This window comes from Flagellimonas alvinocaridis, assembly GCF_004916895.1.
Lineage (GTDB): Bacteria > Bacteroidota > Bacteroidia > Flavobacteriales > Flavobacteriaceae > Flagellimonas > Flagellimonas alvinocaridis.
On sequence record NZ_SNTZ01000004.1, the window covers coordinates 57,672 to 173,014 of the forward strand.

The following is a 115,343-nucleotide window of genomic DNA, read 5'->3' on the forward strand; positions in this document are numbered from 1 at the left end:
CCTTAAATGGAGTGGTCATCACAAACCAATGGGTCTCCTTTAATCGATACTCTCCATTTCTCCTGAAAACATGATAGGTGGTTCGCAGAAACCTTTCAATGGTTAAATTGGTGACTCCAGTTTCTTCCTCAACCTCCCTTAAAGCAGCATCTTCAATGGATTCCCCCTTATCAACCTTTCCCTTGGGCAAATCCCATTTTCCATTCCTGTAGATAAAGAGCAGTTTTCCTTTTGGATTGATTACAAAACCTCCCCCTGCCACCACAACCGGGATCTTATGCTTAAAAATTTTTAAAATCTTGGTCTCATCAGGATGGTACAGATATGCCTTGTCCAACTTTCCCTTGGCAAGTTGGTTTATTGCTTTCATGATGGATTTGCCATCCATGGAAAAGAGATTGCCGTTGGACTTTTCAGGGCGTTGGTTTGTTAAAATCAGTGGAGATTCATTAACAAAAACTTCATACATTTGCGCAATGGTTTTAGATAAGGGAATCGCAAAAAAGACAGCAGAGCTGCTATTACAAATTAATGCAATTAAGTTGGAACCCGAAAATCCCTTTACATGGGCTTCTGGGTGGAAATCTCCAATTTATTGTGATAACAGGGTCATGCTCTCCTACCCAGAGATACGGAATTTTGTAAGGGAAGAAATGGCCAAGCAAGTGGAAAACCTATATGGTAAACCCGATGTAATTGCCGGTGTAGCCACAGGCGCCATTGGAATAGGAATTTTAGTTGCTGAAGCACTGGGACTCCCCTTTATTTATGTTAGACCGGAACCCAAATCGCACGGAAGACAGAACCAAATTGAAGGCAATTTGGAATCTGGCCAAAGTGTAGTGGTCATAGAAGACCTGATCAGTACAGGAAAGAGTAGCCTCAATGCCGTAAGGGCCTTAAAGGAACAAGGGGCCAACGTAAAGGGCATGGTGGCCATTTTTACGTACGGATTTCCCGTAGCCTCGACCAATTTTGAAGAAGAAAACGTGGAACTACACACCTTATCCGACTATGACCACCTTGTGGAGCAGGCTTCTGAAACACATTACATTAAAGAATCACAATTAAAAACCTTATTGCAGTGGAGAACAAATCCCCAGCAATGGAAATAACCTCAAAACATGCATATTGAAGTCCCTAAAAAAAAGGTAGCCAAAAGCAACAAGGAAGTATTTGATTTTCTTTCCGACATCAAAAATTTTGAGACCTTGATGCCCGACAATATTGACAAGTTTGAGGTTTTGGATGATAAAACCTTCAAGTTTGCCCTTAAGGGCATGCCAGAAATCACCTTGCGCTTAAAAGAGCAGGTCCCCCACGAAAAAGTGGTTTTGGGAGCTGCAAGCGACAAGTTGCCCTTCACGCTTACTGGGGATATTTTGGCTTTGGGTGACAATGAAAGTGAAGTGGGCCTAAGTTTTGAAGGCGAATTTAACGCTATGATGGCCATGATGATCAAATCGCCCATCACCAATTTTATGCAAACCCTTTCTTCTAATTTGGAAAAAATTGGTCAGTAGAGCAACGAGATTTCTTTCAAATCAAATTCCTGAAAAACACGATCCTCCAATTCAAGGACAAGTTTTCCCGTGTCTGAAACCCCACGGATAAACCCCATGAACATTGCTCCTTCGGCATCTTTAAAGGTGGAAGGTTTGTCCTTTCTAAATAAATACTGTTCGTACTCTGGAAGAAGTTGATTCACGGTTTTTTCCTGAATGTTTAAAAAACGTATTCGGATTCTTTCCAAAATCATTTGTAAAAGCTCATCCAAGTCAAAAGTGCGCCCACTAATCATTTTTAAGGATGCTGCATTGCCCAAATTATCAAAAGAAGTTTGGTTAACATTAAGACCGATTCCAATAATGGAATGTTGGACAAGTTGACCTTTAAGAATATTTTCTATCAAAATGCCACATATTTTAGAAGAACCTGACAGAATGTCGTTGGGCCATTTCACCCTGACATCGGGAAGGGAAAATTGGTTAAGCACATCGCATACCGCCAAGGACACCATGAGGTTCAAATTAAACTGATGCTCCACGTGCAATAAATCGAATGATTTTAACACACTGAATGTTAGATTTTTACCATCTTCAGATTCCCAAACAGCGCCCATCTGTCCCCTTCCCCTGAGCTGTTTCTTGGCCACCACAACCGTAGAATCCACAGCGTTTTTTGTCTGCAATAGATCTTTTAAATACTGATTTGTGGAATCCGTGGCATCAAGTTTGATTATCCGTGATAGTTCTCCCAATGTGGTGTAGCTTTATGATATGTTAAAATCTAAGGCTAAGAAAACAAAAAAAATATAACTTTGTAAAAACTAAAATTTTTGGATGCAGAAAACAAAAACTAGTGCAGATGAACTGATTGCCTTGATTTTACATGGGATTGAAGAAGTTAAAGGTGTTGACATAAATCTACTTGATCTTAGGGAAATCGAAAATACAGTCTGCGACTATTTTATCATCTGCAATGGTACTTCCAACACGCATGTAAACGCAATTGTCTCCTCTGTACAGAAAACTGTTAGTAAGGCTATCCATGATAAACCCTGGCACGTTGAAGGTTCTGAAAACGCAGAATGGGTATTGATGGACTATGTAAATGTTGTAGTACATGTATTTCAAAAACACATCAGGGAATTCTATGATATTGAAGGACTTTGGGGAGATGCCAAAGTTACCATGGTGGAGAGCAGTTACAATTCTTAAAAAATGGCAAAAGAAAACAATCCAAATACCCCTAAAAAGCCACGTTTTAGCTCGTGGTGGATTTATGGCGTGGTCATAGCATTGATCATCGGCTTCCAATTTTTTGGTGGAAGTAGTTTCTCCAATACTGAAAAAACCACGACTTCCGAGCTTCAGGAATATTTGCGAAATGGAGACATTTCAAAAATCATAATCATAACCAATACCCGTCAGGCGAAGGTCTTTCTAACCGAAGAGGCCATGAACAAAGACGTTCACAAAGGTGTTGCTGAAAAACCGCTATTCCCCTCTGCAGGTTTGGTCCCCCAGTACATATTGGATTATGGGGATCTTCAAATATTCCAGAACGAAATCACAGAAATCAAGAAAGAGAACAACCTTGACACCATAGTGGAGTTCGATACCGAATCCAATGTCTTGGGTGATCTCTTGCTTTCTTTATTGCCGTTTGCCTTGATTATAGGTATATGGATTTACTTGATGCGAAGGATGTCCGGCGGCGCAGGTGGCGGCGCAGGTGGGCAGATTTTCAACATTGGAAAATCCAAAGCAAAGCTTTTCGATGAAAAAACAGATACCAGAACCTCATTTAAAGATGTAGCAGGTCTGGAAGGTGCCAAAGAAGAGGTACAAGAGATAGTGGAGTTTCTTAAAAACCCGGACAAATACACTTCCTTGGGTGGTAAAATACCAAAAGGTGCACTTTTGGTAGGCCCTCCAGGTACGGGTAAGACCCTTTTGGCCAAGGCTGTGGCAGGAGAGGCCAAAGTGCCCTTCTTCTCCCTTTCCGGGTCAGACTTTGTTGAAATGTTCGTGGGTGTAGGGGCTTCTCGTGTTAGAGACCTTTTCAAACAAGCCAAAGACAAGTCACCAGCCATCATCTTTATCGATGAAATAGATGCCATTGGTAGAGCTCGTGGAAAAAACAATTTCACTGGCTCCAATGATGAACGCGAAAATACACTGAACCAGCTTTTGACTGAAATGGACGGTTTTGGCACCAACACCAATGTTATTGTATTGGCCGCTACCAACCGCGCCGATGTTCTTGACAAGGCCTTGATGCGTGCAGGTCGATTTGATCGTCAAATTTATGTTGACCTCCCCGACCTTAACGAACGTAAGGAGATTTTTGAAGTTCATCTTAGGCCCATCAAAACCGCGGAAACCCTTGATTTGGACTTCTTGGCAAAACAAACCCCTGGATTTTCGGGTGCCGATATAGCCAACGTATGTAACGAGGCTGCCCTTATCGCTGCAAGAAAAGAAAAGAAAGCGGTTACCAAACAAGATTTCTTGGATGCCGTAGACCGAATCGTGGGCGGATTGGAAAAGAAAAACAAAATCATTACCCCAGAGGAAAAAAAGACCATTGCATTTCACGAAGCTGGTCATGCCACTGTAAGCTGGATGCTGGAACACGCAGCACCTTTGGTAAAAGTAACCATTGTACCAAGGGGGCAATCCCTAGGGGCTGCATGGTATTTACCTGAAGAGCGACTTATTGTTCGTCCTGAGCAGATGTTGGATGAAATGTGTGCCACCATGGGAGGTAGAGCTGCGGAAAAGGTGGTTTTCAATAAAATTTCCACAGGCGCATTGAGCGATTTGGAAAAAGTTACCAAACAGGCAAGAGCCATGGTCACCATCTATGGTTTGAACGATGAACTGGGAAATATTACCTATTATGATTCCTCGGGCCAAAATGAGTATGGATTCACTAAACCATATAGTGAAGAAACTGCCCAGAAAATTGATTTGGAAATATCCAAGATAATCGAAGCGCAATACCAAAGGGCCATTAAATTATTGGAAGACAATAAGGACAAACTTTCCGAACTTGCTGAAAGGCTCTTGGAAAAAGAAGTTATCTTTAAAGACGATTTGGAAAAAATATTTGGAAGAAGGCCTTTTGAAAAAGAAGAAGAGGAATTGGAACCCGAACCTGCCAAATAAAGCCAAAAACAGGTAAAAAGAATGTACTTGACACAATAAATGGGAGTTTTTAGCAAACTTTTTGGAGGAGGCAAAAAGGTTTCCAAGGAAACTGCGGAAACCCGTGGCGACCACATGCCCGACCTAAAAATTCCCGTAGATGAAAAGTTTACCATCTATTTTAAGAAAAATGGCGGTAAGTTCATTTATTGTGAAGACTTTGCCGAAGTCTCGGAAGCCCTAAAGAGCATTATCTCTGAAAATAATTGGCAGAACCACCTGTTCTATACATTGGACCCGCGTTTAGAAACCCGTTTCGCTTCAGAAAATGTGTCTTTCACGGATAATCGCCAAGAGAGTGAGATTTTTTTCACTACCTGCGAACATCTTGTGGCACATAATGGGTCCATTTTAGTATGTTCCAATCAAATCAAGGAAAAAAAGTTGGATGAGCTACCATCCAACCTCATCGTCTTTGCCACCACCAGTCAGTTGGTGGACTCCATCAGCGAAGCACTAAAAGTCATTAAGGAAAAATATCGCAAAAACATACCCAATAACATTACCACTCTAAAACACTTTCAGCCTACACCAGAGAATAAGGACGATTTTCTGTCATACGGAAGTGCCTCAAAAAATGTCTATCTTTTACTCCTAGAAGACTACTGATTACATGAAAGAAATTCTAAGGCGTTCCATAACGGGAATCATCTATGTGGTGCTTCTGTTGGGGGCAGTATTTTTAAGTTCAGATGCTTTCGACTTTCTCTTTATGGCCTTTGGCTTGGGCTGCCTGTACGAATTTAAGCGTATTGTAAGACTCAAAGGATACTATATTTATACCGCTTATCTGGCCCTGTGGTGGGCTTACATCTATTTGATACAGGACAATAATCTCATTACCCTTTTGATGTTTCTTACCATTACGGTTGATATCGCTTTGCTCTTCTTTCTTTTTTCTGGAAAGGAGAGAAAATTCACTGAACTTCAAAAGTTTATCATTGCCGTACTCTATATTGGTGGAGGATGCATTTTCCTGACCATGATCCCTTATAAAAATGATGATTTTGCCCAATTTCTCATTATGGGCATCTTTATCTTGATTTGGGTAAACGATACTTTTGCTTATTTGGTGGGACGCGCCTTGGGCCGCACAAAATTATTTCCTTCAGTTTCTCCTAAAAAAACCATTGAAGGTTCTATTGGAGGTCTTATTTTTGCACTAGTGGCGGCTTACATTTTGTCGTTCTACGAAACTAAACTAACTATTGTGCAATGGATGGTCCTAGCCACAGTAATTGTGGTGGCAGGAAGTATAGGCGACCTTTTGGAGTCTAAGTTTAAGCGTGTGGCCGGCGTAAAGGACAGCGGAGCCATTCTACCAGGACACGGAGGTATTTGGGATCGTTTGGACAGCCTTGTATTTGCAGCCCCTTTTGCATATTTGATACTTAACATTTTTTCCTATGTTTCATAAAGAGGGTCAAAAAATTATTATTATCACTTTTTTTATTGTGGTTGCCGCAATCTTGGCCGCTCAATTTTATATTGATGTGGAATGGGTTCGTTACATCGTACAGATAGCAGCCTTGGTTATCCTTGTGGCCATTTTACAGTTTTTTAGAAACCCCAAGCGCTTGGTTACACCTACTTTTGATGACATTCTTGCCCCTGTTGATGGCAAAGTGGTTGTTATTGAAGAAGTTGATGAACCCGAATACTTTAAAGAAAGAAAAAGACAGGTATCCATTTTTATGTCCCCGGTAAATGTTCACGTAACGCGCTACCCCGCCAGCGGAACCATAACCTATTCCAAATACCATCCCGGCAAATATTTGGTGGCTTGGCATCCCAAGTCAAGTACTGAAAATGAACGTACCACAGTGGTTCTTCACACCCCAAAGTTTGGTGAGATAGGCTATCGTCAAATTGCTGGCGCTTTGGCCAGACGTATTGTAAATTATGCCGAAGAAGGCGAACAAGTAACCCAAGGACAGGATGCCGGTTTCATTAAATTTGGTTCCCGCGTAGATTTACTTTTACCTTTGGATTGCAATATTACCGTTAAGCTTGGGCAGAAAGTTACGGGGGCAAAGACCTGTATCGCTTCAATACGGAAACAAGATGAGTGATAAGGAGCTACATACCCGCTTTGAAGAAGCAGTTGCCTATGTAAACGGGTATACCGAGCCCCTTCCCGCCGACTTGTTGTTAAAACTCTACGCATATTTCAAGGTAGCCAACAAGAACTTTGACAATCCTGGAAGCAGGACCCCGCTAATCAATGCATTTAAGGCAAATGCCCTTTTTCAGGCCCAAAACATGACAGTTAAAGAAGCTAAGGAAAAATATATCGCCTTGGTTGAATCTGAGGTTAAAAAACTTTAGGATACCAACGGTTCCGTATAGCTCTTTTCAAAATAGGTGAAGTATACCGCACCACCAATGGTAATCAAAAAATATAGGGCTACCAACAAACTGCCGATGGACATATAGGCATTGATTCCAAACCAATCTTGGCTCCAATATATAACGGACAAGCCTGCCACACTTCTGAACAGTTCAATCCAAATTGCATAATATTTGCGATCCATCAATGTAGTATAGCCATAAACCCCCATAAAAACAAAAGCTCCAAAAATCAAAAGGCCATCAAAACCAATAGCAGCATAATTATAAAACATGAACAACAACAAGATGGTGGTTGCCACCATCTGAAAAACAGCATAGCCTTTTAATGCCAATGAAGCCTCTGGCCTATACTTTGTAAAATTGTAAACATCTTCTATGACCGTTACCGGATACTTTTCTTGAACATCTGAAGGGCGCCAACCCGTGGGCATAAACCAAATCCTAAGTTTGTCCCAATAGCTTTGGGTTCGCCACGCATCCTTAATCAATCGCCACAAATGTTGAAAGTTGATGATGACAGGGTTCCATGTATGGGCCGGTTTTAAAACACCATATTGGGGCGGCACCGTTTCCAATTCTTCTTGAAAAGTCCCAAACATACGATCCCAAACACAGAAAATCTGCCCGAGGTTCTTATCCAGATACTCTTTGTTGATGGCATGGTGTACCCTGTGTTGCGATGGGGTCACAATAATATATTCCAGCCAACCCATTTTACCGATGTGCTGGGTGTGATACCAGAATTGGGCAAACAGGTGTATGGGTGCCAAAACGGCAATAACTTCGTTTGGAACGCCCAATAGCGCGGCAGGAATCAATAAGAGGGCGTAATACCCCAACAGATTGGATATGGGCTGACGCAAGGCACAGGCCAAATTAAACTCTTCGCTACTATGGTGGATGACATGCTGGTTCCAAAAAAAGTTGATATGATGGCTTAGTCTATGGTTCCAATACCCGGCAAAATCAAGCGCTATAAAGGCCACTACCCAAACCAACCATGTGGCCCTGATTTCGGTAAGGGCCAGGTGTTCCAACAAAAATGGATAACTAATGATGATAATCCCAAGCCCTAAAGAATCCTTTACAATATTGGTAAGCCCTGAGCTAAGACTGCTCACGGTATCCATTACGTTGTGCATCTGCTTCTTTACAAAATGCCCATAGAGCACTTCAAAAAGTACGAGACCCACAAAAAACGGGATGGCATACAACAAAGCCGCAGCATACGATTCCATGGTATTAAATATATGAAAAAGTAAAATACTCATCCCCAACTGATTGACAAATTGGGATGGAAACCGTAAAAGTCCCTACTAAATCTAGGAATTTCCTAAACTATCCAAGCTTTTCTCCAAGGTCTCGATCTTGGCCTCGGCATCTGCAGCTTTTTTGCGTTCCATGGCCACCACCTGTTCAGGAGCATTGTTCACAAAGCGTTCGTTCCCCAATTTCTTTTGTACCGATTGTAGAAATCCTCGGGTATATTTCAGCTCCTCATTGATTTTTTTGATTTCCTCCTCCACATCAATGGCTCCGCCAATCGGGATAAAATACTCATTGCTCTTTACCCGAAAACTCAAGGCGCCATCCAAACTATCCGCTATTGTTGTGATTTCTGAAACATTAGCCAATTTGGATATGATTGAATCCATCTTCCCCCCTATTCCTTCACTATTTAGTACAGAAAGCTCCAAGGCTTCTTTTTGCGGAATGTTTTTCTCCTTTCGGATGGTACGTATACCTGAAATGACCTCTGCCGCAAAATCAAAATCAGCAATCAACTTTGTATCCACTTTTTGGGTTTTGGGCCAGTTGGATATCATTAATGCTTGTTCCGGGGTACGCTCCGCGGTATGCTGCCACACTTCTTCGGTTAAAAATGGCATGAACGGATGCAACAACTTCAAGTTTTCTTCAAACAGATGGATAACCGCATCATACGTGGTTTGATCAATGGGTTGTTGGTAAGCCGGCTTAACAATTTCGAGCAACCAAGAACAGAAATCGTCCCAAACCAGTTTATAAGTGGACATCAAGGCATCTGAAATACGGTATTTGGAGAAGTGGTCTTCAATCTCCACCAAAGTCTGATCAAATTTAGCGGTGTACCACTCCACACCAATTTTTGCAGCTTCGGGTTGGGGCAAGTCGGCTGTTTCCCATCCTTTTACGAGCCTGAAAGCGTTCCAAATTTTATTGGCAAAGTTGGCTCCTTGCTGGCAAAGCGCCTCATCAAACAACAGATCGTTACCAGCGGCTGAACTCAACAGAAGTCCTACACGAACCCCATCTGCACCAAAGTCTTTCATTAATTTAAGTGCATCCGGAGAGTTACCCAATTGTTTGGACATCTTTCTGCGTTGCTTATCCCGAACCAAGCCCGTAAAATAAACATTCTCAAAAGGTCGTTCACCTCGATATTCGTAACCAGACATGATCATACGGGCCACCCAAAAGAATATGATATCTGGTCCAGTGACCAAGTCGCTGGTAGGATAATAGTAGTTTACTTCTTTATTGTCTGGCTCCAAAATGCCACCAAAAACACTGATGGGCCATAACCAAGAAGAAAACCAGGTATCCAAAACATCGGCATCTTGGCGCAGATCGGATTTCTGGATTTTTGGATTCTTGGCTTGGGCAAGCGACAATGCATCTTCCTGTGTTTCGGCAACCACAAAATCATCCTGTCCATCGCCAAAATAATAGGCAGGAATCTGTTGTCCCCACCATAATTGGCGTGAAATATTCCAATCGCGGATATTTTCCATCCAATGGCGATAGGTATTTTCAAACTTTTGGGGATACAGTTTCACATCGCCTGTCTTCATTACTCCATCAAGAGCCGGTTTTGCCAATTTCTCCATTTTCAGGAACCACTGATCGGAAAGTCGAGGTTCTATCACGGCCTTGGTCCGTTCCGAAGTCCCTACTTTGTTCGTGTGCTGCTCGGTTTTTACCAAATAGCCCTTTTCTTCCAACTCTTTGGAAATTTCCTTTCTTACCACAAAACGGTCTTTGCCCTCGTAATGCATTCCAAAGGAATTCAAGGTAGCGTCCTCATTGAAGATATCAACGACTTCCAGATTGTGCTTATCCCCTAGGTTTTTATCGTTTTCATCATGGGCCGGGGTCACCTTTAGGCACCCAGTACCAAACTCCACATCCACATATTCATCTTCAATAATTGGGATAACCCTATCACAGATGGGAACAATGGCTTTTTTACCCTTCAAATGACGGTATCGTTCATCATTGGGGTTGATACAGATGGCCGTATCTCCCAAAATGGTTTCGGGGCGCGTAGTGGCAATGGTCACTTTTTCATCAGAACCTTCAATGGCATAAGAAAGGTAGTACAATGTTCCCTGTCTTTCTTCATAAATGACTTCCTCATCGGACAAGGTGGTCTTGGCCTCGGGGTCCCAATTCACCATACGATATCCTCTGTAAATGAGACCTTTATTATAAAGATCCACAAAAACCTTGATTACTGAGGCTGACATATCGTCATCCATGGTGAACTTGGTGCGATTCCAATCACAGGAACAACCCAATTTCTTTAATTGCTGAAGTATGACCCCTCCGTATTCATTGGTCCAATCCCAAGCGTGTTTTAGGAATTCCTCTCTGCTAAGGTCAGCTTTATGAATCCCTTCCTCTTTCAATTTTGCCACGACTTTGGCCTCTGTGGCAATGGAAGCATGGTCCATTCCTGGAACCCAACAGGCATTTTTACCCAAAAGTCTTGCCCTACGGATCAGTACATCCTGCAGGGTATTATTGAGCATGTGTCCCATATGCAGTATTCCGGTTACGTTGGGCGGTGGAATTACAATGGTATAGGGCTCTCTTTCATCTGGTTTTGAACTGAAGAAATCGTGTTTCATCCAGTAGTCATACCAGTTCTGTTCAACCCTATTGGGCTCATATTTTGATGGAATCTCCATTTTTCGGTACAGTTTTTGTAATTAAGGCTATGGATTGGTTAAAATCAAGGAAAGCATCATGTTAATTTTATGCTATTCTCCGAATGAAGACCAATCTTGAAATACGAAACAAAAATAAGTAACGTTATTACATAACAAAAGAATTTTGGATGCAGCTGATGAATCAGCTACATTTGAAATCTACCCAAAACCAAAAAAAAATGAAAAAAACTGTACTTCTGTTGTTTGTTGGTCTTCTTTCCCTAGGAATTTACGCCCAAGAAGGAACAGCAAAAATCGAATTTAAAAGTGAGACCATTGATTATGGTGAAATTGCCAAAGGAAGCGATGGAGTACGCGTGTTCGAATTTACCAACACAGGCTCTGCCCCTTTGGTAATCAGCAATGTAAGGTCTAGCTGTGGGTGTACTATTCCCAAAAAGCCAGAAGATCCCATATTGCCAGGTAAAACTGGTCAAATTCAAGTTAAATATGACACCAACAGGGTTGGCCCGATAAGAAAGGCGATTACGGTAACGTCCAATGCTGACACTCCTACCAAAATCCTGAAAATAAAAGGTAATGTTAAGGCTGAAGGAGCCAAATAGAAAAAAGAAAATTATTTTTAGTGATAAGCCTCGGAAATCTCCGGGGCTTTTTTAATCATCAAAAACGCTTTTTAGGACAAACGAGAACAGAAGGTCTCGGTTATATCGTTCAATAAGTACTCGAACACGCTTTCCCTCTTTTTCGTTTAACAACTTTAGAATTTCTTGGAGCTTGTACCGATGAATACTTTTCCCATTTACTGCCAGTATTACATCTCCTTCCCGAAGTCCAGCTTCTGCAGCCGGGCTGCCAGCACGTATCCCGGAAACTATAATCTCGGGCACTAGACTTAAACGGGTCTTGTTTTCCAACAATATTTGCACATTACCAAAAGAGGAACTGTTCTCTCCCCTTACCACTCCATCTATACCTGCTATACTTTCTGCAATGTACCGTAATCCATTATGCTGAAGTTCTATACCGGCAAGGTTGTATTGGAATGGTTCCCTGAACTTTCCATTTTTCTTTAGGGTAACCAAACCATTGGCATAATCAAAGACAAAATTGAACCGCTTTAGTATTTCCCCTCCAACTGAGCCATTTCTATCGCCCAAATTCTCCATCAGCCCAAAAAATTCACGATATGGGAATGCTGCCTTTGCGTTTTTCAGTTCAAAATCACCAATCTTGACACCATTGACCTTGGTACGCTTTCCAAAAATATCGCCACTAAGGCCTCTTCCCAGATAGTCTTCATAGTTTTTCTCAGGGATTTCCAAACCTTTTTCGGGTTGATGAAAAAGCCAAAGTGCATCACTACTACCGGTATCCACGAGTAATTTTACAGGAATGTTCGCAGAATCCTTAATTAAAACCGTACCCTCCACATAAGCTTTTCGTTTAATAATGGACAATGGCAGGGTTTGGGATTTTTTACTTTCCTTATACTCGTATAGTTCTGGATTATGGAGTTTGATGTATTTTGATGCATAATTTATTTCCACAACAAAGTCACGGAACAAATCATACCCCAAAATCCCATGGATGGGTATACCCACAGATGGGGAAAAATTAATATTCTTGTCCAGAACCACATACAAGTCCTGCGAAAAGTTCTTGACATCACCCAAACTAAAGGTATTTCCCATTGAACTTAATGCTTTCATGGGCTCACCATCCCCCAAGCCTCTTATAGTTACTTCGGAAACATTGTTAATGGAAATGGAATCTTGACCGGAAAGGTTAAAAAGAATGGGCTTACTTACCCCTGAATCCAAAACAAAGGTAAGGTCGGACCCATTTATTTCAATTGGGATAATAATAAGATTGTTTATCAGCTCAAACTTTACTTTTTGAAACTTCTGGTGTCTGGGCATTTTAAACTTCTGCCCTGAAACCAAAAGGGGCCCCACAATAAAAAGAAGCGCAAAAAAGTATAGTTTTTTTTTCAATTTACTTACTCCTAAAGGGTTATCCTTATTAAATGTACAAAAATATCAGAAACGATATATTTAATTTAACATTCAAATAACTGCATAAATAATGGGCAAATCTGTTGCTTTCAACTGTGGGTTTTAGCATTTTTGCCTAAAATAATTAGTACATGCCAAGCATCTCTGAAAAAGGAAAGCACATGCCTGCTTCACCTATCCGTAAACTGGTCCCTTATGCAGAAGCGGCCAAAAAAAGAGGAACACACGTTATTCACCTAAATATTGGACAACCGGACATCAAGACCCCAAAAGTGGCGTTGGATGCTGTTAGAAACCACAATATTGAGGTACTGGCGTACAGCATGACTGAAGGCTCTGAGACCTACCGAGAAAAAATTGCAGCCTATTATGCCAAAAAGGACATCCAAGTAACCGCCAAGGACATTATTGTTACCACAGGGGGTTCCGAAGCCCTTTCATTTGCCATGGGCACCATTATGGATACGGATGACGAAATTATAATTCCCGAGCCGTTCTATGCCAATTACAATGGCTTTGCAACAGCTATGGGTGTCAATGTAGTACCCATTGCATCCAGTATAGAAAGTAATTTTGCCCTTCCTCCCATTTCAGATTTTGAAAAACTGATTTCAGAAAAGACCAAGGCAATTCTGATCTGTAACCCAGGGAATCCAACAGGCTACCTGTACAGTAAAGAAGAAATACAGCAACTGGCCGCATTGGTGAAAAAGCACAATCTGTTCCTAATTGCTGATGAGGTGTACCGTGAGTTTGCATATGAGGGCAGGCAACATTATTCCATATTACAAGAAGAGGGCTTGGAAAACAATGCCATTGTGGTCGATTCTGTTTCTAAACGCTACAGCATGTGTGGCGCCAGAATAGGTTGTTTGGTTTCAAAGAACAATGAAGTTGTACAAACCGCTTTAAAATTTGCCCAAGCACGACTATCCCCTCCCACATTTGCACAGATTGCCAGTGAAGCGGCATTAGAAACGCCGCAATCCTATTTTGATGAGGTCATTGCCGAATATGCATCACGCCGGGATATCTTGATAGCTGAACTCCGAAAGCTTGAGGGAGTAAAGGTAGCAGTTCCCCAGGGTGCTTTTTATTGCGTGGTTGAACTTCCCGTTGTGGATGCAGATGATTTTGCCCAATGGCTGCTGGAAAAATTTGAAATGGAGGGAGATACCGTTATGGTAGCCCCTGCAGCAGGGTTCTACGCCACCCCAGGTTTGGGAAAAAACCAAATCAGGATTGCTTATGTGCTGGAAAAAGACCAACTTGTAAAGGCAGTTCAAATTTTGGGCAAAGCCCTTAAGCAGTACAACAATTAGGTGAACATTCAAGAAAACATATCCTTAAAAACCCACAACACCTTTGGTATTGATGTTAAGGCGAGGTACTTTGTTGAAATCACTGGGCTCGTACAGCTTCAAAAAGTATTGGAGCTAAAAGCCTACCCAAAAAAATTCATTATAAGCGGTGGAAGCAATATGCTGCTCACCAAAGATATTGACGCTTTGGTGATGCACATCAACCTAAAAGGCATCTCCATTGTTGAAGAAAACGAGAATGAAGTTGAAATCAAGGTCATGGCAGGTGAAAACTGGCATGATTTGGTAACATGGAGTCTTGACAAGGGTTATGGTGGGCTGGAAAACCTTTCGTTGATTCCTGGCAACACAGGAACGGCACCAATTCAGAATATTGGAGCGTATGGGGTAGAGCTCAAGGATGTTTTTGTAAGCTGTGCCGCTATGGAAATTAAAACCGGGGAACTCGTAGGTTTTGATAACGAAGCCTGTAAATTTGGGTATAGGGATTCTGTTTTCAAGAACGAAGCCAAGGGGCAATACATTATAACATCCGTACATTTAAAGCTGACCAAAAAAGACCATGTACTGCACACCGGTTATGGTGCCATTGAGGCCGAATTGAAGAAAAATGGCATTGTTTACCCTACAATAAAGGATGTTTCCAATGCGGTCATTGCCATAAGACAAAGCAAATTGCCTAACCCAGCAGTATTGGGAAACAGTGGTAGTTTCTTCAAGAATCCCGTCATATCAAAAAAAGCCTTTGAAAAGTTCATTAAGAAAAATCCTGAGGCCCCACATTACGAAGTGGATGACGAAGCGTTTAAAATTCCTGCCGGTTGGCTCATAGAACAATGTGGCTATAAAGGAAAACGATTTGGGGATGCCGGAGTACATGAAAAGCAAGCCTTGGTCCTGGTAAACTATGGTAGTGCCACTGGAGAGGACATCCTAAGATTGGCACAACTTGTGCAGAAAGAAGTGGCCCAAAAATTCAATATCAAGATTCAGCCCGAAGTCAACATCATAAAATAACCCCTGCATTGATAAATCAAAAACAGGGGTTATACCAAACCAAACTAACCAAAATTATGTATATCGTTCAGGCGAAAGCCCTTCTTGTTCTCTTTTAAACGCCAACCAAAAATGCTTTTTCTAACTTAGCGCTGTTGTATATACGTTGAAAATCCTATTTTAGATTTCAGCCCCGAAAAAAATTTTATCATAAACCATCTTTGATGAGCACACTGATTGAAAGACATATTGTTTCACTCTTGGCAGAAAGGGACGACAAGGCCATATCCCTTTTGTATGAGAACTATGGAGACACACTCTATGGTGTAGCTTATAAGGTGGTAAAAGATGAAGAACTAGCACAGGATGTACTTCAGGAAAGTTTTATAAAAATCTGGAAAAAAGCAGATTCTTATGATGCTTCAAAAGCCAAATTGTTTACATGGTTGTTCCGAATTACCCGCAACACGGCCATAGATAAATTAAGAAGTGTAAACAATAAAGCCGACAAGGAAGTCCAAATAGATGTTTCAGACGTATATAACCTAGGAGTGAGTGGCATGAGCCCCGAACATCTTGATATCCAAGATAACCTTAAAAAGATAGAAGAGAAATATAGAATTGTACTCGAAGCTCTATTTTTTGAGGGAATGACGCAACAGGAAGCAAGTGAAGAATTGGATATCCCCCTGGGAACCATAAAGTCAAGATTGAAGATTGGCCTTAGGGAACTCGGGAAGATTTACGGCACGGCATTAACCCTACTGCTCTTACTAAATTTTATGCCATGAAAGAAAAAGTCAAAGCATTTCTGGATTCCGACATACTGGAAAAATATCTTTTGGGCGATACCTCAAAAGAAGAGACCTTAAAGGCGGAAAGGTATATTACCATGTACCCTGAAGTAAGGGAAACCTACCATGAGCTTCAGGATAATTTGGAAACCTTTGCCAAAATGTATGCCCGAAAAACACCTGAAGGGCTCAAAGAAATTATTGTCACCAGTGCCAAGAAGGAAAAAATGGTACGCAGAAGCTTCTATAAGTATGCTGTGGCGGCCAGTATTGCCATTATGCTGTTTGCTGGCTCTTCCGTCTTTTTCTGGAACCAAAACAAAAGCCTTCAGGAAGAAAACACCTTGGTCACCAATAAAATCAAGTATCTGGAAGACAATATGAAGAACCAGCTGGAAGACATGCGAAACCAGTTCATCGTTCTTAATAACCCAGATACAAAAAAGTATGCCGTCAATGGCAAAAGGGAAGGGAAAGAGCTAAAGGCCATTGCCTATATCAATCCTGTTAAGAAACTTTCCTACATCAATGTGAGCAATGTACCCAACCTACCTGAGAACAAATGCTTCCAAATGTGGGCCGAGGTAAATGGGGAATTGGTGAATCTTGGGGTCATCAAACAATTTGACGAGAAGGACAAACTCTTGGCTCTTCCTTATGCAGACAAGGCCGTAAGCTATATTACCGTGGAGCCTGAAGGTGGAAATACCTCTCCATCGGTAGATAATATTGTGGCCAACATCAATTACTAAAAACATCTCCAAAGTAAACCTTAACTTAAGCCCTGTTTATACAGGTATTTTGTACCTTTGTAAAAAAGTTGGAGCATGAAGTTAGTATTGTTGACCGTAGGTCTTTTGGCACTCGCATTTGCCGGAATTGCAATTAAAATATGGGGGAAGAAGGATGGGAAGTTCGCAGGAACCTGTGCAAGCCAAAACCCTTTCCTGAACAAAGAAGGTGAAGCCTGTGGCTTTTGTGGAAAAATGCCAGATGAGCAAGATTGCAAAAAAGATACCGTACCCACGCAATAGTTAACTTTTTACCCGGCATACACAAATCCACATTTTTGGAGAAGACCGAAAATTCCATTAAAGAGAATATCCAAAAAGCAAAAGAAGGAAACCAAATTGCTTTTAGCGCACTCTTGGACACATTTTGGAACGATGTGTACGGTTTTCAATTACTCCGTACCAAAAATGAAAATGATGCCGAGGACATCACCATAAGAACCTTTTCCAGAGCATTTGACAAAATAAACACCTATGATGAAGCCTATGAATTTAAAACATGGCTCATCACCATTTCCAAAAATCTTCATGTTGACCTAATCCGGAAGCGAAAAAGAAGTCTTCTGGACGATATGGATTCCCAAGGGGATGTTGTAAAAAAGGTATTGGATGAGAGTCCCTCGGTTGAGGATCAGCTCATTATCGAGCAAAACTTGGCCAATCTTTTGCAGGACATCAAAAAATTAAAACCCCATTACCAAAAGGTAATCAATCTTAGATACTTTAATGAGTTGAGTTATGCCGACATTGCCAAGGAACTCAACGAACCTGTGAATAACATCAAGGTAAAACTTCTACGGGCCAAAAAGCTTTTAGCAGAGATCATCAAAAAAAAGTGAGCCTTCACTACAGTCAAAGTTTACTTCCCAGTTTCGTATCTTTGTACTTCAAATTGTATGTATGAGCACAAGTGTAGCCGAAAGCGTTCTACCACCTAAAGGAAAACCCAAATGGCTTAGGGTAAAATTGCCTACTGGGAAAAAATATACCCAGCTACGCGGATTGGTGGATAAGTATGACCTTCATACCATCTGCACCTCAGGAAGCTGCCCCAATATGGGCGAATGCTGGGGAGAAGGTACCGCTACTTTTATGATTTTGGGAAACATCTGTACCCGTTCATGTGGATTTTGCGGTGTAAAAACCGGCAGACCGGAAACTGTGGATTGGGCGGAACCTGAAAAAGTGGCACGCTCCATAAAGATCATGAACATTAAGCACGCCGTGCTCACTTCTGTGGACAGGGATGATTTAAAGGACATGGGTTCCATTATCTGGGCCGAGACCGTTAAGGCAGTACGAAGAATGAACCCTGAAACCACCCTAGAAACACTTATTCCAGATTTTCAAGGCATTGATACCCATTTGGATCGAATTTTGAAAGTGGCTCCCGAAGTTATCTCGCACAACATGGAAACCGTAAAAAGGCTTACCCGAGAGGTTCGGATACAGGCAAAGTATGAACGAAGTCTGGGCGTGTTGGAATATCTAAAGAAAAATGGCGCCAATAGAACCAAATCCGGTATCATGTTGGGATTGGGCGAAGAAGAACATGAAGTTATTGAAACAATGAAAGACCTCCGCAAAGCCAATGTGGATGTAGTAACGATTGGACAATACCTTCAACCCTCTAAAAAACATTTGCCCGTAAAAGAGTTTATTTTGCCGGAGCAATTCAAAAAATATGAGGAAATAGGTTTGGAAATGGGCTTTAGACATGTGGAAAGTGGTGCGCTTGTGCGCTCCTCGTACAAAGCCCACAAACATATTCACTAGTTCCAAACCTATCTAATCATCCCTATCAAATGAAACAGATTTCCATTGGCATCAACGGCTTTGGACGCATTGGCAGAACCCTATTTAGATTATTAGAGGATCATCCCCAAATTTCCGTTGTGGCCATCAATGATTTGGCCAGCGCCCCTACCCTGGCCCATCTCTTAAAATATGATAGTATCCATGGTGGGTTCCATGCCCATGTTACTCCGGAAAAAGATGGCTTCGTGGTCAATGGAAAAAAAGTAGCTGTTTTAAACCACAGCCATCCACAAGATATTGATTGGGCAGCACACCATGTTGACTTAGTGGTAGAGGCTACCGGAAAATTCAAAAAAGAGGAACAATTGGCCTTTCACCTAAAAAATGGGGCCAAAAAAGTGATTTTATCCGTTCCTCCTGAAGACGATACTATAAAAATGGTGGTCCTTGGGGTAAATGAAGGCGATATTGAGGCTCAGGACCAAATCATTTCCAATGCATCTTGTACCACCAACAATGCGGCCCCCATGATAAAGGTCGTAAACGAGCTTTGTGGCATAGAACAAGCATACATTACCACGATACATTCCTATACTTCGGATCAAAGTCTGCACGATGCCCCACACCGCGACCTCAGGCGTGCCAGGGCGGCAACCCAATCCATCATTCCCACTACAACGGGTGCAGCCAAGGCATTGACCAAAATATTCCCTGAATTATCTGATGTAATAGGCGGATGTGGCATTAGGGTACCTGTTCCCAACGGTTCGTTGACTGATATAACCTTCAATGTTAAAAAGGAGACTTCTATTGAAGAAATTAATGCTACCTTTAAGAGTTACGCTGAAAATGGACTCAAAAACATCCTTTTTTACACAGAAGACCCCATTGTTTCCATCGATATAAACAATAGTTGCCATTCTTGTACGTTTGATTCTTTGATGACCTCCGTTATTGGCAAAATGGTGAAAATTATCGGATGGTACGACAATGAGACTGGATATTGCTCCAGAATTATTGATTTAATAGTTTTGCTTATAAAGAAGAATTACGTTTGATCAAGAGCTTACCACACAAATGGATAGGCATTAAAATGCTGTTTCTACTGTGCATTATGTTGTGCACCACGATATCTTTTGGTCAAACCGATACCAATTCCACCGCTACCATACAGTCTATTTTTGATGATTTCATGGTCTACAGACATGAGAACAAAATAGACAAGGCCCTCGAAACTTTAGATCAAGCTGCCAAAATTGCTGAAGATAACGAAGACGCCAAGCTTTTACTGGATACCTACCACCAATATTCCCGATTGTTTTTGGATGAAGGAGATAAGGAAACTGCTATATTTTACTGGGACAGGGCAAGCATTTTGCTAAAAGACATTTCATATTCTTACGGACAGGCATTTCATCTTTATTTGGATGCAGCACTTCTTTTCGATGAAGGGAACAACTTCCAATCCTTAAAATCATTGGAAGAATCCAGGATGTTGAGCAACAACAGAAATCTGAGTAATAACATTCTACTCTTGGAAGCCAGCATCTTTACCAATATTGAAAAATATGATAACGCCATAAAGAACCTCCATGCCCTAATCGTCAATTCAGATGATAAGGAACGAGCTTATTTGGCCACAAGGGCCAACCTTCAATTAGCGGAAATAAGTGTTAAGCTGAATGATTTGGATGAGGGTATCGTTCACTCCAAGGCAGCACTTGAATTGGCGCAAAAGCATGGTTTTGCCAAAGAAATAAGAAAAGCCAACGAAGAGCTTTCCTTCATCTATGAAACTCTTGGAAGGTACAACGAGGCCCTGACCTATAACAAAGCCTTGGAAAAAATAAAAGATTCCGTTTTTACCATAGAAAAAGCAAAGTTGGAGGCCAAGACAGCAGACAAGATTCGCTTTGAGCACCAAATGAACGAAATAAACAAGCTCACCGCCAAGAACGAGGAGTTGAGCGAATCCAAAAATCGTTCAGAAATCACCGCCATACTCACCTCGGCATTCTTGACCATAATTTCGTTGCTTGCCGTATCCCTTTTCAGAAACAATCAGATCAAGCTAAAGACCAATGATCTGTTGTACACCAAAAACAAAGAGTTGGAGTTGGCCAGGGATGCTGCGGTATCTGCCATGGAAGCAAAAACCAATTTTCTTTCAACAGTTACCCATGAACTCAGGACACCACTTTATGCTGTTACAGGCCTGACCCACCTTTTATTGGAGGAAAACCCTGCCGAACACCAAAAAGAGCATTTAAAATCCTTGAAGTTCTCCGGTGAATACCTGTTGAATTTCATCAACGATATTCTCCAAATCAATAAAATTGATGCGGATAAATTGGAACCTTTGAGCATTGAGTTCAAATTGCAAAAGATTCTTACGGATGTTGTTGAATCACTCCAACAAAACGCCAACGAGAATAAAACCAAGCTTATTCTTGACTATGACCCCTCTATTCCCCAACAACTTCTTGGAGACCCCATAAAACTGTCCCAAGTATTCATGAATTTGGTGGGCAATGCTCTAAAATTCACCAAAAATGGCAAGGTAGAAGTCATAGCCAAACTGTTGCAGAAAGAAGAAGATCAAGTAAAACTCTATTTTGAGGTAAGGGACAATGGTATAGGAATTTCCGAAGATCAACAGAAAAATATTTTCGACAGTTTTGAGCAAGGTTCCATACAGATCAACCGGGAATATGGAGGCACTGGTCTAGGATTGACCATTGTAAAAAGTTTGCTTGGTCTGTTTGGAAGTACCATCCATCTGGAAAGCGAACTTGATCATGGTAGTTCATTCTTTTTTGAAATGGACTTTAAGTGTGATGCGAAAGCCTTGGATGATGTTGCCTTCGAACTTGACCCAGAAGAATTCAACTTTAAAGGTTTGCATATCTTGATTGTTGAGGATAACAAGATTAATCAGGTCATCACCAAAAAGATGCTCACCAAAAAAGAGATTACCTGTGATATTGCCAATAATGGAAACGAAGCCATTGATCATGCCAAAACCAATAGATATGATGCCATTTTAATGGATATTCATATGCCTGGCATCAGCGGTGAGGAAGCCACACGTCAAATTCGGAAGTTTGATCAAGAAACCCCTATTATTGCCCTGACAGCCATTTCATTGGATGATAGCTTGGATAGTTTCTATCAGGCAGGTTGTAACGATGTGGTCACAAAACCCTTTAAACCTGAGGTCTTCTATCAAAAAATTGGAGAAAATATCTTCAAGAACAAAATGGAAGGTTTGGTCTAGAGCAATCCCTTGATGCTCTTTTGAAGTATAGCGTGGTCATCAGCCGCAAAACTGTGGGCAACTTCCAAATAGTATAAATTTTCCAATCGACCTTCTAACCGAACATAGTCTTTTTCTGTGGTCAAAATCACTTCGTAATCTTTGAACGTTGCAATTTCTTCCCTCGTAAAATCATGATGGTCGCTGAATTCAAAATGTTCAAATGACAACTCTCGGGATTGTAAATACTTCACCAAAGGTTCTGGAAAAGCAATTCCAGTCACCAAAGCTATTTTTCTTCCCTTTATTTCATCAAACCCATGATTATCTGTCTGGCCTTGTTTCAGTTGGTTGCCATACGCCAACGAGGAAAACAATACATGCTGGTGAGACTTGGGCTTCAATTTTTGCAAGATTGTTTTTCGCTCCGCTTTGGTCAATGTTTCAGGGCATTTGGTAACTATAATTATATCTGCTCGCCTATACTCCCTTTTACTGTCCCGAAGATTTCCCGTAGGCAGATACCAATCATCCACAAATAAATTACCGTAAGCCGTAAGCAAAATGGAATACTTAGGTTTTACACGTCTATGCTGAAATGCATCATCCAACAGCACCACTTCGGGCTGTACCTGTACCTCCAGTTGGGTCAGGCCGTTTCTTCTGTCCGCATCAACAGCAACAGAAATCTCAGGAAACTTTTGATGGATTTGAAAGGGCTCATCACCCAAATCCGTAACCAAACTGTTTTGATCGGCCAATACAAATCCTTTGGATTTTCGCTTATATCCCCTACTCAAAACCGCCACCTTATGCCCCTCCAAAGTTCGAATCAAATATTCAACCATGGGAGTTTTTCCGGTTCCGCCCACACTCAGATTGCCCACACAAATGGTTGGTGTTTGAAATGATTTTGACCTGAATGCACCTACATCGTACAGCAAATTACGTACATGCACCACCAGGGCATAGAGCAAGGAAAAAGGAAACGCTATTTTGCGCAGCAATTGCACCATGGGACGAAAATATAATATTTTATCTTTAGCCTACTTAAGAAATGTGAAATGACCGTACAGGATATCTCAAAAATACTGGAAGAACTTGCTCCATTACCTCATGCTGAGGATTTTGACAACGTAGGATTATTGGTGGGGAATCCCAACATGGAGGTTCAAGGTGCCCTTGTGACCTTGGATACTTTGGAAAATGTAGTGGATGAGGCCATTGAAAAAAACTGCAATCTTATTATTAGCTTCCACCCCATTATTTTCAGCGGATTAAAAAAGCTAACGGGCCGCACCTATGTGGAACGGGTGGTCATGAAGGCCATCACCCATAACATTGCCATTTACAGCATGCACACCGCATTGGACAATAGCAACTTGGGTGTGAACGCCAAGATTTGTGAAGTGTTGGGCATTCAAAATCCAAAAATTCTTATTCCAAAAAAAGGTTCCATCAGGAAATTGACCACGTATGCCCCATTGGAAGATACCGAAAGGGTAAAATCCGCTCTTTTTGAAGCGGGTGCCGGCGAAATAGGAAAATACAGCAGTTGCAGCTTTATTGTTGAAGGTGTGGGCAGTTTTAAACCGGGTGATACTGCTAATCCGAGTGTTGGTAAAATTGGAGAAGTTCACCTGGAAAAAGAAGTTCAAATCAATGTAATCTACTCTTTTGAAAAGGAAAACCGTATTTTAAAAGCACTTTTTGACTCACATCCCTATGAAGAAGTGGCATATGAAGTAATGATTTTGCAAAATACAAATCAAGATTTGGGCATGGGCATGGTTGGTGAACTTGAAACCGAAATAGAGGAAGATGCCTTTTTAAAGCGATTGAAAAAAACCATGAATGCTTCCGTGGTGAGACATTCAAAACTCTTGGGAAAGAAGATAAGGAAAGTTGCTGTTTTGGGAGGAAGTGGTGCTTTTGCGATTGGAGCGGCAAAAAAGGCTGGGGCAGATATTTTTATTACTTCGGACCTAAAATATCATCAATTTTATGAAGCTGAAGGTCAACTTGTGATCGCCGATATTGGGCACTTTGAAACTGAGCAGTTTACAAAAGATTTATTGGTTGATTATCTTACGAAAAAAATTCCTAATTTTGCAGTCTCTTTATCGGAGAGTATAACGAATCCCATCAAGTATTTATAATTTATGGCGAATAAAAAAGAAAGCACCGTGGAAGAAAAGCTGAGAGCACTGTACGATTTACAGCTTATTGATTCCAGGGTTGACGAGATACGCAATGTTAGGGGCGAATTGCCTTTGGAAGTACAAGATTTAGAGGACGAGGTCCTTGGCCTTAAAACCCGTATGGACAAACTCAAGACCGATGTGGAAACCGTCAATTTTGAGATTACGGCCAAGAAAAACCTTATTGAGGAGGCCAAAGCTTTAATAAAAAAATACGCCGAGCAACAAAAGAATGTACGAAACAGCCGTGAGTTCAACTCTTTGAGCAAGGAAGTTGAGTTCCAAGAATTGGAGATTCAATTGGCCGAAAAGAACATTAAGGAATTTAAGGCACAGATTGAACAGAAAAAAGAGGTTATTGCCGACACCAAGGAAAAATTAACCGAGCGTGAGGGCCACCTTAAGCATAAAAAAGGTGAGCTGGACGCTATTTTGGCCGAAACCGAAAAGGAAGAAAAGGCTCTTTTGAAAAAATCTGAAGAGTTCGAGGAAAAAATTGAAGATAGATTGATTCAGGCTTACAAAAGAATCCGACACAATGTGAAGAACGGTCTTGCCGTGGTTCCTGTGGAGCGTGGTGCTTCTGGAGGTTCTTTCTTTACCATTCCACCTCAGGTGCAGGTAGAGATTGCTTCACGCAAAAAAATCATCACAGATGAGCACAGCGGAAGAATCTTGGTAGACCCATTGTTGGCTGAAGAGGAACAAGAAAGAATGCAAGAGCTTTTTACCAAGCTGTAGCATTGTACTGCATAAAAAAATACAAGCCACCTAAAAGGTGGCTTTTTTATGTCCTTCGAAATGGGCAAAGTAATTGGGACATCTCTTAAAATAGATTTCTCCCATTCGGTCGAAATGACCCCGGACAAACATAGAGTCATGGAACTGGCTCTGTCTTCGAGAAAATTCGTGCAATCAGTATCAGCACACACAAGGCAAAAGGAAACTTTTGAACATCTATTCTACCAACTGGCGCAAAGTATTACAAACAATTTTGCAATATCCATGGGCTAAAAAAGATTTCCTCCATTCAGTTGAAATGACAACTAAATCTGATTATCCAATAATCCAATAATCATTTCCTCCACTCCTTTGGAATCCCATTTCTCCTCGATATTGGGCATCTGCATTACCTCTTTCATGATCGCTTCCTGCTTATCACCAATCGCCAAAGCTTCTGCATAGGGCCTATCTGAAAAGGTTACCCGGCTATATACCGGAATCCATTTTTCTGGATGCTTCGTGGCAAACCATTTCTCAATCTTTTTCTGCAACAAAAATTTGGGATTGGCCGTCTTGCTACTCATTTCAACAAAATTCCGGTAGCTGAGTTCCGCAATGGCATCAGCATTGGGCTTTCGGGTCTTTTGGTACTCGGAGAAAATGGTATCCCAGTCATCACCATGGATTTCCATAAGTTCATTGAGTACATAAATATCTTCAAAACCAGCATTCATACCCTGTCCGTAAAACGGTACAATGGCATGGGCTGAATCACCCACCAAAGCCACTTTGTTCCAATAAGTCCACGGGTAACATTTCATGGTAACCATAGCACTGGTAGGGTTCTTGAAAAAGTCCTGGGACAGATTTTCTATCTCCTTTTTCACATTGGGAAAATATTCCTTGAAAAAGGCCTTGGCTTCCTCCGGGGTGGTAATCTTTTCAAAAGACACCTCGCCCTCAAAAGGTAAAAATAGGGTACAGGTAAAACTACCATCGATATTAGGCATGGCGATGAGCATAAACTTTCCCCTAGGCCAAATATGAAAGGAATTTTTATCCAGTTTATGGGTTCCGTCCTCGTTGGCCGGAATGGTCAGTTCCTTATAGCCCACATCCAAAAAATCTTGGGAGTAGTCAAACCTACTGCGACGCTGCATTTTGTGACGCACACGGGAAAAAGCTCCATCACAGCCGAATATGATATCGTATTGGTATTCTTTCCACTCACTCTTTTCCGATTCTCCAGTATAAATTTTGGCTTCGGGCAAGTTTACGTCCCAAACTTTTTCATTGAACCTAAACACAGCACCTGTATCTTCTGCCAAATCAATCATCCGCTTGTTAAGAATACCTCTGGAAATGGACCAAATGGCCTCTCCGCCTTTTCCATATTTTTGAAAATAAACCGGTTTATCATTCACATGCATGGCCCGTTTATCCAATGGAATGGCAATTTCTTTTATCTGTTCTTCTAGACCAACTTTTTGCAAGGAGCGCCATCCCCTATTGCTCATGGCCAAATTGATGGACCTTCCGGAGAACTCAATGGTCCTAATGTCTGGTCTTCTATCAAAAACAGTAACGGAATGCCCTTTTTTTCGAAGGTAAACAGCCAAGAGCGAGCCCACCAATCCGGAACCGATGATGGCTATATTTTTAGAGGTCTTTGTCATAAATGCCCTTTAGGCCCGTTGTGGTTAAACTTCAAAAATACGGAATTTAACCCTTATTCGTGTATTGGGCAACTCCCTTAAATCTTGGGCACTAAAAGGCACAAAGAGGTCATGAAAATCATTTTTAACACTTCTTTAAAAACTTTTGGTACCACTCTTGCCGTATATATATAGAATATTCCGCTTAGGCGTCCATATATATGCAAAAAGTCCTTCACAAAAACTTGCGAAGGACTTTTTCCCTTTTACATGTATATTCTACTCTAGAATTCCATCCACTATACCGTACTCAACAGATTCTTCTGCACCCATCCAATAATCACGATCAAAATCTTTCATCACTTTCTCGAAAGACTGGCCACAATTGTCTGCCAAAATCTGGGCACCCAATTCCTTGGTTTTGATAATCTCCTTGGCCTGGATCTCTATATTTGAGGCTTGTCCCCGAGCACCACCACTAGGTTGATGGATCATAACACGGGCATGGGGCTGAATAAACCTCCTACCCTTCTCTCCTACTGAAAGTAGAATAGATCCCATAGAAGCGGCCAAACCTGAACACACCGTAGAAACGGGGCTCTTTATCTGCTTAATGGTATCATATATGGCAAATCCAGAGGTAACATACCCCCCTGGGCTATTGATGATCAGTTGTATTTCCTTATTGTTCTGCAAATCCAAATAGAGTAAGCGGTCTATGACATGCTTTGCAGAATCATCATCCACCATGCCCCATAGGAACACTTTACGCTCTTCCAGAAGTTTTTCCTGAATCAATTCTTGAACTTTTCCTTTTTTTGAACTCATTTTTTATGTCTTGAAAGTTTCAAAAATAATCAAATTCCAAGGAAGTTACAGCTTGAACAGTTACAGTTTCTCCAAGAAGTCCATTACGACTTTATTTCAACCTTCTGAGAAACCACGTCTTTAATGGGAATAACAAATTTTCCTGTTTTGGTAACCAGGGTAAGACTGTTGTTTTCTATGGCTGCAATAGTACCTTCATCCCCCCCGATGGCAATCTTATCCCCAACAGCATAGTTCTTTCGGGTGTAGAAAGACCGTAATAGGTCTGTAACAATTTCCCTTGATCCTAGACCAAGACCCAGTGCAAATGCCAATAAAAAGGAACCTAAAATAAGCGTAATGTTATTGGTAATGATGGTGGTGTCCACCCCAGCTTGGTTCAAGGCGGTAATCGACATAAAAATGACAATCACATAAAACATAAGCCCACTTATGATCTTTCCGCCACCAAACTCAAACGATTCAAACAACTTCTTTATGGCATTTTTTACCACACTGCCCAAATACAGTCCTATGGTAAACAACACCAGCGCTGTGAACAATCTTGGTAAATAACGTAGTAGATTTCCTATTTCTGTGGATATAATACCCCAATCAAGAATATCGGCCGCAACTATAAAGAACACCAAAAGCAGCAACCACTTTACAAATCCCAGGGTAATTTTAATGATATCAATCTTAAATTTTCCATTGCCCAACAAGTCCATTTCATTGATTCGCTCACTTAGGGCATCCATTTTGGCCAATTTTAGAATCTTGCTTAGAATAAAAAGTACAATCTTAATAATCAACCAGCCCAAAATAAGAATGGCAATGGCTCCAACAATCTTGGGAAGCGCGGCACCAATATTCTTGCCCATTGAAGACAGTGAGTCCAAAGTCACATTTTTCCAATTACTTAGTGTTTCCATACATATAGCTTTATAGTGTTCGTCTTAGTTTTCTCCCAGTGTCCTGAACAATTTTCGCAAAGTGCTCCCCACATTAATGGAAAATAGGGATGCCATGTCCATGATTAACTTTGCTGCAGCAATGTCGTTCATCACCTTTTTCTTCATTCCTGGTGGTGCCTCCCGTAGGGAAGCCTCCAGTTGCTTAAACGGATTCCTTTCTTTCTTTGCCATCTATTGTAGGGTGTTATAGATTTCCAATAGTTTCTCCTTTGCTCGCTTCAATCGCATCTTGACCGCGCTTTCCCCAATCTCCATAATACCTACAAGGTCCTTTATTGATGCTCCATCCTGATATTTCAACAACATAATGGACTTATCCTCTGGAGCTATGAGTTCCAAAGCCTTTTTGAGTTTATCCGCCTTCATTTCATAGAGACTTTCATCTGGGACCTCTACAGAAAGTTTATATTCCGTATCCTCCACTGGGATGGATTGATCTCTCATCTTCCGCTGTTTGTTCCGGTTGACGTAATTGACACAAAAATTGTAGGTGAAGGAATATAGCCATGTTGAAAATTTAGATTTTCCTTTGAACATCTTCAACTTAATGAAGAGTTGTAGAAAAACATCCTGGGTCAGATCTTCCGCTTCATCACTGGAGTTGGCAAAACCATAACATTTATTGTACACCATTTTAGCATAACGGTCGTACAACCTCTCAAACAATAAGGGGTCGTTACTCGCCACAATACGCTTCACTAATTCCTCATCAGATAGATGGGCATAATGGTCTTCCGTTTCCAAATATTCCTTGTCGGGGTTACTTATAAGTATTAGAAACAGTTTTTTTAGAAAAGTCACACCTAGGTTGATTTGTTTTTTTGCCGATCTAAGAAATGGTTTTTTACCAAAAAAAGGAGCGCAAGATACATTAAAAACGTGGTATATTTGGTTAAAAATCAGACATGAAGACATTGACCTTACTTAGTTTATCCTTTTTAATGGTATTGGCAAGCTGCAAAAGCGAACCAAAGACATCACCTACTACTGAAGTTTCCTCTGAAAGGAGTATTCCAGAGTTGATTGCCGAAGCCCACGGATACCAAAATTGGAGCTCTGTGAAGCAAATAACTTTCATGTTCAATGTAGATAGGGACAGCACCCATTTTGAACGCAGTTGGGTGTGGAAACCCAAACAAAATGAGATTACGGCCATCTCTAGGACAGATACTTTATCCTATAACCGAAAATCCATGGACAGTATCGCCCAAAAAACCAATGGGGGGTTCATTAATGACAGATATTGGCTTTTGGCACCTTTTAATCTTATGTGGGATGCCAATAACTATACTTTTGAGCACACAGAAAGTGATAAAGCGCCGATTAGTGGGGAGTCCATGCAAAAACTGACCATTGTTTATGCCAATGAAGGAGGCTATACTCCAGGGGATGCCTATGATTTTTATTTTAAGGATGATTACATTATTCGTGAATGGACCTACCGCAAGGCCAATCAGGAAGAGCCTTCCCTTGTTACCACCTGGGAGGATTACGTAAAAATCAACGGTATGCAAATATCACAAAGCCATAAAAAAGCTGACGGCAGTTTTCATCTCTACTTTACGGAATTGAAGGTTGAGGACTAGAAAGTCTACTTCCGGTTTTGATAAAGAAAAAAAGTAATTCCCAATACCAAAACCGCACAGGCCAGTAAGAGATAAAAACTATGGGTAAGAGAGAATTCCTCTGCCATGAAACCTAAAATCACAGGGCCAATTAAAAACCCGGCGTATCCTGTTCCTGCTATAAAAGAAACCCCTTGCGCAGAATCCACGCCTCTTACATTGCCTCCAATTCGAAACAATTCGGGGACCATTACGGAGAATCCGAGTCCGTTGAATGCAAAACCAATTATGGCCAGCATCGTCTGTCCTGAAAGCACCATTGCGTACCCAGAAATGGCGATCAATGCTCCCATGCCCACAATTTTTACAGAACCTATCTTTGCACTGATACCGTCCCCTAAAAAGCGTCCCAGTGTCATGGTGATGGAAAATGCCAAAAATCCAGAACCAATAAGTACTTCTGGGGCCAAAGTGACCTCTTTAAGATAAAGGCCGCTCCAATCTATGATAGCACCCTCGCTACCCATAGAAACAAAACCTATAATACCCAGCAAAAGCAAAGGTTTGAACAGCTTTAGGCTGAAGGGCTCCTTCTCTACCGGCGCCGCTACAATATGCACGTATTTTTTATAGAAGGCTACATTTATAAGAAGAACCACAACCACGGTGACGCCCATATGTAGCAGCGGGTTTCCTATTATTGGAATGAGGAAACTACCCAAGCCTACCAAAATTCCACCTAAACTAAAAAAACCGTGGGCGGCGGACATAAAGTTTTGCTTATCCTCTTTTTCAATTTCGGTGACCAAGGTATTCATCGAAATATCGGTAAACCCAGTGCAAGATCCAAATAGAAAAAGACTGCCCATCAAAAGATGATAATTTGGAGCCAATAAAGGCAACATGGCCGCACAAGTTGTACAGAGCACCCCTATCCATGTGGCCTTTCCAACCCCTAATTTGTTGATGATCTTGGATGCCATTGGAAATATGGTAAAAACTCCAAGCGATAAGCAGAATAGGGCAATACCCAAATCGGCTTTATCTATTCCAAGCTTTTCTTTTACGGTTGGAATATAAATGGCCCATGTACCAAACCAAATATTAAGACTGGTAAAAACCCAGGCCGGAGCAAAGTATCTTGAGTTGGAAAAAATAAGAGCTAGTGATTTCATAGCAAACTGTGGATACAAAGTAACCAATCCCCAATCAATTTAACTTGCCCATAATATTCCAATAGCAAGATGATTTATTCCAATTTACATTCAAATATTTAAATTTGAGGTAATTTTACTTTATGAAGCCCATACTGGAGTCCATAAATGTAGCTAGGGATGCATCCTTAAAGATTGAAGCCTACTCAAACGACAGTTATTGTGAATCTGCTGGTTGGCACATTCACCCTGAATATGAAATGGTGTATGTAAAGAACGGCTCTGGCGTATTGCGCATTGGTTCCAAAAAAAGATACTACACCAATGGGGTTCTGGTCTTTTTGGGAGGAAATATTCCCCATGCCGATTTTGGGAACCGGGAACATTCAGACAATCTAGAAATTGTGATTCAGTTCAAGAAAGAGTTTCTGGATGAAAAGCTTAAGGTATTTCCCGAATTGGGAAGAATCAATTCTTTGATAAAAAAGTCAAAACAAGTTTTGATTTTTGATTCTGAGATACAGAAAAAACTTTGGCCCGATTTTAAAAAGTTCGGGGATTTGGATCATCAAAGTAAATTGATCAATCTTCTTTTCATATTGGATCAGCTGTCAAGGGAAACACCCCATGAGCTTCTATTTGAAACTTTTTCCTTGGATAATTTCAAAAAGGATGAAATAAAGCGACTGGAAGAAATTTTTGAGTATGTGAACAATCACTATTCCAGCACCATTTCTTTGAGTGAAATATCAACTCAATTGGGACTTACACCAAACTCATTTTGCCGGTTCTTCAAAAAAATGACCCAGCGTACCTTCATCGATTTTGTCAATGAATTTCGAATCAACAAAGCAGTGGAGCTTTTTAATGAAAGTAACACCCTGATTACTGAAGTTATGTATCAATCTGGCTTTAATGACCCTTCTTATTTTTCCCGGCAGTTTAAAAAATATCAGGGCACTACACCTTCCAATTATCTAAAGTCCAAATACGGCAATCTACTTTTGCAGGATGCCTCGCTTTAGAATCTGTCCAAAATTGTACATATCCTCAAAAGAGCAGTAAAATGGTGCCGGTGCCAGTCTAATGACGTTGGGTTCCCTCCAATCTGTGATTACCCCATTTTTCATCAAATAATCAAACAAAGGTCTACCCTCTCCATGAAGAAAAACAGAAAGCTGACAGCCTCTATCCTTTGGGGTGATAATTTCAAACGAACTTTCCACCTGCTTATCAATTTCATGAAGGATAAATTCCAAATAAGCCACTATTTTTTGTTGTTTTTCAATAAGGGTGGCCATACCCACTTCGTCAAACAGTTCCAAGGAAGCCAAATATGGGGCTAAGGACAAAATGGGTGGATTGCTCAACTGCCATGCATCCGCGGATGCAATCGGGTCAAACTCGGGTTCCATTAAAAAACGAGTCTCTTTTTTGGTGCCCCACCATCCCTCAAAACGGGGAATATCTTTCTGACCAAGGTATTTTTCGTGCACAAAAATACCCGAAGCGTTTCCTGGACCACTGTTCATATACTTGTAGCTACACCAAGCGGCAAAGTCGGCGCCCCATCCATGAAGTTGGAGTTTTACATTACCAACAGCATGTGCCAAGTCCCATCCTACAAAAGCTCCAACGGACTTTCCGGCCTCTGTTATGGCTTTCATGTCCAACACCTGTCCATTGTAATAATTTACGCCACCCATCAAAACCAGCGCAAGTTCCTCCCCTACTTCTTCAATGGTTTGAACAATATCTTGGGTTCTCCAAGAATGTTCCCCATCGCGCTTTTTCAACTCGACAATGGCCTCGTTGGGATTCAGACCATGAAATCTGACCTGACTTTGCAGCATATACTGATCGGAGGGAAATGCCTTTTCTTCACAAATGATCTTGAACCTTTTGGCTGTGGGTCGATAAAAGGACACCATCAACAAATGTAAATTTACGGTAAGGGTGTTCATGACCGAAACCTCTTCCGGTTTTGCCCCCACTACTTTGGAAAGACCTTCGGCCAATCGTTCGTGATAATCCCACCAGGGTTTATCTGCATAAAAATGTCCTTCAACAGCGAGTTCCCGCCAGTCTTTCATTACCTCATCCACAAATTTTTGTGAACGCTTGGGCTGCAGTCCCAAAGAATTGCCTGTAAAATAAATGACATCTTTTCCATTTACCTGCGGATAATGAAACTCTTCCCTATAGTGAGAGAGTACGTCCTCCGCATCCAATTGTTGGGCGAATTCCAAGGTGTTTTTAAAGGTCATATTATGCTTTTGATTTGTTTCAAAAATACAACTTGTATCAGGATTTCCTTTGGATGGGTCATTCCAAACGCATTTCAATAATATGTTTTTTAAAGCCCACTTTTTCATAGGCCTTTATAGCCGGCAGATTATCATTGTACACCGTAAGCCTGATTTCCTTAAACTCTCTTTCCATGGACCAAGCTTTCAAGGCCTCCACAATTTTTGCATTGATGCCCATTCCCCGGTACTCATCATCAGTATACATGAATCCCAAATAGGCATAATACTCATGGTCTAAATAATGTCTGGCCTTTTTGGAAATGGCATAGCCCGAAGCCACTACTTTCCCATCCACTTCTGCTACCACCACGGAGGCTTCCTGATCCAAAATCATTGCCTTAAGATCATAATAACTGATGGGATCCTCCCTGAGGGTAACATCAAAGGGGCGTTCCGCTTTTATGATTTCCTGTTCAAACTCCAAAAGCACGGGTAAATCTCCCAAACGGGCACTTCTGATCTGTATATTCTTTTCTGACATGTTTTCCTTTTGCTAAACTGGGATTTCAATGTAGTTCTTTCTCTATTTTTGTAAAAATAAAAACATGCATTTTCTTTCTTCCACACTCGAAAATTATCTAGTGGCCAATTCTGAAGATGAGCCTGCCCTTTTGGCTGAACTATCCCGTGAAACCCACTTGAAGGTGGTGCGCCCCCGTATGATCACGGGGCATTTTCAAGGGCGGGTATTGAGTTTGCTTTCGAAAATCATCGCCCCAAAAAATATTCTGGAAATTGGCACCTATACCGGCTATTCAGCACTCTGTTTGGCCGAAGGACTTCAAAATGATGGTCAACTACATACCATTGAAGTCAATGAGGAACTGTACGATATGCAACGTAGGTACTTTGAAAGAAGTGGTTATGCTACCCAGATCATACAACATACAGGTGATGCACTCACCATTATACCTGAGCTTGATTTTACTTTTGACTTGGTGTTCATTGATGCCCACAAAGTGGAATACGATGCCTACTTTGAAGCAGTCATCCAAAAAACCAAACCAGGCAGTGTCATCCTTTCAGACAATGTGCTGTGGTCGGGAAAAGTGGTGGAACCTCTTGACCCATCCGACAAAGCAACGGCTTCCCTACTTGCCTATAACGAAAAACTGAAGAACGACCCCAGGGTTGAGACCGTATTATTACCCATAAGGGATGGTCTTACCTTGTGTAGGGTGAAATAAATTTTTGGTACAGACTATAAAAAAGCACCCCTGACAACAAGCCCACCAAGGCACCCACAATAATATCTATAGGATAATGGACGCCTACATAAATACGGCTCATGGTAAAAAGTATGGGCCAAACAAAAAATAGATAGGCCCATCTTACCTTCTTTCTCAAAAAAAGAAACAATAATACTGTCAAGGAAAATGAGCTTGAAGCATGTCCTGAGAAAAAACTATAATCAGTAGGGCTTTTAAGGATCCGTATGAGCAAGTTGATCTCTTCAGTGTTGTTGGGTCGCAATCTGGCAACAGAAACCTTGGTCCAATGGGTAATAATTGTAATAAAAAGGGCCAATCCCAAAACAGTCAATAGTTTAAAAAAAGCCTCGCGTTTAGAGAATTTGAGGAACAGTAGAAAGATAAAGAGGATAAAGAGCGGAACCCAGGTCACGAAATTGGTTACAGTGGTCCAAAAACCATCATATTTTTCAATGCCTAGACCATTTAGAAAGACAAAGGTGTCCCGATCCCATTCCAGCAGTCGTTCCAACATGGATTACTTGGTTCCCCTTTTGATGGAACCCGTAACTTCATCCACATTTTTTTTGACTTCATTCAACTCGTTTCGGATATCCTTGGTGAAATCGGTATCAATGCCCTGCTTTTCGGCACTTTTCTGGATTTCACGCTTAATGTCGTCTGTAGCATCCCGCAGTTGACGCATTCCCTTGCCAAGTCCCTTGGCTATTCCGGGGATTTTATCGGCACCAAAGACCATCACCACTATAAATAGGATGAAAAAAATCTCGCCGCCGCTAATGAATAGAAAATACATGCAACAAATATAATCAGAAGTTGTTGGGAAAATAAAAAAAGCCTCGTGAAATCACGAGGCTCTTTTCAAGAGTTTTGTATTATTTTCCTTTGATGTTCTCTTTGAACTTATCAAAATCGGATTTTTCGTCCTTCATGGGCCACGCATTATTGGTGGTATCAATATCAGCAGTTTCCAATTTGGGATCCACAACAATGCCCACCAATTCTTTTTGTGAGGAGATGACCCTTTTCACTTCGGCATCGTTCTTTCTCCAAATTTCTGGTGGATAGGTGATATTTTCCTTGGTACCATCGGCATAGGTATACTCCACAATCAATGGCATGGGTATTCCTCCCGGCTTATCAAAAGTAACCTCATAAAAATATTTTGGCTCCTTGACCTTGGCCCTATCAGCCTCTGTCATGTTGTCCATCATAAATTCCTTAAGGTTCTGTGATGTTTCAGAAGGAGCCTTACCTTTCAGTTCTGGCATAAAATCTTCACTATTCTCTTCGGCCAAGTATACCAATGGTGGCAAATCTGCCTCAGTAAGGTTTCTGTCTGCCATGTACTTTTTCATTTGGGCCGTTGGCTCACTGCTCACATAGTATTTTTTAACTCCTTTCACACCAATATCAACATAATCGGTAGTGTAGAACCAACTTCTCCAGAACCAATCCAAATCCACTGCGGAAGCATCTTCCATGGTACGGAAGAAATCCTCCGGCGTTGGGTGTTTAAACATCCAGCGTTGTGCATAGGTCTTGAACGCATGATCAAAAAGCTCCCTACCCATAACAGTCTCCCTTAAGATATTAAGGGCAGTCGCGGGTTTACCATAGGCATTGGCTCCCAATTGGTACACGTTCTCTGGATTGGACATGATCGGAGCAATAAAGCTTTGGTCCCCGCCCATATAGGGTACAATATCTGCGGGAACACCTCTTCTTGATGGGTAGTTCTCGTTTGGAGCAATGACGCTTGGATTGTTCCTTCCAAATTCCTGCTCGGCCAAATATTGCATAAAGGTGTCCAAACCTTCGTCCATCCATCCCCATTGACGCTCATCGGAATTTACGATCATTGGGAAAAAGTTATGGCCTACCTCATGGATGATCACACTGATCATCCCAAATTTGGTCCTATCGGAATAGGTACCGTCCTCATTGGGGCGACCATAGTTCCAACAAATCATGGGGTATTCCATTCCTTGGTTCTTGGCATGGACTGAAATAGCTTTATGGTATGGATAATCAAAGGTATGCTTTGAATAGGTCTGTAGGGTCTGTACCACCGCCTTGGTGGACATATCTTCCCAAAGAGGATTTCCTTCTTTAGGATACATGGAAACAGCCATAACATCTTTTCCCCCTATTTTTACGGCCTGCATGTCCCAAATAAACTTTCGGGAAGTGGCAAAGGCATAATCCCTAACATTGGTAGCCTTGAATTTCCATGTCTTTTTATCGGTTGAGAATCCTTTTTCTGCGGCCTCGGCCTCTTCTTGGGTCACAATAATAACTGGCTTGTCATATGATTTTTTGGCTTCCTTGTAGCGCTTCATCATGTCTTTGGAGAACACCTCTTCGCGGTTTTGCAATTCACCTGTTGCATCCAAGACGTGATCGGCAGGAACGGTAATGCTTACATCATAATTCCCAAAGGGCAGTGCAAATTCCCCACTTCCCCAGAACTGATGGTTTTGCCATCCTTCCACATCGCTATAAACCGCCATTCTTGGAAAGAATTGGGCAATCACATAAGCACGGTTGCCGTCTTTTGCAAAATATTCAAAACCAGAACGGGCCCTGTTCACGGTATGGTCGGGAACGTTGTACCACCATTTGATGGAGAAAGAAATCTTCTCGCCACTTTTCAAAGGTTGCGGAATGTTCAACCGCATCATGGTTTGGTTTATGGTATAGGACAATGGTTTTCCGTTGGCATCTTTTACATGCTCAATGTTGAAACCACCATCAAATGGCTCATTGATATAGGTCTGGGTAAAATTATCTGCCGTATAGGCAATGTTCACTCCATTTCCGTCACGAAGTGGTGATTTTGAATCTTTGGCCCTGACATTCTGGTCCAACTGTACCCAAAGAAACTCCAAATCTTCCGGGGAGTTGTTGTGATAGGTAATGGTTTCATCACCATGAATACGTGCGTTTTTGTCATCCAGTTCCACACTGATCACGTAATCTGCTTGTTGTTGATAATAATCGGGTCCCGGTGCCCCTGACGCTGCTCTGTAGGTATTGGGAGTAGCAAACTCCTCGTACAACTGTTTAAATTTACTCTGGTTATAATGACCGGGCTGTCGCTCCTGCTTCACTTCCCCCTCTTCTTGGGCCGATAAGGTAACAGCACCAAAAAGAAACAAGAATGAAGCCACATAATACTTGACTCTGTTCATTTTCAATTTGATTTTAAAACGGTGAAAAATAGGATATTTTAACCAACTCTTAACAATACGTTATAAGTTTAACATTCCTTTATTATTTTCCTTGATGAGCACAAAACTTCTTTTTTGTCCTTTCCATTTTAGGTGGACCACATTTTGTTGTTCTTCAAAAAGATCGGTAAGAATCTCGTTTTGTACGGAAAGTGTTTTTAATCCTTCGAAATTGGTATTGGTAATCTCCAAATAACAGATGACCACATCATTGTCATAGCTTTTTCCTAAAAAATTGTACGCTACAGGCTCGCCGTTGAGCTCCACCACAAATTTGGTCCGGAAGTATTTTTCTATATACTCATTGGCAACTTTTGCTTCATTGGGTGTTGCCAATTTAGCCTTGATACCGTAGCGTTCATTTAGCAACCTGTCCAGGTCATCTATAAAGATGCGACTGGTTATCTGAAGGGCGTCATCTTTTTCAGAATACACCACATTGGTTACACTAATGTAAAATTTGTGCGCCGCGGTAAAAGACAAAAAAAGTACCATTACCAAAGGCAACATTATTCTTTTTGTTATGCTGGTATTCATCATGTGTGGTATTAGACTCAAGATTTAGGCGTGTGTTACAGTATGCTCAATTTTTATGCCATAGGGACGCAAAGATATCAATCCAGATTATTGTTCTTTCGGTATATACGGCTCTTTTGGATCATAAAGTCCCAGATTTTGAGTTTATCCTGTGAATCTACAGTCTGTTGAAAGACCTCATCAACTTCACAGAAATACATAAAATCATCTATTTTTTCCTGAGGTATTTTTAAGGTGGCCACAAAGAGCGAATCCACATAAAAATCTTGGACCTTTTGGGTCTTTGCATAGGTCGCATCTACCTTCACCCGGTTCTTCAGCATTTTGGTACGTCCTGTAATGGCATTGATGATAGGGTCCAATGGCGGACTTAGAATCATTCCTACATTAAATTTCCCGGCTGTTGCCTGTTGTAACATTCGCTCGCTCTGGCTGGGTATCTTACGTTTTGCATTGGGCAACCCCAAGGCTTCGGCACTCACGTCCTTTTCCAAAGTGAGTTTTCCCAAATCTTGGTTAAGGTCTCCAGAAAGATCGTACGGCCGCACCACCACTTCCCGTAATTCATTTACAAACTCCTCCATGGGTACCATGACAAAACTGGTATTGTAGAGCACTTCGGTAATGGGTAGTACCTTTCTTTGATACTGTACAGCTGAAAACACCAAAGTATCATTTCGCCTAACTGTAACAGAGAAATTACCATCAATATCTGTAATCACGGCCTGCTCCGTACTGATGTTCTGCACCACCACCCCAGTAACATCACCATCTGGACTGGTAACCCTACCCAATAACGCTTTGGAAGTTCCATCTTGGGCATAGGCCGAGAGAACAAAAAGACATCCGAATACGAAAAGAATATTTCTCATTCTTCATTCAAGGTGGCCAAATAGGCCTTGCTCTGGGTAACCAAAAAATCTATGAGCTGAAACTCATTTTCCTTTCGCAATAGGGTCTGCGAAGGAATTTTATCGTCGCAATAAAACAGAAACGCATCTATCTTATCTTGCGGCAATCGTAGATCGGCCACAAAAAATTCATCCTCATAAACATGTCTTAGCACCTCACTGACCTTAAGGGGCGCCCTTTGCTGTCCTTCCGTCTGTTGGGTCTTGAAAAGAGCCTTAAAAATATTGACAAAGTTGAGTCCATCCCTCATACCCCGGACGCTTTGGGATTCTGCAATGTTTTGAACCTCGGTACTACGATCTATTTCGTAATTATATTCCTTAAAGTCATCGTTTTTTACCTCAAGGAACTTCTCTTGATTTTCAGGGGTCACGACCACCTCATCCAATTCCCTGATTTTTTCGTTCACCTCAACCACCAATCGGTTATTCCGTAAAATTTCCTCTGTGATCACCACCACTTCCAACTGATAGTTGATTGCCGTAAAGACCACTTGGTCCCCTTCCTTTACAGAAATGGCAAATTCGCCATCTTCATTGGTGATGGTAGCCATTCCTGTGTTGGAATTGATAACGTTCTCATTGGGCACATTGCTGTTTCTGTAGAGTACCTTTCCACGCAAAATTTGGCGGTTATCCTGCGCCATGGATAGCCCAGAAATGAGCAATGAAAACAGGATGACTAGTGCATTTCTCATAAAAAAAATTTAACTCAAGTTAAAGAAAACCTTTGAAGCCGATATAAAAAAATAAACGCATTCTAAACTTTTGTTAATTCTACCACAGGTTTTGGCACAAAAACGGTATCCGTTCACCCTTGAACTACGTATTTTGACGGGAAATGTACCAATAATCCGATCATAGGCTTAGTTTTGTGGTTTACGTTTGGAAATCCTCAAATACAAACACTGTGAAGACGCATATCATCTACTGGGCCATTGGCCTACTTATGATCAACACCCTTAGTGGACAGGTTAAAATTGGCGACAACCCACAAAGTATACACCCTGCCTCAATACTAGAATTGGAAAGCAATACAGGTGCCCTTGTGATCAGCAGGGTAACCACTGCCGAAATGAACAATATTATTCCTTTGGATGGGGCCATGGTCTATAACATTGAAGAAGATTGCCTACATTATTACAACGGAACAGAATGGGTTAATTTGTGTGAAGACAATAGGATTACCTTTAGCACACTGGCCCTATTCAATCCTACGTCAAGGGACAGTACCGTAGTCATCACATCCGAGGATACCCCAGATGGCATCAACTACAATTTTGAGGTAAACAAAATCACCAGTGAAAATATTGCCAACAATACCGTGTTAAGGGAGGACCTTTCATTTGGAATCATTGGCCAACAACAACTACAGGATGGTGCAGTGACCAATCCCAAGTTGGACAAGGCCAACATTCCCTTAAGTGGATTTGGCATTCCTACTGCAGATGTAAGCATGGGCAATGCTGCACGAATCACCAATTTGGTAAATCCGACAGCTCCGCAGGATGCTGCTACCATGAGCTATGTAGATGCACGTGCGGATGACGACATTACAGGGGTAATCTTTACGCCCGCCACCAATCAACTTACCGTAAACGAAGGGACAACAACTTTTTCTGCCGACCTTTCCGCTTTGGAGGAAAGTGCAGATATAGCCACCAATACCGCCAACATAACTGCCAACACAACCGCAATTAATGATCATATTGCAGATGATCTTGATTTGGACATTACTAACGAAATCCAGAACATAGAGGAAGTGCTTGCTGATGGAAACAATGCCAACGGAGCAGTAATCACCGGACTTGGAACACCCACGGTGGCCACTGACGCAGCGACCAAGGCTTATGTGGACACGGAGATCACGAACAACGCGGCCGACGGGACCGAAACATCGGTAAACGGCGCGGGAATCAATGTTGTGACCGGGGACGGTTCAACCGGAAACCCATATGTCGTCACCGGAACCGAAGCCCAAGACCTCGCTGACGTCATCGCAATCGACCCAAGTGCAGGGAACAGCAGGATCACAAACGTACTCGACCCAACAGACCCGCAGGATGCAGCAACGATGAGTTATGTAGATACTTTTGCCGAAGAAATCGCACTTTCAGCTCAAGTCCCAACTGGAACTGGGGTAGCTGGTGCATACACTATAAATAATGCAGCTATTGCTGCAAATTCCATTATACAATTAACTGTAGAACAAAACACCGTAGGAAATCCAGTAATGATTCAACTTACCAATCAAGTTGCCGGGTCTTTTTCAGTACAGATATATGAGTTTATTGCTCCTGGGTTTGTGCCTACAGCTGCAAATGCAAATTGGCAATACATAGTTGTAAATCCATAGCATGAAACCCATCCACTACATACCCCTATTCCTTATGGCCTGCTTCGCCCAAGCACAGACTGCCTTGTACAACAGTGGCAACCTACGTGTACATGCCAGAGGGGGCGATATGGGTTTGGGACTACATACCAATATCATCAACGATGGTACCCTTGATCATAATCAAGGTCTTGTAGGCTTTTATGGCAATGGTGTGATACAGGTTATGGGAAGTATTCCCCTTCGGCTTTGGGACACCGAGTTTATGGTCGCCAATAATGCCCTTTTGCAGAACACTGTACTAGTAGAGAACAATGTCAATTTTTTGGAGGGGAACGTTCAGACCCAAAAAAGTGATCAGACCATCTTTCTCAACTTTACGGACAATGGCTTTTTTACAGGGGAGAGCAACGCTTCCAAGGTAACCGGCTTTGCCGCAGCGAGCAATAGAAGCCTTTTTTCGTTTCCGGTAGGTGACCAAAACCAATTGCGTCCCTTGATTTTGGAATCGGAAACCAATACTCCTTTTGCCATTTGTGCCTACTTTTTTGAAAACCCTTCCAATCCATTCTCTATTTCGCAAAGCTTTAATGTCAATGAAAAGGTCAGGGATATAGGAACGGTTTCGAATCAGGAGTTTTGGTTCATTCAAAGTGATGTGCCTGCCAGGGTAACCATCAGCTGGAACCCGAGAAGCGGTCTTGGACTTATTCCGAATGCCACTCTAGAATCTATAATCGTGGTAGGATGGAGTAAAGCATCCAACCAGTGGGTACCCATAGGAAATTCAGCCATCAGTGGCGATGTTGCCAACGGCTTTGTGGTATCCGAGACCTTTGTACCCAATGAATATGAAGTCATAACTTTTGGCACCATCCCCTTGCCTACAGACACTTTTGCTGTGGATTACCCTACTTTAGGCAATTATTTTCTTAGTCCAAATGCAGATGGGGTGAATGATGTATTGGTGATAGACGGAATGGAGGAATCTCCCAACAACAGCTTGCTCATCTTTAACCGTTTTGGCCAAAAAGTGTATGAAAAAATCAACTATGTTGATGAGTTTTACGGCATGTCCAACACCGGAAGTCTGATCATGAGCCAAGATATTGGTCTTCCCGAGGGCGTTTATTACTATCTGGTTACCTTGGATGACCTTCAGTTGGAGTATACCGGTTTTCTATTTTTAGACCGTTGATTTTTCCCATTTCTGGTACAAGACCATTTCGCAGGACTCAAAATACTTCTTAAATTGGCACGAAAATCGTTTCCATGAAAAGAAGGACCTTCGTTAAAACAGCATCTGTTTCAAGTTTGGCCTGTGCATTACCTCCTGTTTTCCCCAACCTTTCCCTTTCCGATTACTCCATTGAGGAATTGATGGGCAAGGCCAATATAGAACTCTATGGCGAAGGCATCAACCTGAGAAAAGAAGCTTGTGATTCCTTTCTGGAAATGAAAAAAGCCGCTTTTACAGATGGTTTCGACATAAAAATGGTTTCCAGTTTTAGGGATTTTTATCGGCAAGAAGGCATTTGGGAACGCAAATACCTGCGTTTTACTGAGGACGATGGAATGGATTCCCTTGATGCCATTGATAAAATCATTGAATACTCCACCATACCGGGTACCAGCAGGCACCACTGGGGAACCGATATAGACATCATCGATGGCTATCCCAAAGTCACCGGCGACGTGCTTGTCCCCGAAAAATTTGAAAGTGGAGGTCCTTTTGAAGGTTTTAAATTGTGGATGGATGAAAATTCGGAGAAATTTGGGTTCTATCTGGTCTACACCAACGAACCCAAGAGAAGAGGTTTTAAATATGAACCTTGGCATTACAGCTATGCCCCACTATCCATCCCTATGCTCACCGCATACCGAAAGCTGAATATCTTAAAAATGCTCCAGAAAGAGGAATTTTTGGGCAGCGAACACTTCACTACCGGATTTGTAAGAAGCTATATCCAAGACAATATTTTGGACATCAATCCCAAATTATTGTAGTTCTTTTTTTTGTATCTTAATTCCCCTAGAACACTAACACCATGAGAAGAGGAAGTTGGAGGGTCCGTATCTTGATTGGACTGGCCATTGTGGCTTTTGCCTTTGTCCGTCGCTGTAGCAATCAAGAAGAAAACCCATATACCGGAAGGGTCCAGAACATAGATATGACTGCCGAACAAGAAATTGCCATTGGCCTTCAAAGTGCTCCTGAAATGGCCCAGCAGCATGGTGGTCTTTATCCTGATGAACGAATGCAAAGCCTAGTTGATGCCGTAGGCAACAAATTGGTAAAAAGTAGCATTGCACGGGAAACCCCATATCAATATAATTTTCATTTATTGGCCGATGACCGGACCATTAATGCATTTGCCTTGCCCGGAGGACAGATTTTTATCACCTATGCGCTGTTTTCCCAGCTTAACGAAGCACAATTGGCAGGAGTTTTGGGACATGAGATTGGCCACGTTATCGGGAGACATTCCGCTGAACGTATTGCCGAGAGCAGTTTTTGGCAAACCTTGGCAACAGGAGCTTCCGTGGGTGGTGACATGGGAAGTTTGGTTAGTGGCATTGGTCAGAACACCTTGCTCAAAAATGGACGCGGCGATGAACTGGAAAGTGATGAACTGGGTGTGTTGTTTATGATTCAATCCGGTTATGACCCCTACGAGATGATCAAGGTAATGGAAATCCTGAAAGCCGCTGCCGGTCCCAACCGTGTGCCCGAATTTCAAAGTACGCATCCAGACCCTGAGAACCGCATCGACAAAATAAAAGAGGCCATTCAAAAATATTCAGGTCGATAGATTCTGTACGTTCATCGAGAATAAAATGGCATTCATCAGATTTGTGTACCTTTGGGTTAACCCAAATCAAACCAACGTTCTTTTCTTATTTGTGCCCATAAAAGAGAGAACACATGGGAACACTATTACATTTTAAACACCTCTATCAAGAGGCTTTCGACGAGTGCAAACCAAGCTTTGTGGTACTTTTTCTAAAGGGGTACTCCATTTTTTGTGGTATAATGCTGTTTATGGCTTTGTACGCATTTTTGTACAGGGCATTTACTGGCTTTGATTTCTAGGCCAGAGATATACTCTTTTACAGGAACACACATATAGGTAAATGAGCCAAAAAGGCCCATCCGATTGGATGGGCCTTTTTATTGGATGAATAAACTCCTTTCTATTTTTTCATAGCAGTTTCCAAAATGGCAAGTGCCTCATCGGCATTGGACATCTCGGCATATTTCTTAGCCGTATAACCGCGGTCAGAACGTGCTTTTACATTGGCACCATTATCAATGAGCAATTGTAAAATCTGGGTTTGGTTGTAACGGGCAGCAAAATGCAAAGGGGTCATCCCCAAAGATTTTTGATTGACATCTTCGCCCAATTGAATCATTTTTGTAACCGTTTCAACATCACCTTGCATAATGGCTTTGCAAAATATGCTAGGTTCAGCTGTGATCATGGTTGCATCCAGAGTTAAATCTGATGAAGTTTCAGCGGCGGAAACGCCCGTTGTGGCCAGCATGCAAACCGCTGCTAGCGATAGGATTGTTTTTTTCATGATGAATCGTTTTTGATTAATGACTAATAAACTTATATAAAAGTAGACTACCGAGTTGGGCAAGTGTTACAGCATTAACAGTTAAATAACTTAATTTTAACAGGTCTTCATTTTTGAGGTGGAATAATTATCAAATCCTAAACCAGAAAACTACCTGAAAACTAGCGCATCAAAGCAAATCACTTTATTTTTGGGGTACAATTTTGCAGTATGGACAAAAAGGTAATTCTTATGATTTTGGATGGTTGGGGCAAATCTCCCGACCCAAAGGTTTCGGCCATAGCACAAGCCAACACTCCCTTCATTGACTCGTTATATACCCAATATCCCAATGCCAATTTGCTCACGGATGGCATGAACGTAGGACTCCCCGAAGGACAAATGGGCAACAGTGAGGTCGGGCACATGAATTTAGGTGCAGGACGCATTGTATACCAAGATTTGGCAAAGATCAACAAGGCAGTCAAAGAGGATACATTAAAGGAGGAAAAAGTGCTTCAGGAAGCCTTTTCCTATGCAAAATCCAAGAACAAATCCGTTCATTTTCTAGGCCTGCTAAGCGATGGTGGCGTTCACAGCCACATAGACCATCTTAAAGCCCTGATAAAGGCCGCTCAGGAAAATGGTGTTGAAAAATCGTATGTCCATGCCTTTACCGATGGTCGGGATGTTGACCCTAAAAGTGGCAAAGGGTTTTTAATTGATTTGGATCGTTTCTGTTCCGACAAGAACACCAAATTGGCCACAGTGGTGGGCCGATACTACGCCATGGACCGTGATAAACGTTGGGAACGGGTAAAACTGGCCTATGATGTCATGGTAAATTCCCAAGGCGAAAAAGTGCAGGATATTGGCAGGGCCATGCAAGAAAGTTATGACGAAGGGGTTACCGATGAATTCATTAAACCTTTGGCAATGACCAATGCCAATGGTGAGCCTTTGGGCCAAATCGCCGAGGGTGATGTGATCATCTTCTTCAATTTTAGGACCGATCGTGGTCGAGAGCTTACCCAAGCCTTGAGCCAACAGGATTTCCATGAGCAGAACATGCACAAAATGGACCTATATTATGTTACCATGACCAATTATGATGATTCGTTCAAAGGTATCAAGGTGGTCTATGACAAAGAAAATATAAAAGACACACTAGGGGAAGTACTCGCCCGAAATGGCAAAAAACAGATTCGCATTGCGGAAACGGAAAAATACCCCCACGTGACCTTTTTCTTTAATGGAGGAAGAGAGGAACCATTTGAAGGGGAGCAACGTCTCCTTTGCCCATCGCCCAAAGTGGCCACTTACGACCTTCAACCTGAGATGAGTGCCTACGAAATCCGGGATGCCATTATTCCCGAACTTCAAAAAGGAGAGACCGATTTTGTGTGTCTCAATTTTGCCAATCCGGATATGGTGGGCCATACCGGGGTTATGTCCGCCGCCATCAAAGCTTGCGAAACCGTGGATGAATGCGCCAAAGCCGTGGTTACGGCAGGGCTTGAAAATGGATACTCAACCATCGTCATTGCCGACCACGGCAACTGCGACACCATGGTCAATCCGGACGGAAGCCCAAACACAGCCCATACTACCAATCCCGTACCCTTGATTCTTGTGGATACCGATATCAAGCAAATCAAAGATGGTGTTTTGGGTGATATTGCCCCGACCATCTTAAAGATGATAGGCATTCCGCAACCCGAGTTAATGACACAAAAACCATTGGTCTAGTTCAGAATTTCTTAAAATCCATAGATTCAGTTTATCTTTGCCCCTATGATTCACGTAAAGACAGCAGAGGAAATTGAATTGATGCGCGAAAGTGCCTTGGTCGTTTCTAGGACCTTGGGCATGTTGGCCAAGGAAATAAAACCAGGGGCCAATCCCCTACAATTGGATAAAATGGCCGAGGAGTATATCCGGGAGCAAGGTGCAGAACCTGGCTTTTTAGGGATGTACGACTTTCCCAATACACTTAACTGGAGCCCAAATAGCCAAGTGGTCCATGGCATTCCCAATAACGAACCTCTTAAAGAAGGTGACGTTATTTCGGTTGATTGTGGTGCTCTGAAGAATGGATTTTATGGCGACCATGCCTACACTTTTGAAGTGGGTGAAGTTGCCGAAGAAACCAAAAAATTGCTCCAAATCACCAAGCAATCCCTTTATGTTGGCATTCGGGAATTCAAAGAAGGTAATCGCGTAGGTGATGTGGGATACGCCATTCAAAAATATTGTGAAGACCACGGATATGGTGTGGTCCGTGAGTTGGTAGGCCATGGATTGGGTAAGGATTTGCACGAAGACCCCCAAATGCCCAATTATGGAAAACGGGGACGTGGCAAAAAATTTGTGAACGGCATGGTCGTTGCCATAGAGCCCATGATCAACATGGGAACACGGAGAATTAAACAGTTGAACGACGGTTGGACCATCTTGACTGCCGATGGCAAGCCCAGTGCCCACTTTGAGCATGATGTAGCCCTGATTGATGGAAAACCCGAACTGTTGTCCACATTCCAATATATTTATGACGCATTGGGAATCTCCAGCGACGAAGAGGAAGAATTCCGGGCCAAGAAATTAGTATTATAAAATACTTTATCTTGCTCGACACGAATTTCACTAATTGCTCAAATAAATGTCCCAAATCATTTATAAGAATGAGTCCTACTTTGTAATCGGTTTATGCATGGATGTCCACAATGAACTAGGCAAAGGATTCAGTGAGGCAGTCTATAGTGACGCTCTGGAAATTGAGTTAAAATCCAACGGTGTTCCTTTTAAAAAAGAGGTTAAATTCGATATCATCTACAAAGGAAAGAAGTTAAAACATCACTATTTTGCTGATTTCATTGTAGACGACAAAATAATCCTAGAACTAAAAGCAGTAGAAAAAATCAGTAGCAGCCATGTAAAACAAACTTTAAATTACTTGGCCGCATCCAAATTAAAACTGGGAATAATTGTAAATTTTGGCGAAGATCAACTTACCTATAAGAGAGTTTTGCTTTAGCTCATTTGTGAAAATTCGTATAATTCGTGTCCAAACTATTCAAATACATCCTTAACCTTATCCCCAGACCCCTGCTCATTCGATTGAGCTATTGGGTGAGGCCGTTGATTGCCCTTTCCCTTAAGGGAGACAGGTTTACGGACCCTATTGATGGCAAAAGCTTTCGAACATTCCTTCCCTATGGCTATGAAAACCCAAGGGAAAATGTACTTTCTCCCTCTACCCTTTCCTTGGAACGGCATCGGCTTTTATGGCTTTACCTCAAAAATGAAACAGAATTCTTCAGCAAACCCCTCAAAGTTTTACATTTTGCCCCGGAACAGGCTTTTTACAAGCGGTTCAAAAAATTGGGAAGCATCGAGTACACCACAACCGACTTGAACTCTCCCTTGGCCGATGTAAAGGCCGATATCTGCAACCTTCCTTTTCCTGACAATGCTTTTGATGTGATTCTATGCAACCATGTCTTGGAGCACATTCCCAACGATACCAAGGCGATGCAAGAGCTTTATAGAGTCATGAAGCCCGGGGGGTGGGGCATTTTCCAGATTCCCCAAGACCTAAAAAGAGAGAAAACTTTTGAAGACGATTCCATTACCGATAAAAAGGAGCGGGCCCGCATCTTTGGGCAGTACGACCATGTGCGTATTTATGGCAGGGATTATTTTGATAAGCTAAGAAGCATAGGGTTTACGGTTGAAGAAGTGGATTACACCCAAATCCTACCTCCTGATGCGGTTCAAAAATACCGATTGGCGCAAGGCGAAATCATTCCCCTTGTGAAAAAATGATCATTTCTTGATCAAAGCCCCAAACCCATCGGTCATAAACTCCCTGGTGTTTCCTTCACCATCCAGATAAATAATGTAGGCCTCCAATTCGCCGTGCGCTTTCAAGACCTCTTTGGACTCCTTCAAATCCATGGCCATAAAGGTCGTGGCATAGGCATCGGCAACAGCACAGGTATTAGCCATTACACTTGTTGCCAAAATGGAAGAGTTCTTGGTATAACCTGTCTTAGGATTGATAGTATGGACATATTTTTCCCCGGTTTCAGGGTCTATTCTAAACTTTCGGTAATTTCCCGAGGATGCCATGGCCCTATCTTCCAAGGACACAATCAATTTTAGAGACCTTCCCGTTTCCACTTGGGGATCATCAATGCCTACCGTCCATTGTTTTCCAGAAACAAGGTTGGTACCTTTGGTGAGCACCTCACCTCCTACCTCTACCAAATAATTCTGAATCCCCTTGGCATCCAACAGGGCTCCCAAACGATCTATAGTATAACCTTTGGCCACCGCATTGAAATCAAAACGGATGGCTGGATGTTTTTTGGTAATGGTATGGTCACTGTTCAACTGTACTTTGTCCCATCCCACATAGCTCAATAAGCTATCTACCTTAAGACTATCGAGCTGGATCTGCTCTCCCGGACCAAATCCCCATGCATTGGCCAAAACACCGATAGTGGGATCAAAATACCCATTTGAGGCCTTGTGAACTTTGCTAGAAATATCAAAAACCTCCTGAAACATCTGATCCACTACAATGGTGGAATCCCCATTATTTATTTTTGAAATGTCTGAAGTGGGAATATACGTGGACATGGACTGGTTCAACACTTGAAAAACAGAATCAATTTCCTTTTGATAATCCAAATGCTCCCCTGCAACATAGGTAATGGAATAGGTAGTTCCCAGGGCGTTGCCTCTATTTTGATTTTTTATCCATGTATCGGAGCCGCATCCCCATAGTAGGATTATCCCGAACAATAAAAACAATATACCTCTCATTCTATCTCTATTAATCCTTGATAATCCACAATATATTCTTCATCCAAGTACAAAGGCAAATCCCTATTTGATGCATTGGAAAGCCCTACCCCTGCAAAATACGTCCTGGCCTCAAATTTTATGGCATGATCCTTCACCGTTTTCATCAATTCCTCATCATAGTGCCGTGGGTTCTCTGGAAACTCCACATTGCGGACCACAATAAAATGTAATATTTTTTCTTTGAGGCAGACATACTGCGGATTTTTCTTAAGCTCACTATTGATAGCCATAAACTCAAAACCATTGGCTTCCAGTTCCCGTCCCACAATATTCATGGCCAGATTGTGCAGTTCCTGCTCTGTTAATTCTCTTCCCATAAAATCAAAAAAACCGATGCCAGGGCATCGGTTGGTTTTATAATTAATTACCTCTCGACTGCGCTTGAGGTGAAAAGGACAGTTTGTTTATCCTCCAAAGTCATCGAATCGGATATTCTCATCTGGAATACCAAAATCCTCACCCATTTTCTGAACGGCTTTGTTCATCAATGGGGGTCCACAGAAATATAGTTCAATGTCTTCCGGGGCATCATGATGATTCAAATAGTTATCGATAACACAATTGTGAATGAATCCTACAAAACCATCGCCCTCTTCATCATTGATATCCTTTTTAACCTTCCAATTATCTTCTTCCAAAGGCTCAGAAAGGGCCAAGTAGAATTTAAAGTTGGGGAAGCTGCGCTCCAATTCCTTGAAATGTTCCAAATAGAACAATTCTCTTTTGGAACGACCTCCGTACCAGTAGGTCACCTTTCTGTTTGTCTTTAAGGTTTTGAACAAGTGGTACAAATGCGAACGCATCGGTGCCATACCGGCTCCACCACCAACGTATAGCATTTCGGCATCAGACTCATTGATAAAGAACTCACCAAATGGTCCTGAAATGGTAACAGGATCTCCCTCCTTCAAATTAAAGATGTAGGATGAAGCCACACCAGGGTTCACATCCATCCATCCATTTTTGGAACGGTCCCATGGTGGGGTTGCAATACGAACATTCAGCATGATTTCACGTCCCTCAGCAGGGTAAGAAGCCATGGAGTAGGCTCTTTCCACTGTCTCTGGATTCTTCATCACCAAGGGCCACAAGTTAAATTTATCCCATTCATTTTGGAATTTATCCGGAGTTTCGTGTTCCGCAGGGTGTGCAGTGATATCAATGTCCGAGTACTTAACCTCACAAGGCGGAATCTCAATTTGAATATATCCTCCAGCCTTGTAGTTCATCTCTTCTGGAATTTCTACTACAAATTCCTTAATGAACGAAGCCACGTTGTAGTTACGCACTACTTTGGCATTCCATTTTTTAATCCCAAACACTTCTTCAGGAATGGTAATCTCCATGTCCTGTTTTACCTTTACTTGACAGGCCAATCGTGCGCCATGCTCCAGTTCCTTTTTGGAAAAGTGCGGTGTTTCGGTTGGCAAAGCCTCACCACCACCGGACAGCACGTGACACTCGCATTGGATGCAGGTACCCCCTCCACCACAAGCTGATGGTAAAAATATTTTTTGATTTCCAAGTGTTGACAACAAGGAACTTCCCGAAGCCACTTCTACTTCCTTTTCACCATTTATGGTGATGGTCACAGGGCCGGAAGGTGACAATTTTTCCTTGGTGAACAGCAATAAAGCCACCAACAATAACAACAACACAAGAAATGCTACTACGGTAATAAGAATAGTACCTCCGGTACTTGCGGCTAATATCATCTTTATTTGTTTATAACGTCGTTATAGGAAACTGTTCTTTTTTCGTCTTCAATCTCCTTTTTAATTTCTTTCTCTTCTTCTTTGGAGTCTGCTTTAGCCGTTGTGGCTTCTGTTGGTTCAGGCGGTTCATTGTCACCGGTCAACATACCTCCAAAGCTTTGGAAACCGATTCCCATCAATCCAGTGATGATGAACGTGATTCCCAATCCACGCAATGGCGCAGGCACATTGGAATATCTAATTTTTTCACGAATGGCGGCGATGGCCAAAATGGCCAAAAACCATCCAATTCCCGAACTCACTCCATAATTGAGTGCCAATCCTAAATTGGGGATTTCACGTGTCTGCATAAACAAAGACCCTCCCAAGATAGCACAGTTCACCGCGATCAGCGGTAAAAAGATACCCAAGGAGTTATAGAGTGAAGGGGAAAACTTCTCCACCACTATTTCCACCAATTGCACCATGGTAGCAATCGTGGCAATAAACAAGATGAAGGAAAGGAATCCCAGATTATAATCGGCATACTCAGGGCCCAACCAAACCAATGCACCGTCTTGCAACAAATATTTGTCCAACAACCAGTTCAAGGGAACGGTAACCCCCAATACAAAGATTACGGCAGCTCCCAAACCTACGGCTGTAGATACTTTTTTGGATACGGCCAAGTAGGAACACATTCCCAAAAAGACCGCGAATACCATGTTATCTATGAAGATCGACTTAAAAAACAGTTCTAAATGCTCTAACATACTCTCCTATTTATGCTTCTTCTATTAATGTCCTATTTCTGGAACGTTGTACCCAGATAATGATTCCTACCACGATCAAAGCTGCTGGCGGAATGATCATAAAACCGTTGTTTTCATATCCAATGGAGTAAAGCCCTGTTTTTGTTACGGGGTCTCCCAAAACAGGAATCCCAAACAAGGTTCCAGAACCCAAAAGTTCCCTAAAAAATCCAACGATAACCAAAATAACACCATATCCTAGGGCATTTCCAATACCGTCTAAAAATGACTTCCATGGTCCGTTACCCAAGGCAAAGGCCTCAAATCGGCCCATGATGATACAGTTAGTAATAATCAACCCCACAAAAACAGAGAGGGTCTTGCTCAGTTCATAAGCAAAGGCCTTGAGCACTTGATCCACAATGATCACCAAGGTAGCCACTACGACCAATTGCACAATAATCCTAATTTTTGACGGGATCACATTACGCAACAAGGAAATTACCACGTTACCAACTCCCAATACAAAAAGTACTGAAAGAGCCATCACTACAGACGCTTTAAGTTCAGCCGTGATTGCCAATGCAGAACATATTCCCAATACCTGAATGGTAATGGGGTTGTTGTCCGCCAACGGATCCAATATCAGATTTGCATCTTTTTTTGATAGTAGCGCCATATTATTTCTTTCTAATGGTTTCTAAATACGGTTTGTAAAGCTTCAAGCTTTCTTTGATCATCGCAGTAACCCCATTGCCTGTAATGGTGGCGCCTGCCAATGCATCTACTTCATTGTCTTCCTTATCCTGATTAAGGGGGTCGTTGTTTCCTTTCACCACGCCAATCCCTGCATAGCTGTTTCCGTCCAATATGGATTCTCCAACAAAATCATCCATAAAGAAACGCTGCTTGATATTAGCCCCAAGACCCGGGGTTTCACTTTTATGATCAAAATAAACGCCTTGTACCACCATGTTCTCATCCAAGGATATAAAGCCCCAAATGGCATCCCAAAGTCCTTTTCCGTACATGGGGATGATGTAGAATTCCTTACCATCTTTCTCACCAATGAGTAAAGGTAGTTCAGCATTATTTCCAGCCTTGATTTCACTCAGTTGCTTTTTCAAATCAATCAAATAGGCTTCTTCCTTTTCAGTGACCTTATCTCCTTGAACAACCAATTGTTTTTTAATATACTTGGAAAACTCGGCCTCTACTTCGTTTGTAGGTATAAAAGTTACGCTCCCATCTCCCTCGTTCTGGTTAACTCCCATTGCATAGAGGATGTTCTGTTGTTTTTCAAAGCGTTCGTTTTCATCGATCCTTGGCTTGAGACCGGTTGCCAAAAAGGCAAGTATGGACCCCACAACAACCACCATGATTGCTGCAAAAATTACCGTATAGCTATTTTTTTCCGTATTCATTGCCATAACACTTACGCTGTTTCCGTTTTTAATGCATCAACCTCATCCGATGGTTTGGGATAAATAGTTGCCGTTTTCAATCGCTTCATTCGTTTTTTAATGTTGCCACGTACCACGTAGTGATCAATGGTAGGTGCAAAAACGTTCATCAACAAGATAGCCAAGAAGACACCTTCTGGATACCCCGGGTTGAACACACGAATCATCACGGACAAGAAACCTATCAAAAATCCATAGATCCATTTCCCTTGGTTGGTTTGTGAACCTGTAACGGGATCGGTAGCCATAAATACGATACCAAAGGCCAAACCTCCCACCAATAGGTGTTGCCAGTATTCAAAACTCATCAAAGTATAGAACTTGCTGTACTCTGGTATCCAACCAGCTTCCACAATTCCGTTAAAGATCAATCCCATGGCCAAAGCACCTATAACGGCACTTAACATAATGCGCCATGAGGCTATTTTAGAGAACACCAAGAAGAGTCCTCCCAATAGAATCAATAGGGTTGATGTTTCCCCAATGGAACCTGGTATAAATCCAAGGAACATATCCGAAAGGGAATACCCCATTTCGGCGGTTCTTCCCTGTGCCAAGAATCCCAATACGGTCTCTCCGGAAATGGCATCGGCCGTACCTGCGGTATCCACCGCTCCGTGCACCCAAACTTTGTCTCCACTCATCCAAGTAGGATAGGCAAAGAACAAGAAGGCTCGGATAGTAAGCGCCGGGTTCAAGATATTCATCCCCGTACCTCCAAAAACCTCTTTTCCAATGACCACACCAAAGGCCACGGCCACGGCCAACATCCAAAGGGGCAAATCAACAGGGACAATCAATGGCACCAACATACCGGTGACCAAATATCCTTCTTCTATCTCATGTTTCTTGATCACGCAGAACAAGAACTCAATAGCAAGTCCAACTCCGTAGGAAACAATCACCAACGGAAGTACTTTCCACAGACCTAGGAGAAAATTGTCCATGGTCCAAAAACCCGCACTAAAGAACCCATTGGCAACGGGCTCAATCTCACCCAATGCCAAATAGTGCTGATATCCGGTATTGAACATTCCAAATATCAAACAGGGAACAAGTGACATGACCACGGTGTTCATGGTACGCTTTAGGTCATCCGCCCCTTTTATGTGCGTCCCATTGTGGGTAGTTTCATTGGGAGTAAACAAAAAGGTATGGAACCCACTAAAAACAGGAAACCATTTTTTATCCTGATTCTTTACTCTGAACGTGTGTAATTTTTCTTTCAAGCCCATATTATCCAAGTTCTTTTTGCAACAAATCCAAACCTTCCCTAATTATTTGTTGGTGAGGTTGTTTTGAGATACATATAAATTCTGTCAATGCGAAGTCTTCAGGAGCAACCTCGTAAAGTCCCAACTGCTCCATTTCGTCCAAATCCTTAACCATACAGGCTTTTAGCAACTGCATTGGGTAAATATCCAATGGGAACACCTCTTCATACTGGCCAGTGACCACAAAAGCCCTGTGCTCGCCATTGGTATTGGTATTTAAATCATATTTCTTTTTGGGCTGCAACCATGAGAAAGTCAATGCCCTTGTAGTTGAAATTTTATTGAACACAGGCTTGTTCCATCCAAAAAACTCATAATCATCTCCTTCCGGAATAGCTGTAACCGTATTGTTATAAAATCCTAGATAGCCCTCGGTATTGGTTTTTCTACCAGTAAGCACATCCCCATTGATCAGCCTGAATCTATCTTCATTTACACCACTTGCGTATAAAAAGGTAGATATTTCGGCCCCTATCTTGGTTGTATAGTATTTTGGGGATTTAATGATAGACCCTGCCAAGGCAATGGTACGTTCGGCGTTGAATTTTCCCGTCAACAACAATTCGCCCAACATAACCAAATCCTGGGGTGAGATTGTCCATACCACCTCTCCTTTGTTCACTGGATCTATTCTATTGATCTGGGTACCCACCAATCCTGCTGGATGTGGGCCTGATATTTCATGAAGCTCTATTCCATTAAGATCTGAAAATGGAGACCTCCCTGACTTTCCTATTGTAACATGTATCTTCCCAGGGGTAAGTTTGCCCAAGGCCGTAATGGCCATCTGCAATTCTTGCTCCTTGTCTTTTAACACATAGTTTACATCTGCAGCCAAGGGTGCTGTGGTATATCCCGATACAAAAATGGCTTTTGGCGTTACATCTGGATCGGCAATTACGTCAAAAGGACGTTGCTTAATGAAGGGCCATCCCCCACACTGCAGCAAAAAGCTCTTTATGGCTAAAGCATCGGCCGTATCCATATCGGGCACTTTGTTCTGCACATATTCTTGATTCTTGTCAGCAAGAATCTTTAGTGTCAAGATTCTTCTTCTAGCGCCACGGACTATCTCCACCAACTCACCGCTTACAGGTGAAACAAAGTGCATTTCCTCTTTGTTTTTGTTGTAAAAGAGCGGTTCTCCCGCCTTTACTTCTTCACCTTGCTTTACGAGCATTTTTGGGGTGATACCATGAAAATCATCTAGGTTTAGGGCATATACGTTACTTAAAACGGCTTTGGAAGTAGTCTGCTCTGCTGCCCCGACAAGGTTGATATTCAACCCTTTCTTAATCCGGATGTCTTTAGACATATTGTTGTAGACCTTTTGTTATCAAAATCGGTGGCAAATTTAGCACTAAAAGGATAGTTTTCATAATTATTGCCCATAAAAATGGGATTACATCGAACTAAATTTCCAAGGCACACTTTTTGTTTACCTTTACCCCAAAACACGCTTAGCATGCGCTTCTTAACCAAATCAATGTTCTTCTTATTAGTTAGCTCGAGTGCTTTTGCACAAGTACAGGAAGAAATAAATCCCCCAGAAAATATCAAGACCATTATTTTTAGAGGCCCTACGGAGGACCAGTTCCCGGTAATCCAACTTGGTGAAACCATGACTTTGGAGTTTGATGACCTTACCGCCAGGGAGCAGGATTACTACTATAAAATTATCCATTGTGATTATGACTGGACACCTTCCCAGCTCCTAAAATCCCAATATTTGTCAGGTGCGGACAACCAACGCATCATTGATTATGAAAACAGCTATAACACCTTACAGCCTTACTCCAATTATAGATTAACGATTCCCAATGAAAATGTTCAGCTGAAGGTAAGTGGGAACTATGTCCTTGAAATTTATAACAGTTATGGCGACCTTCAGTTTTCAAGAAGGTTTGTAGTTTACCGAAATGCCGTTAGGGTTGGCGGAACAGTAAAACGCTCCCGGGATTTTAATTTTTTGAATGAAAAACAGGTGGTTCAGTTCAATATTAATACTGCAGGTTTTCCAGTAGTGAACCCGAAGAACGAAATCAAAGTGGCCATTTTACAAAACCATTTTTGGCCCACGGCCCTGTACAACATTAAACCACAATTTACCATTGGTACCGAGTTGGTCTACAAATATGACCAAGAAACAAGTTTCTTTGGCGGCAACGAATATCTAAATTTCGACACCAAAGATCTTAGGTCTCCCACCTTTGCCATTTCCAAAGTAGAGTTTAGGGACCTGTACCACCACCTCCTGTTTACCAATGAATATCGCCATGACGTACCCTACACCTATTTTCCTGATATTAATGGGGATTTTGTCGTGAGGACACTACAGGGCGATGATGTTTCCCGCGAAGCAGAGTACTCCATGGTACACTTTAGCCTTCCCTACTCCAATGAAATAGGTCTGGACAATGTTTATGTAGTAGGAAAGTTCAACAATTACCAATTGGAGGAAGAAAACAAAATGATCTTTAATGCTGATAGCGGGAAAATGGAACTGGAACTGCCCATCAAGCAAGGGTTCTACAATTATAAATATGTGGTGGAGCGGGCAGATGGCTCTATTGACCCTAATTTTGTTAGCGGAGATTTTCACTTCACCGAAAACAATTACCTTATCTTGGTCTACTATAGGGATTTTGGCGATATGTACGATAGTATAATAGGTATAGGGTCAGTAAATTCCAGAACAATAAGCAATTAATTATCTTAGCTACAAATCCCAAAAGGGCATGGCCAAGAAAAATAGTTTGATCAGCAAAGGCAGGTACGAACTTCAGTTCAGGGGCGTCAGGTGTTTAAATTGTAGCCACCCCTTGGACATGAGTGATAAATATTGCCCCAATTGCTCACAAGCCAACAGTACCAAAAAACTGACCCTCAAGGATTTTATCCATGAGTTTTTTTCTGGAGTGTTCAATTATGACTCCAGACTCTTAAAAACACTTTCGGCCTTATTGTGGCGCCCCGGAAAAATCACTAAAGATTATATTGAGGGGAAACGGGTCTCCTACACCAATCCCTTCCGTTTTTTACTAAGCTTGGCCTTTGTCTATTTTTTGATGTTTGCCTTCAACAATGAGTTTTCCAGTTTGGACAAGGCGGCTTCAAGGTTTGATGGCAATCTTATTTCAAATTCCCCGGTATCCTACAATGTCAAGTCCGGAACTTTCACAACAGACAGCACAAAACTCAAGGAAGAAACGGCCAAGGTTTTGGAAAAATTGGATTCTTCCAAGGTTAGCACCAATGAAGCAATCAAAGGCATGCAGATTTTGGAATCCCTTGCCGAGACTTCTAGTCTGGAAGATCAACGTAAGGATTCATTGATCCTGGCCAACCCCACTAAGTTTTATGCAACGCTGGAAAGCAAATCCGGAATCAATAATTTTATGGAGAAGGTGGGATTTTTTTCCAAAATGATAAAAAGGGACACCCTCTTCAGTTTTAGCGAGACACAGGACAAATACAATGTTAAACCTTCCGTTGGCAACAGAATGGCCTTTAATTCGGCAAATAGCTTATTAAAGGTTATCAGTAGACCTGGAACATTCCTGAATTCATCCATTTCCCGGATGCCCTTTGTCATTTTTCTCTTTTTACCACTGTTTACGGTGTTCATTTGGTTGGTGTACATCAGAAAAAAACACACCTACACCGATCATCTTATTTTCAGCTTTCACAACCAATCTTTATTATTTATCTTGCTCATCCTTAGCTTGGTAATAGATGCTATTTTCAACATGTCCAGTGCAATGCTGTTCATAACTATTTTCAGCGTATATCTGTTCATGGCCATGAAAAGGTTCTACGGGCAAGGAACGTTTAAAACAATTGTTAAATATCTCTTTCTGAACACTATATTTACCATATTGGCATTTATTGCGGTCATTATTTTGTTTACAGGAAGTGTTTTTATGTATTAGGGTATGTTCACTCAAGTCACTAAAGGAATCAAGGTATCGGTGCAAACCACTTTTGAGGGCACTTTTTTCAAAAACTACAAGATGCACTATGCCTTTGGCTATACCATCAGCATAGAGAACCAAAGTCAGGACACCGTTCAATTAACAGCCAGACATTGGGACATTTTTGATGCACTTAAAGATTTGGAGACCATTGACGGCGAAGGCGTTATTGGCAGAAAACCGGTCATCAAACCCGGCAAATCCCACACCTACAGCTCAGGATGCTTATTAGCATCCCCTATTGGCGCCATGCGGGGGCATTACCAAATGGTTAATTTCACTACTTCGGAAGAGTTTGAAGTGGACGTACCCACATTCAAGTTCTCCGCACCTTTTGCAGTAAACTGACCTTCCCGTTTTTAAAATCGATTTTCCTTTTAGTACCTTTGGTGGAATTTTTAATCTCCTAAAAAAAGCATCATGGGAAAAGGATTTTTTCAAGTTCCAACTGCAATCAATGAACCTATAAAAAGTTATGCACCAGGTACTCCTGAGCGCGAAGAAGTACTACAACAGTACAATGCCTATTACAATGGAAAAGTTGAGGTACCTCTTTACATAGGTAGTGAGGAAATAAAGACTGGAAACACCAAACCCATGTCTCCTCCCCACGAACACCAACATGTGGTGGGCCACTACCATCTAGCGGAAAAAAAGCATGTGGAACAGGCCATATCCAACTGTTTGGAAGCTAGAAAAGCTTGGGCCGACCTTACTTGGGAACAACGTGCAGCCATCTTTTTAAAAGCTGCGGAATTGATTGCCGGACCTTATCGTGCGAAAATGAACGCTGCCACAATGCTGGCACAATCAAAAAATATTTTTCAAGCCGAAATTGATTCCGCCTGTGAAATTGTGGATTTTCTCCGTTTCAATGTAGAGTACATGTCTCAAATTTATGGGGAACAACCCGAATCTGCCGAGGGCATATGGAACCGAGTGGAATACAGGCCCCTTGAAGGTTTTGTCTATGCCATAACCCCATTCAACTTTACTGCCATTGCCGGGAATTTGCCCGCAAGTGCCGCTATGATGGGGAATGTTGTGGTCTGGAAACCCAGTGACAGTCAAATATTCTCTGCCAAGGTAATCGTGGATGTGTTTAAAGAGGCTGGTCTTCCTGATGGGGTCATCAATGTGGTCTATGGAGATCCTGTTATGATTTCGGACACCATACTATCAAGTCCTGATTTTTCTGGAATCCACTTTACAGGTTCCACCCATGTGTTCAAAGAATTGTGGAAACAGATAGGAAACAACATCCACAACTACAAAACCTATCCAAGGATTGTTGGGGAAACTGGCGGAAAGGATTTTATCATTGCGCATCCAACCGCAAAACCCAAGCAAGTGGCCACCGCCATTACCCGAGGTGCTTTTGAGTTCCAAGGTCAAAAATGCAGTGCAGCCTCACGTGTGTACCTGCCAAAATCAACTGCAAATGAAATTTTGGATTTGGTCAAGGCCGATATCGCCTCTTTCAACAAACCCGGTTCTCCTGCCGATATGAGCAACTTTATCACCGCCGTGATCCACGAAGGCTCATTTGACAAACTCGCCAAATATATTGAACAGGCCAAGGCCGACTCCAACGCAGAGATCATTGCAGGTGGTGGATATGACAAATCTGTGGGTTACTTTATTGAACCAACGGTTATTTTAACCACCGACCCCAAGTACACCACCATGTGCACTGAACTTTTTGGACCAGTGGTGACGGTATATATTTATGAGGACGCCGATTGGAGCAAAACGTTGGAATTGGTGGATGGCACTTCGGAATATGCATTGACTGGAGCAGTTCTGTCAGCAGATCGTTATGCCATTGATGAAGCCACAAAAGCATTGCAAAATTGTGCTGGAAACTTCTATATCAACGACAAACCTACGGGTGCCGTAGTAGGACAACAGCCTTTTGGAGGAGCAAGAGCTTCTGGAACCAATGACAAGGCAGGTTCCATGCAAAACCTGTTGCGTTGGGTGTCTCCACGACTTATAAAAGAGACTTTTGTAACTCCTGAAGATTATCGCTATCCTTTTTTGGGATAACTCAATAAATCCATAATTTCATGGCCGCTATACCTCATTTGGAATAGCGGTCTTTTTTTATCCAATATCTCTAAACCTTAAAAAATGCCTAGACCTTATGTACTGGCCGACACCAATTGGAAACATCTAAAAGATGAATCTTTTGACTTGGCCGTTCTACCATGGGCCGCCACTGAAGCCCACAACTACCACTTACCATATTCCACCGATACCATTGAGGCCACTGCCATTGCCGAAGAATCTGCAAGACTCGCATGGGAACAAGGTTGCAAGGTAATAGCCCTTCCAACAATTCCTTTTGGGGTAAATACCGGTCAATCCGATATTTATTTGGACATGAACCTCAACCCCAGCACCCAATTTGCCATCCTAAAGGATGTCATCACGGTTTTGGAAAGGCAAGGCATACGTAAGTTTATGATTTTAAACAGCCACGGCGGCAACAACTGGAAGGCCATCATCAGGGAATTGGGCCTACTGTTCCCAAACATGTTTCTCTGTACCACCCATTGGCCAGGAATGGCAGAAAAAAAAGAGATATTTGATAACCCAGGTGATCATGCCGATGAAATGGAAACCAGCCTTATACTCCATTTGGCACCGGAATTGGTACTTCCCAAGCAAGAATGGGGAGATGGCGAGGAACTAAAGAACAAAATAAAGGCCTTTTCCGAAGGTTGGGCCTGGACCGAAAGACCGTGGTCCAAAATCAGTAAAGATACTGGAGTTGGCAATCCTAGTATGGCCACCAAAGAGAAAGGAGAGAAGTTTTTCTCCTCGGTATGCGAGAAAATGAGCCAATTATTTATTGATATTGCCCAAGCCAATGTTAATGATCTTTATGCATAAACATGCACCAAAAATCTAAACATCGAGCATTTTTCCTGGTACCTCCCGAAGTTCAACTGCTGGACTTAACGGGACCAGCGCACCTTTTTTATGAAGCCAAGGACTATGGCATTGAAGTAGAAACCTTTTATTTGAACCTTGAAGGCAATTCGGAGCAAACCTCCAGTGCCGGAGTGTCCTTGGGCAACCTTACGCCTTTCCATGCCCATACACTGAAACCGGACGACCTACTGTTTATTCCAGGACTGGAATCCCATTTGTTCTTTAAAAGTGATTTCAAGACAACATATGCGGTTTTTCTTGATTGGCTAAGGGAGCAGTACAAAAACAAGGTTCGAGTTTGCTCCGTATGCACCGGGGCTTATTTGGTGGCTATGTCCGGTCTTTTTGATGGAAAAAAATGCACCACCCATTGGAGGTATTTGGAAGACTTTCAATCCAGATTTCCTAAAGCGCAGGTACTTTCTGACCGTCTGATCATCCAAGATGGGAACTTGTATTCCAGTGCCGGGGTCTCTTCAGGGATTGATTTAGCTCTTTTTTTGATGGAAGAGCTATTCGGACCCGTATTTACTGCCAAAATTGCCAAAGAGGTAGTCATCTACCTCCGAAGAACTGAAAACGACCCTCAGCTCAGTGTTTTTCTACAGTATCGGAACCATATCGATACAAGGATTCATCAAGTTCAAGATCTACTGGCCAAAAACCTCAGCATCAAAAGCACCATAGAGGATTTGGCGGATGCCGTACACATGAGTCCAAGAAACCTTACCCGGCTGTTTAAAAAAACTACGGGCATTACCATTGGTGACTATTTGGATAAACTACGGGTGGAACGGGCCACCCAACTCCTTTCAACTGGCTCAAAAGTAAGTGCAGTTGCAGAATCCTGTGGGTTGCAAAGCAGTAACCAATTACGGTCTCTTCTAAAAAAACACACCGCCTCCCTCCCATCCGATTGGAAGGATTGATTGTCCCGATACTGCGGACAGTTGTCCTTTACACCCCCTTTGTTTTGACCTAATTTTGACCAAAATCATTTATCATGAAAAGGTCAATTTTCCTATTCGCAAGTTTTCTAATTTCTTACTTCGCTATGGCCCAAACCTCTCTTTCCACACAAACCAAATACATTTGCCCACCCTGCGGTGCAGCATGTGACCAAGAAGTGCATGATGCCCCTGGCGTATGCTCGCACTGTAATATGGTGCTTATTAAAAAAAGTGATTCCAAAACCATTGCCTTTTATCTTCAAGATGGTGTGGAAGTATTGGATTTTGCAGGCCCCATGGAAGTCTTTGCCTATGCAGGATACCGTGTTTTTATCGTCTCGGCCACCCAAGAGCCCATAAAATCGCAAGGTATTTTAAAGATAATACCCGACTACAGTGTGGAAAATGCACCAGAAGCTGACATTTTAGCTTTTTTCGGAGGAAACTCCAGTGCCGCTTCCCAAAACCCGAAAGTCATTGATTGGATTCAAAAGCAGAAAAATGTACAATATCATTTTTCGGTTTGTACTGGAGCTTTTGTAATGGCAGAAGCTGGCATCTTGGATGGAAAAACAGCGACCACATTTCACAATGCCCTCGATGGGCTTGAAACGAACTACCAAAAAGTTGATGTACGAAAGAATGTTCGCTTCGTGGATAATGGGAATGTCATTACCACAGCAGGCATTTCTGCCGGAATAGACGGTGCCTTGCATTTAGTGGCCAAACTACAAGGCCTGAATGCAGCCAAGCGAACCGCATATTACATGGAGTATGACAATTGGAAGTTGGGCGATGGATTGATCCTATCGGACGATAACCCCTATTCCAACAGGAAAGACCAATCTTTTTATAAGGATTTTGAAGGCACTTATGAATACGTGAATGACACTAAACTGAATCTGGTATTTGACCCAAAACTGGGAAATCTTGCTGTTGCGAAAGACGGAGGATTACAACCTGTCCTGCATGAAAATGGGGATTTGTTTTCTGATTCGGGGAACGAGCCTGTTTTTTTCAAAAGAGACGGGAATGGCAAAATCATTGGATATTCACTTTCCGAAAATGGACCGTTATTTAAAAAGTTATGATACTCAACCGCCTATTTCCTTTTCTCCTCGTTGGTGTTTGTTTTTTGCAGTGCATCATTGGTCAAGAGAAGCTATATCGATGTCCTCCCTGTGCCTCCGATTGCCATAAAGAAAGCTACCTCCATCCCGGATTATGCCCAGTTTGCAACATGGAGCTTATCTCTCAAAAAGAAAGTCAATTTAAAGGCTATGCTATGGAAGAGGTTCAGATACCCAACGATTCCATAATGCTTAATGCCGCTTATTACTCTCCCATAAACCGGGACAGTATAAAAGGGGTCTTGATTGTTGTTCATGGGTCTGCTCCTTCGACCTACAATGATGTAAGTTACTATACCGGATTGGGAACACAGTTGGGAATGGCTGTATTGGCTTTCGACAAGAGAGGGGTTGGGGCATCTGGTGGCACATACGAATCTTTCTCTGTGGCACGTAGCAAAGCATGGTTCAACCTTTTAGCTTCTGATGTATTGGCGTGCGTAAACTGGATAAAAGAAAAACCAGAACTCCAAAAAGCCAAGCTAGGTCTATTGGGTGGAAGTCAAGCTGGATGGATCATGCCATTGGCAGCTTCAAAAAGTAAGGCTATTGATTTTATGATCATTGGGGAAGGCGTTTCCGTTTCTGCTGGTGAAGAACACTATTTCAGTCAACTTACGGGAGATGGGGATGAAAGCGGGATTACCATCGCCAAGGCCCATAAAAAACTTCAGCATTTTAACGGAGAAAAGGGATTTGATCCCAGAAACATTCTAAAGCAACTTGAAACAGATGCACTTTGGTTTTTAGGAACCAATGACCCCGTAATTCCTGTAGATGCCACAATTGAAGAATTGCAACGCTTAAACAAATCCAACTTTAAAGTGGTAATCCTTCCGCACGGAGACCACAACTTTCTCAACACCCAAACCAATGAGCGTTATGACCTTCTCTCTTATATAAAACCTTGGTTGATCACTATCGGAATTTTAAAATAATCACTTCACTTTTTAAACTCCAATGCATACCATGATTCATTCAAACCCATTTTTCTTTGCTTTTGCCTTTTTCATATCGATTCTAAACCTTCGGGGACAGAACACAGACCCCATTCAAGAAGGGTCTGGTTATTTTCAAATGGAAGTAGGCAACTTGGATGATACCCGTAAAATAAATGTGTACTATCATAGACCTAAAAACTTCAATCCAGATTCAAAAGTAATCTTGGTGATTCCAGGAGCGGGAAGAAATGCTGATACTTACCGGGATGCTTGGATCGTAAATTCCGAAAAATACAATGTACTGGTTCTCTCCCCTATGTATCCAAAAAGCGAATACGGATTCGAGGACTATCACCTTGGTGGTATTATCCAGAATCTAAATATTTCCGAATGTATATCGTGGGTTGAGGGTACCAATGAAGCTATTTTGTATGAGGACAAACTCGTCTACCACGTAAATCCTAAAAAAAGAAAATGGCTCTTTAACGATTTTGATGCAATTTTTGACTTTGCCATTACAGCAACTCAATCAAACCAAACTTCCTATGATATTTTTGGGCATTCGGCTGGCGGGCAAATCCTTCACAGGTTCGCCTTGTTCCACCCCTTTTCAAAAGCAGACCGGATTTTGGCTTCCAATTCAGGTTTCTATACGTTGCCTGACTTTGGGTCTCCATTACCATTTGGTCTTAAGAATAGTTCGCTTACTGTTGATGACCTAAAAGCATCATTTGGCAAAAAATTGATTCTTTTCATTGGAGAAATGGACAACGAGAATGAAACGGGAGGTACTTTGTTGCGTTCAAAATCAGCAGACCAACAAGGTTACCATCGTCTGGAGAGAGCGCAATATTCCTACCTGTTGTCACAAAATAATTCCAAAAAATTAGGTGCGATGTTTAATTGGAAAATTAAAATCGTCCCAAAAATTGGGCATGATTATCGTAAAATGAGTCAAGCAGCAGGCTCATACCTATACGAATAGGCAATTCTTAAATCACTAATTATCATTGCTTTTAAGCTGCATAAAACAAGGTTTGTTTTAAAAATACACGCTTTTGGAAGGTATAAACATACTTCAAATGTAAATTTAACGTTAATTAATTGTAAACTAAACGTAATTTGGTATTTTTGTAGTATAAATCCCATACAATATGAGAAAGCGAATCAATACATGGGTAGAAAATGTGTCCAAAAAGTTTGACCGGATTTGGTCAAACGCAAAGACCTATTGCAGAAAGTGTAGGTTGGTCTACGAAAGGATGTGGAGCATTTGAACGCTACCCCTTGAATTTTTGTGGTAAATAGACCACTTTTTTTGTTTCAAAGAAATCTTCTTCAAAGTATTCCCCCAAATCAAAGATTTGGACGGTTTTGTATTCCTTCAATTCTTCCTCTAAATCACCTCCTTTAAGGTAAAGAATCCCATTTTTGCGTTCGTGGGCAGAATCTTTCTTGATTTTTCCTCTGGTCCAATGCACAAATGTGGGCATGGCCGCAACAGCCCTGCTGACAATAAAATCAAACTGTCCGTCCAAATCTTCCACTCTTGAATGGTGTGCCGTTACATTCTCGAGTCCCAAACCTTCCACGACTTCTTGAACCACCTTTACTTTTTTTCCAATGGCATCCACCAAGGTAAACTGTACCTCAGGAAACAGAATGGCCAACGGAATTCCTGGAAATCCACCACCCGTTCCAACATCTAAAATACGAGCACCCTCATTAAACGACTGAATCTTGGCAATCCCCAGAGAATGAAGCACATGACGAAGATAAAGTTCATCGATATCCTTTCGGGAAACCACATTGATTTTTTTGTTCCAATCTTGGTATAGCGCCTCCAAACCTTGAAAATGCTCTTTCTGTGTATCAGTGAGCGTCGTAAAATATTTGTAGATTAACTCGGTGTTCATCTAAGGTTTGTTAATTTTAGCAAATCTAATACTTTTAAACAGGTAATTACCGTTCTTATGTTAAGGTGTTGGGCCTAAAAGCCCTATTTGGTTACCTTTGCTAAAATTTTTTTTATGGACAAAAGCACCATCCGGTTTTCAAGAAAGGATTCTGCACAATTCTTCAGGACCTTGAACAAAAGAGTTAACGAGTACTTCAATGAAAATGGAATAAAGAAAACCGGGAATTGGAAACTTCACTTAAAGACCATAGTGATGTTTGCCTTATTCTTGACCCCTTATTTTTTGATTTTAACCCTTAACCTTCCCTTCTGGGCCTATATTGTCCTATCCATTGTTATGGGTGTTGGAATGGCCGGAGTGGGCATGAATGTGATGCACGATGGTAACCATGGCGCATATTCCAATAAAAAATGGGTGAACAAACTCATGGGAAGCAGCATTTATATTTTGGCTGGTAACGTATACAACTGGCAGGTACAGCACAATGTATTGCACCACACCTATACCAATATCCATGAGCATGATGAAGACATGGAAGCTGGAAGAATTCTACGTTTTTCCGAACATGCCGAATGGAAGAAACACCATAAGTTTCAACACTATTATTCCATTTTCCTATATGGCCTATTGACCTTCAACTGGGCCGTGACCACAGATTTCCAGCAAATGTACCGTTACATGAAACGCAAGTTGAGCTACGGAAAGCTGCCCAATCCAGTAATCAATTGGAGTACTTTGGTCATTACCAAAATCATCTACCTGACCATTTGGATCATTCTTCCCATGATTTTTGGTGGTGTTACATGGTGGCAAGTGCTTTTGGGCTTCTTTATCATGCACTATGTGGCCGGTGTAATTTTGAGCGTTGTTTTCCAATTGGCACATATTGTGGATCATGCCGAAACGCCCCTTCCCGATGAAAGTGGAAACATGAAAAATACGTGGGCCATCCACCAACTCTTCACCACGGTGAATTTTGGCACAAAAAACCGAATCGTAAATTGGTTTACCGGCGGATTGAACCATCAGGTAGAACACCATATCTTCCCCAATATCAGTCATATCCACTACACAAAAATTTCCAAAATTGTGAAACAGACTGCCAAGGAATTTAATTTACCATACAACGAGTATAAAACTACCAGAAAAGCTATAATTTCGCACTTCAAACATTTGAAGGAACTGGGTAAAAACCCAGCACTTCAGTACCAGTAAAATAGCAAAATCAATGAGCAACCATCTATCTGACAGGATCAAGAACATGTCCACGTCAGCAACTTTGGCCATGGCTGCAAAAGCCAGGGAGTTACGAAATGAAGGAAAGGATATTATTGGGTTGAGTTTGGGTGAACCGGACTTCAATATCCCCGATTTTATCAAAGAGGCCGCAAAACAGGCCATTGATGACAATTTTAGCAGCTACACCCCTGTTGATGGTTATGCTGAACTGAAAAAAGCCATTTCATTAAAATTCAAGCGAGACAACAACTTAGAATACGGACCCAACCAAATTGTTGTGTCCACAGGAGCCAAACAATCCCTTTTCAATGTGGCCCTTGTGGTTCTAAATCCTGGGGATGAAGTAATTCTTCCTGCCCCGTACTGGGTAAGCTATAGCGATATTGTAAAATTGGCCGAAGGTGTTCCCGTTGAAGTAACGACCGGTATTGAAACCGATTTTAAAATGACACCTGCCCAACTGGAAGCGGCCATTACGCCAAAAACCAGAATGATTTGGTTCAGTTCACCTTGTAACCCCAGTGGTTCTGTTTACAGTAAGGCTGAATTGGAAGGATTGGCTGAAGTTTTGAGAAAGCATCCAGATATCTATGTGGTTTCTGATGAAATTTATGAACACATCAACTTTGCTGGAGGGCATGTCAGTATAGCTGGCATTGATGGAATGTATGACCGAACCATTACCGTGAATGGTGTTTCCAAAGCTTTTGCCATGACCGGATGGAGAATAGGATATATTGGCGCTCCCGAATGGATTGCCAAAGGATGTACCAAACTTCAAGGACAAGTGACCAGTGGTGCCAATGCTATTGCCCAACGTGCCGTCATTACCGCTTTGGAAGCTCCTGTGAGCAAAATCCAGTATATGATCGATGAGTTCCACAAAAGAAGGGATCTTGTATTGGAACTTTTGGGAGAAATCGATGGGTTTAACCTCAACGTTCCCGAAGGAGCTTTTTATGTATTCCCCGATATCTCTGCTTTCTTTGGAAAAACTTTGAACGGGACCACGATCAACAATGCTTCTGATTTTGCCCTTTACCTTTTGGAGCATGCCAATGTGGCCACGGTAACTGGGGAAGCTTTTGGAAACCCCAACTGTATCCGTATCTCTTACGCAGCATCAGAAAAAGAATTGAAGGAAGCCATCGCTCGCATCAAGGCAGTGGTCTAACCTACAACAACTTTATACCTTTAAAAGCCTCTTGTAGTATCAACTTCAAGAGGTTTTTTTATGTCTTCTTCCAGAAATAAGGAGTGAGGATAATCAAGACCGTAAAAAGTTCCAAACGACCCAACAGCATTAAGAAGCCACACCACCACTTCCCGGCAGGTGGCAAACTGTTGTAGTTGCTCACAGGGTTAAGGTCGCCAAAGGCTGGCCCCACATTCCCCAAGGATGAGGCAGCTCCACCTACAGCCGAAACAAAATCCAACCCTAAAAAGCCCAATACCAAAGAACCTATTATGAACAAAAGCATGTACAGAACAAAAAAAGCAATAACGTTGTACACGATATGTTCCGAAACGGTCTTTTCATTATAGCGAACCGGAATAATGGCATTGGGATGCAAGGTCCGTTTAAACTCCAAGATTCCATTTTTGATGATGATCAAATGGCGCATCACTTTAATCCCCCCAGCCGTAGATCCCGCGGAACCTCCCAAGAACATCAACCCAAAAAAGAAAACGGTTAAAAATGGGGTCCATGAGGTAAAGTCTGCCGTAACAAAACCAGTGGTAGTGATCACAGCTATGACCTGAAACAGGGCATGCCTAAAAGCACTTTCGGCTTCGCCCCAAACCATGGGATGAAAATCGGATACAGGCACATTACCCTTTAAGTAGATGCCCAAAGCGGCCAAAATAGAGAAAATCACCACAAAGCCGAAGTAGTATTTAAACTCTTCATCCCTCAAAATACGTTGCACCCTTCCTGTAAATGCAAAATAGCTGAGTACAAAATTGCTTCCGGCCAAGAACATAAAAACAATGGTAATATACTGAATAACGGGCGCGTTGTTCCAATAGGCCAAACTTGCATTTTTAGTGGAGAAGCCTCCTGTTGACATGGTAGCCAACGCATGGTTGATGGCATCAAAAAATGTCATCCCGGCCAATTTTAGCAATAGTGTTTCGGTCACAGTATACCCAAAGTAAATCAACCACAAGCGTTTGGCCGTATCCGTAATTCTGGGGTGAAGCTTATCTCCTCCCGGACCGGGTGCTTCCGCAGCAAACAACTGCATCCCCCCTATCCCCAAAAGCGGTAAAATGGCAATGGCCAACACAATGATTCCCATTCCCCCGATCCAGTGGGTCAGACTCCTCCAAAGCAAAATTCCTTCGGGGAGGGACTCAATATCGTCCAAAATGGACGCCCCTGTCGTGGTATATCCAGATATGGTCTCAAAAAAAGCATCGGTAATGGTGGATATAGATCCTGAAAAAAGATAGGGAAGCATCCCAGAGATAGACATGACCACCCAACCAAATGTTACAATAATATAGCCTTCCTTTCGCTTTACCTCTTTTTTATGTCCACGGGTATAGAACATGGCCATCATACCAAAAAGCATGGTTACAATGGCGGCCAGGGTAATATCCAATGTGGCGCCATCCTTATAGATGCCACTGGTAAAAGCGGCCAAAAGCATAAAAGAACCGTTGCATAGCAACAACAGTCCCATGATGTGAACAATGATGCGGGTATTGAGCCTCATTATAGAAACAGCTTTTCTATCCTCGGAATGGCCTTGGGCAAACAGCATACAACAACGCGGTCACCTTCAGTGATTCTAAAATCCCCAAGGGCAATGATTCCTTCTCCATTTCTGATGACCCCACCAATACTGGCTTCCCTAGGAAAGTTCAATTCTTTTATGATTTCTCCATTCACCAATGAAGAAGCCTTTACCTCAAATTCCAGAATCTCTGCATTTAGGTTGTTCAACCGAGTCAATGCAAGCACCTCTCCTTTTCGGATATATCGAAATATACTATTGGCGGCCAGTAGTTTTTTATTGATCAATGTATCCACCCCAATGGAATGGGACAACTGAAAATAATCCATGTTTTCAACAAGGGCAATGGTCTTCTTGATACGCTTGTTCTTGGCTACAAGACAAGACATGATATTCGTCTCGGAATTCCCGGTCACAGCAATAAAGGCATCCATGGATTCCAAACTTTCTTCTTCAAGAAGCTCGACATTTCTACCATCACCGTTGATGACCAAGGCATGAGGCAACTCATCGGCAATATCAAAGGCTTTTTCCTTATTTTTTTCGATAAGCTTTACATTGAATTTTTTGTTGCACAAATCCCGAGCCGTTTTGAAGCCTACCTTACTGCCCCCCAAAATCATCACATTTTTAATCTCTTGCTTTTGCATCCCGGTAAGCTTGTAAAGCTCCTCCACTCCCTTATCCGAAGTAATAAAATACACTTGGTCGCCTTCCTTGAACACCGTATCCCCCCTTGGGATTAGCGTAAACTGCGTTCCCATACGTTGCAGGGCAATCGGCATAAAGTGAAGCTCAGGAAAAATCCGGGCGGCTTCTTTTACCATTTTTCCAACAAACGGAGCCGTTTTTGGTAGGATTACCCCAAACATGGTCAACAATCCGCCTTCAAACTCATAGGTATCATTGAAAGCCGATTGGTTCAGCATCAACTGTATCTCCATAGCTGCCAATCGCTCCGGGGAAATCAATTCATCAATCCCCAATTCCTCAAACTTAATGAGTCCGCGATTGTCCATAAACTCCGTATTGGAAATCCTGGCTATGGTCCTCTTGCACCCCAACTGCTTTGCCAAGAAACAAAGGGTAATGTTTGTGGTTTCGGAAGCCGTCACCGCAATCACCAAATCCGAACCATCCACTTGGGCATCCCGAAGCACCTGAACCGAAGTTGCATCACCGCGGAGCACCCGTATATCCAAATGGTTATCGGCATACGTTAGGCTTTCCTTATCCGTATCAATCAACGTAATGTCCTGTGCCTCATAGGACAAAAGTTTTGCCAAATGAAACCCTACCTCACCAGCTCCTGCAATAATGATTTTCATTGATTGAAATAAGATGTGTTGTTAAATCGATTCAATTTGTGCCTTGTAAGTGACACAAAGAATAGTGACCGTGGCCTAAAAGACATATTCTTAGTATAATACGGAAAAAGTTCCCCGTTGCCCGGCAAAATTACACAATTTTTTTTGTGCACCTGCCATAAGGCTATATTGTATATTTGCCTGCAAAATCAGGAAATGTCAAAAAAAGTTACGCCATATAAGGAATCTGAACTGGGAAAAAAGGAACAAGTACGGCAAATGTTCGATACTATTTCTGGGGACTATGATGGATTAAACCGGGTAATTTCCTTCGGAATTGACCTTAAATGGCGCAAACGGATGGTAAAACTGTTGGCCGCCAAAAAACCACAATCCTTATTGGATATTGCCACTGGAACTGGCGATTTGGCTATTGCCATGACAGGGACGGGAGCTGAAAAAATCATTGGATTGGACATATCCCCCGGCATGTTGGAGGTGGGAAAGACCAAAATCAAGGAAAAAAATCTTCAAGATACCATTGAGATGATGGTAGGCGATAGCGAAAACCTCCCTTTTGAAGATCAAAGTTTTGATGCAGTGACTGTTGGGTTTGGGGTACGCAATTTTGAAAATCTTGAAAAAGGTCTACAAGAAATTCATCGGGTGCTCAAACCTGGCGGCACATTAATGATTTTAGAAACTTCAGTGCCCACCAAAACACCGTTTAAACAGGGGTATACCATTTATTGCAAGTGCATTCTTCCAGCCATAGGCAAGCTATTTTCCAAAGACCGTTCCGCATACACTTACCTGAGTGAATCGGCATCTGTTTTTCCACATGGGGAGGCTTTCAACAATATTTTGGCCAAAATTGGGTTTATAGGAATAGAGAACAAACCCCAGACATTTGGAGCAGCTTCCATTTATGTCGCTACAAAATAGTTTGATGAAAAACATCTTTCTTCTGTTTGGCCTGCTGGTGCTGGCATGCCCAACTTCCTCGGCCCAGTTTAGGGAAGACCCCATCCTTAACCTTCAGAACGAAGACAAAAAGTTTTTGAACTGGGGATACTACCTTGGGTTGAATCAATATGATTTTCAATTTGAGTACAAGAACGACATTGGCCGGGATATCTTGGTGAACAAAAGTATTGGCTTCAATGTGGGCTTGATTGGCGAAATGCGCATCAACGAGTTCTTGGATGCCCGTTTTGAGCCTGGCCTCTTGTACACCTCAAGAACTTTGGGTTTTCCTGGTTTTGCAAATGAAACCGATGCCATTCGTGAGGTGCGTTCCACTTACATTCGTTTTCCATTGCTCATCAAAGCCAGTACCAGACGTATTGGCAACTGGAAACCCTTTATCACAGGAGGCGTATATACTTCCATGAACTTGGGAAGCAAAGAAGATAGTTTGGACGATAACAGCAGTGGTGAGTTTAGGATGAAAAAGAATGTCTACGGATACGAATTGGGTTTTGGCATTGATTTTTATACCGAATACTTCAAGTTTTCACCTTCCATTCGTGGTGTTTTCGCTTTATCTGATGAATTGGTCCCGGATGACGACCCAAACAGTCCATGGACAGGAAACATTGAAGCCATGAGAACCCGTGGTATTTTCATTAATTTCACCTTTGAATAACAAATGAGATAGTTGGATAGTGAGGTTCAAAAAAATCCAAGAATCTTAGGACAATCATCCATAAATTCAAAAAACTATCTTCTAATCTCATTCAACAATATGGCCGTTGCCGTGGCTACATTCAAGCTTTCGGCCGTAGTTTCCCCATATTGGGGAATGGAAATTTGCGAAGTGATCAATCCACCAATAGTTTCGGAAATACCATTGGCCTCATTACCCATTACCAAAATCCCTTTAGTGGGTAATTTTTGCTGATATATTGAATTACCATCCATAAAAGCTCCATACATTGGTAATGATGTCTGTTTTAAGTACGCTTCCAAATCTGTGTAAACAATATTTACTCGGGCTATAGACCCCATAGTGGCTTGTAATACCTTTGGATTGTAGCATTCCACCGTATCCGAAGAGCAAATCAAGTACTTTATGCCAAACCAATCGCACAACCTAATAATGGTCCCTAAATTACCTGGGTCGCGTACAGCATCCAAGGCTAGCACCCAATCATCTTCACCAGTGGGCTTGGGGCTGGGCACCTTGAAGACCCCCAACACTCCATTGGGGTTGGACAAACTGCTCATCTGCTTCATATTTGCTTTTGAAACCAGTTTAGCTTCCTGAAAATGTTTTGCCTTTTTTTCTGTATCCACAAAAAGGTCAAGCAGTTGAATACCAGAATCCAACAGCTCATTGACCAACTTTTCACCTTCCACCACAAACAATCCATGTTGAGTTCGGTACTTTTTTTGCTTTAGGTTTACAACTAGTTTAATTTGGTTTTTCGTAACCATCTAAATCGTGTATTTTTGGCATCTATGAGGGGTTCTTTACGTCTATTGTCCAACTGGACAAAAATAGGGTTATTGTTGCTTATATTGATTGTGGCCGGTTGTAATACCCTTAAAAAAGTGGGGGAAGATGAATTGCTGCTCACAAAGAACTCTATTTATGTAGATGAAGAAAAGGTAACCGACAGTGACATCCGAAGTCTTATTTACCAAAAACCGAACAGCAATGTATTGGGATATCCATTGCGGCTCAACCTGTACAATTTGGCCAAGGAAAACCCGGATTCATCTTTTCAGGATTGGCTTCACCGAAAAGAAAAGCGTGAAAAACGTTTGAACAACTTTCTTTCCAAAAAACAAGTGAATCGACTACAAGAATCCTTTGTTGTAAAAGGGGCCAGCGATTTCCTAAAAAGAATTGGCGAAGCTCCTGTGGTCATTGATACGGCCCTATCCCAAAAATCCGTAAATAGATTGGAGGCCTATTATCGCAGCAAAGGATATTTTAATAATTCTGGGAGCTATGACATTGTTGAGGGCAAACGAAAAAAAAGAGCCGAATTGGACTATAAGCTCAATTTAGGGAAACCTTTTATCATTGATACCGTCCAAAAAAACATTACTTCTCCCGAACTGGATTCTGTTTATGATGCATCTTCCGACCTTACCCTTGTAAAAAAAGGAGATCAATTTGACCTTGCCAATTTTAATTTGGAACGGGAGCGTTTGACCACCCTTTTCAGAAACTCAGGGGTTTATAATTTCCAAGAAAGCTCCATTAGCTATGATATTCTCAGGGACACCACCCAACTGGCCGATGACCAACTAATGGACGTAAAGTTGAACATTAAAAAATTCAGGAGCGCCACGGACAGTTCCGATGTCAACAGCCCCTATAGAATCCATCGCCTAAAAAAAATAAACATCTATGCCGATTATTTGATAGGTGGTGGAACAGACTCCCTAAAGTCAATGGAGTACGACAATTATACCATTTTCTACAAGGACAAGCTCAGGTACAATCCAAAGGCATTGACCGATGCCATCTTTTTTCAGAAAGATAGTATTTATAGGGATTTGGACCGTATCCGAACCTACCGGCAGATTACCAACCTGAATACGTTCAAATATCCGAACATAGAGTTTATTCCGGATACTACCCAAGCCCAACTTATTTCCAACATTTATTTGGCGCCAAGACCAAAATTTTCCTTGAATCTCAACTTTGATGTCACACATTCCAACATTCAACAGGTAGGAACGGCTTTCAGTACATCGGTCATTACACGAAACGTGTTTGGTGGTGCCGAAACCTTAAATATTTCCGCAAGGGGCTCTATAGGTTTACTGAGTGATGCCGCTGCGTTCTCGGATGAACCTTTCACTTCTGAACTTGGAGGAGATGTCAACATTACTTTTCCCAGAATATGGTTCCCGTTCAATACCGAAAAGATTATTCCGTACTACATGCTTCCCCAAAGTAGATTGTCCGCAGGTACCAATTTTCAGCAAAATGTGGGATTGGACAAACAATCCCTTAACTCTGTTTTGTCATACAATTGGTCACCAACAATACAATTGAAACACAATGTGGAACTATTAAATGTTGAATTTGTTCGTAATACCAACCAAGGCAATTTTTACAATGTCTATAGAAACAGCTATAGAAGCCTGGATAATATTGCAGATGCTTTTGAAGAGGATCCACAATTTGCGGATTTCTTTGAGGAGGTCGATAATGAGGACGATCCCTTTAGGCTATCCATACCAGATGGGGCCAATGGATTTGTGGAAGCAGTGCTGAACAATCAAGTTCCACTGGACGAGGAAGAACGAAGTGAGGTAAACCGTATTGAGGAAAGGAGACAACGTTTGACCGAGAACAACCTCATCTTTGCATCAAACTATACCTTTTTTAAAAATAGTAGGGTTGATATCAACGATAACAATTTCTATCAGTTTAGGGTAAAATTGGAGGGAGCTGGAAACTTGCTCTCATTGCTTTCCAATGTGGTTCCTTATAATAAAAATGACCGCGACCAACTTTTGGTATTCAGTGTCCCCTTTTCCCAATACCTCAAAACAGAGGTTGATTTTATCCGCCACTGGGATGTGGATGATTCCAAGGTGATTGCCTTCAGGACTTTTTTAGGACTTGCTGTTCCCTATGGCAACTCGGACAACATTCCCTTTGTTAGAAGTTATTTTGGTGGAGGTTCCAATGACAACAGGGCTTGGAACGCATATGAATTGGGACCTGGAAAGACCGACAACCTCAACGACTTTAACGAGGCCAACCTAAAACTAGCCATGAATGTTGAATATCGTTTCCCCATTGCCGGTGATGTAAAAGGCGCGTTTTTTGCCGATGCAGGAAACATTTGGAATGTTTTTGACGATGAGGACAATCCCGATGCCATTTTTAATGGCTTCTCCTCATTGGCCGATATTGCCCTAGGAACCGGGATTGGCCTCCGCTATGATTTCACCTATTTCGTCTTCAGACTGGATACCGGATTTAAAACCTATGACCCATCCAAAGAAGGGTCCAATCGCTGGTTCAGTGGCTATAACCTTAAAAGTGCGGTTTTTAACATCGGAATTAATTATCCCTTCTAGAGTAAATATTTTATTACTTTTGTGCCCTAACTTGACTTATAAACGTAATCAACAAAAATTATGTCCCACAACATAAAACCGGGCGTTGCTACCGGTGATGAAGTACAAGCAATTTTTAACCACGCCAAAGAAAACGGGTATGCCCTTCCGGCAGTTAACGTGATTGGGTCCAACACCATTAATGCGGTATTGGAAACAGCCGCTTCGTTAAACTCGCCCGTTATCATACAATTTTCCAACGGTGGAGGTCAGTTCAATGCTGGAAAAGGTCTTTCCAACGAAAACCAGAGAGCTGCCATTCTAGGAGCCGTGTCTGGCGCCAAACATGTGCATCAATTGGCTGAAGCCTACGGTGCCACTGTAATTCTTCACACGGACCACTGTGCCAAAAAACTATTGCCTTGGGTAGATGGACTTTTAGATGCCAGTGAAGAACATTTTAAGGCCACAGGCAAGTCCCTGTTCAGCTCGCATATGATTGACCTTTCGGAAGAACCCATCGAGGAGAACATTGAAATTTGCAAGACCTATTTGGAGCGTATGAGCAAAATGGGCATGACCTTGGAAATTGAGTTGGGTATTACTGGTGGTGAAGAAGATGGTGTGGACAATAGTGATGTTGATGACTCCAAATTGTATACCCAGCCAGAAGAAGTGGCATATGCTTACGAAGAATTGTCTAAGGTAAGCCATAGATTTACCATAGCCGCTGCCTTTGGAAATGTACATGGTGTATATAAGCCAGGGAACGTAAAATTGACACCCAAAATCTTGAAAAACTCCCAAGAGTTCATCACCAAGAAATATGGTGTAGAGGAAAACCATATCGATTTTGTATTCCACGGAGGTTCTGGTTCCACTTTGGAAGAAATCAGGGAAGCTATCGGATACGGTGTTATTAAAATGAACATCGACACCGATTTGCAATATGCATTTTTGGAAGGGGTTCGGGACTATGTCCAAGAAAAATCAGGTTACCTTCAATCACAAATAGGAAATCCCGAAGGTGACGATCAACCCAACAAAAAGTTCTACGATCCGCGAGTTTGGCTGCGTGAAGGAGAAAAAACATTCTCTGAGCGATTGAAAAAGGCCTTTGAGGATTTGAACAATGTAAATACCTTATAAGACTTTCGTTTAATTTAATTTTGATTGCATGTCGTCTTGGTTTAAAAGAAAGGAAAAAGGAATTCAGACCACAACTGAGCAAAAAAAGGATACCCCAAAGGGATTATGGTATAAATCCCCCACTGGTAAAATAGTAGAGTCCGAAGACCTTGCCAAAAACTTCTATGTAAGTCCGGAAGATGATTATCATGTTAGGATAGGTAGCAAAGAATACTTTGAAATCCTGTTCGATGACAACAAGTTCAAAGAACTCGACGCCAACATGACCTCCAAAGACCCTTTGAAGTTTGTGGATACCAAAAAATATTCCGATCGCTTAAAAACAGTTCAACAAAAAACAGGATTAAAGGACGCCGTTCGTACCGCTGTGGGTAAATCCATGGGCAAGGATATTGTCATTGCCTGCATGGACTTCGGCTTTATTGGTGGATCTATGGGTAGTGTAGTGGGAGAAAAAATTTCCCGCGCCATAGATGAGGCCAAAAAGAGGAAAGTCCCATTCTTGATGATTTCGAAATCAGGTGGGGCCCGTATGATGGAAGCTGCACTTTCTCTGATGCAATTGGCAAAGACCTCAACTAAATTGGCCCAATTGGCCGAAGCTAAAATTCCTTACATTTCGTTATGTACCGACCCCACCACTGGAGGAACCACTGCCTCTTACGCCATGTTGGGAGACATCAACATTGCGGAACCAGGTGCTTTGATAGGTTTTGCCGGACCACGGGTGGTAAAGGACACCGTTGGGAAAGACCTTCCCGAAGGTTTTCAAACAGCTGAATTTTTAAAAGAACATGGGTTCTTGGATTTCATTTCCCATCGTAGGGACTTGAAAAAGAAAGTAAATCAATATATAGACTTGATCACCAATCAGCCTATCAGAAAATAAGAAAAGCCCCGAACTAGGGGCTTTTTTGTTTACTTTCCCTTCAAATTCAAAAAAAGGACTTATCTTTGCACGCTGATTGAAAGTCAATCAATACATAAAAATCATTTAAATAAATATTGGAATGTATTTAACAAAAGAAGTAAAAGCCGAGATTTTTAAAAAACACGGCGGCTCTGAGAGCAACACCGGTTCTACGGAAGGACAAATTGCTTTGTTCACGCACCGTATCAACCACTTAACTGGTCACCTAAAAAGAAACCATAAGGACTATAACACCGAGCGTTCTTTGGTGGCGTTGGTAGGTAAAAGACGTAGTCTTTTGGATTACCTAAAGAAAAAAGATATTGAAAAATACCGTGCCTTGATCAAGGAACTTGGTATTAGAAAATAAAAACGATGGGGAGGCTTTGGCTTCCCCTTTGTTTTAGTTGGACGAACTCCAACGACTTAAAGTCCCATTGGATTGGGCAAACACAAAAAGCTTCAAATAGTTTTTCATTGGTCAGTGCCGAGAGGCAAACACAACAACAACACAACCCGACCGTCCGGATGACGGTAGACCAAATGTTTAACTGCCCGTATCTTTTTTAACGGGTAAGACTAATTCTTATGATTCCAAAAACTTTTAAAGAGGTCATTGACCTTGGTGACGGTAGGGAAATCTCTATTGAAACCGGAAAATTGGCGAAACAGGCCCATGGCTCTGTAGTAGTCCAATCAGGCAAATGTATGTTGCTATGTACAGTTGTCTCCAATTATCAAGCTTCGGATGTGGATTTCTTGCCACTTACCGTGGATTATCGTGAAAAATTTGCCGCTGCAGGACGTTATCCTGGCGGATTCTTTAAGCGTGAAGCAAGACCCAGCGATGGTGAGGTATTGACCATGCGTTTGGTAGACAGGGTATTGAGACCGTTGTTCCCAAAAGATTATCACTCTGAAACCCAGGTGATGATCCAATTGATGTCTCACGACGAAAATGTAATGCCCGATGCCATGGCAGGTTTGGCCGCTTCTGCAGCCATCCAATTGTCTGACCTTCCTTTTGAATGTCCAATTTCCGAGGTTCGTGTAGGTCGTGTAGATGGTGAGTTGATCATCAACCCAACCATGGAGCAATTGAAAAGCTCCGATATTGACATGGTGATTGGTGCTTCTGAAGATTCTGTGATGATGGTGGAAGGCGAAATGAGTGAAATTTCCGAAGAGGAAATGGTGGAAGCCATCAAATTTGCCCACGAAGCCATTAAAGTTCAATGTGCCGCACAGGTTAGATTGGCCGAAGCTTTCGGTAAAAAAGAAACCCGTGAGTACGAACCTGAAGTTGAAGACGAAGATCTTCAAAAGAAAGTATACGACTTGGCTTATGACAAAGTATACGCTGTAGCCAAAGCCGGTTCTTCCAAAAAAGAGCGTAGCGAAGCTTTTGCTGCTATCAAAGAAGAAATCAAAGCTACTTTCCCCGAAGAAGAATTGGAAGAAATTGGTGGTTTGGTTTCCAAATACTACCACAAGGCCGAAAAAGAGGCCGTTCGTAATCTAACCTTGGAAGAAGGACTTCGTTTGGACGGTCGTAAGACCACTGACATTCGTCCTATCTGGTGCGAGATTGATTACTTGCCAAGCGTTCACGGTTCTTCCATCTTTACCCGTGGTGAGACCCAAGCATTGGCCACCGTTACTTTGGGAACCTCAAGAGAGGCTAACCAAATTGACATGCCATCTTACGAGGGCGAAGAAACATTCTATTTACACTATAACTTCCCTCCTTTCTCCACTGGTGAGGCAAGACCTATCCGAGGTACTTCACGTAGAGAGGTTGGACACGGAAATTTGGCACAACGCGCCCTTAAGGGCATGATTCCTGAAGATTGCCCATATACCGTTCGTGTGGTATCCGAAGTATTGGAATCCAATGGATCCTCTTCTATGGCAACTGTATGTTCCGGTACCATGGCATTGATGGATGCAGGTGTTCAATTGAAAAAACCAGTTTCTGGTATTGCCATGGGATTGATTACTGATACGGAGTCTGGCAAATTCGCCGTACTGTCCGATATCTTAGGCGATGAAGACCACTTGGGTGATATGGACTTTAAGGTAACTGGTACCGAAGATGGTATCACCGCTTGCCAAATGGACATCAAGGTAAAAGGTCTTTCCTATGAAATCTTGGTGAAAGCCTTGATGCAGGCCAAGGATGGAAGATTGCATATTTTGGGCAAACTAGTTGAAACCATTGCCGAGCCAAGACCTGAAGTGAAGTCTTATGCACCAAAAATCATTACCCGAATCATTCCTGGTGAATTCATTGGAGCATTGATCGGTAAAGGTGGTGAGGTTATTCAAGATCTTCAGAAGAAATCCAAAACTACCATCGTGATCAACGAAGACCCTGATACCGAAGAAGGTATTGTGGAAATCTTGGGTACCGATCAAGATGGCATCAACATGGTATTGGCCAAAATAGATGCGCTTATGTTCAAGCCTGAAGTGGGCAGCATTTATGAGGTCAAGGTCATCAAGTTGTTGGATTTTGGAGCCGTTGTGGAATATACCGATGCCCCAGGAAACGAAGTATTGCTACACGTATCTGAATTGGCATGGGAACGTACTGATAAAGTTACCGATGTCATCAACCTTGGAGATGTTATCGATGTAAAATATTTCGGTATCGACCCCAAGACCAGAAAAGAAAAGGTTTCTAGAAAAGCTTTGCTTCCAAAACCTGAAGGATATACCGAAAGACCACCGCGAAACGATAGAGGTGGTGATCGCAGAGGCGGCGGTGATCGTAGAGGTGGTGACCGCAGAGGTGGTGATCGCGACAGAAAACCGAGAAGGGATTAATACCCCATCCTTTATAAGAATAAAAACCCCGGGATTTCCGGGGTTTTTGCATTATTAAGAAATGTTTTACAAAAAAAATGCATCAAAATGTAACTTTTACTCTTTTTCTACGTATAACTTAATGAGCTTCGGTTCACAAATTTAATTTGAAGGAGAAATTTTAGATGAGACAGTTAAAGATTACAAAGCAGGTTACCAATAGGGAAACCGCATCGTTGGACAAGTATTTACAGGAAATTGGCAAGGTGGATTTGATCACTGCCGATGAAGAAGTGGAACTGGCACAACGTATAAAAGCGGGAGACCAAGTGGCCTTGGAAAAATTAACCAAAGCCAACCTTAGATTCGTGGTTTCTGTTGCAAAACAGTATCAAAACCAAGGATTGACCCTACCTGATTTGATCAATGAAGGAAATTTGGGATTGATCAAGGCAGCACAACGTTTTGATGAAACCCGTGGATTCAAATTTATTTCCTATGCGGTATGGTGGATTCGTCAGTCCATCCTACAAGCTTTGGCGGAGCAATCACGTATTGTACGTTTGCCCTTGAACAAAATTGGATCCATCAATAAGATCAACAAGACTTTTGCGTTCTTGGAGCAAGCCCATGAACGTACTCCATCTGCCGAGGAAATTGCCAAAGAATTGGACATGACAGTGGAAGATGTAAAGCAATCCTTAAAAAATTCTGGTCGTCACGTATCCATGGATGCCCCATTGATTGATGGTGAGGATTCCAACCTATATGATGTACTCCGTAGTGGTGAGTCGCCAAACCCCGATAAGGAGTTGTTACACGAATCACTTCGCACTGAAATTGAACGCGCCTTGGAGACCCTAACACCCAGAGAAGCCGATGTTATAAGGCTTTACTTTGGTTTGGCTGGACAGCACTCGATGACCTTGGAAGAAATTGGAGAGACTTTTGACCTTACTAGGGAAAGGGTTCGTCAGATCAAAGAAAAAGCTATCCGACGCTTGAAACACACCTCCAGAAGTAAGATTTTGAAGACATATTTAGGATAAAACGCAAGATTATATCAACAAATTACAGTTAAACAAACCTTAAATTTGTTTTTTGGCAAGAAAGTTGTAATTTGTAAACCTACAACAGTTTATCATGACTGTTCGTTTTTTGATTGATGAATAAACTCCGGCTGATTACCGGAGTTTTTTCATTTATGGCTTTTGGTCAAACTAAGGGTATTTACGGCAAAAAAGCGGTTATCCACGGGAATTTGGGTTTGTAATGAATCCTATTTTGTACTTTCATCTTCAAAATTGTTGACCTCAAAGGCAAGTTTCCTTGAAAATGCCCAAGAGGAAATGAATCGAGATATGATCGAGAGGATACTCAGCGCTCAGAACAGAATCTATTACCACATTCTTTTTTGGTTGGGCTACATTTTGTTCTATACCGTTCTATGGGGTAGTTACGAGGATAATTATTGGGACCAATTTCAGCAATTGCTGTTTTTGCTGCCATGGAAAATTATCCCCACATACATTACGCTATATTACCTGATGCCCAAATACCTATATCCAAAACGCATGACCATGTACATTGGGCTATCCATAATTTTGGCTTTGGCCATGGCTCTGATAGACCGCTATATGAACTGGAGGTATCTCTACCACTGGTTCTACCCAGAAGAGGAACATTGGAAAACCCCAGTTTTGTACCTCCCAAAGATATTAAACTCCCTCATTGCCGTTTACACTCCCGTTTTTGTGGCTATGGCCATTAAACTGCAGCGTTTTTACTACCAGAAAGAACAAATCAACCAAGCGCTGGTAAAGGAAAAAATGGAAACCGAGCTTAAATTTCTAAAAGCGCAGATACACCCCCATTTTCTCTTTAACACATTAAACAGTATTTATTCCCTTTCATTGGAGAAATCCTCCAAAACCCCGGATGCCGTTCTGGGACTGTCCAAATTCTTGGACTATATGCTGTACGAATGCAACGACCGGTTCATCACCGTGGAAAAAGAATGGGAAGAGTTGATGAACCTCGTGGCTCTGGAGCAATTGCGATATGGGGACAAACTTACCATTTCCACCCATATTGAAAATGATAGCAGCGAGACGTTTATCCCTCCCCTTTTGTTGCTCCCCTTTGTTGAAAATGCCTTTAAACATGGGGCAGATACACTGATTGACGACTCTTATATTTCCATTGAATTGAAACTCGTCAACCAACAACTTCATTTTGTGGTAGAAAACAGTAAATCTTCCATTGAGGAGGACAATGGATTGGATACCGATAAAAACATCGGCCTAAAAAATGTAAAAAGAAGACTGGTCCTTTTCTTTCCCGATAAGCATCAACTGGATATTCAGGAAGAACCTGATCGTTTTTTGGTAAGTTTGAACATAGACCTCAGTGGCATTAATGCGCAAACTGCCTATGGATAGAAAAATCAGATGCATAATTGTTGATGATGAGCCCTTGGCCAGAAAGGTATTGGTGAAGCTAACCGAGCAGATAGACCAACTGGAAGTGGTAGCGGTATGTGCCAATGCGGTTGATGCGTTTTGTCATCTTCAAAAGGGGAACATCGATTTGGTTTTTTTGGATATTAAAATGCCCAAAATAAATGGCCTTGAGCTTTTGGAGTCCCTCAACCCGGCCCCGTTGGTCGTCTTCACCACCGCCTATCGCGAATTTGCCATCAAGGCATTTGAACTGGATGCCATTGATTATCTCCTAAAACCCATTTCCATGGGTAGGTTTATGAAAACCATTGCAAAAGCAAACAAATTCTTGTCCGGTCAATCCACTTCCAAAACCGAACAACATCCTCCCGAACCCAAAACGGTTGATGAACCAGAGCAATTATACATCAAAACACAACGAAAGGTCATTAAATTGGACCTTTCCCATATTACCTATTTGGAAAGCTTGAACGATAAGGTCATCCTTCATACATCCAACAATGAAATAACGACCTCCCAAAGGATTGGTCATCTTGCAGACAAACTGCCCAAGGAACGGTTTGTACGTATCCATCGTTCATTCATGATTGCCGTGGATAAGGTATCCGCTTTTAATAGCATCATGGTGGAAATCAATGGAAAGGAACTTCCCATTGGCAGAAATTATCGATCGCATGTTTTGGACCTTCTTCAAAAAGAATTGGATTAATCAAACACTTATTTTGGCATCTTCGTTGTTAAGTATTCCTTAAATCAGCCGTGAATGCTTTTCGCGCAACCTATACGTACAACTTTGATACGTTTTCGGCACCAAACTCCCTCCAAACGACATTTACGTGTATTGCTTTGACATTCCCCAAAATTGCTTGACAATGATGTTAGGGTTACTGTTCTTTGAAACCATCATCAAAAAACGAGCAGTTCATGAAAAGATTCTGGGCCGCATCCTTATTGTCATTGGTCCCACTTGTAACCGTATCCCAAAATGGCGGTGGTAATACAAGGGCTTTATTCAAATATCAAATTCGAAAAGCTACGGAGCCCATTGCGTTGGATGGAACGATTGGGGAAAAAGAGTGGGAGCACCATCAACTAGCAACCAATTTTTTCAATCATTGGCCCAATGATGAGGGGCAGGCCCAGAATCAAACTGAAGTACGGGTTACGTATGACCATGAGAATGTCTATATCATGGCCAAATGCTATGATACAGGTAGACGTATTATACAATCACTGGTGCGCGACAATGACGATGATTACTGGGGAAGTGACAACTTTTCGGTGGTCCTGGACCCTGTAAATACCAAACAAAGCGGATTGCTGTTCGGGGTTACCGCTGGGGGATCCGAGCTGGAGGGCAGTTTGGTCATTGAGGATGGACAAACATGGATGTCCCCGAATTGGGACAATAAATGGTCCTCTAAAACCGCACAGTACGCTGACTACTGGGTCGCAGAAATAGCCATTCCCTTGAAAACATTGCGCTACAACCCCAACCAACGGGATTGGGGCATTAATTTTATACGTGGAGACAAACAGAACAACGCCTATACCACTTGGACCCAGTTTCCCGTAAACTTCAATGGCGTGAGCATCAACTATATGGGAACCTTGGAATGGGACCAAAGTCCTGAAAAAGCTAAGGGAACCTTTATTTTGAATCCCTATGTCACCAGTTCTTCAATACGTGATTTTGAGGACAGTGAACAACAAGAGGCCGAGCTCAACAATGACCTTGGTGGTGAGGTAAAAGTGGCCTTGACCAGTAGTTTGAATCTAGATCTTACCCTATTCCCTGATTTTTCCAATGCCGATGTGGACCAACAGGTGACCAACATTACCCGCTTTGATATTTTTTTACCGGAGCAGCGTAACTTCTTTCTGGAGAACAATGACATCTTCTCCAATTTTGGCACATACGATATTAAACCTTTCTTCTCCCGGAGAATCGGTATCATGGAAGGCAAAGCCATTCCTATTGATTTTGGAGGCAGGCTAACCGGGAACATCACCCAGAACCTACGGGTTGGGGTCATGAATGTGCAGACCCGGCGCACGGATGAATTTGCGGCACAGAACTACAGTGTTGCAGCTTTTCAGCAAAAAGTATTGCAGCGTTCCGCCATCAAGGCATTGTTCATCAACAGGCAGGCCACCAGTACCACTTCGGAGATGGAGTATTCCAGAAATGCAGGGTTGGAGTTCAGTTATATTTCCGAGAGCGGCAAGCTCAACAACACCTTCATGTACCATACTTCCCTGACCCCAGAAAACTTGGAGGACACCCATTTTTATGGTTTTACGGGAAACTATCTGACCAAACGGTTCAGAACAGGATGGCTACTCAATATTGTGGGCGAAAACTATATCACAGAGCTTGGGGTTAATCCTCGGTTGGAAAACTATAATGCCTTGACCGAGGAAACCGTAAGACTTGGTTATACCCTATTCAATCCTTGGGTACGTTATCTTTTCTTTCCTGAAGGGGAGAATAGTAAATTAAATTATCATGGACTACGGACCTGGAACAATCTCTATCTCAATTCCGATGCTAGCTTTAATGAGCTTGAGAACAATCTTGCCTACGATTTTGAATATCGGAATACTGCTAAACTCAACTTGATAGGTCGATACCAGAAAGTAGACTTGCTCTTCCCCACCGAATTGATCGGGGATGAATTCACTCCAATTCCCATGGGCAATTATTCCTTTGCCCGATTTGATGTACAGTACAGCTCCGATGTTCGCAAAACCGTTGTATGGAACACCAATGTAGGGTATGGCCAATTCTTTAACGGCACCCGCCTAGGAGCCATGTTACAGGGTTCGTTACGGTTTAGGCCTTGGGGCACCTTTGGCCTCACCTATGACTACAACGACATCCGTTTGGCTGAAGGATATGGGGAAAAGGATCTGCATTTGGCCCGATTCAATGGAAACATAAGCTTCTCCAACAAGCTTTTTCTCACCAATGTGGTCCAGTACAATTCCCGGGACAATAACTTCAGTGCATTTTCCAGATTGCAATGGCGTTACAGCCCCATGTCCGATATATTCCTGATATACAACGAGAACCATGACACCGAAGGTCTGGGTATCAAAAACAGGTCCATGGTACTGAAGGTTACCTATTGGTTGTAGCAAATGAGCGTTTGACCCCATAAAGCCAGATCATTTGCTTATTTTTGTATCAGCTTTTAACGATCAAATGCAGAAAAAATTAGTTGCTCCCTCCCTATTGGCATCAGATTTTGCCAATTTACAACGCGATATTGAAATGGTGAACCAAAGTGATGCCGATTGGTTTCACTTGGACATCATGGACGGTGTGTTCGTTCCCAATATTTCATTTGGAATGCCCGTGGTACAGGCCATGGCCAAACATGCCCAAAAACCTTTGGATGTACACCTGATGATCGTTGATCCCGATCGCTACATCAAAACCTTTGCGAAACTGGGAGTGCATCATTTAAGCGTGCACTATGAGGCCTGTCCCCACCTACACAGAACCCTTCAGGCGATAAAGGCCGAGGGCATGAAAGCCGGTGTAGCCTTAAATCCGCATACACCCGTAAGTTTACTGGAGGATATCATCCAAGATATCGACATTGTCATTGTGATGAGCGTGAACCCCGGTTTTGGTGGGCAGAGCTTTATCGAGAATACCTATCAGAAGGTAAAAGACCTCAAGGCACTCATTGAACGGAAAAACTCCAATGCCCTTATCGAGATTGATGGGGGTGTAAATGATGCCAATGCCAAAAAACTGGTGGATGCCGGAGCGGACATTTTGGTGGCGGGCAGCTTTGTCTTTAAAAGTGAGAATCCCACCCAAACCATTAAAAGGTTGAAAGAAAAAATTGCATAATGCAGGATTTTGATGTTGTCATTATTGGAGGGGGACCCATTGGCATTGCCTGTGGTCTTGAGGCCAAAAAACAAGGGCTCACCTATGTAATCATTGAAAAAGGACCCATTGTAAATTCCTTGTTCAACTATCCAATAAACATGCAGTTTTTTTCTTCATCGGAGAAACTGGAAATAGACGACATCCCCTTTATCAGCAAAGAAGCCAAACCCAAACGCAATGAAGCGCTGGAGTACTACCGAAGAATTGTGACTTCCAATCAACTCAACATCCACCTTTTTGAAAAAGTACTGAATGTGGAGCAAAAGGCAACTTCCTTCAACATAAAAACGGACAAGGACACCTACAAGGCCAAAAACGTTATTGTGGCCACAGGTTTTTACGATCTACCCAACAAAATCAATGTCCCGGGAGAGGATTTACCAAAGGTTTCCCACTATTACAAAGACCCTCATTTTTATGCCAGTCAAAAATTGGTCGTGGTGGGAGCAAGCAATTCCGCCATTGATGCCGCCTTGGAATGCTGGCGGAAAGGGGCCGAAGTCAACTTGATCATTCGAGGTCCCGAAGTGGGTCAACGCGTAAAATATTGGGTGCGTCCCGATATCGTAAATCGAATTGAGGAAGGTAGCATAAAGGCCTATTACAATTCCACCGTGAAAGAAATCACGGAAAGTGAAGTCGTTATAAACACTCTCCAAGGTGAAGTTACCTTGACCAATGATTTTGTATTGGCCCTGACCGGGTACATGCCCAATTTTGATTTTTTGGAAAAACTGGGCATCCAACTTTCCGAAGATGGCAAAAGGCTACCTACCTACGACCCAGAAACCATGGAAACCAATATTCCTGGATTGTTTTTGGCTGGAGTAATCTGTGGAGGGATGGAAACCCACAAATGGTTTATTGAAAATTCCCGTATCCATGCCCCCATCATCATGAAGGCCATCAAGCAAAAAATGGCCTTGGAAGATAAGACATCCTAAAACGTCCAAAATTTTGTATTTTCAGGGAACACACTTTGGTTGCCATGAAAATGATAAAACAGTTCCATTTAGCAGCACAGTACCTAGCTACTGCTGGCAAAAGTTTTTTACCCCACAAGAAGGATGACAGCCATACGAATTTAGGGTTTTCAGTGGCCGATAAAAGTTTGCTCACTTGGCCTCTGAATACTTCTGGCACGGAATTGGGGTTAAATTATGGCACTTTTTCCCTTGACTGGAAATCCAGTACAATACAGTCACTTTCCCTAAAGGGAAAGACCCATACAGAGGTGGTGGAATGGCTCTCCAAAATGGCAGAAGTCTCAGGGCTTGAAAAACCCTACCAATACAATCTTCATTACAGCTTGCCTTATACTATGACTGGTGAGAAGGTATTTGAACTTTCCGATAGCAGTGAAGTTCAGGAACTCATCCGCTTGCGGGGCTTGGCCCAAAATATACTTACCACATTCTTGAAGGATGAAAAATTGGAATCTGAAGTGCGTGTATGGCCCCATCATTTTGATACGGGTGCTTTTGCCCATCTCCATGATGGTTCAGGAAAATCCGTGGGATTGGGACTAGCCATTCCGGATAGTATGGTGAACGACTTCTATTTTTATATCAGTGGTTATCGAGGTAATACCCAGTTGCGAACCTGGGCCTTTAAGCCACTCGCCCAAGGCACATGGAAAAACAATGGGTTTAAGGGAGCCATTTTACCCGCTTCCGATATAACGGAAGCAACGACATCTGCTTTTTTCAAAGAGGCTTTGACAATGTACAAGATGTAAAACCCTCCGTTTATATTTTACTTATCTTAAAAAAAGAATTTTATTGGAAAGTAGATTTACCAAATACATAAGTACTGATGAACAAATTTTATGGGAAGGTAGACCCATAATTCATAAATCGAATTTTCTTTATGTAACTTTTTTGTTCACTACAGGTTTATTCATCATCTTGGTTTCTCTAATATGGACTTTTACAGTCTTTATAAATGATGCTCCAGTCCTATTTAAAATATTTGGAACCCTATTTTTACTTATTGGAATTTTTCAATTAATAACTAGAACCGTTCTGCACAGAATCAGAAAATCTAAAATCTACTATGCCATAACCAATGAAAGAATATTTATAGAATATTGGTTCTTCAGAAAACATATTAAAAGCTATAGTATTAAACTATTACCCAAGCCCATACTCAAACCATACTCAAAAGGAGTCGGGACAATTTTAATCAATTATGATAAGCCATGGTCATATAAAATATTCACAATTGGAATAGAGTACACTTGGCGCGATCAATGGCGAAGATTAGAACATATTACCAATGCTGCTGACGTTTTTAACTTAATAAATGTCCAAAGGAACATTTTAAATCATTCTAAGCTTTGATTCCAAAGCCTCATGATCTCTAAGCATGGCCCTACCGTCTTTGAAGCTTAAATAGGAATGTCCTTTTTTATGATTGAGAATGCTCACTTCATTCATATAACCCCAATGCTTGGCAATTTCGCGCCATGCGAAAAACAGGGAATGCTTGGGATCGTAAATATGGGTAGCCTCTCCCCCTGCCCCATTGATTTCAATCACACTAAAATTTTTGCCTAGGCTAAGCTCTTCAAAAGAATTGTACAACACATCCAACCGACCATAATGGAACTCTCTCATTTGGGAACAGATGCTGTTTACGACTTTTTCTAGGCCATCATTTAATTTATCGGTGATGTCCACAAATTTTGCGCCCCGAGTATGGCTTCCATAAGGCACCAGAATAAATTCCTCACCTTCCTTTAGCACTGTCTTTAACGTTTCTCCGAACTTCTTTTCCAAAGCCTTTAACTGTAAATGGCTCCGATACTCCTTTTTGATCAATTCTTCAATGGTGTTGGTTCCATTTCCAATGACGGAAAGAAATTCTTTGGACACAATGCCCGTGACCCTCCCCTTTTCCGAACCCGGTATACGCACATAAAAAATACCCACTTCCTTGGTATACGGAATGAGTTCCTGCACCAAAAAATGGGATGGGGTACGCTTAAGATAGTTTTTAAATTCGTCCTTATTGTAGATTTTATCCACCCCAAAGGCCTTCATCCCTATATCTGGTTTGGCAATGAAGGGAAAGCCAATATCCGATGCCAAAATTCTTTCCAGAGCCAGCTTGGAAGATTCATTTTTACCAACAAATACGGTTTTGGGGATAAACTGTTGCGGGATCATCTTATAGATCTCCATTTTGGATTCCATGGCCATACCCCCATTCTTCATGGCCGGATTTGCGGCATTGAAAAAGAAAAAGGAACGCGCCTTGATGGAATAATACAGCCAAACCGGAAACAATGGGTAGTAAATGGCCCATAACGGCCAGTACTCCCAATGGGTTAGCTTGTGCCATTTTAGTTTAAAGCTGCTCATTTTATGGGTAATATGGATGTGGATGAAAAGGGCAATTCATAGAATTTGTCATCGAGAAGGTCAAAATGACGTAATAACATATCTTCCTGATCAATGACTACTTGGGTAACACTGAAGGTTTTAAGTCCGGTTTCACGATCAATGATAAAACCGTTTTCAAAATCCTCATGATTGTTGGAATGGAAATCCACCACATCGGAGGCTTCAATATGGTCTTGGTCTTTCAAAAAATCCTCGAACATTTTGGCCCTTCGGGCAATCACCTCATCACTGTACAGGGTCGCCGAAGACCAAATATGGTTTTTAGACTTGTCCAATGGCCTAAAATATTTCTGGCTCCCATCCCATCGAAATTCCAATAGATTTCCATTGAGCAACACCAGGGTGAAGGGTTCTATCTGGTATAAATCCATTTTTTGCAACAGTAACTCGGGCTCGGCGGAAGCTATCACATCCAACAATACCAATCCCCTACTCTTGGCATAGGGCCCTTGTGTCTGATGCCGAACAAAAGCCCCATTGAGCAAAACGGCCACATGTCCCAATTCATTGAGAGCAAACCAGGTTCCCCCTGCCTTAGGGTCCTTAGGAAATACAACCTTCAAGGAACCGATCATCTCTTCCTTGGGTTCAAAAGCCAAGGGGCGTGACACATGCTCATCACGATTGGAAGTAATAAAATATTTACCCCGTTCTGAGATGAAACTTACTGTGCACATGCCTGTTTGTGTTGTATGGTTGAAGGAGCCACGCCAAACGACTCTGGAAGCTCCATTTTAGTAAAATGTTGTATCCCCACTTTAATGAGTGCATGATGATGGATCGTATGTTCCAGGTTGTACATGACCTCCCTGAAGTAATTGGAATCCAAACAGGTTTCTGCCCCACATAAATCATAAGTAACCTTTATGGACTTATTGGGTCGTTCCAATTGTCTCTGAATCAAGTCTAACTGCTCAATCGCATAAGACAATTCTAGTTCAATACGTTGATTTCGTTCTCTACGGTCATAGGATACATCGGCCTGATCATACCCTTTCAGCAAGCATAGATAAAGTTCAATGATGTGTCTTGTATGCTGACCGATAGTTGAGTTAAATAGAACAGTGCACGATTTTGAGTAACATTCCCCCGGGATTTGCTGGAGGATTTGCTTGAACTGCTCAATGGTGTCCACAGAAGATTTGAACATACTCATTGTGTTTTATAGTTTAATCGTTTTTTGATGAACAGGTACATAAGATAGAAAGAAAATCCAAGGTATAGCAATCCCATGAGGAGATTGGTCACCCTGCTGTAATCATTATAATTTGTAAGAATATATTTTCCGGCTAGGACAAAAACACCCAGTCCGATCATGGTGCCAACACCGATTCCTGAGATGTAAAAGGAATAGTACTTTAGGTTTGCTCTTAAAATGCCTTTGTTTTCCAACACCTTGTTCCAAGTCATCCAAAATGGTATTTGAAGGGGATTCAAGGCACTGAGCAAAAATCCGAGCATGAAGGTGGACTTCAATTGGGGCAATACATCTATTTTAGAATCCACTTCGCTGATTTTGGCCAAATCCATAAAATGGGAAACAGACAAATACATCAATAATAAAACCCCGAACGGAAGAAGGTAATCCATGACTTTTCCATCCATTTGCAGTCTTTCAGTCCCATACAGGGTTAACCGCACCACTACAAGTTCCACCAAAATTACGGCAAGGCAAAACCATAGGGCCGAATACGTTCCCTGGGAAGCAGCAATATCAAAAGCCGTTAGGTTTAGTGTTCCTAAAGGCAATGCCCCTAAAAAACTAATGAGAAGACCTGAAAAAGCAACTTTTAAACAGTGTTTCATGCAACAGAAATGGCCAACGGGCTGTAAAACAATACCCTAAAGTACTATTCTAGACCCAGCAAAAACAAATTACCTATCTAGTTTAGACTACCTTATATCCAAAAAGTTACCGATTCTTTATTTTTTCCCAGTTCTTGTCCGCCTTTGTTTTTAGTTTATCCGGAGATTCATTCTGCCAGAGTTTCAAGGTATTGGTGTTTCCGGAATTATAGAACAGATACAACTTGTTGTCCCTAATTTCGAACGTTTTGGGATCCACATTCACTTTCTTTCCGGATACGGCCACTGCATAGGCGCAATATCCTCCATACTCAGGAAGATAGTTATTGGGCATTGCCTTGAACTTGTCCAAATTTTCCTGATTGTGAAACTTGAATTGTACCCCATCAAACTCAGTGGAGAATTTTTTGAGGCCCTCTTTGGCCTTCCCATCAAAGTATGCCACAACGTCATATCCATTGGCGGCATACCCCTTTTTAACATTGTAATCTACGGACTGAGCCTGAAGAAACGTTCCCATCAAAAGGAACAGTACCACTACTATTTTTTTCATCTTGATTGTGTTGAAGGTTACAAAAATGTTGGTTCCCTTGTGGAAAGACCAACCCAGTTGCTCTTCTTAGTCCTTAGAAATGGGACTTCCTTTCACAAAAAAGAAAAATAGTACCGAAAATCATCTACCAATAGGTATAAAAAGTTTGAATATCCTGGAATGATTTTTTAAAAGGGTAATTGATATGTGCCAGACTGCACCTCACCTATAATTTCTTGTACCCTTGGCTGAAATTGCTGTGGAGTTTCAGGTAAAACCGATTCCAATTCCTTTACGGCCCGTTTGGGATCGTTCAAAAAATAGTGGCTTATCCCTTTATTGATTTTCAGGAACCAAGCTTCTGGATATTCCTTGATCTTGGAACTGACAAAATCCAATGCCTTTTTAGGTTGATTCAGCCTTAACATCAACATGGAAGTACTATTGGCCTCCATGGCATTGTCCACCATTCCAGAAGCCTCATCCAAGACTGCAGATACCTCATCCGATCTACCCAATTGCTCCAAAAGCAATGCTTTGGTGGACATATTGGTCAGGTTTTTGTCTGCCGCAAAGCCATTGAATCCACCATTAATGGACCTATTGGCCCACTGCAAGGCCTCTTCCAGGTTGGTATTATGCTCCAAACACCACCGGGCGGCATCGTTCCAGGCCTGCCAATGATAGGTATTTATTCCCCGGAGCTCGCTTCTAAAACTTTCCACCACGGTGGTTTCCAAATCCACCGACACTTTAAATGGAATACGCTTGTCTGCCCATTCCAATCCGATGTTCACCGAATTTGGTGTCCAATCCAAAAACTCATAATCCAATTTTTCAGAAAACCCACAGGCCACTCCATTGACATTCACTGCTAGGGTAACATCATTTTCCCTATCCAAATAGTAGCTTCCCCATTGGTTATGGTTATGGGCGAACAGGAGTTCAAAATTGTTTCCATCCGGAACAATATGAAATCCATAGGTTCCCGCTTTAAGGAGCTGTCCCTCAATGAGCACATCCGTACTAAAGCTGATGGTAGTATTCATATTGGCCCCTGCGCGCCAAGCAATGGGTTCCCCTTTTTGGGGAATAATATTGGGGTTATTCCAAACATCCCTACCGTTTACGGATGGGCTACCGTAGCTTATGGTAATATCGGTCACGGCCAATTGTTGGGTTTCGCTGACCTGGTTACTGGTCTGCGGTATTTTTAAGGTGTGGAATTGGGCAAATGCCCCCAAAGGTGCACTTAGTAACAGGGCACATACAAAAAGTCTTAGCATTATATTTTCCATTTTCAACTTTATAATCGTTAACATTAATTGGCTTGCCATTAACCCATTGAATGACTTATATTGTGCAAGCTTAGTTCGATTTTGGGCTTTTTGATTCCTGATTTTCGAATTCCGAAGATGTTTTTTATGAAAGATTTTCTTTTTTTGGCCTTCTTTTCGGGTATTGCCATAGCCTTGGGCTTCTTGATTTCCTTTTACCTCCTTTTTGTGCGAAACGAACAGCGTTTTAAACTAAAGTTTTTGGGTTTTCTCTTTATGGCCCTTTCCCTACGGATTGTAAAATCCATTTTGTTTTTTTCGGGAGAGATTCCCAATCTCGCCGTAGCCATTGGATATTTGGGCCTTTCGTGTATTGGCCCTCTTCTATGGTTATACTTTAAGTATTTTGATGTTGAAACCCAAAAATTGGCACCAAAGGACTTACTTCATTTTATACCTGCACTTATAGGTATGGTCCATATTGCCTTGTCCCAAAACCCTGTGGCCAGCTTCTACTATCTCTATACCACCTGCGGCCTTTTCATCTATGTATTGGCCGCTTGGTTCAAGTTTCGTCAGTATGGCGAAAGCAAAGCCGTTTTCCATAAATGGAATTCCCTTTTGATTCTCACTGTGGGATGTTTTGGAGGCATCTTTCTTTTTCAATTTTACACGGACACTATGTATAACTACGCCATGGGGGCAGTGGTTGCCGCGATCATGGTTTTTGGGCTTTTGGTCTTTCTGCTGAACAATCCTGTGCTCTTTCCTTCAAAAAAGAAAAGTATTGCGGTAGATTCTTCCCTTATCAATCGTATCAAATCCGAACTCAACACCCAAAAAATCTATCAGGAACCTTCACTTACCTTGGATAAGTTTGCCAAAAAATTAAATCACCCTGCTTACCTGATTTCCCGAATCATTAAACAGGAATACGGAATGACCTTTCCTGAACTCATCAACTATTGCAGGATACAACAAGTGGCCGCCGCCTTGTCCAATGGAAGGGGAAAAAATGTAAAAATTGAGGCCTTGGCCTATGAAGCGGGTTTTAATACCCCTTCTACATTTTACACCGCCTTCAAGAAATTTACCGGAATGAATCCCACAGAGTTTCAGAAAACCCCATCCAAAGTACAAGCAGAAGTCCTCTCCAATCCAAATCTAGCCTATTTAAAAAAATGAAGTGTGGGTGGGACTATTTTTAGCCCACATAAACATGAGCTTTGTTCTCATTTTATGGTTTTTTGAAATAGCTAGACTTCCTTATGCAAGCCTTTTACTCTTGTTCGGCCAATAAGTCGTTTTCTATCAAAGGAATTCTAAACCGTTCTGTTTCCGCATTGGTATGCTCTTGATCAAAGATTTGCGCCGCTTTCTGGAGAATTTCGGGATGGTCTCTTGCAATATTATTGCTCTCCGCTGGGTCTTGTTCCAGATCATACAGTTCTAAAGTGGGAGCTTCCTTGTCTTTTAAATGTTGGCGCACTACTTTCCATTTTCCCATTCGGATGGCCACTTGTCCGCCATATTCAGGAAATTCCCAGAATAAGAAATCGTGCTGTTGCTGCCCCTCTGCTCCCAACAGAGTAGGTAAAAAGCTGATTCCATCAGTATCTTGTGGAGTTTCATAGCCCACAACATCGGCCAAGGTGGCCATCACATCATAATGGGCGGAAATATGATCGGATGTGGTACCCGCCTTGATTTTTGCAGGCCATGAGGCAATCATGGGAACCCGTATACCACCTTCGTAGACAAAACCCTTGCCTTGGCCATACGCCTCTCCAAATGGACCTGAGCTGTTAAAATAAGCCCCATCGGTTCCTCCCGTGAAGGTAACTCCATTATCCGAGGAGAAAATAATCAAGGTATTTTCATAAAGTCCTTCTGCTTTTAAATAGGCCACCAGCTTGCCGACATTCTCATCCAAATAGGAAATCATGGCCGCGTAACCCGCCTTTGGGTTTTGATGGGGAAAATACCCGTTTTGTCCCAAATAAGGTTCTTCTTCACCAAACTTTTCCTTGTAGTGGTCTACCCATCTTTGTGGTGCCTGGATAGGATTATGGGGAATAGGGGTTGCCCAATAGAAGAAAAATGGGTTTTCCTTATTTTTTTGAAGGAAGCCCATCATTTTTTCATACATCAATTCTGGGGCATAGTCGTTCAAGTTGTAATTCTTGTAACTTTTGGGATCATTAGGGTCGGCGCCTTCTTCAAGCTTGGTATTGGGTGGAATAGTATCGTTGTCCAGATGTACCCTATTCTCATTTTCATACAAATGAACTGGATAGTAGGTGTGTGCCTGTCTTTGACAGTTGTACCCAAAGAAATAGTCGAATCCCATTTTAGTCGGGATGGCGTTGGTGTGCGGAGCCCCGAGGCCCCATTTTCCAACAAGACCGGTAGTATACCCCTGTTTCTGAAGCAATTGTGGAAATAGCAAGGTAGAATCCGGTATAGGTCGTTGTCCTTCCAATGTGGAGTCTTTAATAGCTTCTTTATAATCCCAAACCTTGCCTCGTTCACGCCACTCGTCATTTCCCCGAATATAGGCGTGCCCTGCATGCTTTCCTGTGAGCAACATGTAACGGGCAGGTGCACAGACCGGAGCCCCGGTATAATGTTGCGTAAACAACATACCATTTTTGGCAAGGGCATCAATATTGGGGGTTTCAATTTTTTCCTGACCATAAACACCTAATTCTCCATATCCCAAATCATCGGCCAAAATATATATGATGTTTGGTTTCTGATCATTTTGAGTAATTTCCTTGGGTTCTTCCTTACAAGAAAATATCAGCATAGATAGTAGGGATAGAAAGAAGAACTGTTGGGCTTGGTTTGTTGATTTCATGAGATATTGCTAACTGTTGCCCACTAAAATAAAAACTATTTATAACCGTACAAAACACTTTTAATTTCAATGGAAAGTCCACTCTGTCAAATACCAAGTCCAACAGGCATTATCCTTTTGGTTTAATGGATTTCCGTTACGATTTTATCCTTCAAATCGCCATCACATATTTTTTCATTTTTTGTTGAATTTAGGTCATGTCGTATCAAAAAATATATTTTTGCGCCTTAAGAATACCTACAATCTCTAAATACAGCCAAATGAAATTCAACCTTAGACTCTCAACAGTATTGGTCGTTCTCCTTATGACAGGATGCCAAAATGCCCCAAGTGAAAAAAGCATTCATACGGTGACCACCCACGACCATATGACCATAGTGTGCAATCCCAATAAAGGAAACAACCCGTTTCCTGCCTGGGGAGTTTTTCCAAGCAAAGAGGAGTCGGTAAGGCGAATTTTCATGGAAGTGGCATTAGGGCATCCTGACTCCATCAATATTGCACATTGGGATTATCTGGATCCCATAAGAATAAAACGGGTCGGCGGAATCAAAGGGGATACCTTGGATTTGGAAATTGGTAAAATGTTGACTCCTTATGGCAGTAATTTCAAAAAGGATTGGCGTTGGCATTGGCGAATTGATGTGACCGACTTTGCAAATGTTCTAAGGGACAGTGTTGAAATAGAATACAATCATACAGGCTATGAGGCTACCACTGTGGGCTGGGACCTCAATGTGAGTTTTCATATGGAACTTGGAGACCCCGTGGCACAACCCATTGCCTATAAAAAAGTATATGATGGCAACTTTAAATATGGCGATCCTGAAAACCCCATTGAAGAATCGCTTACCCCTCAAAAGATCGAGATGGAGGAAGGCAGTGCTTTCAGCAGGCTTCGGATATTGCATACCGGTCACGGCTATGATCGTCCAAAAGGGTGCAGCGAGTTCTGTAGCAGATGGCGGGAAGTATTGTTAGATGGAGAGAGCATTGACCGAAGGGACATGTGGAAAGAGTGTGCGGACAACAATTTATATCCGCAAGGAGGAACTTGGATATTTGACCGTGCCTATTGGTGCCCTGGAGACCTTCAGGCTCCGGATATTATTGATTTTCCAGTCACTGATACTTCCCACACCATTGATTTTGAAATGGAACCCTATACGGCCACCGAGAACATACAGGCCAATGAGAGCATTAGTGCACTACTTTTTCAATATGGAGAACCCACCAAAAAATTTGATGTATCCCTGGACCAAATTTTGGTGCCTAGTTCAGCTCCAGAGTTGAACCGCTTCAACCCCTCGATTGCCGAACCAAAAATTGTCATCAAAAACTTGGGCAGTGAGCCTTTGACTTCCCTAACCATTGTGTATGGTACGCAAGGCTTTGATGAAAAAACCCTAGAATGGACTGGGAACTTGGATTTCTATGAAGAAACCCTTGTTACGCTTCCGGGGTCCATCGATTTTAATTTTGGTGGGAACAGCTTTTATGCCGAATTAAAAAAACCTAATGGTCAAAAGGATGAATGGCCTTCGGACAATAAAAATGAGTCCAGTTTCAACTCACCCAAAGAAATGCCCAAACAAGTAGTGGTGACTTATAAATCCAACAATACCCCAGAGGAAAACATGATTCGAATTTTGAACGGGGCTAACAAGGTAATTTATGAAATTGACCCACAAACGGTTCAAAAAGATATCCTTTACAAAGACACCTTGGACCTTACCTTGGGGACATATAGAATGACCTTGGAAGATTCTACCCATAATGGATTGGAATTCTGGTTTATGCCACAGCAAGGTTTTGGTTATTTACAATTATCTGATACGACCGGTAGGGTACTACATCGATTTGAAAGTGATTGTGGCATTGGTGAGCAATTTGATTTCTCAGTGAAGGAAAACCCCAGATTGGATGATGGGGTTGAACAAAGCCTTTTAAAACTCCATCCTAGAAGAATACAAGACAAGACGCAGCTTTTTGTTCAGCTACAGCAACCCACAGACGGAGAAATACACATCTTAAAGGATGGCGACGTGCAGAAAACCATCCCTTTTAGCCAAGTAAAGGATACCACTTTTACCATAGACATGGTTGACTTTGAAGATGGCAGGTATGTAATTGAGCTTTTTCTAAACAACGAATCCAAGCTAAAACAACGCATATCCAAACAGACCCAACAATAGAAATAGTCGGTTAAATTCCTGATTGCACATTTCATAGCTATTGAACCCTAGTTTCAACATTGGCCAGGATTATGTTTTAACATATTTTTTACAAAACCAGGTTACCCTAAATTCACCTAAAATGGGTAAAAACAATAACGTTTTATTCTAAAAAACATATCAAAAGGAAAAACGGGCAAAAAAAGTATTACATTCTGTTAAAAAAAAGCAAATTCCACATTAAATTTTATTTACTTTTAGTCAAACAAATTGTTTCATTTAAAATCGTTTTTCAGCAATTTAAGTTTCCCCAATAATGGGTCCACTATTCCTACATACAGATAAGGCTTTGTTGCACCGTTTGCAAAACAACGATGAAAGTGCATTGACCGAACTCTATGAAAAATACTGGAACCCAGTTTATCTATATACCTACAATGTTCTTAGGGATAAGGAAATTTGTAAGGACATTGTACAGGATTTGTTCATGGATATATGGAACAGAAGAGAAAAGCTCAATATCACATCTACATTTAAAGCCTATCTATTTTCCAGTGCTCGCTACCAAATATTTGCACAAATTCGACAAAAGGAGAAAAATCTTGGCAACCACTTATTTGAAAACTTAGATCAACGATTGCACCACAGCTCACCCGAGTCTGAATATCTTTACCAAGAGCTCGTCCAAAGAATAGGTGCAACCGTGGAAAGGTTGCCAAAAAAATGTAGGGAAGTCTATACCCTAAGTAGGGAGGAGCAATTGAGTCATGCAGAGATCTCACAATTTTTGGACATCTCCACAAAGACAGTTGAAAACCATATTTCCAAGGCATTAAAAGCCTTACGGAGTTCAGTGGGAAGTTATCTCTTCTTCATATGGTTTCTTTTCTTTTAAAAACCAAACGACACAAAAGTCTCTTTTTCAGCTTCATACATAAAAAATAAAAAAAATCCCATTTTGGAATAGGGGATACCTCCTTTTATTTACACTATATAAAAAAAGGGTCACTACCGGGCCTGTATCGTCGCAATGGACAAAAAGAATTTTTTATCCCTTTTAAAGAGATATCAGGATGGCAATACTACTCCTGAAGAAGAACAAATGCTATTGAATTACTTGGAAAGTTTTAAAGCTCACCAAGAAGATAGTTGGCCTTTGGAGCTCGGGAATTCTGAGGAACTTAAAAACGACATTCTAACTGGAATTCTTCAGAACATTAAAAAAGATAAAAGCAGTGCGCACATTAACCGAAGGTTTCCATATTCCAACCTTTTTAGATACGCTGCCAGTATTGTTTTAATAGCCGGAGCTTTTTATTTCTTTCATGAAATGTATGAGACTCCCAAAAATGGATTACGCAACCAAGAGGTCGATGATTCCATTGTTCTAAAATTGGAGAATGGCAATACAAGTGTCATCACCGAAAATGACAATAAAGACATTATGGACTCCCATGGAAATGTTGTGGGTGTCCAATCTGGCAATACCATAACCTACGGGAAAGCCAAAAAAGAACTAAAAGAATTAGTTTATAATGAACTAACGGTTCCTTTAGGTAAAAAATTCGATTTAGTATTGTCCGATGGCACCTCTATAAAACTCAACGCCGGAAGTACCATTAAGTATCCTGTTCGATTTGTTGAAACCACCAAAAGAGTTGTTCAAATATGGGGAGAAGCCTTTTTTGATGTAACCAAGGATGAAGCCCGCCCTTTTCAGGTGATTGCAAACAATGTGCAAGTAGAAGTCTTGGGTACAAAATTCAATGTTTCATCCTATCCAGAAGATGATGACATCTCTACCGTTTTGGTGGAGGGCTCCGTAAAATTGTCCAGCAACAGTGCCAAGACAGAGGAAAACTCCTTTATGATAGTACCCAATCAAAAAGCGTCTTGGAACAAAGAAAACGAAACAATGACCATTGAGGAAGTAGAAACGGACATTTATACCTCGTGGATCAATGGAAGGATGATATTCAAGAACATCCCTTTTAAAAATATCCGAAAAAAGTTGGAGCGACGCTATAATGTCACCATAATCAACAACAACAAAGCTTTGGATGAAAAGTTTTACAATGCCTCATTTGACATTGAAACCATAGAACAGGTAATGAAGGCCTTTAAAGAAAACTACTCAATAGATTACGAAATAGCTGACAATCAGATAATTATTAACTAAACCCTTTACACTAAATGACTAAAAACTAACAAACTAACAATTCCAAAAAATCACAAAATCGGAGAATGGGCGAACATCCTCCGATTAGTACAAAGTGATCTAACTAAAGTAAAACCACAATAACGTTTTTAAAAGTATGAAAAAAACAACTAATTCGGGTGTGTCTGCAAAGTACATCCCGAAATTTGACCTCAAAATGAAACTCACCACATTTTTGCTGATAGTTTCGTTGTTCAAGATCCAAGCCAGTTCATACTCCCAAACAACGAAAATATCGCTAAATCTAAAGCAAGTCAGTGTAGAAACAGTACTCGACGAGATTGAGCGTAACACTGAGTTTAAATTCTTGGCCGATACCCAAGAAGTGAAATTGGGAAGGATTGTTTCAATCAAAGTAAAAAATGAGAGAGTTGAAACCATCCTTGATAGAATCTTCCGAAATAGTGATGTCATCTATTCAATTTTGGACAAGCAAATTGTCCTTAAAAAAGATATTCGACCTACTAGGGAAGTAACACCAGCACCTGTAACCGTAGTCCAGAGGTCCATTTCCGGATCTGTTGTGGATGATAGTGGGCAGCCCTTACCAGGGGTCAACGTTGTGGAAAAAGGGACCGGCAACGGAACTTCCACCGACTTTGACGGTAACTACAGCATTACCGTATCCGATAACTCGGCAATATTGGTATTCTCTTATCTAGGATTTATCTCCGTGGAAGTCCCAGTGGGCAACAATTCCACTATCAACACCACTTTGCAGGAAGATGTTGGTGAATTGGATGAAGTTGTTGTTACCGCACTCGGAATCAGGAAAGATGCCAAAGCGCTTGGTTACTCCGTGGCCAAAGTGGGCGAAGAACGGATTTTGGCCAGTGGTACTCCCGTGAATGCCCTACAATCCTTATACGGAACCGCCTCAGGGGTGACCGTTGCCTCAACAGCTACAGGTCCTTCGGGAGGTATGAAAATCAATATCCGTAATGCGGTATCTTTTGATGAGAACTCAACCACCCGTCCTTTAATCGTAGTGGATGGTATTCCCATACACGATGAGAACACCAACATTACTGCCAATGCAAGGACAGGAAGGGACAATGGTACGGGTATCAACGACATTAACCCGGACGACATTCAATCCTTTGAAATTCTAAAAGGCGCAAAAGCATCCGTACTTTACGGAAGTGAAGGGGCCAACGGGGTAATCTTGATCACCACCAAGAGTGGTTCCAGAAACCGCGGATTGGGAATCTCTGCTTCCTTTACCACAACCATGGAAGAAAGTGCTTTCATGCCCGAATTGCAAAACCAATACGGAACAGGTAGAAGCGCAAGTACCTCCCAAACGGATGACCAAGGATATTTCTTGGATGAAAACAATGAAAGAACCTTGGATGTGGCAGGCTCTGCCTTTGGGCCCAAGTATGACCCCAACGTAGTCTTAAACTGGTGGGATGGTTCCCGAAGACCATGGGTGGCCAACAACAAATCTGTTTATGACCAATTGTTTAAAACAGGTTCACAACAAACGGCCAATGTGTCGCTAAGTTCAGGAGGAGAAAAAGGATCCATCCGTTTTTCCTATACCAATATGAGGTATACCCCCATTTATCCAGGAGCTAAGTACACCAAGAATACTTTTAGTCTTAATACCTCTTATGACATAAATGATAATATCTCCTTGAAGTATGTCAGCAACCTGTTCACTACAAGCAACCTAAACTCTTCTTACGAGGGGTCCTTCGATGCACAAGGGGCCACTTCAAGCTTGGGTGCTTATTCCAGTGATATCGATGTTGATCTATTGCGAAGCTATTTGGTGACCGACAACGGCTTTAATTATTTTGCCAACCCAGAAAGACGAAGCAACTTTATTTCAAATGGTAGATCATCTGTGGTAAACACTTTGTGGGACTGGACCCAGAACGTTTCAGATTTTAGCCGTTTGCACAGTCTGCAATCCCTTACCTTGGATTTGACCTTCAACGATAATCTGAGTGCTTCCATTTTAGGTGGATTGGATTACACCACTGAACGCAACATGTACAAAGGGAAACTGCAAGACCCTGATTTGATTGGTCCAAACAGTGGCTCTGTATTTAGGGATACCAATAGGATCATTAGAAAGACCTACGGACAGGCCACCTTTAACTATGACTACACTTGGAACGACTTTGGTTTCAACGGATTTGTGGGTGGTGTCATCAGAAGCAACTATTTTGAGACTAAGGGAGCCGAGAAAATTGGTGGATTTGTAATTCCTAACTTCTTCTCTTTCTCAAACCTTCCTTCTGGAGTACAGCCACAATATGTTTATGACAATGGGGAGGATATCCTTTATAGCCTCTTGGGATCATTCCAGGTGGATTGGGACGATCAAATTTACGTAGAGGCCCAAGCCCGTCAGGATTGGTCTTCTATCTTGCCTCCCGGAAACAACAGTTATTTCTATCCTGGAGCAAGTGCCACTTGGATCGCTTCCAATTCATTTGACCTTCCCGAGGCCATTCAGTTCTTAAAGGTTAGAACCTCTTGGGCCGATGTAGGTAGACCAGGTCCGTTGTATTTCAGTAACGTAAACCTTGGGGTCTCTGCATCTGGAGGTGGATTTATCTTGACTCCGCCAAACGACCTTCCCCCCATTGATGACAACTTTGTTCCCAACCTAAAACCAGAGCGTAAACGCGAATACGAAGTAGGTCTTGAAGGATACTTCTTCAGAGGCAGGAGATTGGGGATTGATTTTTCCTATTACCACGCCAATACCTATGATCAGATCATGAAGGTGGCAGCACCTCCTGGATTGGGTGTAGATAACATCCGAATCAACGCTGGCGATGTGGAAAACAAAGGATGGGAACTTGCCCTAAGAACCAAACCCGTTATGGGCAAGGATTTTCAGTGGGATGTGGATATGACCTTCGCATCTAGTAAAACCAAAGTAAGAAGACTTGATGGAGACATTACTTCTTTGTCTCTTTGGAGCAGAAATGGTTTAAATGCCGTTGCCGAAGTGGGTGGCGAATATGGACTTATTGTCCAGCAGAGTGGAAACTACCGCTACATCAACCCATCTGACGATAGTGACCCCAATAACGGGGAACTTGTTGTGGACAGCAACGGTCAACGCTATGCCTATTCAACCCGAAGCAACAAGAAGGTTGGAAAGTTGTTGCCAGATGTGACCGGTGGATTATTCACTAGGTTCAACTACAAAAACTTCGGACTGGTAGTGAACATGGATTACTCCTTTGGAGCCACTTTCATAAACGAAGCGGAAACCTATATGATGGCCGCAGGGGTGCTCAACGAAAGTTTGGCTTACCGTGATGCTGCGAGTGGAGGTATTCCCTACTACTTGAACGGCGAAGGTCAAAAAGTGGCCGGCACCAACCCCAGTGGAGCAACATATAACGATGGTGTTCTATTGAACGGTGTCCGTGCAGACGGCACACCTAATACCCAAGTGGTATCTGCCGAAGAATATTATGGATCTTCTTACTTTTCAAACGGTTTCTTCCCTGAAGACAGACTGTTTAAAAGCGATTATATAGCCTTGCGGAACATTGCTTTGGATTACAGACTCCCAGACCTTTCAGATAAAATAGGGTTACGAGATGTAGTACTTTCCGTTTTCGCGAACAACGTTGCCTACATCTATAAGGCCGCCCCCAACACCATCCCAGAATCCACAAACGGTACAGGATGGGCACAGGGTTCTTACGGAACTACGGCACTGCCATCGCAACGTTCAATAGGATTGTCAATAAAGGCTAAGCTTTAATCAAAAAACATAACTATGAAAAATTCAGTAATTAAAACCCTACTTTCCCTGCTTCTAGTATTTGGGGCAAACGGATGTCAAAGTGAACTGGAGGAACTTTACCAAGATCCCGATGGCTTTTCCAAAACCCAAGCGGACAAGGCAGGTGTTAGTATCATAGCAGGTTATTTTACCTCACAATTGACCCGCGGCTTTTTGCTTCGGGGAGATTATGGATCCGCTTATCACCAATTAAGGAGTGGGTCACGTATTATGGGAACTGGTGTTCAATTGTATTACACCACCAATGCTTACGGATTTGCCTATACCCTATATGATGTGGAAAATGATTGGGGTTCCAATTCATTCAATAGAACGGTGTTCAACAACATCAACAGTCCATGGATCAAGCAGGTACTATGGGGACAAAAGGAATTCAACAAGATTCCGGAAGACCAAAGAACCCAGTCAGACGTACTTTACATGAGATTATTGCATGTATTAAAAGCCTATGGCTACCAAAGGGCTATAGATCTTTATGACGAGGTTCCTTATTTCCAAACCGGTTCTGCTGGGGCTTTGGATGGTGAAAAGGCCGAATATTTGGGTCAGGAGGAAATCTATCCTATCATCATTGAAGAGTTGAAGGAGATTGAAGAATATTTGGCCAATTTAACACTGGACGATGCCACACAAACCTCTTTTCAACAACAGGATGTAATCTTCAGCGGCGATATTACCCAATGGAGAAAGTACATCAACTCATTGAGGCTCCGTTGGGCCATGAACATCAGCGAAGTGATGCCCAATATTACCTCAACGGTAATTTCGGAATTGAGTGGAAAACCTATGCTTGATCAGGCTACCGATGTAGCTGGATTGGCTGACATAGCCATCGTGGAGCCTTACCGTCTTCAGGTGGAACTGGGTATTACAAGAGCTTTCAGGGAGCGTGCCGATGAGGCCCGTGCCCCAAAAAGATTCTTGCATGATGTAATGCACTGCATTCCAGAAGAGAAAAGTATCGTGGTAAACGGAGAGACCCTTTATTACTTTGACAGCGATAACTCGGAAGAAGGTTTGGCAAACGGCACGGTAGACCCAAGGGTTGCCTATTTGTTCTCCAAAGACATTTTGGGCAGATATGTAGGTGCAGAGACAAGTTTTGATGATGGAAGTGATCCCAATAGCTATTTCAGTAAAGCCATGAGAGGGTACTATATCAACCATCCCATCATGACGGATTTGGCAGTGACCGAAATCACTTTTGGCGCCGCTGGAAACGAGCACACCATCAAATTAAATGATGAAGCCACAGCAGACCTAACAAAGAGAGAGGCATTTCTTTTGGATGCTTTTAGAACCTTTTGTGGTCAATATCTGGACATTGGTTGGGTAATCGGTTCTGATAGAAACATGATCTCAGAATACAATGTACGTCCACAGTTTAACTTTGATATACGCTATCCTACCCTTCACGCAGTGGAAACCGAACTTTCATTGGCGGAAGCTGCCGTAAGGGGACTCGGTTCTGTTACCGGTAGTGCGCGTGAACACTACAAAAAAGCTATCGAGCTGTCCTGTAGGTATTGGTATCAAATGAATACGGCAAACGCCTACTCCAAGCAGACAACACCATCTTTCCCAAGTAATATGGACCAGTCCAGGATAGATCGTGACCGTCCGGAAGTGGAATATAACGAAAGTGCATATGCCGAATATGAAGCGCAACGTTTTGACGGATTGACCGACGAGGAAAAAGTAAGGTCCATCTTCAACCAATTGCAGTTGCACTATAACATGTTCAATTTTGAAACACCGTATACAGCTGCCCGTCGTTTGATCAGTTACCTAGGTGATAACCCAGGGTCTCCGTATGAGGTATTCCAATGGAAGGAAAGGTTCTTGTATGACCCAAGTATTCAGGCAACTGACCCTGAGAATTGGTCAAGAATCAGTCAGCATGACGATTACAACCTCCCTATTTGGTTTACTGGTCGTCAAACGAAGTGGAAAAATGTTTTGGAATAAGATTATTAACCCTTTAACCTAAAAGAAATGAAAAGAATATTGTTATTAGTATTCTCCTTGACCATATTTATTTCCTGTAGCAAAGATGACAGCGCCTCTATTATTGGTAACGCAAGTGCCGACGGTGGGAATGTTGTTTCGGGAATCACAGTAAAACTCTACAATGAAAGTGCCTCTTTGGTAGAAAGTACCACCACCAGTAGTGAAGGTGATTTTTCCTTTACCGGGCTGGAAGCCGGCAATTACTATGTAGGGGCAACAGTGACCATTGATGGTAATGTCTGGGACACAGGAAATACACCACAGCTGGTTTATGTAAGTGATGAAATCGTTAAAGAGGTAGCCTTAACATTGAACCAAAAATAAGAACCTTACCAAGTGATCATCTTGGATAAAATGCAAATCCATTGTAAACAATGGATGGGTAATGATTTGTTTTGAGTTAGTATAGTCACGGGATTGCCGACCTATTTAGGTCGGCTTTCCTTTTTTATACCCTTAGTTTTTTACTAAGAACAGATATTCTATTTGCCAAATACCGTCCAAAAACAATTTGGATGCAAAAAAAACAACGCTGTGGGCAAATTTTGTATTAGCCGTAGAATTCAAATAAGCCTACTTTAACAGGTGTTTTTTACCTTTAAACCTGTTGAAGTCAAAACCAACCAAACACCTAGAAATAGATACAATGAACAGAAGAAAATTTGTAAAGCAAAAACTGATGGCCACCACTGCATTGGGATTAGGAGCAACTGGTCTTGGGCTAGCAGCTGAAAAATCCAGTGCTTTGCCATTACAAACCAATTTTAAGCTAAAATATGCTCCCCACTTGGGCATGTTCAAGAACCATGCAGGGGATGACCCCATAGATCAACTCAACTTTATGGCCGACCAAGGGTTTACTGCCTTTGAAGACAATGGAATGAAGGGGAGGTCTATTCAAACCCAGGAAAAGATGGCCAGCACTATGGCCAAACGTAATATGACCATGGGCGTTTTTGTAGCTCATGAAATTTATTGGAAAGAACCCAATCTAGCCAATGGCGACCCAGCTCTATTAGAAAAATTCCTAAAGGAAATTCAAGAAAGCGTTGAGGTGGCCAAGCGGGTAAATGCCAAATGGATGACAGTGGTACCGGGACATATAGCTCCCCGTTTGAATATGGCTTATCAGACCACCAACGTAGTAGAAGCCCTGAAAAGAGCTTCGGATATTTTGGAGCCCCATGGCTTGACAATGGTCTTGGAGCCCTTAAACTTTAGGGACCATCCAGGTTTGTTCCTATCTGAAAGTCCTCAGGCCTATGCCGTTTGTAAATCGGTGAACAGCCCATCTTGTAAGATTCTTTTTGATATCTACCATCAGCAAATCCAAGAAGGAAACCTCATCCCCAACATTGATGCCTGTTGGAATGAAATTGCATATTTCCAAGTGGGTGACAATCCAGGAAGAAATGAGCCTACTACGGGGGAAATCAATTACAAAAATGTCTTCAAACATATCCATTCCAAAGGATTCAAAGGAGTTTTGGGCATGGAACACGGCAATTCCAAACAAGGTAAGGAAGGAGAATTGGCCGTAATTGAAGCATATAAGGTCAGTGATACTTTTTGAAGCAAGAATAAATGAGTGTAAAAAAATATTTTATACCAGTGCTGCTGGTTGTTTGCATTAAAATAGGTCATTCACAAAATTTCAAGCCATACACGCAGGAACTTGAAGGAACCGAACTGAGCATAGATATGGTTGCCATTCCTGAAGGTACATTCCTATTGGGGAGCCCAGAAGGAGAAATAGGAAGGCAAGCGGATGAAGGTCCACAAAAAAAGGTGGAGATTGATGGCTTTTGGATGTCGAAATTTGAAGTGACATGGGAATTGTACAATCTTTTCCTACAGCGCAGCATAGATCATATTGAGGTGAAAAACAAAGGAAAGGATATTGATATAGAGGTAGATGGGGTGACCGGTGCGACCATCCCTTATGTGGATATGAGCTTGGGCATGGGCACAGGGTCAGGTCTTCCTGTGGGGAATGTAACCCAATTGGCCGCCTCCAAGTTCTGCGAATGGTTATCCGCCAAAACCGGGAACTTCTATAGGCTTCCCACGGAAGCAGAATGGGAATACGCAGCTAGGGCCGGAAGCAATGACCCCTATTTCTTTGAAGGTGAAGATTTGCAGGAATATGCATGGTATTCGGAAAATAGCGAAGACTCATATCATCCGGTGGGCGAAAAAAAGCCAAATCCTTGGGGATTGTACGATATTTATGGCAATGTGGCCGAATGGACGTTAGATCAATATAATCCTGACGCCTATCAAGAAAAGGGAATTCATGTTCAACCCACAAAATCTGAATACCCTGTAGTGGTTAGAGGAGGATCTTTTAAAGATGAAGCCGTAAGTTTGAGAAGTGCTTCACGCCAAGCATCAAAACCTTTGTGGAAACAGCGCGACCCCCAATTTCCAAGAAGCAAATGGTGGCATACCGATGCTCCATTTGTAGGGTTTAGAATTGTACGCTCCATGACACCTCCGTCATCGGAAGACCAAACCAATTATTGGATTAATAAAAATTAACGAATCATTCGAATAAAACACCAGAGAAATGAAAACTAAAAAGACCAGCCAAGAATCCAGAAGGGATTTTGTAAAGGGGACCGCCCTACTCTCCACCGGATTGCTATTGCCAACCATGGAAATTGGGGCCATGGCCAATGTGTTCAATGAAAAAAAATTGAAACTTGCCTTAGTGGGCTGTGGCGGTAGAGGTACCGGAGCTGCCAACCAAGCCTTGGAAGCCGATGATCATATTGAACTGGTTGCCATGGCCGATGCCTTTGAAGACCGATTGAACAGTAGCCTTGGCAGCTTAAGCGAAAAATACCAGGGTACTGGCAAGGTAAACGTAAAAGAAAGTAATAAGTTCTATGGGTTCGATGCCTATAAAAAAGCCATTGACTTGGCCGATGTAGTCATTTTGGCCACACCTCCAGGTTTTAGACCCTACCACTTTGCCTATGCCATAGAAAATGGCAAGCACGTTTTTATGGAAAAGCCTGTGGCCACTGATGCCCCAGGGATTAGAAAAGTATTGGAGACCGCAAAATTGGCCGAAGAAAAAAAACTCAACGTTGTCGTTGGACTTCAGCGCAGGTACCAAGAAAATTATTTGAACACCTTGGCCAAGATAAAGGCTGGGGATATTGGTAAAATTGTATCCGGTCAAGTTTATTGGAACAGTGCAGGTGTGTGGGTACGCCCTCGGGAAGCTGGACAAAGCGAATTGGAGTACCAGATGCGCAATTGGTATTATTTTAATTGGTTGTGCGGCGACCATATTTTGGAGCAGCACATCCATAATATTGACGTGGCCAATTGGTTTATAGGTGAGTATCCTATTTCTGCACAGGGCATGGGAGGTAGATTGGTACGAAACGGTATAGATCACGGTGAAATCTTTGATCATCATTTTGTGGAGTTCACTTATCCCAGCGGAGCCGTTGTAGCCAGCCAATGTCGCCATCAGCCCAATACCATGAACAGGGTTGGTGAAGTTTTTCAGGGAACCAAGGGCTCTGTGAACACCAGTGATGCCGGAACCGCAAAGCTCTATGATCTATCTGGAAATGAAATCCAGACCATTTCCAACTCAGAAGGACACAATCCCTACCAAGAGGAACACAACCAACTTTTTGCTTCCATCCGAAACAAGGGCGTTATCAATAACGCCGAATATGGGGCCAAAAGTTCGATGAGCGCCATTTTAGGACGGATGGCCACCTATAGTGGAAAAGTAATCAACTGGGACGATGCCATCAATTCGGAACTAAGATTGGTCCCCGAAGAAATGACTTGGAATTCCGAACCCCCAACCAAACCCAATTCAGAAGGAAGATATTCCATTCCAATTCCCGGGAAGACTGTTGTGTTTTAAGCCAGTTAAGAGAATGGTTTTAATACGAAAGAGCCCCTAAAGGGGCTCTTTTTTCTTGATGATGTAAAAAACTTATTCCATCGACTTTATGTAAGCCTCCAGCTTTTCGAAGAACTTGATTTCCGCCAAAAACTGCCAATCGAAATTCAAGGATTGGTTGGCCAAATGCACATGATGGTCTTGGTCCAAAATATAGTTTTCAGGTTTATGCAATATTCTTGTCTTACCATATACATTTTCAAACTCTTTACGCAATTCCATAAAAACATCCCGTTGGGCCAAAACATCCTGTAATCCTTTTTTTCTTTCTTCAACAGATTGTAACACATCCACCTTTGCCAGTTCCACCACCAGATTTGCCGAAAAGACCACCAAATCGACAACCTCTTTGTAAACTTCCAAGGTATACGTATTCCGATCGGTAACTTGAACAAGTGAATCCAAAATCCCTCGCACCTCTTTTGCCATGGTGGAGATTTCCTTTGCATTGGTTATTCTTTCTGCATTGGCTTTGGTCCATTCTCCAGGGTTGTTTACTTCTGGCAAATCCATGACTCCTTTCTCCATGGGAGATTCCATGGTTTTTAAGTAATTGCGTTGATTCCCTTTGAGCAAAATATTTTTCCACTTGGCCACTGGGTCTTCCAACTTATCTATAAAAGCGAACTTCCCATCCATGGCCGTATCACCAAAATATCGAAAACGAAAGACATCTTTGAACTCCTGTTTTGTAAGGTTGTCCCCGGCCCATGCATATTCCGCAAATGCCAATATGCCCCTCTTGTATAATTCAAAGTGGGGCGAATCATCATCCCAAAGCGTCAATAATAATCCGTTCAATCCATTATCGATGGAGCTTAGGGCAAAACTGCGTATATTCCCAATGTTACTTTCATTCTGCGGCATTAAAACCCATCTTGTTTGACCTGCTGTGGCTCCAATCGCCTTTAGTCCATTATCTTCAAACCATTTCATGGCCCGTTTGTTACCATATATCTCAGGAGACATATAGTTCCATCTCATATAGATGGTGTTTCTTGGAAAATCATCCAAAAACTGGTTCAATTCGGTCTCTTTAACAGTCCAAAGACTATCTACCTGTTCCTTGGTATATTCATCTGAATGCATGGTGCCATATAAACCCACTTCCTTGAACAACATATCATCCCACATAATCGGGATACGGCCCTGTTCCTCGGCAAATTGGGAAACCTTGTCCAACCATTCCAACTGAAGGTCCAAACTTGACCTACCACTGTTTCCTCCCGTGGTATGTACTTCATCTCCTCCCAAATGCAAGTATTTACCATATGGGAATGCTTCCAGGGCATCACGGTACAAATCAAACTGGACTTCATAGGTTTCATCCAACAAAGGATTGAATGCCCAATCACTTTCAGGTTTGTCCCTAAAGTGTTCAAACTCTTCATGTTTAAGAATAAACGATGCATGACCCAACCCTTGCACCAATGGACTGATCTTAATATTGCGCTTAAAGGCATAATCACTGATTTCTTTCCACTGTTCTTTTGTCAGGGCATCTTCCGATGCCACTGTAGGTCTTCTGGTATATTTAAGTTTATCCTCTATCTCAATGATGATGGCATTGATTTTATAGCTTGCGAGTTCATCAATCAATTTTAAATAGTAATCATACTTTTCAAGATGATGTTTCACATCCAAATGAATTGGCCTATAGGCCAACTTGGGCGCATCAATGATTTTACAGATAGGTAAGTTGACATTTTGATCTTTGGCATCCTGAACAATCTGCTCCAAAGTTTTCATTCCGTAAAAAGCACCAGCTTCATCCTTTGCTTCGATCTGAATATTTTTTTCATCAATAGTAAGGCTATAACCCTCTGCTCCTGTTTCCAAATTTTTATTTATGCTGATGGTTACATCAGCTCCATCATTTTGTTGCATTAAACCAAGCTGCCCATCAATTTGCAATTCTGTGTCGAAAGTTTTCCAATAGGTTTGTACACTTTCGGGAGCTATATCGCTTACTCCTGAAATTTCAAAGGAATCCGGAGAAGGTAAAATGTGAAACTCTCCCAGAGCAGTGGATTTTTCGCCGCAGGCAACTATTAACATGGCAATCAGGCAATACCAAATACTGTACTTCATTTTAGAAAAGGGTTTACTCAAATTATAAAATTGAAAGATTTCGTAGATTTTAAAGCATTAAAATAATGTATTCAAAAGAAAATAACTTATTTAATCTTTGTTTTAAAACTACACAATATCATGAAGATGGGGAAACTTTTATTGAAATTTCTGTAAATAAGTAGCACTCTTCCAACGATTTCCCTTGAAAAAAGAAAAGAATCAATATTTATTTTATCCTCTATTTTTGGATTTTCCTATTACTGATACTTGGAACAATCTCTTTGCCCATGGTAAGGGTTGGATAGTTGCCGACTTCCAATTCTTGTGGTGATTCTCCCTGCCATTCGCTTGTTTTCCCCTTTATCGTAACCGTACCTGTCTTGGGATCTATGGTCATAAAAGCAAATAAGGAGTCTTTGTACGGGCAGGTGTATGAAATCCAAGGATACGCTTCATGTATTTCTTCAGAATAGCTTTGGTGCCTGTAATCTTTCCCTACCCACAAATAGGAAGCAGAGTTCAAATGTACGTAAGGTATCCCCTCTTTTTCCAAAAGCATATCAATGTGGGTATGTCCATTAATGGCAAATAAAATCTTTTCTTTGGCAGCAGTAAGAATGTTTTGGATTTCATCGGCATTGTCAATTTCCGCGGGCCCTAGTAGTGGCTGATGTGAAACA

General features: G+C 41.9%; 109 protein-coding genes (2 of these 109 cut by a window edge). 67 read left to right on the top strand and 42 right to left on the bottom strand.

The window, feature by feature from the left end; translation table 11 throughout:
- Positions 1–469, bottom strand: partial view of an NUDIX hydrolase gene (locus tag EZV76_RS09780; RefSeq protein WP_136566365.1) — the 5' portion only. It extends 134 nt beyond the left edge of the window; 469 of the gene's 603 nt are visible here — the first part of the coding sequence; the start codon lies at positions 467–469; the stop codon falls past the left edge of the window.
- A gap of 7 nt (positions 470–476) precedes the next feature.
- Between EZV76_RS09780 and pyrE the strand changes: the two genes are divergently transcribed.
- Entirely contained in the window at positions 477–1,115 is a 639-nt protein-coding gene (gene pyrE, locus EZV76_RS09785; RefSeq protein ID WP_136566366.1) for an orotate phosphoribosyltransferase, read from the top strand.
- 9 nt (positions 1,116–1,124) lie between these two features.
- Positions 1,125–1,523 (top strand): SRPBCC family protein, encoded by a 399-nt coding sequence (locus EZV76_RS09790; RefSeq protein WP_136566367.1) that lies wholly within the window; start codon positions 1,125–1,127, stop codon positions 1,521–1,523.
- On the opposite strand, the gene EZV76_RS09795 is transcribed toward EZV76_RS09790, so the two are convergent.
- A complete protein-coding gene (locus EZV76_RS09795) occupies positions 1,517–2,260 on the bottom strand; it encodes a biotin--[acetyl-CoA-carboxylase] ligase (protein WP_136566368.1) in 744 nt (247 codons plus the stop codon). The two genes, EZV76_RS09790 and EZV76_RS09795, sit on opposite strands and share 7 nt — an antisense overlap.
- Before the next feature lie 82 nt (positions 2,261–2,342).
- Between EZV76_RS09795 and rsfS the strand changes: the two genes are divergently transcribed.
- The 6 genes from rsfS to EZV76_RS09825 are packed head-to-tail and all read left to right on the top strand — an operon-like array spanning position 2,343 to position 7,043.
- On the top strand, positions 2,343–2,720 hold the full coding sequence (gene rsfS / locus EZV76_RS09800) for a ribosome silencing factor (protein WP_136566369.1): 378 nt from the start codon (positions 2,343–2,345) through the stop codon (positions 2,718–2,720).
- Between the two features lie 3 nt (positions 2,721–2,723).
- Positions 2,724–4,676, top strand: coding sequence for an ATP-dependent zinc metalloprotease FtsH (gene ftsH, locus EZV76_RS09805; RefSeq protein WP_136566370.1), 1,953 nt, complete (start codon positions 2,724–2,726; stop codon positions 4,674–4,676).
- A 39-nt stretch (positions 4,677–4,715) separates the two neighbouring features.
- Positions 4,716–5,324 (top strand): LUD domain-containing protein, encoded by a 609-nt coding sequence (locus EZV76_RS09810; RefSeq protein ID WP_136566371.1) that lies wholly within the window; start codon positions 4,716–4,718, stop codon positions 5,322–5,324.
- 4 nt (positions 5,325–5,328) lie between these two features.
- Positions 5,329–6,132 (top strand): phosphatidate cytidylyltransferase, encoded by an 804-nt coding sequence (locus EZV76_RS09815; RefSeq protein ID WP_136566372.1) that lies wholly within the window; start codon positions 5,329–5,331, stop codon positions 6,130–6,132.
- Positions 6,122–6,787, top strand: coding sequence for a phosphatidylserine decarboxylase family protein (locus EZV76_RS09820; protein WP_136566373.1), 666 nt, complete (start codon positions 6,122–6,124; stop codon positions 6,785–6,787). Before EZV76_RS09815 ends, EZV76_RS09820 begins: the two co-directional genes overlap by 11 nt.
- Entirely contained in the window at positions 6,780–7,043 is a 264-nt protein-coding gene (locus tag EZV76_RS09825; protein WP_136566374.1) for an acyl-CoA-binding protein, read from the top strand. The genes EZV76_RS09820 and EZV76_RS09825 overlap by 8 nt, the downstream gene beginning before the upstream one ends.
- Here EZV76_RS09825 and EZV76_RS09830 read toward each other — a convergent pair.
- Both EZV76_RS09830 and EZV76_RS09835 read right to left on the bottom strand, forming a co-directional pair.
- A complete protein-coding gene (locus EZV76_RS09830) occupies positions 7,040–8,305 on the bottom strand; it encodes a sterol desaturase family protein (protein ID WP_136566607.1) in 1,266 nt (421 codons plus the stop codon). The two genes, EZV76_RS09825 and EZV76_RS09830, sit on opposite strands and share 4 nt — an antisense overlap.
- An 84-nt stretch (positions 8,306–8,389) precedes the next feature.
- Complete coding sequence (locus EZV76_RS09835) at positions 8,390–11,020, bottom strand: valine--tRNA ligase (RefSeq protein WP_136566375.1); 2,631 nt, start codon at positions 11,018–11,020, stop codon at positions 8,390–8,392.
- 200 nt (positions 11,021–11,220) lie between these two features.
- Here EZV76_RS09835 and EZV76_RS09840 point away from each other — a divergent pair, with 200 nt between their 5' ends.
- Positions 11,221–11,607, top strand: a complete 387-nt coding sequence (locus tag EZV76_RS09840; RefSeq protein ID WP_136566376.1) for a DUF1573 domain-containing protein — start codon at positions 11,221–11,223, stop codon at positions 11,605–11,607.
- Between the two features lie 51 nt (positions 11,608–11,658).
- On the opposite strand, the gene EZV76_RS09845 is transcribed toward EZV76_RS09840, so the two are convergent.
- Positions 11,659–12,924 carry a PDZ domain-containing protein gene (locus EZV76_RS09845; protein ID WP_136566377.1) on the bottom strand — a complete coding sequence of 422 codons (1,266 nt, stop codon included), beginning with the start codon at positions 12,922–12,924 and terminating at the stop codon, positions 11,659–11,661.
- Between the two features lie 227 nt (positions 12,925–13,151).
- Between EZV76_RS09845 and EZV76_RS09850 the strand changes: the two genes are divergently transcribed.
- From EZV76_RS09850 to EZV76_RS09890, 9 genes are all read left to right on the top strand, one after another.
- A complete protein-coding gene (locus EZV76_RS09850) occupies positions 13,152–14,342 on the top strand; it encodes a pyridoxal phosphate-dependent aminotransferase (RefSeq protein WP_136566378.1) in 1,191 nt (396 codons plus the stop codon).
- Entirely contained in the window at positions 14,343–15,359 is a 1,017-nt protein-coding gene (gene murB / locus EZV76_RS09855; RefSeq protein WP_136566379.1) for a UDP-N-acetylmuramate dehydrogenase, read from the top strand.
- A gap of 203 nt (positions 15,360–15,562) precedes the next feature.
- On the top strand, positions 15,563–16,129 hold the full coding sequence (locus EZV76_RS09860; protein ID WP_136566380.1) for an RNA polymerase sigma factor: 567 nt from the start codon (positions 15,563–15,565) through the stop codon (positions 16,127–16,129).
- Entirely contained in the window at positions 16,126–16,884 is a 759-nt protein-coding gene (locus tag EZV76_RS09865; protein ID WP_136566381.1) for an anti-sigma factor, read from the top strand. Before EZV76_RS09860 ends, EZV76_RS09865 begins: the two co-directional genes overlap by 4 nt.
- Before the next feature lie 75 nt (positions 16,885–16,959).
- The gene (locus EZV76_RS09870; protein WP_136566382.1) at positions 16,960–17,166 is read left to right on the top strand and encodes a membrane or secreted protein; all 207 of its coding nucleotides are present in this window, start codon (positions 16,960–16,962) and stop codon (positions 17,164–17,166) included.
- A gap of 35 nt (positions 17,167–17,201) precedes the next feature.
- A complete protein-coding gene (locus tag EZV76_RS09875) occupies positions 17,202–17,762 on the top strand; it encodes an RNA polymerase sigma factor (RefSeq protein ID WP_136566383.1) in 561 nt (186 codons plus the stop codon).
- Between the two features lie 61 nt (positions 17,763–17,823).
- Positions 17,824–18,699 (top strand): lipoyl synthase, encoded by an 876-nt coding sequence (lipA, locus tag EZV76_RS09880; RefSeq protein WP_136566384.1) that lies wholly within the window; start codon positions 17,824–17,826, stop codon positions 18,697–18,699.
- Positions 18,700–18,728: 29 nt separating this feature from the next.
- A complete protein-coding gene (gap, locus tag EZV76_RS09885) occupies positions 18,729–19,739 on the top strand; it encodes a type I glyceraldehyde-3-phosphate dehydrogenase (RefSeq protein WP_136566385.1) in 1,011 nt (336 codons plus the stop codon).
- Between the two features lie 35 nt (positions 19,740–19,774).
- On the top strand, positions 19,775–21,958 hold the full coding sequence (locus EZV76_RS09890; protein ID WP_201741853.1) for a hybrid sensor histidine kinase/response regulator: 2,184 nt from the start codon (positions 19,775–19,777) through the stop codon (positions 21,956–21,958).
- On the opposite strand, the gene lpxK is transcribed toward EZV76_RS09890, so the two are convergent.
- Positions 21,955–22,953: a tetraacyldisaccharide 4'-kinase gene (gene lpxK / locus EZV76_RS09895; RefSeq protein WP_136566387.1), complete on the bottom strand. Its 999-nt coding sequence runs from the start codon at positions 22,951–22,953 to the stop codon at positions 21,955–21,957. The genes EZV76_RS09890 and lpxK overlap by 4 nt on opposite strands.
- Positions 22,954–23,001: 48 nt before the next feature.
- Between lpxK and EZV76_RS09900 the strand changes: the two genes are divergently transcribed.
- Positions 23,002–24,096, top strand: a complete 1,095-nt coding sequence (locus EZV76_RS09900) for a Nif3-like dinuclear metal center hexameric protein (RefSeq protein ID WP_136566388.1) — start codon at positions 23,002–23,004, stop codon at positions 24,094–24,096.
- Between the two features lie 3 nt (positions 24,097–24,099).
- Positions 24,100–24,879, top strand: coding sequence for a zinc ribbon domain-containing protein (locus tag EZV76_RS09905; protein WP_136566389.1), 780 nt, complete (start codon positions 24,100–24,102; stop codon positions 24,877–24,879).
- Positions 24,880–25,184: 305 nt separating this feature from the next.
- Here EZV76_RS09905 and EZV76_RS09910 read toward each other — a convergent pair whose 3' ends face one another.
- From EZV76_RS09910 to EZV76_RS09930, 5 genes are all read right to left on the bottom strand, one after another.
- On the bottom strand, positions 25,185–26,537 hold the full coding sequence (locus EZV76_RS09910) for an FAD-dependent oxidoreductase (RefSeq protein ID WP_136566390.1): 1,353 nt from the start codon (positions 26,535–26,537) through the stop codon (positions 25,185–25,187).
- A 258-nt stretch (positions 26,538–26,795) separates the two neighbouring features.
- The gene (locus EZV76_RS09915; protein WP_129656070.1) at positions 26,796–27,344 is read right to left on the bottom strand and encodes a ClpP family protease; all 549 of its coding nucleotides are present in this window, start codon (positions 27,342–27,344) and stop codon (positions 26,796–26,798) included.
- Between the two features lie 83 nt (positions 27,345–27,427).
- A complete protein-coding gene (locus tag EZV76_RS09920; RefSeq protein ID WP_136566391.1) occupies positions 27,428–28,255 on the bottom strand; it encodes a mechanosensitive ion channel family protein in 828 nt (275 codons plus the stop codon).
- Positions 28,256–28,279: 24 nt separating this feature from the next.
- The gene (locus EZV76_RS09925; RefSeq protein ID WP_136566392.1) at positions 28,280–28,468 is read right to left on the bottom strand and encodes a hypothetical protein; all 189 of its coding nucleotides are present in this window, start codon (positions 28,466–28,468) and stop codon (positions 28,280–28,282) included.
- Complete coding sequence (locus tag EZV76_RS09930; protein WP_136566393.1) at positions 28,469–29,098, bottom strand: RNA polymerase sigma factor; 630 nt, start codon at positions 29,096–29,098, stop codon at positions 28,469–28,471.
- A 104-nt stretch (positions 29,099–29,202) separates the two neighbouring features.
- On the opposite strand from EZV76_RS09930, the gene EZV76_RS09935 reads away from it, so the two are divergent.
- Positions 29,203–29,883, top strand: coding sequence for a hypothetical protein (locus tag EZV76_RS09935; protein ID WP_136566394.1), 681 nt, complete (start codon positions 29,203–29,205; stop codon positions 29,881–29,883).
- A gap of 5 nt (positions 29,884–29,888) precedes the next feature.
- Here EZV76_RS09935 and EZV76_RS09940 read toward each other — a convergent pair whose 3' ends face one another.
- On the bottom strand, positions 29,889–31,037 hold the full coding sequence (locus EZV76_RS09940) for an MFS transporter (RefSeq protein WP_136566395.1): 1,149 nt from the start codon (positions 31,035–31,037) through the stop codon (positions 29,889–29,891).
- A 122-nt stretch (positions 31,038–31,159) separates the two neighbouring features.
- On the opposite strand from EZV76_RS09940, the gene EZV76_RS09945 reads away from it, so the two are divergent.
- Complete coding sequence (locus tag EZV76_RS09945) at positions 31,160–32,041, top strand: AraC family transcriptional regulator (protein ID WP_136566396.1); 882 nt, start codon at positions 31,160–31,162, stop codon at positions 32,039–32,041.
- On the opposite strand, the gene kynU is transcribed toward EZV76_RS09945, so the two are convergent.
- Both kynU and EZV76_RS09955 read right to left on the bottom strand, forming a co-directional pair.
- Positions 32,015–33,283 carry a kynureninase gene (gene kynU, locus EZV76_RS09950; protein ID WP_136566397.1) on the bottom strand — a complete coding sequence of 423 codons (1,269 nt, stop codon included), beginning with the start codon at positions 33,281–33,283 and terminating at the stop codon, positions 32,015–32,017. The genes EZV76_RS09945 and kynU overlap by 27 nt on opposite strands.
- Positions 33,284–33,341: 58 nt before the next feature.
- The gene (locus tag EZV76_RS09955; RefSeq protein WP_136566398.1) at positions 33,342–33,806 is read right to left on the bottom strand and encodes a GNAT family N-acetyltransferase; all 465 of its coding nucleotides are present in this window, start codon (positions 33,804–33,806) and stop codon (positions 33,342–33,344) included.
- A gap of 64 nt (positions 33,807–33,870) precedes the next feature.
- Between EZV76_RS09955 and EZV76_RS09960 the strand changes: the two genes are divergently transcribed.
- The gene (locus tag EZV76_RS09960; protein WP_136566399.1) at positions 33,871–34,512 is read left to right on the top strand and encodes an O-methyltransferase; all 642 of its coding nucleotides are present in this window, start codon (positions 33,871–33,873) and stop codon (positions 34,510–34,512) included.
- Here EZV76_RS09960 and EZV76_RS09965 read toward each other — a convergent pair.
- From EZV76_RS09965 to EZV76_RS09990, 6 genes are all read right to left on the bottom strand, one after another.
- Positions 34,490–35,050 (bottom strand): phosphatase PAP2 family protein, encoded by a 561-nt coding sequence (locus EZV76_RS09965; protein WP_136566400.1) that lies wholly within the window; start codon positions 35,048–35,050, stop codon positions 34,490–34,492. The two genes, EZV76_RS09960 and EZV76_RS09965, sit on opposite strands and share 23 nt — an antisense overlap.
- Before the next feature lie 3 nt (positions 35,051–35,053).
- Positions 35,054–35,332, bottom strand: coding sequence for a Sec-independent protein translocase subunit TatA/TatB (locus EZV76_RS09970; RefSeq protein WP_136566401.1), 279 nt, complete (start codon positions 35,330–35,332; stop codon positions 35,054–35,056).
- 79 nt (positions 35,333–35,411) lie between these two features.
- A complete protein-coding gene (locus EZV76_RS09975; protein ID WP_136566402.1) occupies positions 35,412–37,730 on the bottom strand; it encodes a M1 family metallopeptidase in 2,319 nt (772 codons plus the stop codon).
- Positions 37,731–37,790: 60 nt separating this feature from the next.
- Positions 37,791–38,309 carry a DUF6702 family protein gene (locus EZV76_RS09980; RefSeq protein WP_136566403.1) on the bottom strand — a complete coding sequence of 173 codons (519 nt, stop codon included), beginning with the start codon at positions 38,307–38,309 and terminating at the stop codon, positions 37,791–37,793.
- 74 nt (positions 38,310–38,383) lie between these two features.
- Positions 38,384–39,178: a BamP family beta-assembly machinery protein gene (locus EZV76_RS09985; RefSeq protein WP_136566404.1), complete on the bottom strand. Its 795-nt coding sequence runs from the start codon at positions 39,176–39,178 to the stop codon at positions 38,384–38,386.
- Positions 39,175–39,915: a BamP family beta-assembly machinery protein gene (locus EZV76_RS09990; protein WP_136566405.1), complete on the bottom strand. Its 741-nt coding sequence runs from the start codon at positions 39,913–39,915 to the stop codon at positions 39,175–39,177. The genes EZV76_RS09985 and EZV76_RS09990 overlap by 4 nt, the downstream gene beginning before the upstream one ends.
- A gap of 212 nt (positions 39,916–40,127) precedes the next feature.
- Between EZV76_RS09990 and EZV76_RS09995 the strand changes: the two genes are divergently transcribed.
- The 5 genes from EZV76_RS09995 to EZV76_RS17435 all read left to right on the top strand — a co-directional run bounded on the left by EZV76_RS09995 (position 40,128) and on the right by EZV76_RS17435 (position 44,646).
- Positions 40,128–41,573 carry a phage tail-like protein gene (locus EZV76_RS09995; protein ID WP_136566406.1) on the top strand — a complete coding sequence of 482 codons (1,446 nt, stop codon included), beginning with the start codon at positions 40,128–40,130 and terminating at the stop codon, positions 41,571–41,573.
- Position 41,574: 1 nt separating this feature from the next.
- Positions 41,575–42,750: a T9SS type B sorting domain-containing protein gene (locus EZV76_RS10000; RefSeq protein WP_136566407.1), complete on the top strand. Its 1,176-nt coding sequence runs from the start codon at positions 41,575–41,577 to the stop codon at positions 42,748–42,750.
- Between the two features lie 74 nt (positions 42,751–42,824).
- Complete coding sequence (locus tag EZV76_RS10005) at positions 42,825–43,559, top strand: M15 family metallopeptidase (protein WP_136566408.1); 735 nt, start codon at positions 42,825–42,827, stop codon at positions 43,557–43,559.
- Positions 43,560–43,600: 41 nt separating this feature from the next.
- Positions 43,601–44,365 (top strand): M48 family metalloprotease, encoded by a 765-nt coding sequence (locus EZV76_RS10010; protein WP_136566409.1) that lies wholly within the window; start codon positions 43,601–43,603, stop codon positions 44,363–44,365.
- Between the two features lie 113 nt (positions 44,366–44,478).
- Positions 44,479–44,646, top strand: a complete 168-nt coding sequence (locus tag EZV76_RS17435; RefSeq protein WP_313790958.1) for a DUF6747 family protein — start codon at positions 44,479–44,481, stop codon at positions 44,644–44,646.
- Between the two features lie 101 nt (positions 44,647–44,747).
- Here the strand turns inward: EZV76_RS17435 and EZV76_RS10015 are convergent, their stop codons facing one another.
- Entirely contained in the window at positions 44,748–45,134 is a 387-nt protein-coding gene (locus EZV76_RS10015; protein WP_136566410.1) for an ankyrin repeat domain-containing protein, read from the bottom strand.
- Positions 45,135–45,344: 210 nt separating this feature from the next.
- Between EZV76_RS10015 and gpmI the strand changes: the two genes are divergently transcribed.
- The 4 genes from gpmI to EZV76_RS10035 are packed head-to-tail and all read left to right on the top strand — an operon-like array spanning position 45,345 to position 48,938.
- The gene (gene gpmI, locus EZV76_RS10020) at positions 45,345–46,862 is read left to right on the top strand and encodes a 2,3-bisphosphoglycerate-independent phosphoglycerate mutase (RefSeq protein ID WP_136566411.1); all 1,518 of its coding nucleotides are present in this window, start codon (positions 45,345–45,347) and stop codon (positions 46,860–46,862) included.
- A gap of 45 nt (positions 46,863–46,907) precedes the next feature.
- Positions 46,908–47,726, top strand: a complete 819-nt coding sequence (gene map / locus EZV76_RS10025; protein ID WP_136566412.1) for a type I methionyl aminopeptidase — start codon at positions 46,908–46,910, stop codon at positions 47,724–47,726.
- 46 nt (positions 47,727–47,772) lie between these two features.
- Entirely contained in the window at positions 47,773–48,147 is a 375-nt protein-coding gene (locus tag EZV76_RS10030; protein ID WP_136566413.1) for a GxxExxY protein, read from the top strand.
- 26 nt (positions 48,148–48,173) lie between these two features.
- Positions 48,174–48,938 (top strand): class I SAM-dependent methyltransferase, encoded by a 765-nt coding sequence (locus EZV76_RS10035; protein ID WP_136566414.1) that lies wholly within the window; start codon positions 48,174–48,176, stop codon positions 48,936–48,938.
- Here EZV76_RS10035 and EZV76_RS10040 read toward each other — a convergent pair whose 3' ends face one another.
- The 8 genes from EZV76_RS10040 to EZV76_RS10075 form a co-directional block, all read right to left on the bottom strand.
- Positions 48,939–49,943: an FAD:protein FMN transferase gene (locus EZV76_RS10040; RefSeq protein WP_136566415.1), complete on the bottom strand. Its 1,005-nt coding sequence runs from the start codon at positions 49,941–49,943 to the stop codon at positions 48,939–48,941.
- A complete protein-coding gene (locus EZV76_RS10045) occupies positions 49,940–50,302 on the bottom strand; it encodes a DUF8840 domain-containing protein (RefSeq protein ID WP_136566416.1) in 363 nt (120 codons plus the stop codon). The genes EZV76_RS10040 and EZV76_RS10045 overlap by 4 nt, the downstream gene beginning before the upstream one ends.
- An 87-nt stretch (positions 50,303–50,389) precedes the next feature.
- Positions 50,390–51,700, bottom strand: a complete 1,311-nt coding sequence (gene nqrF, locus EZV76_RS10050) for an NADH:ubiquinone reductase (Na(+)-transporting) subunit F (protein ID WP_136566417.1) — start codon at positions 51,698–51,700, stop codon at positions 50,390–50,392.
- 2 nt (positions 51,701–51,702) lie between these two features.
- Positions 51,703–52,452, bottom strand: a complete 750-nt coding sequence (nqrE, locus tag EZV76_RS10055; protein WP_136566418.1) for an NADH:ubiquinone reductase (Na(+)-transporting) subunit E — start codon at positions 52,450–52,452, stop codon at positions 51,703–51,705.
- Between the two features lie 10 nt (positions 52,453–52,462).
- Entirely contained in the window at positions 52,463–53,110 is a 648-nt protein-coding gene (locus EZV76_RS10060; RefSeq protein WP_136566419.1) for an NADH:ubiquinone reductase (Na(+)-transporting) subunit D, read from the bottom strand.
- 1 nt (position 53,111) lies between these two features.
- Positions 53,112–53,861, bottom strand: a complete 750-nt coding sequence (locus EZV76_RS10065; RefSeq protein ID WP_136566420.1) for a Na(+)-translocating NADH-quinone reductase subunit C — start codon at positions 53,859–53,861, stop codon at positions 53,112–53,114.
- Between the two features lie 5 nt (positions 53,862–53,866).
- Positions 53,867–55,129, bottom strand: a complete 1,263-nt coding sequence (locus EZV76_RS10070; RefSeq protein WP_136566421.1) for an NADH:ubiquinone reductase (Na(+)-transporting) subunit B — start codon at positions 55,127–55,129, stop codon at positions 53,867–53,869.
- A gap of 1 nt (position 55,130) precedes the next feature.
- Entirely contained in the window at positions 55,131–56,483 is a 1,353-nt protein-coding gene (locus EZV76_RS10075; RefSeq protein ID WP_136566422.1) for a Na(+)-translocating NADH-quinone reductase subunit A, read from the bottom strand.
- A 150-nt stretch (positions 56,484–56,633) separates the two neighbouring features.
- Here EZV76_RS10075 and EZV76_RS10080 point away from each other — a divergent pair, with 150 nt between their 5' ends.
- The 9 genes from EZV76_RS10080 (at position 56,634) to EZV76_RS10120 (ending at position 66,088) form a co-directional block, all read left to right on the top strand.
- Positions 56,634–57,878 carry a type IX secretion system plug protein gene (locus EZV76_RS10080; RefSeq protein ID WP_136566423.1) on the top strand — a complete coding sequence of 415 codons (1,245 nt, stop codon included), beginning with the start codon at positions 56,634–56,636 and terminating at the stop codon, positions 57,876–57,878.
- Between the two features lie 28 nt (positions 57,879–57,906).
- Positions 57,907–59,100 (top strand): DUF3667 domain-containing protein, encoded by a 1,194-nt coding sequence (locus EZV76_RS10085; protein ID WP_136566424.1) that lies wholly within the window; start codon positions 57,907–57,909, stop codon positions 59,098–59,100.
- Between the two features lie 3 nt (positions 59,101–59,103).
- Positions 59,104–59,490 carry a Co2+/Mg2+ efflux facilitator ApaG/CorD gene (gene apaG / locus EZV76_RS10090; RefSeq protein ID WP_136566425.1) on the top strand — a complete coding sequence of 129 codons (387 nt, stop codon included), beginning with the start codon at positions 59,104–59,106 and terminating at the stop codon, positions 59,488–59,490.
- Between the two features lie 72 nt (positions 59,491–59,562).
- Positions 59,563–61,191, top strand: coding sequence for an L-glutamate gamma-semialdehyde dehydrogenase (gene pruA / locus EZV76_RS10095; protein WP_136566426.1), 1,629 nt, complete (start codon positions 59,563–59,565; stop codon positions 61,189–61,191).
- Positions 61,192–61,275: 84 nt separating this feature from the next.
- The gene (locus EZV76_RS10100; protein WP_136566427.1) at positions 61,276–62,040 is read left to right on the top strand and encodes a creatininase family protein; all 765 of its coding nucleotides are present in this window, start codon (positions 61,276–61,278) and stop codon (positions 62,038–62,040) included.
- 2 nt (positions 62,041–62,042) lie between these two features.
- Positions 62,043–63,011 (top strand): GlxA family transcriptional regulator, encoded by a 969-nt coding sequence (locus tag EZV76_RS10105; RefSeq protein ID WP_136566428.1) that lies wholly within the window; start codon positions 62,043–62,045, stop codon positions 63,009–63,011.
- 74 nt (positions 63,012–63,085) lie between these two features.
- Positions 63,086–64,123 (top strand): DJ-1/PfpI family protein, encoded by a 1,038-nt coding sequence (locus EZV76_RS10110; RefSeq protein WP_136566429.1) that lies wholly within the window; start codon positions 63,086–63,088, stop codon positions 64,121–64,123.
- Between the two features lie 149 nt (positions 64,124–64,272).
- Entirely contained in the window at positions 64,273–65,100 is an 828-nt protein-coding gene (locus EZV76_RS10115; RefSeq protein WP_161594400.1) for an alpha/beta hydrolase family protein, read from the top strand.
- Positions 65,101–65,131: 31 nt separating this feature from the next.
- Positions 65,132–66,088: a hypothetical protein gene (locus EZV76_RS10120; protein WP_136566431.1), complete on the top strand. Its 957-nt coding sequence runs from the start codon at positions 65,132–65,134 to the stop codon at positions 66,086–66,088.
- Between the two features lie 295 nt (positions 66,089–66,383).
- Here the strand turns inward: EZV76_RS10120 and rsmG are convergent, their stop codons facing one another.
- On the bottom strand, positions 66,384–67,019 hold the full coding sequence (rsmG, locus tag EZV76_RS10125; protein WP_136566432.1) for a 16S rRNA (guanine(527)-N(7))-methyltransferase RsmG: 636 nt from the start codon (positions 67,017–67,019) through the stop codon (positions 66,384–66,386).
- 114 nt (positions 67,020–67,133) lie between these two features.
- On the opposite strand from rsmG, the gene EZV76_RS10130 reads away from it, so the two are divergent.
- Positions 67,134–68,237, top strand: a complete 1,104-nt coding sequence (locus EZV76_RS10130) for a fatty acid desaturase family protein (RefSeq protein ID WP_136566433.1) — start codon at positions 67,134–67,136, stop codon at positions 68,235–68,237.
- Between the two features lie 13 nt (positions 68,238–68,250).
- A complete protein-coding gene (locus EZV76_RS10135) occupies positions 68,251–69,435 on the top strand; it encodes a pyridoxal phosphate-dependent aminotransferase (protein ID WP_136566434.1) in 1,185 nt (394 codons plus the stop codon).
- Between the two features lie 58 nt (positions 69,436–69,493).
- Here EZV76_RS10135 and EZV76_RS10140 read toward each other — a convergent pair whose 3' ends face one another.
- Both EZV76_RS10140 and trkA read right to left on the bottom strand, forming a co-directional pair.
- Positions 69,494–70,984, bottom strand: a complete 1,491-nt coding sequence (locus EZV76_RS10140; RefSeq protein WP_136566435.1) for a TrkH family potassium uptake protein — start codon at positions 70,982–70,984, stop codon at positions 69,494–69,496.
- Positions 70,984–72,333 (bottom strand): Trk system potassium transporter TrkA, encoded by a 1,350-nt coding sequence (trkA, locus tag EZV76_RS10145; RefSeq protein WP_136566436.1) that lies wholly within the window; start codon positions 72,331–72,333, stop codon positions 70,984–70,986. The genes EZV76_RS10140 and trkA overlap by 1 nt, the downstream gene beginning before the upstream one ends.
- Positions 72,334–72,528: 195 nt before the next feature.
- On the opposite strand from trkA, the gene ubiE reads away from it, so the two are divergent.
- Positions 72,529–73,257: a bifunctional demethylmenaquinone methyltransferase/2-methoxy-6-polyprenyl-1,4-benzoquinol methylase UbiE gene (gene ubiE, locus EZV76_RS10150; RefSeq protein WP_136566437.1), complete on the top strand. Its 729-nt coding sequence runs from the start codon at positions 72,529–72,531 to the stop codon at positions 73,255–73,257.
- A gap of 4 nt (positions 73,258–73,261) precedes the next feature.
- Positions 73,262–73,960, top strand: coding sequence for a type IX secretion/gliding motility protein PorT/SprT (gene porT, locus EZV76_RS10155; protein ID WP_136566438.1), 699 nt, complete (start codon positions 73,262–73,264; stop codon positions 73,958–73,960).
- Positions 73,961–74,034: 74 nt separating this feature from the next.
- On the opposite strand, the gene EZV76_RS10160 is transcribed toward porT, so the two are convergent.
- Positions 74,035–74,751: a TrmH family RNA methyltransferase gene (locus EZV76_RS10160; RefSeq protein WP_136566439.1), complete on the bottom strand. Its 717-nt coding sequence runs from the start codon at positions 74,749–74,751 to the stop codon at positions 74,035–74,037.
- Between the two features lie 24 nt (positions 74,752–74,775).
- Between EZV76_RS10160 and tamL the strand changes: the two genes are divergently transcribed.
- The 12 genes from tamL to EZV76_RS10220 all read left to right on the top strand — a co-directional run bounded on the left by tamL (position 74,776) and on the right by EZV76_RS10220 (position 90,323).
- Positions 74,776–77,367 (top strand): translocation and assembly module lipoprotein TamL, encoded by a 2,592-nt coding sequence (tamL, locus tag EZV76_RS10165; RefSeq protein WP_136566608.1) that lies wholly within the window; start codon positions 74,776–74,778, stop codon positions 77,365–77,367.
- A 60-nt stretch (positions 77,368–77,427) separates the two neighbouring features.
- Positions 77,428–78,495, top strand: a complete 1,068-nt coding sequence (fbaA, locus tag EZV76_RS10170; RefSeq protein ID WP_136566440.1) for a class II fructose-bisphosphate aldolase — start codon at positions 77,428–77,430, stop codon at positions 78,493–78,495.
- Between the two features lie 28 nt (positions 78,496–78,523).
- Positions 78,524–79,384, top strand: a complete 861-nt coding sequence (accD, locus tag EZV76_RS10175; RefSeq protein WP_136566441.1) for an acetyl-CoA carboxylase, carboxyltransferase subunit beta — start codon at positions 78,524–78,526, stop codon at positions 79,382–79,384.
- 121 nt (positions 79,385–79,505) lie between these two features.
- On the top strand, positions 79,506–79,775 hold the full coding sequence (gene rpsO / locus EZV76_RS10180) for a 30S ribosomal protein S15 (RefSeq protein ID WP_136566442.1): 270 nt from the start codon (positions 79,506–79,508) through the stop codon (positions 79,773–79,775).
- 218 nt (positions 79,776–79,993) lie between these two features.
- The gene (locus EZV76_RS10185) at positions 79,994–82,234 is read left to right on the top strand and encodes a polyribonucleotide nucleotidyltransferase (protein WP_136566443.1); all 2,241 of its coding nucleotides are present in this window, start codon (positions 79,994–79,996) and stop codon (positions 82,232–82,234) included.
- Positions 82,235–82,398: 164 nt separating this feature from the next.
- Positions 82,399–83,262 carry a sigma-70 family RNA polymerase sigma factor gene (locus EZV76_RS10190; protein ID WP_072878578.1) on the top strand — a complete coding sequence of 288 codons (864 nt, stop codon included), beginning with the start codon at positions 82,399–82,401 and terminating at the stop codon, positions 83,260–83,262.
- 162 nt (positions 83,263–83,424) lie between these two features.
- Complete coding sequence (locus tag EZV76_RS10195) at positions 83,425–84,654, top strand: sensor histidine kinase (protein ID WP_136566444.1); 1,230 nt, start codon at positions 83,425–83,427, stop codon at positions 84,652–84,654.
- Positions 84,647–85,384: a LytR/AlgR family response regulator transcription factor gene (locus EZV76_RS10200; protein WP_161594401.1), complete on the top strand. Its 738-nt coding sequence runs from the start codon at positions 84,647–84,649 to the stop codon at positions 85,382–85,384. The genes EZV76_RS10195 and EZV76_RS10200 overlap by 8 nt, the downstream gene beginning before the upstream one ends.
- Positions 85,385–85,599: 215 nt before the next feature.
- Positions 85,600–87,816, top strand: a complete 2,217-nt coding sequence (locus tag EZV76_RS10205; RefSeq protein WP_136566446.1) for a DUF5916 domain-containing protein — start codon at positions 85,600–85,602, stop codon at positions 87,814–87,816.
- A gap of 67 nt (positions 87,817–87,883) precedes the next feature.
- A complete protein-coding gene (gene rpe, locus EZV76_RS10210; RefSeq protein WP_136566447.1) occupies positions 87,884–88,543 on the top strand; it encodes a ribulose-phosphate 3-epimerase in 660 nt (219 codons plus the stop codon).
- Positions 88,543–89,529, top strand: a complete 987-nt coding sequence (locus tag EZV76_RS10215; RefSeq protein WP_136566448.1) for a YpdA family putative bacillithiol disulfide reductase — start codon at positions 88,543–88,545, stop codon at positions 89,527–89,529. The genes rpe and EZV76_RS10215 overlap by 1 nt, the downstream gene beginning before the upstream one ends.
- A 44-nt stretch (positions 89,530–89,573) precedes the next feature.
- Entirely contained in the window at positions 89,574–90,323 is a 750-nt protein-coding gene (locus EZV76_RS10220; protein WP_136566449.1) for a hypothetical protein, read from the top strand.
- A gap of 583 nt (positions 90,324–90,906) precedes the next feature.
- On the opposite strand, the gene EZV76_RS10225 is transcribed toward EZV76_RS10220, so the two are convergent.
- From EZV76_RS10225 to EZV76_RS10250, 6 genes are all read right to left on the bottom strand, one after another.
- Positions 90,907–91,950 carry an ATP-grasp domain-containing protein gene (locus tag EZV76_RS10225; RefSeq protein WP_136566450.1) on the bottom strand — a complete coding sequence of 348 codons (1,044 nt, stop codon included), beginning with the start codon at positions 91,948–91,950 and terminating at the stop codon, positions 90,907–90,909.
- A complete protein-coding gene (locus EZV76_RS10230; RefSeq protein WP_136566451.1) occupies positions 91,947–92,669 on the bottom strand; it encodes an NRDE family protein in 723 nt (240 codons plus the stop codon). The genes EZV76_RS10225 and EZV76_RS10230 overlap by 4 nt, the downstream gene beginning before the upstream one ends.
- On the bottom strand, positions 92,657–93,142 hold the full coding sequence (locus EZV76_RS10235; protein ID WP_136566452.1) for a DinB family protein: 486 nt from the start codon (positions 93,140–93,142) through the stop codon (positions 92,657–92,659). The genes EZV76_RS10230 and EZV76_RS10235 overlap by 13 nt, the downstream gene beginning before the upstream one ends.
- A gap of 2 nt (positions 93,143–93,144) precedes the next feature.
- Positions 93,145–93,798 (bottom strand): LysE family translocator, encoded by a 654-nt coding sequence (locus EZV76_RS10240; RefSeq protein WP_136566453.1) that lies wholly within the window; start codon positions 93,796–93,798, stop codon positions 93,145–93,147.
- Between the two features lie 106 nt (positions 93,799–93,904).
- Positions 93,905–94,351: a YHS domain-containing (seleno)protein gene (locus EZV76_RS10245; RefSeq protein WP_136566454.1), complete on the bottom strand. Its 447-nt coding sequence runs from the start codon at positions 94,349–94,351 to the stop codon at positions 93,905–93,907.
- Positions 94,352–94,518: 167 nt separating this feature from the next.
- Positions 94,519–95,616 carry a DUF2911 domain-containing protein gene (locus EZV76_RS10250; protein WP_161594402.1) on the bottom strand — a complete coding sequence of 366 codons (1,098 nt, stop codon included), beginning with the start codon at positions 95,614–95,616 and terminating at the stop codon, positions 94,519–94,521.
- 138 nt (positions 95,617–95,754) lie between these two features.
- Between EZV76_RS10250 and EZV76_RS10255 the strand changes: the two genes are divergently transcribed.
- Complete coding sequence (locus tag EZV76_RS10255) at positions 95,755–96,792, top strand: helix-turn-helix domain-containing protein (protein WP_161594403.1); 1,038 nt, start codon at positions 95,755–95,757, stop codon at positions 96,790–96,792.
- Positions 96,793–96,886: 94 nt separating this feature from the next.
- Here the strand turns inward: EZV76_RS10255 and EZV76_RS10260 are convergent, their stop codons facing one another.
- Complete coding sequence (locus EZV76_RS10260) at positions 96,887–98,467, bottom strand: arylsulfatase (RefSeq protein ID WP_201741854.1); 1,581 nt, start codon at positions 98,465–98,467, stop codon at positions 96,887–96,889.
- Between the two features lie 260 nt (positions 98,468–98,727).
- Here EZV76_RS10260 and EZV76_RS10265 point away from each other — a divergent pair, with 260 nt between their 5' ends.
- From EZV76_RS10265 to EZV76_RS10305, 9 genes are all read left to right on the top strand, one after another.
- Complete coding sequence (locus EZV76_RS10265; RefSeq protein ID WP_161594404.1) at positions 98,728–100,662, top strand: peptide-N-glycosidase F-related protein; 1,935 nt, start codon at positions 98,728–98,730, stop codon at positions 100,660–100,662.
- 295 nt (positions 100,663–100,957) lie between these two features.
- On the top strand, positions 100,958–101,536 hold the full coding sequence (locus EZV76_RS10270) for an RNA polymerase sigma factor (protein ID WP_136566458.1): 579 nt from the start codon (positions 100,958–100,960) through the stop codon (positions 101,534–101,536).
- 135 nt (positions 101,537–101,671) lie between these two features.
- Complete coding sequence (locus EZV76_RS10275; protein ID WP_136566459.1) at positions 101,672–102,820, top strand: FecR family protein; 1,149 nt, start codon at positions 101,672–101,674, stop codon at positions 102,818–102,820.
- Positions 102,821–103,016: 196 nt separating this feature from the next.
- Complete coding sequence (locus tag EZV76_RS10280; RefSeq protein WP_161594405.1) at positions 103,017–106,601, top strand: SusC/RagA family TonB-linked outer membrane protein; 3,585 nt, start codon at positions 103,017–103,019, stop codon at positions 106,599–106,601.
- Between the two features lie 15 nt (positions 106,602–106,616).
- Complete coding sequence (locus tag EZV76_RS10285; RefSeq protein ID WP_136566461.1) at positions 106,617–108,611, top strand: SusD/RagB family nutrient-binding outer membrane lipoprotein; 1,995 nt, start codon at positions 106,617–106,619, stop codon at positions 108,609–108,611.
- Between the two features lie 27 nt (positions 108,612–108,638).
- Positions 108,639–108,977: an SdrD B-like domain-containing protein gene (locus EZV76_RS10290; RefSeq protein ID WP_136566462.1), complete on the top strand. Its 339-nt coding sequence runs from the start codon at positions 108,639–108,641 to the stop codon at positions 108,975–108,977.
- A gap of 322 nt (positions 108,978–109,299) precedes the next feature.
- A complete protein-coding gene (locus EZV76_RS10295) occupies positions 109,300–110,226 on the top strand; it encodes a hydroxypyruvate isomerase family protein (protein ID WP_136566463.1) in 927 nt (308 codons plus the stop codon).
- 11 nt (positions 110,227–110,237) lie between these two features.
- On the top strand, positions 110,238–111,194 hold the full coding sequence (locus tag EZV76_RS10300; RefSeq protein ID WP_136566464.1) for a formylglycine-generating enzyme family protein: 957 nt from the start codon (positions 110,238–110,240) through the stop codon (positions 111,192–111,194).
- A gap of 28 nt (positions 111,195–111,222) precedes the next feature.
- The gene (locus EZV76_RS10305; protein WP_136566465.1) at positions 111,223–112,551 is read left to right on the top strand and encodes a Gfo/Idh/MocA family protein; all 1,329 of its coding nucleotides are present in this window, start codon (positions 111,223–111,225) and stop codon (positions 112,549–112,551) included.
- 72 nt (positions 112,552–112,623) lie between these two features.
- On the opposite strand, the gene EZV76_RS10310 is transcribed toward EZV76_RS10305, so the two are convergent.
- Both EZV76_RS10310 and EZV76_RS10315 read right to left on the bottom strand, forming a co-directional pair.
- On the bottom strand, positions 112,624–114,681 hold the full coding sequence (locus tag EZV76_RS10310) for a family 20 glycosylhydrolase (protein ID WP_136566466.1): 2,058 nt from the start codon (positions 114,679–114,681) through the stop codon (positions 112,624–112,626).
- 220 nt (positions 114,682–114,901) lie between these two features.
- A protein-coding gene (locus tag EZV76_RS10315; RefSeq protein WP_136566467.1) for a metallophosphoesterase family protein crosses the window boundary here: on the bottom strand, positions 114,902–115,343 show its final stretch. Its footprint extends 527 nt past the window's final position; only the last 442 of its 969 coding nucleotides appear in the window; its start codon lies off the right edge, out of view — the gene reads right to left on this strand; its stop codon occupies positions 114,902–114,904.

Excerpts from the sequence above, each read along its gene's own strand:
- EZV76_RS10185 (WP_136566443.1), top strand. The coding sequence starts at position 79,994 with ATGATTCCAAAAACTTTTAAAGAGGTCATTGACCTTGGTGACGGTAGG.
- EZV76_RS10275 (WP_136566459.1), top strand. The coding sequence starts at position 101,672 with ATGGACAAAAAGAATTTTTTATCCCTTTTAAAGAGATATCAGGATGGC.
- EZV76_RS09815 (WP_136566372.1), top strand. The coding sequence starts at position 5,329 with ATGAAAGAAATTCTAAGGCGTTCCATAACGGGAATCATCTATGTGGTG.
- lipA (WP_136566384.1), top strand. The coding sequence starts at position 17,824 with ATGAGCACAAGTGTAGCCGAAAGCGTTCTACCACCTAAAGGAAAACCC.
- EZV76_RS10250 (WP_161594402.1), bottom strand. The coding sequence starts at position 95,616 with ATGCTAAGACTTTTTGTATGTGCCCTGTTACTAAGTGCACCTTTGGGG.
- EZV76_RS10160 (WP_136566439.1), bottom strand. The coding sequence starts at position 74,751 with ATGGTTACGAAAAACCAAATTAAACTAGTTGTAAACCTAAAGCAAAAA.
- EZV76_RS09910 (WP_136566390.1), bottom strand. The coding sequence starts at position 26,537 with ATGACAAAGACCTCTAAAAATATAGCCATCATCGGTTCCGGATTGGTG.
- EZV76_RS09990 (WP_136566405.1), bottom strand. The coding sequence starts at position 39,915 with ATGAGAAATGCACTAGTCATCCTGTTTTCATTGCTCATTTCTGGGCTA.
- EZV76_RS10085 (WP_136566424.1), top strand. The coding sequence starts at position 57,907 with ATGGCCAAGAAAAATAGTTTGATCAGCAAAGGCAGGTACGAACTTCAG.
- EZV76_RS10105 (WP_136566428.1), top strand. The coding sequence starts at position 62,043 with ATGCACCAAAAATCTAAACATCGAGCATTTTTCCTGGTACCTCCCGAA.
- EZV76_RS09890 (WP_201741853.1), top strand. The coding sequence starts at position 19,775 with ATGCTGTTTCTACTGTGCATTATGTTGTGCACCACGATATCTTTTGGT.
- ubiE (WP_136566437.1), top strand. The coding sequence starts at position 72,529 with ATGTCAAAAAAAGTTACGCCATATAAGGAATCTGAACTGGGAAAAAAG.
- fbaA (WP_136566440.1), top strand. The coding sequence starts at position 77,428 with ATGTCCCACAACATAAAACCGGGCGTTGCTACCGGTGATGAAGTACAA.
- EZV76_RS09830 (WP_136566607.1), bottom strand. The coding sequence starts at position 8,305 with ATGGAATCGTATGCTGCGGCTTTGTTGTATGCCATCCCGTTTTTTGTG.
- EZV76_RS10220 (WP_136566449.1), top strand. The coding sequence starts at position 89,574 with ATGAAAATGATAAAACAGTTCCATTTAGCAGCACAGTACCTAGCTACT.
- EZV76_RS10110 (WP_136566429.1), top strand. The coding sequence starts at position 63,086 with ATGAAAAGGTCAATTTTCCTATTCGCAAGTTTTCTAATTTCTTACTTC.
- EZV76_RS10100 (WP_136566427.1), top strand. The coding sequence starts at position 61,276 with ATGCCTAGACCTTATGTACTGGCCGACACCAATTGGAAACATCTAAAA.
- EZV76_RS10280 (WP_161594405.1), top strand. The coding sequence starts at position 103,017 with ATGAAACTCACCACATTTTTGCTGATAGTTTCGTTGTTCAAGATCCAA.
- pyrE (WP_136566366.1), top strand. The coding sequence starts at position 477 with ATGGTTTTAGATAAGGGAATCGCAAAAAAGACAGCAGAGCTGCTATTA.
- rsfS (WP_136566369.1), top strand. The coding sequence starts at position 2,343 with ATGCAGAAAACAAAAACTAGTGCAGATGAACTGATTGCCTTGATTTTA.
- rpsO (WP_136566442.1), top strand. The coding sequence starts at position 79,506 with ATGTATTTAACAAAAGAAGTAAAAGCCGAGATTTTTAAAAAACACGGC.
- EZV76_RS09845 (WP_136566377.1), bottom strand. The coding sequence starts at position 12,924 with ATGCCCAGACACCAGAAGTTTCAAAAAGTAAAGTTTGAGCTGATAAAC.
- EZV76_RS10135 (WP_136566434.1), top strand. The coding sequence starts at position 68,251 with ATGAGCAACCATCTATCTGACAGGATCAAGAACATGTCCACGTCAGCA.
- EZV76_RS10310 (WP_136566466.1), bottom strand. The coding sequence starts at position 114,681 with ATGAAGTACAGTATTTGGTATTGCCTGATTGCCATGTTAATAGTTGCC.
- EZV76_RS10305 (WP_136566465.1), top strand. The coding sequence starts at position 111,223 with ATGAAAACTAAAAAGACCAGCCAAGAATCCAGAAGGGATTTTGTAAAG.
- tamL (WP_136566608.1), top strand. The coding sequence starts at position 74,776 with ATGAGGGGTTCTTTACGTCTATTGTCCAACTGGACAAAAATAGGGTTA.
- apaG (WP_136566425.1), top strand. The coding sequence starts at position 59,104 with ATGTTCACTCAAGTCACTAAAGGAATCAAGGTATCGGTGCAAACCACT.
- EZV76_RS09955 (WP_136566398.1), bottom strand. The coding sequence starts at position 33,806 with ATGTCAGAAAAGAATATACAGATCAGAAGTGCCCGTTTGGGAGATTTA.
- EZV76_RS09965 (WP_136566400.1), bottom strand. The coding sequence starts at position 35,050 with ATGTTGGAACGACTGCTGGAATGGGATCGGGACACCTTTGTCTTTCTA.
- EZV76_RS10285 (WP_136566461.1), top strand. The coding sequence starts at position 106,617 with ATGAAAAATTCAGTAATTAAAACCCTACTTTCCCTGCTTCTAGTATTT.
- EZV76_RS10240 (WP_136566453.1), bottom strand. The coding sequence starts at position 93,798 with ATGAAACACTGTTTAAAAGTTGCTTTTTCAGGTCTTCTCATTAGTTTT.
- EZV76_RS10065 (WP_136566420.1), bottom strand. The coding sequence starts at position 53,861 with ATGGCAATGAATACGGAAAAAAATAGCTATACGGTAATTTTTGCAGCA.
- EZV76_RS10205 (WP_136566446.1), top strand. The coding sequence starts at position 85,600 with ATGAAAAGATTCTGGGCCGCATCCTTATTGTCATTGGTCCCACTTGTA.
- EZV76_RS10235 (WP_136566452.1), bottom strand. The coding sequence starts at position 93,142 with ATGTTCAAATCTTCTGTGGACACCATTGAGCAGTTCAAGCAAATCCTC.
- EZV76_RS10215 (WP_136566448.1), top strand. The coding sequence starts at position 88,543 with ATGCAGGATTTTGATGTTGTCATTATTGGAGGGGGACCCATTGGCATT.
- porT (WP_136566438.1), top strand. The coding sequence starts at position 73,262 with ATGAAAAACATCTTTCTTCTGTTTGGCCTGCTGGTGCTGGCATGCCCA.
- EZV76_RS09900 (WP_136566388.1), top strand. The coding sequence starts at position 23,002 with ATGACCGTACAGGATATCTCAAAAATACTGGAAGAACTTGCTCCATTA.
- map (WP_136566412.1), top strand. The coding sequence starts at position 46,908 with ATGATTCACGTAAAGACAGCAGAGGAAATTGAATTGATGCGCGAAAGT.
- EZV76_RS10230 (WP_136566451.1), bottom strand. The coding sequence starts at position 92,669 with ATGTGCACAGTAAGTTTCATCTCAGAACGGGGTAAATATTTTATTACT.
- EZV76_RS10300 (WP_136566464.1), top strand. The coding sequence starts at position 110,238 with ATGAGTGTAAAAAAATATTTTATACCAGTGCTGCTGGTTGTTTGCATT.
- EZV76_RS10115 (WP_161594400.1), top strand. The coding sequence starts at position 64,273 with ATGGAGCTTATCTCTCAAAAAGAAAGTCAATTTAAAGGCTATGCTATG.
- EZV76_RS10130 (WP_136566433.1), top strand. The coding sequence starts at position 67,134 with ATGGACAAAAGCACCATCCGGTTTTCAAGAAAGGATTCTGCACAATTC.
- EZV76_RS09825 (WP_136566374.1), top strand. The coding sequence starts at position 6,780 with ATGAGTGATAAGGAGCTACATACCCGCTTTGAAGAAGCAGTTGCCTAT.
- EZV76_RS10015 (WP_136566410.1), bottom strand. The coding sequence starts at position 45,134 with ATGAAAAAAACAATCCTATCGCTAGCAGCGGTTTGCATGCTGGCCACA.
- EZV76_RS10200 (WP_161594401.1), top strand. The coding sequence starts at position 84,647 with ATGGATAGAAAAATCAGATGCATAATTGTTGATGATGAGCCCTTGGCC.
- EZV76_RS09970 (WP_136566401.1), bottom strand. The coding sequence starts at position 35,332 with ATGTATTTTCTATTCATTAGCGGCGGCGAGATTTTTTTCATCCTATTT.
- EZV76_RS10010 (WP_136566409.1), top strand. The coding sequence starts at position 43,601 with ATGAGAAGAGGAAGTTGGAGGGTCCGTATCTTGATTGGACTGGCCATT.
- EZV76_RS09935 (WP_136566394.1), top strand. The coding sequence starts at position 29,203 with ATGAAGACATTGACCTTACTTAGTTTATCCTTTTTAATGGTATTGGCA.
- EZV76_RS09925 (WP_136566392.1), bottom strand. The coding sequence starts at position 28,468 with ATGGCAAAGAAAGAAAGGAATCCGTTTAAGCAACTGGAGGCTTCCCTA.
- EZV76_RS09850 (WP_136566378.1), top strand. The coding sequence starts at position 13,152 with ATGCCAAGCATCTCTGAAAAAGGAAAGCACATGCCTGCTTCACCTATC.
- gpmI (WP_136566411.1), top strand. The coding sequence starts at position 45,345 with ATGGACAAAAAGGTAATTCTTATGATTTTGGATGGTTGGGGCAAATCT.
- EZV76_RS09905 (WP_136566389.1), top strand. The coding sequence starts at position 24,100 with ATGGCGAATAAAAAAGAAAGCACCGTGGAAGAAAAGCTGAGAGCACTG.
- EZV76_RS10295 (WP_136566463.1), top strand. The coding sequence starts at position 109,300 with ATGAACAGAAGAAAATTTGTAAAGCAAAAACTGATGGCCACCACTGCA.
- gap (WP_136566385.1), top strand. The coding sequence starts at position 18,729 with ATGAAACAGATTTCCATTGGCATCAACGGCTTTGGACGCATTGGCAGA.
- EZV76_RS09870 (WP_136566382.1), top strand. The coding sequence starts at position 16,960 with ATGAAGTTAGTATTGTTGACCGTAGGTCTTTTGGCACTCGCATTTGCC.
- EZV76_RS09860 (WP_136566380.1), top strand. The coding sequence starts at position 15,563 with ATGAGCACACTGATTGAAAGACATATTGTTTCACTCTTGGCAGAAAGG.
- EZV76_RS10040 (WP_136566415.1), bottom strand. The coding sequence starts at position 49,943 with ATGAGAGGTATATTGTTTTTATTGTTCGGGATAATCCTACTATGGGGA.
- EZV76_RS09960 (WP_136566399.1), top strand. The coding sequence starts at position 33,871 with ATGCATTTTCTTTCTTCCACACTCGAAAATTATCTAGTGGCCAATTCT.
- EZV76_RS10190 (WP_072878578.1), top strand. The coding sequence starts at position 82,399 with ATGAGACAGTTAAAGATTACAAAGCAGGTTACCAATAGGGAAACCGCA.
- EZV76_RS10045 (WP_136566416.1), bottom strand. The coding sequence starts at position 50,302 with ATGGGAAGAGAATTAACAGAGCAGGAACTGCACAATCTGGCCATGAAT.
- EZV76_RS09835 (WP_136566375.1), bottom strand. The coding sequence starts at position 11,020 with ATGGAGATTCCATCAAAATATGAGCCCAATAGGGTTGAACAGAACTGG.
- EZV76_RS09985 (WP_136566404.1), bottom strand. The coding sequence starts at position 39,178 with ATGAGAAATATTCTTTTCGTATTCGGATGTCTTTTTGTTCTCTCGGCC.
- EZV76_RS17435 (WP_313790958.1), top strand. The coding sequence starts at position 44,479 with ATGGGAACACTATTACATTTTAAACACCTCTATCAAGAGGCTTTCGAC.
- kynU (WP_136566397.1), bottom strand. The coding sequence starts at position 33,283 with ATGACCTTTAAAAACACCTTGGAATTCGCCCAACAATTGGATGCGGAG.
- EZV76_RS09820 (WP_136566373.1), top strand. The coding sequence starts at position 6,122 with ATGTTTCATAAAGAGGGTCAAAAAATTATTATTATCACTTTTTTTATT.
- accD (WP_136566441.1), top strand. The coding sequence starts at position 78,524 with ATGTCGTCTTGGTTTAAAAGAAAGGAAAAAGGAATTCAGACCACAACT.
- lpxK (WP_136566387.1), bottom strand. The coding sequence starts at position 22,953 with ATGGTGCAATTGCTGCGCAAAATAGCGTTTCCTTTTTCCTTGCTCTAT.
- EZV76_RS09840 (WP_136566376.1), top strand. The coding sequence starts at position 11,221 with ATGAAAAAAACTGTACTTCTGTTGTTTGTTGGTCTTCTTTCCCTAGGA.
- EZV76_RS10030 (WP_136566413.1), top strand. The coding sequence starts at position 47,773 with ATGTCCCAAATCATTTATAAGAATGAGTCCTACTTTGTAATCGGTTTA.
- EZV76_RS10290 (WP_136566462.1), top strand. The coding sequence starts at position 108,639 with ATGAAAAGAATATTGTTATTAGTATTCTCCTTGACCATATTTATTTCC.
- rpe (WP_136566447.1), top strand. The coding sequence starts at position 87,884 with ATGCAGAAAAAATTAGTTGCTCCCTCCCTATTGGCATCAGATTTTGCC.
- EZV76_RS10255 (WP_161594403.1), top strand. The coding sequence starts at position 95,755 with ATGAAAGATTTTCTTTTTTTGGCCTTCTTTTCGGGTATTGCCATAGCC.
- rsmG (WP_136566432.1), bottom strand. The coding sequence starts at position 67,019 with ATGAACACCGAGTTAATCTACAAATATTTTACGACGCTCACTGATACA.
- EZV76_RS10140 (WP_136566435.1), bottom strand. The coding sequence starts at position 70,984 with ATGAGGCTCAATACCCGCATCATTGTTCACATCATGGGACTGTTGTTG.
- pruA (WP_136566426.1), top strand. The coding sequence starts at position 59,563 with ATGGGAAAAGGATTTTTTCAAGTTCCAACTGCAATCAATGAACCTATA.
- EZV76_RS09940 (WP_136566395.1), bottom strand. The coding sequence starts at position 31,037 with ATGAAATCACTAGCTCTTATTTTTTCCAACTCAAGATACTTTGCTCCG.
- EZV76_RS10000 (WP_136566407.1), top strand. The coding sequence starts at position 41,575 with ATGAAACCCATCCACTACATACCCCTATTCCTTATGGCCTGCTTCGCC.
- EZV76_RS10270 (WP_136566458.1), top strand. The coding sequence starts at position 100,958 with ATGGGTCCACTATTCCTACATACAGATAAGGCTTTGTTGCACCGTTTG.
- EZV76_RS10225 (WP_136566450.1), bottom strand. The coding sequence starts at position 91,950 with ATGAGCAGCTTTAAACTAAAATGGCACAAGCTAACCCATTGGGAGTAC.
- EZV76_RS09920 (WP_136566391.1), bottom strand. The coding sequence starts at position 28,255 with ATGGAAACACTAAGTAATTGGAAAAATGTGACTTTGGACTCACTGTCT.
- trkA (WP_136566436.1), bottom strand. The coding sequence starts at position 72,333 with ATGAAAATCATTATTGCAGGAGCTGGTGAGGTAGGGTTTCATTTGGCA.
- EZV76_RS09790 (WP_136566367.1), top strand. The coding sequence starts at position 1,125 with ATGCATATTGAAGTCCCTAAAAAAAAGGTAGCCAAAAGCAACAAGGAA.
- EZV76_RS10075 (WP_136566422.1), bottom strand. The coding sequence starts at position 56,483 with ATGTCTAAAGACATCCGGATTAAGAAAGGGTTGAATATCAACCTTGTC.
- EZV76_RS09915 (WP_129656070.1), bottom strand. The coding sequence starts at position 27,344 with ATGAGTTCAAAAAAAGGAAAAGTTCAAGAATTGATTCAGGAAAAACTT.
- EZV76_RS10260 (WP_201741854.1), bottom strand. The coding sequence starts at position 98,467 with ATGAAATCAACAAACCAAGCCCAACAGTTCTTCTTTCTATCCCTACTA.
- EZV76_RS10070 (WP_136566421.1), bottom strand. The coding sequence starts at position 55,129 with ATGGGCTTGAAAGAAAAATTACACACGTTCAGAGTAAAGAATCAGGAT.
- EZV76_RS10120 (WP_136566431.1), top strand. The coding sequence starts at position 65,132 with ATGATTCATTCAAACCCATTTTTCTTTGCTTTTGCCTTTTTCATATCG.
- EZV76_RS09865 (WP_136566381.1), top strand. The coding sequence starts at position 16,126 with ATGAAAGAAAAAGTCAAAGCATTTCTGGATTCCGACATACTGGAAAAA.
- EZV76_RS09975 (WP_136566402.1), bottom strand. The coding sequence starts at position 37,730 with ATGAACAGAGTCAAGTATTATGTGGCTTCATTCTTGTTTCTTTTTGGT.
- EZV76_RS09810 (WP_136566371.1), top strand. The coding sequence starts at position 4,716 with ATGGGAGTTTTTAGCAAACTTTTTGGAGGAGGCAAAAAGGTTTCCAAG.
- EZV76_RS09945 (WP_136566396.1), top strand. The coding sequence starts at position 31,160 with ATGAAGCCCATACTGGAGTCCATAAATGTAGCTAGGGATGCATCCTTA.
- EZV76_RS10060 (WP_136566419.1), bottom strand. The coding sequence starts at position 53,110 with ATGGCGCTACTATCAAAAAAAGATGCAAATCTGATATTGGATCCGTTG.
- EZV76_RS10005 (WP_136566408.1), top strand. The coding sequence starts at position 42,825 with ATGAAAAGAAGGACCTTCGTTAAAACAGCATCTGTTTCAAGTTTGGCC.
- EZV76_RS10245 (WP_136566454.1), bottom strand. The coding sequence starts at position 94,351 with ATGAAAAAAATAGTAGTGGTACTGTTCCTTTTGATGGGAACGTTTCTT.
- EZV76_RS09980 (WP_136566403.1), bottom strand. The coding sequence starts at position 38,309 with ATGATGAATACCAGCATAACAAAAAGAATAATGTTGCCTTTGGTAATG.
- EZV76_RS10265 (WP_161594404.1), top strand. The coding sequence starts at position 98,728 with ATGAAATTCAACCTTAGACTCTCAACAGTATTGGTCGTTCTCCTTATG.
- EZV76_RS10080 (WP_136566423.1), top strand. The coding sequence starts at position 56,634 with ATGCGCTTCTTAACCAAATCAATGTTCTTCTTATTAGTTAGCTCGAGT.
- nqrF (WP_136566417.1), bottom strand. The coding sequence starts at position 51,700 with ATGATATTAGCCGCAAGTACCGGAGGTACTATTCTTATTACCGTAGTA.
- nqrE (WP_136566418.1), bottom strand. The coding sequence starts at position 52,452 with ATGTTAGAGCATTTAGAACTGTTTTTTAAGTCGATCTTCATAGATAAC.
- ftsH (WP_136566370.1), top strand. The coding sequence starts at position 2,724 with ATGGCAAAAGAAAACAATCCAAATACCCCTAAAAAGCCACGTTTTAGC.